Source organism: Pantoea sp. AG702 (genome assembly GCF_003182295.1).
Taxonomy (GTDB): domain Bacteria; phylum Pseudomonadota; class Gammaproteobacteria; order Enterobacterales; family Enterobacteriaceae; genus Pantoea; species Pantoea ananatis.
Genome location: NZ_QGTU01000001.1, coordinates 858,740 through 974,082, shown reverse-complemented (window position 1 = coordinate 974,082; position 115,343 = coordinate 858,740). Strand labels below are relative to the sequence as shown.

Sequence of the window (115,343 nt, the reverse complement as noted above, 5' to 3'; positions counted from 1 at the left end):
AAAACCTGGCGAATACTTTCGTAACGCGCAGAGCCTGCATCGTCCATGTCCGTTCCCGTCACCTTGTTTTGCATTGTTTCATCTTCTGCTCTCCGTCCTGCCAGCCACATTAGCATATCTGACAGCACTCCCGGTGCAGGCTATCAACAGCACTGATGTAGTGCACCTTGCCCAATAATGGATCACTTTTAAATTAATACATTTAATGTCTGCGTGCAATTTCATCTGTGACGTGACGAAATTATCGAAAATGCGGCAAATAACCCCTTGATAACACATCAAATTTAATTATAAGGATCGACATGATCACAATTATGCAACTTAACAGTGCTTTTTATGGCACCGTTATTGCTATCTTCAAATGTACATTGAAACGTAATATACATTTAAAGGTGATGCTGTGCAGGCCGAAAATGTTCGTCAGTTATTCATGGCTGGTCAGATTGATGCGCTGGGAATCAGTGCGCTCTATGCACAACAGCGCCTGTCGCCGCTGGCCTTTACCACAGCCTGTCTAAAAGCGGCTGAAAACGCGCCTTCCGTTTTCATCTCAATGACCGCCGCCCGTGCCCGCGAAGAGGCCGAAGCCTCAACGCTGCGCTGGCAAGCGTGCCGCCCGCTGAGCCCACTGGATGGTATTCCGGTGGCCTGGAAAGATCTGTTCGATATTCAGTCAAGCCAGACCTCCGCCGGGTCGGCTACGCGAAGCAATGTCCCTGTCGCACCACAGGATGCCGCGCTGGTGGCACAGTGTTCGGCAGCAGGACTGGTGACGCTGGGTAAAACCAACCTGAGTGAATTCGCGTTTTCCGGCCTTGGACTCAATCCCAGTTTTGGTACGCCGGCCATCCGGGGCACTACGTCGCAGCTTTTTGCACCCGGAGGATCGTCCAGCGGCGCGGGACGGGCAATTGCGGAAGGTCTCGCCTGTATCGCCTTTGGCACCGACACTGGCGGCTCAATACGGATTCCTGCCGCATTCAGCGGCACGATTGGCTATCGCGCCAGTCGCCAGCGCTATGTGACAACGGGCGTCTATCCTCTGGCGCACTCGCTGGACACGGTGGGGCCGCTATGCCGAAGCGTACGTGATGCTATTGCCCTGGATGACATTCTGTGCGGCGCGCAAAAAATGCGCTTTCCTGCGCCGCACTTTCGTGTCGACGAGGCCTTACTGGCCGCGTGCCAGCCGGCCGTGCGTGAGAACGCTTGTCGCCGGATAGCCCAGTTGACGGCCGCCGGGTTCAGAATTGATCACGCGCCACTTCAGGCCTTTAACCAGGCACTGGCCTGGATTGCCGATAAGGGCTGGCCGGGTGGACGTGAGGCCTGGCTGCTGCATCGCGAACTGTTAGCCTCGCCTGACGCGGCATTGATGGATGCGCGCGTACGGGAACGCCTGCTTGCCGCCAGCCATCAGGATCCTGCGGTGCTTGAAACGTTTCTGGCACAACGCAAGTCGTGGCAACAGGCACTGGCGGCAGAACTGGACGGGGCGGTGCTGATTACGCCTACCGTTGCCCACACCGCACCGGAACTGGCCCCCTTGATGCAAGACGACGATCTGTTTGCCCAGACCAATCTTGCCACGCTGCGGTTAACCATGCCGGGCAGTCTGCTGGATATGCCGGGAATCGCTTTGCCGACCGGCAAAGACGCAAACGGGCTGTATACCAGCCTGCTTTTTTCCCTTCCTGCTGGCGAGGATCGCCGGCTTCTTCACGCTGCCAGCACGGTCGCAGGCACGTTTACGGCAGACCATTCCGTCTGCGCTTAACTCCTTAGAGGAAAGACTCATGGCTAAAGAAATTTTGTGTGCATTTGGTGTTGATGTGGATGCGGTTGCGGGCTGGCTGGGTTCTTACGGCGGGGAAGACTCGCCGGATGATATCTCACGCGGACTGTTTGCCGGGGAGGTGGGTGCACCGCGCCTGCTGAAAATGTTTGCTGAACACCAGTTGCGTACCACCTGGTTTATTCCCGGTCACTCCATTGAAACCTTTCCTGAGCAGATGAAAGCGGTGGTGGACGCAGGGCATGAAATTGGCGTTCACGGTTACAGCCATGAAAACCCCATCGCCATGACACCCGCGCAGGAAGAAGCCGTACTGGACCGCAGCATTGAGCTGGTCACCCAGCTGTCCGGAAAACGTCCGACAGGCTATGTGGCGCCCTGGTGGGAATTCAGCAACGTGACCAACGAGCTGCTGCTGAAAAAGGGCATCAAATACGATCACAGTCTGATGCACAACGACTTTCATCCTTATTACGTTCGCGTCGGCGACAGCTGGACCAAAATTGATTACAGCCAGCATCCCGACAGCTGGATGAAGCCGCTGACGCGTGGTGAAGAGACCGATTTGGTCGAGATCCCCGCTAACTGGTATCTCGATGACCTGCCGCCAATGATGTTTATCAAAAAATCGCCAAACAGCCACGGCTTTGTGAACCCCCGTCATTTGGAAGAGATCTGGCGCGACCAGTTCGACTGGGTTTACCGCGAAAATGACTACGCGGTGTTTACCATGACCATTCATCCCGACGTTTCAGGTCGTCCGCAGGTGCTGCTGATGCTGGAACGTCTGATCAAGTACATCCAGAGCCACCAGGGTGTGCGATTTGTCACCTTCGACGAAATCGCAGATGACTTCTTAGCGCGCAAACCGCGTTAAGTTTCTTTCCTTTATCTTGCAGAGCGATCACGACATGAGCATCTACAAAAAAAAATCCGTTAACGGCTGGCAGCCACAGCAGTTAACCATCAGGGATGTGAAATTCGCCACATGGATTGCCTTCTTCGCCTGGATTTTTGCCGTTTACGACTTCATTCTTTTCGGCACGTTACTGCCGGAAATCGGCGGCCACTTTGGCTGGAGTGAAGTTGAGCAGTCGGAGATTGCCACCTGGGTCGCTTTCGGCGGGGCGGTCATCGCCCTGGCCATTGGGCCACTGGTCGACCGGCTGGGGCGTCGCATGGGCATCGTGATTACGGTGGGCGGCGCGGCGCTGTGCTCGCTGCTGACCGCAATCGGCGGCCTGTGGGGCAAGAGCGCGTTAACCGCTATTCGCTCCGTCGCTGGCCTTGGCTATGCAGAGCAGACGGTAAACGCCACCTATTTATCTGAGCTTTATACCGCACTCGACGATCCTAAACTCAACAAGCGCAAGGGCTTCGTTTACAGCCTGGTGCAGGGCGGATGGCCGGTGGGGGCGCTGGTCGCATCAGCCCTGACCGCGATTTTGCTGCCGATCATTGGCTGGCAGGGGAGCTTTATTTTCGCCGCGTTCCCCTCGCTGGTCATTGCGCTGCTGGCGCTCAGACTCAAAGAAACGCCACAGTTTGAAGTGCAGAAAAAAATCAAAACGCTGCGCGAGCAGGGCAAAGACAAGGATGCCCGTCAGGTGGCTGCCGACTATCTGGTGCCGTATGAAGATCAGCCTAAATCGGGTTTTGCTTCGGCGTTTCGTGGCACCGCCCTGCGTTCGACCTTAGTGCTCGGCATTGCCATTCTGCTGAACTGGTTCGCAATCCAGATCTTTAGCGTGCTGGGCACGACGGTCATCACCAAAACCCACGATGTGTCGTTCAATAACTCGCTGCTGATCCTGATTCTGTCGAATCTGGTGGGTTACTGCGGTTACCTGGCGCACGGCTGGCTCGGCGATCGGATTGGCCGCCGCAACACCATTGCCGGAGGCTGGATGCTGGGCGGTATTGCCTTTGCCGCCATGCTGTTCTGTCCGGACAACTTTGCCATCATCGTTGCGCTGTACAGCGTCGGTCTGTTCTTCCTGATCGGACCCTATGCCGCTGCCCTGTTTTTTATCAGTGAAAGCTTTCCTACCGCAATCCGCGCGACGGCGGGTGCCCTCATCATGGCTATGGGACCGGTCGGTGCCATCGTAGCCGGTATTGGTACTACCTCGGTGCTGAGTCAGGGCGGCCACTGGCAGGAAGCCGCTCTCTGGTTCGGTGCCGTACCCTGTTTTGTCTCCGGCATCATTATTCTGTTTGCACGACCGGCGGCGCAACTGGATACCCAGGTCAGCGCCACCTCGACCCAGCCTCAGGCTTAAGGACAGCATATGCAGAATGAAAACGGAACGCCGGTCGCCGCTATCAGCGGTGCCGCCAGCGGCATTGGTCTGGCGCTGGCCACGCTGTATGCGCAGCGTGGCGTGCGGGTGATTGCGGGTTATTACCCGCAGGATCCGCACGATCCGGCGCTGGCGTCAGCACAGGTTGAAGCCGCGGGCGGAGAGGCACTCTGGCTGCCGCTCAACGTTGGCTCCACCGCCTCCGTCGATGCATTTATCGCCCAGGGCGTTCAGCACTTTGGTCGGCTTGACTACGTGGTGGCCAACGCCGGCATTCTGCGCCGCGCAGGCATTGATGAGATGAGCGATGCGCGCTGGGATGAGATGCTGAATGTCGATCTGACGGGCGTGATGCGGCTGTTCCGCGCTGCCGCCGCGCATCTGCATTCCGGGGCCAGCCTGGTTGCCGTGTCATCGATTGCAGGCGGGGTTTATGGCTGGCAGGACCATGCTCATTACGCGGCGGCGAAAGCCGCCGTACCGGGCATTTGCCGGTCGCTGGCGGTGGAACTGGCACCGCGCGGCGTCCGCTGTAACGCCATTATCCCCGGCCTGATTGAAACGCCGCAGTCGCTGGATAAACACAACTCGCTTGGCCCGGAAGGGCTGGCGAAAGCGGCGCACGCGATTCCCCTTGGGCGAGTCGGCCGGGCGGACGAGGTGGCAAAAACAATCGCGTTTCTCACCAGCGAAGAAAGCAGTTATCTCACCGGACAAAGCCTGATTGTCGACGGCGGGCTGACCGTCCGCTGGCCTGATTAAGGAGAGAGTATGCAGTTAGCAAGCAAACGCTGCGTTGTCAGCGGGGCGGCCAGCGGAATCGGGGCCGCCATCGCTACGCTGTTCGCCCGTGAGGGCGCACACCTGATACTGACCGACCGGAACAGTGAGCATCTGGAGGCCATGGTGACACGCTGTCGCGCCTTAGGTGTGCCCTGTTTTGGTGTGGTAGCGGATGTCGGGGAGGTCGACGGGGCCACGGCGGGCGTGGATGCCTGCCTGGAACGGTTCGATGGGATTGATATTTTGGTTAACAATGCCGGTATGCTCACGCAGGCCCGCTGCACGGATATCACGCTGGCCATATGGGAGCAGATGATGGCGGTGGATTTACGCAGCGTCTTTCTCGCCACCCAACGTGCGCTGCCTTCCATGCTGGCGCAGCGCTGGGGAAGGGTGATCAATATCGCCTCGCAACTGGGAATAAAGGGCGGCGCCGAACTGAGCCATTATGCCGCCGCCAAAGCGGGGGTGATTGGTTTTACCAAGTCTCTGGCGCTGGAAGTCTCTGCCGATAACGTGCTGGTGAACGCGATCGCGCCGGGGCCAATTGAAACCCCGCTGATCGATGGCATCAATCAGGCGTGGAAAACCGCCAAGGCCGCTGAGCTACCGCTGGGGCGTTTCGGCCGGGCAGACGAGGTGGCACCGGTTGCGCTGCTGTTGGCCAGTGAGCCGGGCGGCAACTTGTTTGTCGGTCAGACGCTGGGGCCGAATTCTGGCGATGTAATGCCCTAAGGAGCACGCGATGTGTGGAATGTGCGGATTGCTGGATAATGGGCCGCAGTGGAGCGATGCGCTGGAAAACAATCTGCCCCAGCGTCAGCTACGCCTGCAGCAGCTGGCGCTGCTTAACCGGGCGCTTAAGCCCTGGCGACTGAGCTTAACCGAGTTTCACACCAGTTGGGTGCTGTCCAGTCCCACGGGGCAGCAGGTCATGGTGAGCTCGCTGGACCTGCTGTGGAAAGAAGCCGAGAAGATGACCCGACGCACTCTCGATCCGCTGGATGAGACCTGGCTGGCGGCGCTTTGATGGCGAGTAACGGAGAGTCCGCGATGCGAAATGAAAAACTGCCGCTGCATATCCTGAGCGGCTTTCTCGGCAGTGGTAAAACCACGTTGCTGAAGGGCTGGCTGACGCACCAGAATCTTAACGATGTTGCGCTGCTGGTGAATGAGTTTGGCGAAGTCGGGATTGATCACCATCTGTTAAATGAAGTGGCACCGGATACGGTGCTGTTACCCAGCGGCTGCGTATGCTGCCAAATTCGCGGTGAACTGAAAACGGCGCTGCTGGACCTCTACGAACGCCGTACGCGCGGCGAGCTACCACCGTTTAGTCAGGTGATACTCGAAACCACCGGGCTGGCCGATCCTGCGCCCATTCTGTCAACCTTGCTGCACGATCCGCAGCTTAAACACCATTTCAGTCAGGGCACGCTGGTGACGCTGGTCGATGCAGAGCACGCCCGTTTACAGTCGGCCCATCAGCCCGAATGGTTAGCCCAGGTGAGCGCGGCTGACAAACTCCTGCTCAGCAAATGCGATCGGATCGATCACGACGGTTTGCTCGCCCTCCAGACATGGCTTGGCGGTTTAAACCCCCTAGCGGAGCTGAGCGATACGCAACATGCGCTGGCCGAACCCGGGCAGTTATTCGCGCTTCGCCTCGCCAAAGGAACGCACGCACAGCGGTTTCGCTGGCTTGGTGCCGTGGGCGATGCCCGCTACAATCTGACTCCCGGACAAAAAACGCATCATCACCCTTTAACCCAGACCTGCGTGATCACTCTGGAAGACGAACTGAACTGGCCCGCGTTTGCTATCTGGCTGTCAATGCTGTTACATAGCCATGGGCAATCGGTCTTGAGAATGAAGGGCATTCTGCGTTTTAGCGGCACCAGTGCGCCGGTGGTGATTCACGGCGTTCAGCATACCTTGCATCCGCCCGTACATATGAACGACTGGCCGGGGGATTTAGACACTTCCAAACTGGTTTTTATTCTGCGCGGACTCGACGCAGAGCGGCTGAAACAGGGATTTAACCGCTTCCAGCAGGCGTTAAAGGACAGGTAAAACGATGAATTCTGCAGCGAAGGTCAACGATCAACTCACTTTACGCGTGCTCGGGACCTCCGTCACGTTGCTCGAAATGCTACGCGTCAGCGCCGAGAAAGATCTGGGCATTCGCATTGAATATTTGCTGCACAGTGTGGAAGATGCGCAGCGCATTGCCGTCATGCAGCCTGAGAGCTATGACCTTTACGATCAGTGGTTTCACAATATTGATTTTGTCTGGCCCGCGCAGGCCATTCAGCCGCTGGAGATTAAACGACTCAAATACTGGGACGAGATCACCCCGCTGGCTAAAACCGGCAGGCTGCGTCCGGATCTGCCGCTCGCTGACGGCAGCGTGCCCTCTGAACGGCTTTATGTGCAGCGCGACAGGCATCTGGGCAGCCATGCCAGCGATCACATCAGCATGTTGCCGCTGACGCACAACGTTGACAGCTTTGCCTATCACGCCGACAGGCTCCCGGCCGCGTTACAGCAGCAGGAGGAAAGCTGGGGATGGCTGTTGCATCCTTCACTAACGGGCCAGGTTGCCTTACAGGAAGATGCGGCAATGGGCGGCATCGATGCGGCGCTTGCCATGCAGGGCGCAGGTCTGGCGCGCTTTGCCAACACGGGCAATCTTACGCTCGAAGAGATCGACCTGCTGACGCAGCAACTGGCGCGCCTCAATCGTAACGGGCATTTTGCGGCATTCTGGGCCTCCCAGGATGAAGCCTGCGACCTCATTGCCAATCAGCAGGTGGAAGTGCAGAGCCTGTGGGCGCCCATCTATTTCCGTCATCACTTTCATCAACGTGGCTATAAAATGGCACGTCCGCGTGAAGGCTACCGCGCCTGGTACGGCGGCATGTCGCTTTCGCGCTGCGCGACCGGCAGAATCAAAGACGCGTCCTACGACTATTTAAACTGGTGGCAGTCCGGCTGGCCTGGCGCAGTGATGGCGCGGCAGGGTTACTATATCTCCAACGCGGAACGCAGCCGGGCGCATCTGTCAGCTGCAGAGTGGGATTTCTGGTACGGCGGCCAGCCTGCGAGAGAGGTGCTACTGGATGCCTGGGGCGCACCGCTGATTCCCCAGGGTGAAGTGCGGGATGGTGGGAGCTACGACGCGCGCATGAGCCATATTGCCGTCTGGAACGCCGTCATGGATGAGCACAACTACCTGACGCGCCGCTGGCAGGATTTTTTGCGGGCCAGTTGAAGGACTGCGCCAAGCTAAAACAGAAGGAAGAAGGCATGCGTACGCGCCGCTCGGCCCGACTACTGATCCTCAATGCTTCGCATAACCTATTGTTGTTCCGTTTTGTGCATACACAGGATGCACTTGCAGGCCATGCTTACTGGGCAACGCCGGGCGGCGGCGTAGAGGAGGGCGAATCATTCGAGCAGGCGGCGCTCAGAGAACTTTATGAAGAAACCGGTATTCGCCGGAACGATCCTGGCCCGTCCCGAAGAGAGCGATGCTTTGTCATGACGCTGCCCTCGGGCGAACGCGTTCAGGCACATGAGCGTTTTTTTATCATTAATGTCTCGGGAGACGAGATTGATACCTTGGGTTGGAGTGAAAACGAAAAGTCGGTTATTGCCAGCTATCACTGGTGGTCGATTAGTGCACTTAATGCCACAACCGAAACGGTATATCCAGACAATCTCGTAGAAATGTTGACCAGCATGGATTCAGATTCATCTGGGAAGTAGAAAAAATAAATGCTGGAAAAACTGACTAAGCCAGAAGAAGGTCGGTTAACCCGTTTATAGCGATACGATCATGCAATTATCCAGACCATAAATAAGATATATCGACGATACTTGAAAATTTAAATACATCATCTAATGATGTATTTATTAATTTCATAGGCTACACATATAAGATGATGAAATTACTTTTTATTAATGATAGCGCTAACCCGCAGAGGCATCATCAGGAAAAAATCCCTTATTCGCGCTAAGTTAAAGAACATGCTGAAAGGAGGGATGCATCAGAGAATGGGCACGCTTCTATATTCCATTACCCAGTTATGTTAAATCAGGGCTCATGGTGTGCGCATTATTTTGCATCACTGCACGATATGTTCGATGCTGATTCTCTTTATAGGTTGTCATTGAGGTGAAAGTGAACTTAGTTAAAATCGACCACGTCCACATTTATGTGCATGACCTGGATAAGGCAGAGCGCTGGTATAACGACGTACTGGGGTTTTCACGCGATGAGTCGTTGCTGTTCTGGTTTAAGCAAGGTGGCCCTCTGGTTTTAAAAAATAACGCTGCCGTGATTTCGCTGTTTTTAAGAACACATCAGCCGCCCGGCAATACCGTGGCATTCAGCCTTGAAGCCACGAGTTTTTGTCCGTTACTGCGCATTCTGGCAGCGCAATCCATACCTTTTATAGTCAGCGATCATCAGGTGTCGATGTCCGTTTATTTTTCCGATCCTGATGGAAATCAGATTGAACTGACGTCTTATCAGTACTCAGAAGCGAAGGAAAACCTGGCAATGTCTCAGGAGAGACTGCGGGAGGGTTAAATTGGACGGTAACAACGTCAGATCATAAGTCATTAGTTCTCATTCATGACAAAGAAGAAAAGGGCAGCGCAGTTATTTAAGGGATATCGTTGTGGTGTAAACAGGTGAAAGTATCCGTTGTAAGGTTGTCATTGCAGGTGAACTGACATGCTCCTGAATAATCATACCTATAAACAGACCTCAATTGGCAATCGTATAAATTTCGCCTTGATGGATTTTGCTGAATTCTGTGGAGAATTTGGCAACCTGGTGCACTAACTTTCATTTGGCCGCGCCAGTTTGGTTTGCAGGTAATCATGCAGCCCATGCAGCCTGACAAAAAAATTAAGATGATGTGTGCATCTTCCATAAACACGCTTTCTCTATGCTAAGTGAATCTCGACAGAGCAGAGATGCTGATGCGCATTTCGAACCATGAACATGCGTCGCAAAAGTTCATCATCATTTAATCTCACTGAGTAAAGAGGAAAGTCGCAAAACGGCAAAGCAGTTTTTTCGATTGTGGCCTGATGACGAAATGAATGAGATGTAGGTCATCAGGAAAACTTAAAGCCAGGGCGAAAAGAGACAGAAATGGCTTCGTATCCGAAAAAGACGAGCTAAACGGCCATATCAAAGTCTACCTGCAAAAGTGCGCATAATGTATATTATGTTAAATAAGGCATCCCGACACGTACCCGGTTACGCACCGGCACCTCACCTGCGTCCCCTCTGGACCTGAAGCCCGTTGATCACCAGGCGCGCTACGTGAAAACTGGCGCACAGAACCCCTGCGGGTTATACAGAATTCACGTAGCGTTGCCTGTCAGGATCTGACTATTGCCCACTTTTAGCTGCACGGCAGCGTCATCACACTCCGTTATTCATGCGTCATGCGCTTTGACCGTTCAGGCTGCTCTCGCGCGTACTCATCAGCAAGCAATCATAACAATGCGATAAGAATAATCATCCGCACGCAAACTGCCGCTGCACAGATTTCGGCGTTGTAGTTTCAGCACTGTGTTTTCAGCACTACGGCAGCAAGTTTTCCAGTTACGCACTCGCCAGCAAACCGCTTTGCGTTCTTCGCGTCAACTTGTTCGGTTCAACGTCACCTGCGCGCCGTATTCACGCGTCAGCCGGCGCGACTGGTAATAAACGGATTTCCAGTATGGGTTATCCAGTGACGAACGAATCACGCCTTTGCTGGCCGAGGCATGAATAAACTGATGGTCTGTGTCATAGAAGCCGACATGCATACCACCACCGATACGGAAAAACACCAAATCGCCCGGCTGTAAATGTTCCGGTGCTACGCGTACGCCCATATGCAGGAGATCGGCGGTAGTCACGCGGTCCATCGGCAGATTAAAGCGGTCATGCAAAGTACGCCAGACGTAACCAGAGCAGTCCACGCCCGACAGCTGCGTGCCGCCCCATTGGTATGGCGTATCATGCCAGGTGTGCATTTGGTCGTGAAGTGCAGCAACAATGGGAATTAAATCAGGATTTTGAGCTGAATCCGATGCGGAAACGTCCTCTGGAGCTTCGGGACGAGGATGATGGCTGCAGCCGGAAATCAGCAATATAAGGCCGGAAAGTAAAAAGAAAGATGTTCTACGCTTCATCGAGTGATCCGCACAGTAAAGATAAAGAGTCAGCAAAGTTAAGGGATTTATAACCTATTCATTCGCTTATAGAAATATCAAAGCTCCGCTTTACTTAACCTTACACTTCGAGCGTCAGGCCCTCCTTGTATAGCTCAAAATTTGCGCGATGGGAACAGAAATTAATAAACAAAATCACGCTGCTACGCGAAATCTGACGGATTACTCCCCTGCCCGTTCCTCAGAATTCACGTAGCGACGCCTGTTTTTTGTTCTATCCGTTTTCACTCGGATCCAACCCGCACACCTGCCAGCGCACGGAACTGACACCTTTCTCCAGGCTGATGCGACTCACCAGACTTTCAAGCTGTCCGGTCATGCTGGGCTGTCCCATCACTTCAGCATTCACTTCCATACGATGTGGCGGATCCATATCTTCGCTATGGAGCGACTGCAGGCGCAAGCCGCTGTTGCCCAGGCTGTGCAGCATCAGGCTGCGTACCTGAACTTCATCCTGAGCCAGACAGACAATTTGTACTTTATAATGTTGCACCGCTTCGTCGGCGGAGACGATGGACTGACGATTAATGCCCAGCGCCAGCTCGCGCAGCAGGATATTGGCGCACAGAATCACCATGCAGCCAATCGCGGCTTCAAGCAATAATCCCATGCTGCACAGCACCCCAACGGCCGCGGTACACCACAAGGTGGCGGCAGTGTTCAGGCCACGAACGTTTAATCCGTCGCGCATAATCACCCCGCCGCCGAGAAAACCAATACCAGAAACCACATAGGCGGCAACGCGCGTCGCGTCGCTGGCAATGCCCGGCACACATTGGGTCATAAGAACGAACAAGCAGGCGCCGGTGCTCACCAGCGCATTCGTACGCAAGCCGGTCATACGTTGTCGCAGCTGGCGTTCGCAGCCAATCAGCGCGCCAAGAATCAGCGCAGCCGACACGCGCAGTAAAAAGATTTTCCAGTCCATGATAAACCTCTCTCCGCTACGCACGTATGCGCAGTACGGAAAAATAAAGATGAATAAAATGGATTACAGCGGGCGCTGATGCACAGAGCACATCACGTTATGGAGGGAAGATTGAGCCGCCATCTTAACGCGCAGTTAAGACAGCCAGAAGACTATCTTACTGCAGAAGCCAGGTGTAATCGTTCGGGACTTGTGTCCAAGGTTGATTGCCTCATGAGTAAAATTCCCGGCGATTGTATAGCCATCTGAGTAGAGATTTCCACTCAGATGGCCGTTCGTTAAGGTTTGGTTTAGACCAGCAGAAAACCCTTAGCGGCGCGTTGCGCTATCCGCTGGCGCCTCTGTCTGGGCCAGTTCCATCATTACCGGGGTGCTTTTATAGGAAGGAATACCGCTTTTCGTGTCGTAGCTGTCCAGCGGTATAAGTACGTTAGCCTCGGGATAATAAGCTGCGACCGAACCTTCAGCCATGTCATGTACGGCAATGGTGAGATTATCAATACGACGATGCGTTGGGTTTCCGTCAGGATCCAGCGCAATCACATTCACCCGATCGCCCATGCGGACACCGTTTTTTTCCGCCTCATTTTCACTGATAAACAACACATCACGGCGTCCTTTGATTCCGCGATAGCGGTCGTCAAGGCCGTACAGCGTGGTGTTATATTGGTCGTGGCTGCGCAATGTCGTCAACACCAGGTCGTGGCACTTCAGCGAGCGCGGATCTTCATTGATGCCTTCCATGACCAGGAACTGCGCTTTGCCCGACGACGTGTGCCAGACTCGCTCGGAGGCGCCGTTGGGTAAACGAAACCCGCCTGGCTGCTGGAGGCGCTCATTAAAGTTTTCAAAGCCCGGCACCACTTTCTCGATGGCGTCGCGAATGAGGCTGTAATCGGCGATCATGCTGTCCCAGTCCACTACCGTGCCCGGCAGTGTGGCTTTCGCCAGGCCGGCAACCAGCGCGGGTTCGGATTTCAGATGCGGTGAGGCAGGATCAAGGGTACCGCGTGATGCGTGCACCATCGACATGGAGTCTTCAACCGTGACGCTCTGCGCGCCGGATTGCTGCCGATCGATCTCTGTGCGGCCTAACACCGGGAACAGATAGCTGTGTTTTGCCAGAAGCAAATGTGACCGGTTCAGCTTGGTGGCCATGTGCACGACCATGTCCAGCTTGCGCATGGCAGGAAACGTCACCTGAGGATCGGACATCGCTTCGGCCAGGTTACCGCCGAGGCAGAGCAACGCGTTGATTTTGCCATCCCGTATCGCCTGAACGGCCTGTACCGCACTGTGACCATGTTTGGCCGGTGGCTTGAAGCCAAAAACCTTTTCAAGACTGTTCAACAGGCTTTCGGAGGGAATCTCAGTGATGCCAACGGTACGATCGCCCTGCACGTTAGAATGACCGCGCAAAGGGCAGATTCCTGCGCCCTTCTTGCCCATATTGCCGCGCAACAGTAGCAGATTGGCAATCTGCTGAACATTTTGCGTTCCATACTGGTGCTGGGTAATCCCCATGCCGTAGCAAATGATTGTGCGTTCAGCATTGGCATAAAGGTGAGCAATATGCTGGATTTGCTCGCGCGTCATACCGGACACTTTCAGGATATGATCCCAGTCTGTCGCAGCCAAATCTGCCTTTAACGCGTCAATGCCTTGCGTATGTTGTTCAATAAAGGTCTCATCGAAGATGCCAGGGTTGCCGTTCGCTTTAGCTTCATCATCCATCGCCAACAAACATTTCATCACGCCTTTCAGCATCGCGGCATCGCCGCCTACCCGAATTTTATAATAGGTTGAGGCGAGTTCCGTTGAGCTGAGGGTTATCATCTGAACCGGACTCTGTGGCGCGGTAAAACGTTCAAGACCGCGCTCGCGCAGTGGGTTGATGGCGACGATTTTGGCACCGCGTTTTGACACCTCCTGCAGGGTTGCCAGCATGCGGGGATGGTTGGTTCCAGGATTGTGACCGATGCAAATCACCAGATCACAGTGGTCAAAATCATCCAGCTCCACCGTGCCTTTGCCGATGCCAATGGATTCTGGCAAGCCTACGCTGGTTGGCTCATGGCACATGTTTGAGCAGTCGGGGAAATTGTTGGTCCCAAACTCGCGGGCAAACAGCTGCCAGAGAAACGCCGCTTCGTTAGAGGCGCGGCCGGAGGTGTAAAACTCCACGCTGTCGGGATCCTGATAACTCCGCAGTCGCTCGCCAATTTCGTTAAAGGCCGTTTCCCATGCAATGGGCTGGTAGGTATCGCTGGCGGGATCATACTTCATCGGATGCGTCAGTCTGCCCTCTCCCTCAAGCTCATGGGCATTGCGCCCCCATAGCTCGGTAACGGTATGCGCCGCAAAAAATTCAGGTGTGGTGCGTTTGCTGGTTGCTTCCCAGGAAACCGCTTTTGCGCCGTTTTCACAGAACTCAAACGATGAAGTATGCTTGGGATCGGGCCAGGCGCAGCCCGGACAATCAAACCCTTCAGGTTGGTTGACCTTGAACAGCGCAATGACATCCTGGGTTACCGCCATCTGTCCGCGAATGGCACCGGCCACTGCTTTTAACGCGCCCCAGCCGCCCGCCGCACCGTCATAGGTATGAATGCCTGATGTGCTCTCTTGCTCTTTCATATTGCTCCACAATCACTGTTATTGGCTTTTCTTTAAGCCTGGTACAGTAATTGCGTTGGTGCGTGGGAACAGTGATGTAAAAGCCAGGATAACTTTTGCTAAATGTTACATGGCGGGTTATCGCAGGCAAAACCACAGGATTTTACCGGCTTTCAGGCATCGGCATTTGTGGCTCGCCGCTGCCGACGGCAGCGCTCGGAGCAATATTGCACCTCTTCCCAGCACTTTTCCCACTTTTTGCGCCAGGTCATCGGTTTCTGGCACTGTTTGCAATAGCGAACCGGCAATGACTGTTTATTGCCTTTAAATGTTTTCATTTATCGCTCCTTTGCTCAGGTTACGCCTCAGCATAAAAAGTTCAGGCGCCGGGTAAGGCAAACTGCGTGACCAGATGCTGGCAGGGTTGATTGACTTTGCGGCAAATAGGATCAGAATAGCCTGCATCAAGGACTGCGCTACACGGAGTTTATCATCATCAGCCTTCGCGATCTTTTCCGCCTTAACGCGGCGGTAAAACCCGGCCTGTTAGCCTCGGCTTTACTGCTGGTCAGCTGTGCCTCGACGCCGCCTAAGTCTCTGGTTACGCCTTTTCCGCCCGCCAGTAAACCTGCGCCGCCTTCTCAACCGGTGCCGCACAACGCACCCATGCGCGGCGTCTGGCTCACCACGGTTTCACGCCTCGACTGGCCGCCGCTCGCCTCGGTGAATATCAGCAGCGACGACGTGCGCATTCGGGTGCAGAAAAAAGCGTTGACGGATAAGCTGGATAAACTGAAAAGTCTGGGAATCAACACGGTGTTCTTCCAGGTTAAACCTGACGGAACCGCGCTCTGGGACTCAAAAATCCTGCCCTGGTCAGACATGATGACCGGGAAAATTGGGCAGAATCCGGGCTTTGACCCGCTGCAGTTCATGCTCGATGAAGCGCACCGGCGCGGTATGCGGGTACATGCCTGGTTCAATCCCTACCGTGTATCGGTGAATACCAAACCTTCAACAGTAGCCGAGCTAAACCGCACGCTGTCGCAACATCCTGCCAGCGTATTTGTGCTCCATCGTGACTGGATTCGTACCGCGGGGGATCGCTATGTGCTCGATCCGGGCATTCCCGATGCCCGTGACTGGATAACCAGTATTGTGGCTGAGGTGGTCAAGCGTTATGACATCGATGGTGTCCAGTTTGACGATTACTTCTATGCCGAGTCCCCCGGCTCAGCCCTGAACGACAGCCAGACCTTCATTAAATACGGTCAGGGCTTTGCGTCCAAAGCAGACTGGCGCAGACATAATACACAGTTGTTAATCGAGCAGGTTTCCCACACCATCAAGCAGCTCAAGCCGAATGTAGAATTTGGCGTCAGCCCTGCGGGCGTCTGGCGCAACCGCTCACATGATGCGGCAGGCTCAGACACGCGCGGCGCGGCCGCTTACGATGAATCTTACGCGGATACGCGCCGTTGGGTGCAGGAAGGGTTGCTGGATTATATCGCGCCGCAAATCTACTGGCCCTTCTCGCGCAGCGCTGCCCGCTATGACGTGCTGGCAAACTGGTGGGCTAACGTCGTCAAGCCGACCAAAACTCGCCTGTATATCGGTATCGCCCTATATAAAGTTGGCGTGCCGGCGAAAAATGAGCCTGAATGGACGATTAACGGTGGCGTGCCGGAGCTGAAAAGACAGCTGGATCTTAACGATTCCCTCCCGCAGATTGATGGCACTATCTTGTTTCGTGAAGATTTCCTGAATCAGCCGCAAACGCAGGATGCCGTGAATTATCTGCGCAGCCGTTGGGGGCAGACTCGATGATTCATACCGACATCGTCCCCGGCAGCGCACCCGCGCTACAGACGCTGACGGCCCGCCTGTCAGCCGAGCTGTTGGCAATAACCGGCGACAACGGAACCCATCACTTTACGCCATCAGACGGGGCGCTGTGGATACTTGCCACCGATGGAGTGGGTAACGCTGTTGGCTGCGGCGCACTCGTGCATGTTTCCGCTGAAACCGCCGAACTGAAACGCATGTTTTCAACCCGACAGCACGCGGGAACCGGCGCGGCGCTGCTGTCAGCCCTAGAGCAGCTTGCCCGGGCGCGCGGCTACAAGGCAATTCGCCTTTCTACCCGCGTCGTTAATACCCGTGCGGTAGCGTTTTATCAGCGTCACGGCTATCAACAAACCGCGCGCTATGGTGTGTACAAGGATAAGCCTGTGTCGGTTTGTCTGAGTAAAACGTTATGAGCATTAACAATTATTTTACTAATTTGCCATAAATAGCACGTTTGTCAGCACCGCCATTTTTTCGTGGAGTAAGATACGTCAATAAACGTAAAGCCTTAAGCGGAAATCTTCATGTCTGATTACACCAGTGACGTAAAATCAAGCCAGCCGGATCTGCCCCCCACCGTTGACGACAGCCAGAAGATTCTGGTGTCGATTCTTGGCGCGGTCGCATTTTCCCACTGCTGTAACGATTTTATCCAGGCCATGCTGCCATCGATTTATCCCTTGCTGAAAACCAACTTTACGCTGAGCTACGCGCAGATTGGTTTGATCACGCTGATCTATCAGATGACGGCGTCGCTGTTGCAGCCCTGGATCGGCCTGTACACCGACAAACATCCCAAACCCTGGCTGCTGCCGTCTGGCATGGTTTCGACCCTGATTGGCATCGGACTCCTGGCGATGGCCCCGCACTTCTCCGTGGTGTTGGTTGCTTCGGCGCTGATTGGCGTTGGCTCTGCAACCTTTCACCCGGAAGCCTCGCGGGTTGCAAGAATGGCATCGGGCGGCCGCTTTGGTACGGCACAGTCAACGTTTCAGGTCGGCGGTTATATTGGCACGGCGTTTGCGCCTTTAGTGGCGGCGATGCTGATTATTCCGCATGGACAGATAGCGGTCGGCTGGCTGATGATCATTGCGCTGTTTGCGGTCATTATTCTTTCCGGCATCAGCCGCTGGACGGTGAAACACGGCCATGCGCACATGAAAAAACACAACCTTCAGGCGCTGCGGTCGCTTTCTTCGCGGGATGTCAAAGTGGCGTTGTCCGTGGTTGGCGTGCTGCTGCTGGCAAAATTTACCTATATTGCCTCAATCAGTAACTACTACATTTTTTACCTGGTTGAGCGCTTTCAGCTCCCGATTCCGCAGGCGCAGATCTACCTGTTTACCTTTCTGGCCGCCGTCGCGGTTGGCACGCTGGCCGGCGGACCGATTGGCGATCGCATTGGCCGCAAAGCGGTTGTCTGGATCTCGTTTCTGGGTGTTATCCCGTTCTCGCTGCTGATGCCGCATGCCAATTTGTTCTGGACCGTGGTGCTGACCGTTTGTATCGGCCTGGTCTTTTCATCAGCATTTGCCGCGCTGGTTGTGTACGCGCAGGAAGTGTTGCCCGGCCGTACCGGGATGGTGGCCGGGATTATGTTCGGCACCATGTTTGGCATTGGCGGTATCGCCGCGGCGGCGCTGGGGAAACTGGCTGACGGGTACGGTATCACTACCGTGTATAACGCCTGTGGCTTTCTTCCGCTGCTGGGATTTGCCACGTTACTGATGCCTGATACACGTCGGGTTAACTAAACCGCGCGAACAGGCAGCGCGTCGCTGCCTGTTGCCTTTCTCAGACGTAACCCATCATTTTCAGCATCGACTGCGCCTGAGTCATCGCCTCAGCCCGATGCGTAATCCCCAGCTTCTGATAAAGATTCCGGATATGGGTTTTGATCGTGGTTGAGGCTACATCCAGCTCCGCCGCAATCTGCTCGTTGCTGTAGCCGGAATAGATCAGCCCCAGCACCTGCCATTCACGCTGCGTTAGCGGACTGGTACGAATCAGCTCGGGCACGTCAGGATGATTCAGCAAACGGCTGACAAAGCCTTCATCAAAATGGGCAAATTTGTGACGATGATACTTATTGATCTCGTTAAGGATGCGGCGCGCGCGGTGGTTATCCAGCTCATCAAGGGTATTCAACTGCAATAACTGACGCAGCTGTTGCGCCATGGATTCGCCCTGCACCACAAAGTGGCTAATGAACCCCGTGCTGCGGGCCAGCCGGAGCGCATCCAGCAACGCATGCTGCGCTTTTGCACGCTGATCGGTTTCCCAGTAAATCTGGTTCAGCAGCAGTACATTACGGTTGAGATCGCTCATCAACTGCAAGGGGCGCGCATTTTCATTAAGCTCGTCGAGAATCACTTCTGCCTGCGTGTAATGCCCGAGCAAAATCTGTGCCCGTGCCACGTTTCGCCACTGGCCCTGCAAAAAATGGTTATTGGCGCAGGCCGGTTTAGGTGTCTGACGCAGCCACTCACTGGCGCTTTGCGTATCGCCGGTCATTTGCCAGTACAGCACTCTGACCTTATCGGCATTGGCGAGCCAGTCATTGTGCCAGCGGCCGTTGTTTAGCAGGTTTTCCAGCCGGTTCAACAGGCTGCGTGCGTTGTCCAGGTTGCCCCGGGCAATTGCGCTTTGCACCAATAAGCCCAGGCACTGTATTTGCTGCTGAGGCTGATAACCCTGCAGCACTTTCATGCCCTCGCGTGCCGCCTGCTCGGCTTCATCCAGCCTGCCCCAGGCCCACAGCAGCTGGGCGCGGATACGCAACAGAAACTCATGCAGCGGAAAGTGCGAAAGATGCTGCTCTTTGACCAGCACGAAGGCCCGCTCCTGAGTCTCGTACGCCGTTTGCAGGAAGCCTTGAGCAAACAAAATTTCGCTTTGCTGGATCAGGCTCCAGAGCACATAGTGCCAGGCTTCATCCCGCCGCGCCATTTGCTCTGTCTGGCGCATCAACTCCAGCGAGTTACTCAGCTCGCCTTTACAGTGCATGACTTCGCCATGTACCGAGGTTGCCACGATACGGCTGTAGTGGCGGCTCTCAGGCAGCGTATTCAGCGCCAGCATCGCCAGGCGTTCCGCCTCATCGGCATTGCCATCGTTAATGGCGACCTGCGCCAGTAACGCGTTAAATTCACCGCGTAATACCGCATCAATTTCGCACTGGCTTTCCTGCTCAAATCGGGCCAGCAGGCTGTTCACCTCTGCGTAGCGGTGTTGGCTTTGCATCAGCCAGGCCTGTAACAACACCAGGCTGGGATTATCGAGCCGCATCGCCCAAGGCAGTGCATTCAGCGAGGACTCCAGTAAAGGCAGCTCGCTTTGATTAAACAGCGACCATGCGTGCTCGGTTAACACATCACGCAGCATCTCCGCGTCACCGGAAGCACGCGCATGATGAATCGCCTCGCTCGGGAAGCCCTGAGCCATCCAGCTGGTTGCCGCCGCCCGATGCAGCGCCGGAAGTTCGGCAGCCAGTTCCCACTGGCAACGCTGTTGCAGGAAACTGCCAAACAGAGGGTGATAGCTAAACCACTGGCCGGAGTCATCCATCCGCTGCAGAAACAGCCCCTGCCGCTCAATGTCTTCCAGCCAGCACTGGCCGTTATCCTCGCCTGTCACCTGGGTAATCAGCGGCGCGTTAAGTGAACGCAACAGCGAACTTTTCAGCAGAAAATGGCGCGTGGTCAGACTGACGTTATCCAGCACTTCCTCAACCAGATAATCGGTTAAGTGGCTGGCATTGATCCCTGACAGGCGACGCGCGGAGTGCTGGGCCGCGCCCGCCCCCTGTCGGGCCGAGAGCGCGATAAGCTGCAGCGCCGTCGCCCAGCCTGCAACGTCATCACACAGGCGTCCCGCATCTTCGGACTCCAGCGGCGCAGGCAGGCGGGCATCGAAAAACTGCTGCGCCTCCTGATGGGTAAACGCCAGTTGCTGACTGCTCAATTCCATCAACTGCTCGCGAACGCGCAGGTTGGCGATCCCCAACTGGGGAAGATTACGCGAAAGCACCACCAGGGTAACGTTTTCAGGTTGATGGCGTAAAAAGAAACGCATCGCTTCATGAATCACCGGATTGGTGATGTGATGGTAATCATCGATAATCAGCCACAGCGGTTGATGCCAGGCATGAAGCTCATTGAAAATCTGCGTAAACAGCGCATTCAGATTCACGTACTGCCGTTTGTTTGCCAGCGCTTCGCTCCGGCTACAGCTGCCGTGCGTGGCCTGCTGCAGGGCGGCAATTAAATAGTCCGCAAAACGCTCTGGCTGATTGTCACTTTCATCCAGGGAGTACCAGCCCAAATCGGCTTTGTCTGCAGCCCACTGCGATATCAGGGTGGTTTTGCCATAGCCTGCGGGACTGGTTACCAGCACCAGGCGGTAGTTACCTGCAGCGGAAAGTTTTCGTATCAGCCGCTCCCGTTTCACCGTGGCTTCATGGCGGACAGGACGGCTGAGTTTAGAGGGGATTAACATGAACGCACGCTTCTCCGTTAACGTCTGGCGCATCATTTTTTTACGCTTCGTAATTATTCCTCACACGTTCAGCTATCCCTCCTGATAAAGCAAGCGGACGCTTTAGCGAATCTTCACAAAAGCGAGTCTAATCACACTTAAGTGAAATTTTCAGACTTGCCTCACCCTCTCCTCCCTTGCCCTCATCCTGACGGAACTTTTGCCAGGAGGATGAGCGATTCCGCGCGCAAGGGCAGACTCATCCTCATTCCCATTCTTTGTCGACAGGACACCCGGCTATGACACAGCACCCTTTTGATCGTTCCCGTTTTGACGCTGCGCTGACGCGCCAGTGGCAACGCTTTGGCCTGCATGATGCAGGAGAAATGACGCCATATCAGTGGTGGCAGGCTCTGAGCGGCGCGCTGGCAGAAATGCTCAACGCGCTGCCCGCCCGACCGGCATCCGGCGATTTGCGCCATGTGAATTACCTCTCTATGGAGTTTCTCACCGGGCGACTGACCGGCAACAACCTGCTCAACTTAGGGTGGTTCGACGGCGTTAATACGGCCCTGAAGCAGTGGGATGTTTCGCTGAGCGAGGTGCTGGAAAGCGAGAGCGATCCGGCGCTGGGCAATGGCGGACTGGGCAGGCTGGCGGCCTGTTTTCTGGACGCGATGGCCACGGTGGGTCAGCCCGCAACGGGCTATGGCCTGAACTACCAATATGGCCTGTTTCGTCAGCGCTTTGTCGAAGGTGAACAGGATGAACTGCCCGACGACTGGCAGCGCGACCGCTATCCCTGGTTTACACATAATGCTGCGCTAACGGTGCAGGTAGGCCTGGGCGGCAAAGTCGTGGCAGAGAATGGCAAAGCGCACTGGCAGCCTGCGTTTCAACTGGAGGGCGAAGCCTGGGATCTGCCGGTCGTGGGCTTTGAGAATGGCCTCACGCAGCCTCTGCGGCTGTGGCAGGCAAAACATGCGCACCCTTTCGATCTCAAAACCTTTAACGGCGGCGCTTTTTTACGGGCGGAAAAGCAAGGCATTAATGCGGAAAAACTGACCAAAGTGCTTTACCCCAACGACAACCATCAGGCAGGAAAAAAACTGCGCCTGATGCAGCAGTATTTTCAGTGCGCCTGTTCACTGGCAGACATTCTTCGTCGTCACCGTCTGGCGGGCCGTGCCATTGAAACCCTGCCGGATCATGAGGTGATCCAGCTGAATGATACGCACCCAACGCTGGCTATCCCTGAACTGATGCGGCTATTGCTGGATGACTATCAGCTCAGTTGGGAGGACGCCTGGCACCTTACCCAGCGCACCTTTGCCTACACCAACCATACGCTGATGCCGGAAGCGCTGGAGTGTTGGGATACCCACATCGTGCGCAGCCTGCTTCCGCGGCACATGGAGATTGTTAACGCCATCAATACCCAGCTCAAAGAGGCGGTTAACCGGCAGTGGCCTGGGAACAAGGCCGTGTGGTCGAAAATGGCCATCGTGCACGGTAAGCAGCTGCGCATGGCCAATTTATGCGTGGTGACCTGCTTTGCGGTAAACGGCGTGGCCGCCCTGCACTCGCGACTGGTAAAAGACGATCTGTTCCCGGAATACGTCACCCTGTGGCCGGAAAAATTCCACAACGTCACCAATGGCATCACGCCGCGCCGCTGGATTCATCAGTGTAATCCCCGACTGGCGGCGCTTATCGGAAAAACGCTTAATCAGCCCTGGCTCAACGATTTGGATGCGCTTCAGGGGCTGGAAAAACAGGTGGATAATCCGGGGTTTTGCACGGCGTACCGCGAGATTAAACAGCGCAATAAAGTGGATTTGGCCTGCTGGATTGCGCAACGTACCGGGATTAAGGTGAATCCCGAGGCCCTGTTTGATGTGCAAATCAAACGGCTGCACGAGTACAAACGTCAGCATCTCAGCCTGCTGCATACCATCGCCTTATGGCAAACCCTGGTGAGCGATCCTCAGGCGAACCGCTGTCCTCGCGTCGTGATCTTCGGCGCGAAAGCGGCACCGGGCTATGCGTTGGCTAAAAATATCATTTTTGCCATCAACAAGGTGGCCGACGTCATCAACACCGATCCGCGCGTGGCCGATCGCCTCAAAGTGGTGTTTATTCCCGACTATAACGTCTCTGTGGCAGAACGGCTTATCCCGGCCGCAGACCTGTCAGAGCAGATTTCACTGGCGGGCAAAGAGGCCTCGGGCACCGGCAACATGAAGCTGGCCCTGAACGGCGCGCTGACCATTGGCACGCTCGATGGTGCGAACGTGGAGATTTCTGAACAGGTCGGCGATGAGAATATCTTTATTTTTGGTCATACGGTAGAACAGGTTAACGCCCTCAAGGCCGCTGGCTATGCTCCGTCAAAATGGCGCGAAAAAGACGCCCAGCTCGACCAGGCGCTGACGTCACTGGAGGATGGTACGTTCAGCGCAGGCGACCGGCACGCTTTTGATCTGCTGTTGCACAGTCTGGGGGCTAAAAACGGCGATCCTTATCTGGTGCTGGCCGACTTCCGGCATTACCTCAACGCTCAGCAGCGCGTTGAAGCACTGTGGTCTGATAAAGCGGCCTGGACGCGCGCCACGATACTCAACACCGCTCGCTGCGGCATGTTCAGCGCCGACCGGTCGATTCGTCACTATCAGCAACGTATCTGGCAGCGTAAACGCTAAGGATCAGCATGAAACCACTTCATTATCCGGCCGGGATCGGCAGGGTAGCCACTGAATATGTTGATGCGCATGGGGCGGTCCGGCAGGTTTCTGCATCGACCCGCGATCGCTTGCTGGCGGCGATGCAGCCAGGCCCTGGCCCTGGCGTTATCCCACCGGTCGCCGTCTTTACCCAGGGTTTGCCCATCCGTTTAACGCCCTCTCTGGCTGGCCCGGCACGCTGGCACCTGGAGGGCGAATCGGGTGAACGCTGGTCAGGGCACTGCGAGCCTGAGGCGTCTTTGACGCTCCCGGCGCTGCCTGAAGGTTACCATCTTCTGACGATAAACGCGGATGCGCAGCAATCGAGGTGCCAGATAATAGTGACACCGTCACGTTGCTATGAGCCGGAGGCCTTACTACGGGGCGAGAAACGTTGGGGAACCTGTGTCCAGCTTTACGCTTTACGATCGGATCAGAACTGGGGAATCGGCGATTTTGCTGACCTGCGGGACATGGTGAAGGCGGTTGGCATGCGCGGTGGCGCTTTCGTGGGGCTGAATCCCCTGCATGCGCTTTTTCCTGCGTTACCTGACGATGCCAGCCCCTATAGCCCGTCTTCCCGGCGCTGGCTCAACGTGCTCTATATCAGCGTTCCTGAGGTTGAGGACTTTAACCTGAGTGCCGCTGCGCAGTGCTGGTGGCAGTCGGCAGAAACGCAACACAGGCTGCACCAGGCGCGTCACGCGCCCTGGGTCGATTATTCGACAGTGGCATCACTTAAGCTGGATGCCCTGCGGTTTGCCTGGCAGCAGTTTATGCAGCGTGATAAAGAGGATAGTCAGGTCGAGGCATTTGAGGCGTTTGTGGCTGAGGGCGGTGAAAGTCTGCTGCATCAGGGATTGTTCGATGCCCTGCAGGCCTGGCTTCGCGAAGAAGATCCCCTGCGTCACGGCTGGCAAACGTGGCCCACTGCCTATCAACAACCCGATACGGCCGCCGTACACGCATTTCGGATTGAACATGGCGATGAGATTCGTTTCTATCTCTGGCTGCAATGGCTGGCGGCGCGTCAGTTTGCCGCCTGTTGGCACCTGTGCCAGCAGCACCAGATGGCACCTGGACTTTATCGCGATTTGGCCGTTGGCGTCGCCGCAGGGGGATCGGAAACGTGGAGCCAACGCGGACTTTACTGTTTAGCGGCCAGCACAGGCGCCCCGCCGGATATTCTGGGCCCGCTTGGCCAGAACTGGGGGCTGCCGCCAATGGATCCGCAATCTTTGTATGATCGGGCATACGAACCCTGGATTACGTTGCTGCGCGCGAATATGCGCGATTGTGGGGCGTTACGTATCGATCATGTCATGGCTTTGCTGCGACTGTGGTGGATTCCGCAAGGAGAAACGGCCGCCGCAGGCGCGTATGTCGCCTATCCCATCGACGATCTGCTCGCCATTCTGGCGCTGGAAAGTCAGCGCCAGCGCTGCATGGTGATAGGTGAGGATTTGGGCACGGTGCCGGAGGCGATTGTCGATAAACTCCACAATGCTGGCGTCTACTCGTATAAGGTGCTCTATTTTGAACAAAACTCGCACAAGGGCTTTCGTCCGCCTGCGGCATGGCCGCGTCAGGCAATGGCTGTAGCCACCACTCACGATATGCCAACGCTCCGTGGCTGGTGGCAAAGTGACGATCTGACACTGGGGAGCCAACTGGGGTTGTATCCTGATAAAGCGGTACTTGCCGGGCTGTATCATCAGCGCCGGGCAGCCCGATCGGCGCTGCTTCAGACCCTGACGCGCCACGGTTACCTCAAACCCAAAGGGCGGGTTCAGGCAAACAGTCCGCGCATGAGCCTGTTACTTAACCAGGTTATCCATCAGTATCTCGCGGACTGCACCAGCGCCCTGCTGGGTTTACAACCCGAAGACTGGCTGGATATGGCCTCGCCGGTTAATGTGCCGGGCACGGTAGAGGCTTATCCGAACTGGCGGCGTAAGCTAAACCTGTCGCTGGAGGCGATGTTTGCAGATAAGCGTATCACGGCGCTGCTGGAGGAGATTTCCCGGCGTTGTTCGTGATTTATCAGGCGATCCAGGGATAAGTTTCAGGCCTGATCCCGGATCGCTGAAATCGTTGTCGCAGAGGCTGTTCAATGCGGTCAGCATGAAGAGCAGTACACTAAAATGGACTGGCGTGAGAAAACACAGGCAGAACATAAGGTTTGCGTTTAGCTATCGATTCGTGTTTTTTACTCTGTAAAATGGACGCCATTCTGGCTTTTGAGTTAGCGTATGTTTTCGATTCCCTTTCCTGCTTTGACGTTATTTGCACTACTGATATTAATGATGATGCTCATTCGTTCTGGTAAGCGCGAATACCGTGGGGCAATGATGTTTATTGCAGCGTCAGCAGGACTAATGGCCTTGAGTATAATTAGGTGGGAATGGCATTTCTCTCTTCTTAAACCCCTGCAGGCTATACTGGCAACAGTCTTACCCGCAGTGGCCTGGTCGTGCTTTAGCGGCCTTACGCATCAATCCCGTGCGCGTCGCCTGAAACTGGCAGTTATTCCTGTTTATACTGCCATCATCATCCAGCTGTGTCTGCCCGTCCTGACAGATGCTCTGTTGTTTCTGATTTATGCAGGTTATGGCATCGCACTACTACGTGCAGCAACAAACGGAGCTGATTTTTTTGTCGAATCACGCTTCAGAGAAGCTTCCATAACGCAGAAAATGACCTTTTTTGCGGGATGTTTTCTTTGCTTCTCGGCACTCACCGACGCGGTTATCAGCAGCATGATGAATATTGCCCCGCAATTAATTGCCCTGTTTCAGGGAATGACACTACCGTTACTTTGTATTGCCATTGTCCGGGCAGTAAAGAGCGTTCCTGCGGGTGAACCTCACGCCGAAGAAACGTCATCCCTTACCGACGATGAGGCAAAGAATGCGACGCTTGAGCCCTTATGCCTGCACATCGAAAACCTTGTCCGCGCACACGCTTACTATCTTGATACCGATCTTACGCTGAACAAGCTTGCACGCAAACTCGATATTCCAGCACGGCATATTTCTCGCGCGGTAAACGCTACACGGCAGTGCAACGTTTCGCAGTGGCTCAATGGGTTTCGTATAGAAAAGGCGCAGGACATGCTGCGCCAGCCACAGCTAAAAATTACCGACATCATGCTTGAAACCGGGTTTATCAGTAAGTCGAACTTCAACCGGGAATTTATGCGCATTACGGGGAAAACCCCCACCGCATTTCGTCAGGCTATGGATGATAGTGAAGCGCGGTGTTGAGAAACGCACTGATTTTACCGATCAACATGTTGTGAAGTGCGTTTCTGTTCACGCCCTGTCCATCCCGGCAGACTTCCCCTTCGCCCGGCGCGCTTTGCTCAATCAGCGCCTCCCCCTGCGGTTTGCATTGCTGCATAAAGCTAAAATGGGTCGCGCCAGGGATAACACCATAAGTGACAACGTCACTCGACAGTGCCTTTGCCAGATACTGCGATTCAAGCGAGGCAGGCAGCGCCGGCGAATCTACACCTGCCGCTAAGATCAGCACGGGCAGCCGAATATGCCCCAGACTCTGCGTCGTGAGTCCGCGAGCTAACCCTAAATCCAGCGCCACTACCGCCTTAATGCGCCGGTCTTGCAGGTCTGAGCTCAGGTGGCTGGCCCCTTGCCTGTTATCAAGGCCCAGTGTTGTCATTAGCCGACAGCTGGACAACTCAGCATGTTGGATGCAGTCATGAGCAAATTGTTGAGGGTCAAAACGCGCCCCCGCTAATTCCATTACCGTCCAGCCGCCAAGAGAATGCCCGACAGCGGCGATTCGTTTAACGTCAGCACGCCCTGCCAGCAGGGGATCGTTCAGAATCCGCTCCAGTGCCATGATTAAATCCTGAGGACGCCGCCAGAGCTGTCTGGCGTGTGCCGATGTTAAATCCGACGTCGTGGTACCGGGATGATTGGTCGCAATCACGATATATCCCTGTTCAGCCATCGCGTCGGCCAGCCATGCAAGGTTGCGCCAACTCCCGCCATAACCATGAGATAACAGTAATACAGGATGTAAGCCGGGCAAGGGTTTAGCATTTCGCACCACGCTGACACCTGTAAACGCGGGATTATCCGCAATGTTTTCCTTGGGCGACGACGCTGCACTGGGATACCACACGGCAACCTCAACCGGGCGTTGCTGCTCGCCTGCTATGAACTGGCGAAAGCCGTTGCTGGCCATCGCAGAATGACTAAATACGATGAGGGAAAAAGAGATAATCAGACGTATTAACATGATGAAGGCTCCAGTTGTGATAGAGCCTTTTTTGTATCAGTGCCGAAGGTTACGCGCGTCCTGGAGCGCGATCGGGTACCTCAATAACATCATTCAGGCTGAGGATTGCGCAAAGCCTGACCAAAAGTATCAGCCTCTTTGAAAGAGAAAGACGCGAATTTACGCCAGAACGGAACAGGTTAAGCGCGAGGGACAGGTCACTGACCTCATAAAAAAGGTGCGCCTCAGCGCACCAGATGGAACAAATCAGCACTGCCGGAGTGATTACCCCTTGCCTTTAACACTGCTGATAAAGGTTTGCCGCGCAGACGTCGAGCCGAGCCGTTCGGCCTCATCCAGCAGTCTGAGCGCTTTATCAATATTGCCCTGCGCCGACGCCTGGCGAATAGCATCGTTAAAATAGCCTTCGGTATCCTGAACAATAGGCTGTGTTTTCGCTGCAGGAGCCGCAGTGGGCGCACGACTGTCTGCCGCCGGTCGACTGTTTCCGACCGTAACAGGAGCCGGGCCAGAGGATCCAAACAACGGCCCGACCAGTATTGAGGAATCCGAGCGGGTACTCAGTTTTATTTTTACTGTGCCAGATGTTGTATGACGGGCAACCGGATCGGGAATATCGGGAACGGCATGGCCGGTGCCTTTGGCATAGGCTTTTGCCGGATCAACCAGCGTTGTGGTCTGAGCAAGATCCGTCTCTGTGGTGAATACCAACAGATAAATTTTTTGCTGTCCGGGAACCGGGGTCAACTTCATCACGCCTTCCAACCGGTCAGCGGCCATCACGCCAGGTTGCTGATAAGAAAACCAGCGGCTGGGGAACCAGGCGGCCGGACGCAGGTTTTCGTCCAGAATGAGCACGTTGGGCGCAAAGACCTGGTTCTGCTGTACCTCACTGCTTAAGGTGATTGTCAGCTCGCCCAGCGTGGCAGGTAGGCTGTAAGCGGCGACCGGCCCGGTGATACCGGCAACGTTTAGCGGACTGTGCCCGGCCGTTAACGTCGTTACCTGCGGCCGTGCGGTATCCAGGGGTTGCCAGTGCATGCTCCGCAGGCTGGTAAGCGGAATGTCGGGCGCTGCAGAGACATCCTGCGGCATCAGATTGATCGCGGCCCGTGCAGGCAGACTGTGTCCTGCCAGCAGGAGCGCGCTCAGGCAAAGTGCGGTGAATGTTTTATACGTTTTCATTTTTAACCTCGAGAAACGGGCAGACCGCGGCAACGCAGGCAATAGCCGCCGCGGCCTGAAAGACAGAGCGAAACGGTCTACAGCGGTTTATCCAGAAAAGGGATCACCACCAGATTTCCATTTGCGCGCCAAAGGTCCACTCATCATTGTTGCCGCGGCTGTTGGTAAACAGGCCGTTTCCGGTGCTGTCCTGTGACGCGAAGGTGGTGATATCACCGGCCGCGTCTTTGTTATAACCCCACTTCTCATCCCATTTGGCATAGGTCGCAAAGAGCCGCAGCGCAGGACGTGACCAGATGCTGTCTCCCGCCTGCCACTGCTGCGCCAGCGTGATTTTGTACTGACCATTGCGTTCGCCGACCTGCTGTGACTTCACATTGTCATAGCCCACTTCCAACAGGGTGCTCATGATCGGCGTCCATTTGTACATGGGCCGCACGCCAACGGTGTACCACTCATTACCCCGGTTGTTATCCAGATCGGTGTTTTGGTACATCGCGACGTACATCATGTCCCAGCGTTCCGCCAGGCTGATCGCCCCGTGGTCCAGAACCCGATACATCTTGCCGTTGTTATTGATATTCGTGCCCTGTGCCAGCCCTTTCCCCTGGGACGTCAACGCATCGGTCGCGTACTGCAGCACAAATTTGTTGTAGCCTTTGAGCATGCTCTGCGTATGCTCAGCGGTGAACAGCCAGCCGTCTCGGGATGCGCCATCTTCTAAGCGGTAGCCGTCACGCGCATTGGCACGGCCGTAATCCACACCCAGTTCCAGGACGCCATTTGGGTTGGTTTCCAGCCCTGCCAGACGGACGTCAAAAACATCATCTGCGGTACTGGTGGCGTAATTGCGAATGCGATCGTTAGAAAAGGTGTAAGAGCCGCCCGCTTCCGATGAGCGCGTTGCGGCAAACGACAGCTTACCAAATCCCAGATCGACATCTTCCAGACCCGCACCCGGGCCGGAAATATCCCAGTAGTAGAAATCGATCATGTGAACGTCATGGCGCTGGTAGAAACGTTTACCGGCCCAGATAGTGGAACCCGGCAGGGCGTCGATCAGGTTTTTACCCTTGACGTTGGCTTCACGAAAAGCCGGTGAAGTGGATTCCCAGTCGTTTTGCTGAGAAACCGAGTACGCCACGTTGGTGTCGAAGTAGAAGCTCTTGTCGCCCTCTTTCCACACTTCCTGACCCAGCTTAAGTTCAGCATAGGTTTCGCACTCGTTACCCAGACGGTATTTACTTTGAGCACCGGTTGCCTGGAAGCATTGCTGCTCGCCGCCGCTGCCCGTCCAGCCAATGCCGGAGCGAGCATAACCGGTAAAATCCACCGCCATCAGCGGTGAAGACAGCGTGCCTGTCGCTACCGCTACGGCAAGGGAAAGTTTGCGCAGAGTTAACATTTTCTATCTCCTGAGGTCATTGCTTTTATTGTTTTGCTGGATTAAACGCCGGGCTCCTGATGCAGCCTGCGACACGCGCTTCCGTCCTCTCGGAACAGATGACAACGCTCGGGTGGCAAGCCAATGCCCATCATGGCGCCCTCTTTTACCAACACCACGTCCTCCTGGCGGTACACCAGGTTTTGACGGATGGCGGGGATTTGGATGTGGATTTGAGTTTCGTGTCCCAGTTGCTCAACGACCTGCACTTCCCCCTCAAGGGTGACGTCAGCGATATCACTGGACAGCAGATGTTCCGGCCGGATACCCAACGACATATTGCTGCCGACCTGCACGTTGGCGCTGTCTACCGGTAGCCAGACCAGCTGATTATTGGGCAGGCGCACCTGCACCTGTTCAATCGCGGTGGCGGTGACCTTAACAGGGAGGAAGTTCATTTTTGGCGAGCCAATAAAGCCTGCAACAAAGCGGTTTGCCGGATAGTGATAGAGCTCCAGCGGCCGACCAACCTGCGCCACACGACCGGCGTCCAGTACCACAATTTTATCGGCCAGGGTCATGGCTTCGATCTGGTCGTGAGTCACGTAAATCATGGTGCGCCTGAGTCGCTTATGCAGGCGGGAGATCTCGATGCGCATCTGCACCCGCAGCGCGGCATCGAGATTAGAAAGGGGTTCGTCCAGCAGGAAGACTCGGGGTTCGGCGACCAGCGTGCGGCCGATGGCAACGCGCTGGCGCTGTCCGCCAGAGAGCGCCTTTGGGCGGCGATCAAGCAGATGCGCCAGCTGTAGCACCTCAGCAACCTGGGTTACGCGCTGCTCTCTTTCCGCTTTTTTAACGCCGGCCAGCTTCAGGCCAAAAGACATGTTTTCTGCCACCGAGAGATGGGGATAAAGCGCGTAAGACTGAAATACCATGCCAATGCCGCGTTCGGCAGGCGGCACCTCATTCATCCGTTTATCGCCAATCAACAATTCACCGCGGGTAATCGTCTCCAGGCCAGCAATCATCCGCAGCAGCGTTGATTTACCGCATCCAGAAGGCCCGACAAATACGACAAACTCGCCTTCACCAATCTCCAGATTGATATCGTTCGACACGACCGTGTCGCCCCAGGCTTTGGTGACATTGCGTAACACGACGCTCGCCATAGTACTTTCCTCTCCACTCGCTAATGCGGCCCGCACGTCAGCGGACAAATTCTGACGTTCACTATGCGTAGCGTGACGTGTCGCCACATCCTCCACCGACGCGCTTTATCTGGGGGAGGAGACGGGAGGAGGAGAAAACATCAGCACACGAGAGCGGTCGCGCGCTGCACTGATTTTTGTGATCGGTAACGCAGTCTGGCACCCACCTTAGTGTGAGCCAGACCGTGATAATCCTGTCACTTTGTAACAGCGATCACACCTCGACGGCGGCAGGCGTAGAGGCCAGGAGGATGAGAAGCCGGTAAGAACACGCAGAATGTGCGGCAAGCAACATGTTCGTTTCCGCTAACAGGATGGAGTGTTAAAGATGAAAACTGGCGCAAAAATTTTGGCTCTGTCAGCCCTCTCGGCGGTGCTGTTCTCCGCTTCCGCAGTCGCAAAGATTGAAGAAGGAAAACTGGTTATCTGGATCAACGGTGACAAAGGCTATAACGGTCTGGCCGAGGTGGGTAAAAAGTTTGAACAGGAAACCGGTATTCACGTTACGGTCGAGCACCCGGATAAAATGGAAGAAAAATACCCGCAGGTGGCCGCGACCGGTGACGGTCCGGACATTATCTTCTGGGCGCACGACCGTTTCGGCGGTTACGCCCAGTCCGGCCTGTTAGCCGAGGTATCACCGGACAGCAGTTTCCAGCAAAAAATCTTTCCTTTCACCTGGGACGCCGTGCGCTTCGACGGCAAGCTCATTGGCTATCCGGTTTCGGTTGAGTCGCTGTCGCTAATCTACAACAAAGACCTGCTACCCACGCCGCCGAAAACGTGGGAAGAGATGGCCGCCCTGGATAAGTCGCTGCGCGAGAAAGGCAAAAGCGCCATCATGTTTAATCTGCAGGAGCCCTACTTTACCTGGCCGCTGCTGGCAGCCGGCGGCGCTTATGCCTATCAGTTGACGGACGGACACTATGATGTCAAAAACACCGGCGTTGATAATGCCGGAGCCAAAGCCGGCATGCAGTTCCTGGTCGATCAGGTCAAAGCCAAGGTCCTGAACGCCGATACGGATTACTCCATTGCCGAAGCCGCTTTTAATAAAGGCCAGACGGCGATGACCATTAACGGCCCCTGGGCCTGGAGCAATATCGATAAGAGCGGTATTCACTACGGCGTCGCGCCGCTGCCGACGTTAAACGGCAAGCCCACCAAACCTTTTGTTGGCGTACTCAGCGCCGGGATCAATGCGGCCAGCCCGAACAAAGAGCTGGCTAAAGAGTTTCTGGAAAACTATCTGTTAACGGATGCCGGCCTTGAGGCCGTGAACAAAGATAAACCGCTGGGTGCGGTGGCGCTGAAGTCCTTCCAGCAAAAGCTGGAGAAAGACTCGCGTATTGCCGCCACCATGAACAATGCACAACGCGGTGACATTATGCCCAACATCCCACAGATGGCCGCGTTCTGGTACGCCATGCGCACCGCCACCCTTAACGCGCTGAGCGGCCGTCAGTCCGTTGATGCCGCGCTCAAGGATGCGCAGTCACGTTTAAGCAAATAAATCGTTCAGTGCAGGCCAGTTTGCTGGCCTGCAACCTGCCGTTAAGGAAATCGGGTCATGTCAGAAAAACCGCAAACGGGACGGCATCGTTCTGTGTTGAAAGGCGCACTGGTGGGCATCTGTTGTTTGCTGGTCGGTTATTTACTGGTGCTGATGTATGCTCAGGGGGAATACCTGTTTGCCCTGCTGGCGCTGGTCATAAGCGGGCTGGGCATCGGGATTTATGCCAATCGCAGGGCCTACGCCTGGCGTTATGTTTATCCCGGCATGGCTGGAATGATGTTATTTGTCTTGTTCCCTCTGGCCTGTACCGTGGGCATTGCCTTTACCAACTACAGCAGCACCAATCAGTTGACCCAGGAGCGGGCGCAGCAGGTTTTACTCAGCAGACAATATCAGGACGGTGCAGGCCTGAATTTCAGCCTGCTTCCCGAAGGCGATCGCTGGCGGCTGGTGCTTAGCGAGGGATCGAACAGTCAGACCTGGGTGTCACCGCTCTTCTCCTTCGACACTGCGGGCCCATTAAAGATGGTGAGCGCACCTGCTCCAGAGGGAGAACGGGCAAACTTACGCGTCATCACCACACATCGCCAGGCACTGGCAAAACTCCGCGCCGTGCTGCCTGACGGACGTGAACTGGTCATGAGTTCCTTGCGTCAGTTTTCTGGGACGCGCCCGCTCTATGTGGTAACGGATCATCAGACGTTAAGAAACCAGCAAAGCGGCGTGAGCTATCGCGCCAATCCGGATACCGGCTTTTATCAGGTGATTGACGCAAAGGGCCAGTGGGGAGAAGAACGTCTGAGTCCCGGATTTACCGTGGGCGCGGGCTGGCAGAACTTTATTCGCGTGTTCACCGACGAGGGGATTCAAAAGCCGTTCCTGGCCATCTTTGGCTGGACGATGATTTTCTCTTTGCTGACCGTGGTGTTAACGGTGGCGGTGGGCATGGTGCTGGCCTGCCTGGTGCAGTGGGAGGCGTTAAAAGGCAAAGCCGTCTACCGGGTAATGCTGATCCTGCCTTATGCCGTGCCCGCCTTTATCTCCATCTTGATCTTCAAGGGATTATTCAATCAGAGCTTTGGCGAAATCAACGTCATGCTCAACGCCCTGTTTGGCAGTAAACCGGCGTGGTTCAGCGATCCTACGCTGGCGCGTGCCATGCTGATCATCGTGAATACCTGGCTGGGTTATCCCTACATGATGATTTTGTGCATGGGGCTGCTGAAAGCGATTCCCGAGGATTTGTACGAAGCCTCTGCGATGGACGGTGCCGGGCCGCTACAAAACTTTTTCCTGATTACGGTACCGCTGCTGTTAAAACCGCTGACGCCGCTGATGATTGCCAGTTTTGCCTTCAATTTTAATAACTTTGTGCTGGTGCAGCTACTGACGAATGGTGCACCCGACAGGCTCGGCACGACCACGCCTGCGGGTTATACCGACCTGCTGGTGAACTACACCTGGCGTATTGCTTTTGAAGGCGGTGGCGGGCAGGACTTTGGTCTGGCAGCGGCTATCGCCACGCTGATTTTCCTGCTGGTTGGCGCACTGGCGGTGATCAATCTGAAAGCCGTGCGGATGAAATTCGACTAAGGAGTCATGATGGCGATGGTACAACCCAAATCGCAGAAGTTACGTCTGTTTATGACGCATCTGCTGCTGCTGGCGTTTATTGCGGCAATATTGTTTCCCTTACTGATGGTGGTGGCGATTTCGCTGCGCGCGGGAAATTTTGCCACCGGCAGTATTATTCCGGAACATATCTCCTGGGAACACTGGCGGCTGGCGCTGGGCTTCAGCGTTCAGCATGCTGACGGCTCAGTCACGCCGCCGCCCTTTCCTGTTTTGCTGTGGCTGTGGAACTCGGTCAAGATCGCGGCTATCAGCGCAATGGGCATTGTGGCGCTGTCCACCACCTGCGCCTATGCGTTTGCCCGGATGCGCTTTAAAGGGCGTGAGAGCCTGTTAAAAGGGATGCTGATTTTTCAGATGTTCCCGGCGGTGCTGTCGCTGGTTGCGCTTTATGCCCTGTTCGACCGTCTCGGGCAATATCTGCCGTTTGTGGGTTTAAATACCCATGGCGGCGTGATCTTCGCCTATCTTGGCGGCATCGCGCTGCATGTCTGGACGATAAAAGGCTATTTCGAAACCATTGATAGCTCGCTGGAGGAAGCGGCGGCGCTGGATGGCGCAACGCCCTGGCAGGCTTTCCGGCTGGTTTTACTCCCGTTATCGGTGCCCATTTTAGCCGTGGTGTTTATTTTGGCGTTTATCGCTGCAGTAACGGAAGTCCCGGTGGCCTCACTGCTGCTGCGTGACGTCAACAGTTACACGCTGGCCGTGGGCATGCAGCAATATCTTAATCCGCAAAACTATCTGTGGGGCGATTTTGCCGCAGCCGCCGTTCTCTCTGCCATTCCTATTACCCTGGTGTTCCTGCTGGCGCAACGCTGGCTGGTTAACGGCCTGACCGCCGGCGGCGTGAAGGGCTGATCGCGTCATCCTTCCCCTTTCAAGGTGATAATGCGAACATTGGCGGCCCGTCATGGCCGCCTTTTTTCAATCTTCACTGACCAGATCGTCGTAGACCGCCCGCAAGCGCATGCGCAGATACAGTACGGCTTTATGTTTGCGCGACAGCAAGGTCTGAACACTGACGCCGGTTAATTCTGACAGCGCTTTATAGCTGATTCCCTGCAGCTCCGTTTGGTCAAACACCTCATACTGCGCGGGCGGAAGTTCGGCTAGCGCCGCCTCCAGCGCCTCCCAGAGTAGCGCTCTGAGGTAATCATCTTCAGGGGTTTGCGGAATGCCAAACAGGGTTTCAGCCAGTTCGCTTTCAACCCCATCCTCCTCGTCGTTTTTCATGTAGTTGGCAAGTGGCAACTCCCGCTTCTTACGCGCCCGATCCGTCATTTCATTGCGTGCCGCCCGAAACAGCCAGGCGGAGATATTCTCAACCGGCTGTTCCACGCCGATCAGCTGACAGGTAATTTCCTGCAAAATATCGTCAGCGTCCTCCCGTGCTGGGGTACGGGCACGAATAAATCGCTGGAGTTTCGTTCTGCAGAGCGTAAGCGCTTTGACCCACGATGAGGCTTGCGATGCGCTGGCCTTCATCGTCTACTCAGTCCGGGCTGCATGATTGTCATCTGACGACGGAGGCTGTTCGTCCCGGCGTTTATCACGGCAGTGTTGCCCCCGATGGCCAAAACCTTCCCGACGTTGCTTCATAAATGCGTCTCGTTGTTCCGGTGTCATCTGCATCCAGCGTTCATGCATACGACGCCGGGCATGGCCAAACATTCCCGGCCTGATACCCAAGCCGCCAAACAGAATCCGGCACAGTAGCAACAACCCTGCGGCCTGCCAGAAACCGATCGTTTTAACCCCGATAAGCGCGGGCAGCAAGGCATTCCACAGTGACATGACCAGCAGACACAGTGCGACGATAAAAACGGCGCCCACTATCAACTGCTTCGCCAGTCGGTTTCTGCCCCTGCCACGGGCATGGCGGAACGAAGGGTGATCAAAATCTCTCATATCAGGATGACCTCATCAGTGATAAACACACGTTTGTGATGAGGTAGACGAATGAGCCAGCAGAATATTGCTGACGGCGGAAAAAAAAGTGAAGGCATTGACGTGTTGTGCGGGTGACGGAGATAACACAGCGGTGCCGGTGAGCGAATATTCACCGGCACCGCGTACCTGATGCGGTCAGGAAGGCATCACGCGCCCTCTTTATTGTGACGTTGTCACGTCAGGATTTACTGGCCTGCCCGGGCATAATTTTTTCAACGGCCTTTCCCTCCAGCGCGGCCTTTACGACGGTGAAAACGTCGGTATTATCAATGTAATCACCCTGATTGTAACCGACATATTTGGCATAGCCCGCGTCGTTACCGCGCACGCGTTCGGCGAAGGCTTCAGCGCCCACACCTTTTGCCCACAGCGGAACCAACGCGTTAGCGTGATTGCCGGTGGGACGGAAAGACACGCCTGGCATGGCGCCTTTGCCGTTATTGATGACGGGTTCAAATGCGCGAGTCTGCGCATCCGGCCCCATCGGCATGCCGTTATCATGATCCGTGGTAACAATCAGCAAGGTCTCGTTCCAGTTGCTGTTTGTTTCGACCCATTCAATGACAGAGGCCACGGCGTGATTAAAATCGGCGCTTTCTTCAATCAGACGGCCGTATTCAACGCCCACACAGTTGGGGTTATACGTGTTGCCCCAGTCTCCTTTACCACTGCAGGCATTGCTGGTATGGGCAGACCAGTCGGTTGCCCCACCTTCTACCATCATAAAGAAGCCGTTCGGATTTTTGCTCAGATGCTGAATCGCGCCACGGGTCATCAGGTTCAGCGTTGGCACCGTGGTAATAAATGCATCGCCTGATGGATTCGCCGCATCTTTACCAACAAATTCACCCTGCCGGCCCTGCTGTAACGTTCCGTTGGGGGCGACGTTGGGCGATCCCAGCAGCGGGCCATCATAGTTCAGCGAGCCGTTAGCCAACTGGGTAAACGCCTCCGTGCTGCGCACAATTTTCCACGGCTGACCGCCCGCTGGCGCCAGCTTACCCGCGCGGAGTAAATCCCATTCGGTTTGCGCCAGATAAAGGTTCGCATCTTTGCCACAGCCGGCGGTGGACTCATTTTTCGCCAGATGCTGACAATCCGTTCCATTCACGTTGAAGCCCGGCAGTCCGGTTCCCATAATCACGTCGAGCTTACCGGCGGTGAGCATTTGTCTGGCGATCGCGTGATAATCATTACGGGAAGCATTCTGCGCACCAAAGGCCGCTGGCGTGGCGTGCGAGAACGGCACACTGGTGACGACGCCCGTCGCCTTCCCCTGTGCCCTGGCTGTCAGAGTAATGAAGTCGACCGGTTTACCCATGTTATCGACGTTGATGGCATTGTTATAGGTTTTTACCCCGGATGCCAGCGCGGTGCCCGCCGCCGCACTGTCAGTAGGATTGATGGCCAGATATTCGTAACCCTTAAAGGGCAGTTCTTTGCTCTCGGTTTTTGTCGTGTCCCAGGCTTTCTGCGGGTCATAATTAACAAGGGATTCATTGCTGTGTGTGGCTTTTTTCGAGGCGTTGAGTGGATAGGTTGTCATGGCATACTTTACCGGGAATGCAGCATAAGGCGTTTTATCGCGCCCACCGTACTGCCAGTATGCGGTGGCATCCCATGTTCCCCAGCCTGCACCATCGTTAATCATGACAATGACGTTTTTCGCTTTGATGGCGTCGGCAAACGCAGAGGCACTGAGGGTCAGACCGCCCAGAGCCAGCAGGCACAGAGGAAGTTGACGCAGGGAAAACACAGTAGAGGAAGGGTGAATACGAGGTTGACGTGGCATAAAACTCTCCATAATGATGACAGCGACCGCCTGAACAAAGAAACAGGTTTCAAAGGATGTCGAAAGATGTCTTTTTGTTACTCCGTGGCTGTGCAGTATTGGGATGCGTTGTGACAGTTTTATGAAAATCCTGTGCCGATGGACGAGAGAATTCCCTAAGGCAAATTTCATCACGGGTAAGCATGTTACTTATCAATCTGTTACCCGAACAATGCGGCTGATTTCAATTTTTTCAATTAATGTAAACGTCTGTCAGCCCGACGCCGCGCGCCCTTTTATCCCACTTTGCTGTTCTTGCCGGCTTGATTGTTAAGTTCGTGTTGGCATTTTGTATCCAGATTTCACAACCTGTAAGCAGACACAAAAAACCTTCCATATTTCAGCTCAAGTGTGGCTGAAGCTTTCATAAGCATCTGATTAGCAAGAAAAGCCAAATTCGTTAACCGGAAAAGGTATTTTATAACTTTTGCCGACAGTCCTTAACATGACCGCGTTAATCGAACTCATGGCGAATGAATTAAAAAATCGATGGCGCTCAACAGGCGCGTGATGCCGTAATTTCAGATACTCAGGAGCACGAAAATGAAAGCACTTGTTCAGGATATTTTGTCTATCTTCTCTCCTCAGACCGTTAGCCCTGTGTTTATCCGTACAGGTTTGTCTCAGGATGAAAAAAATGCCATCAAGCCGATGGGCGTGACAACCGTCACCTGGGCGACATCGATGGAAGAAATCACGGATGCCCTGCTGCGCAAAGCAACGGAGGCCGGTGCTGTGGGCTATCACATTACCCACGTTGATTCCCATAAACCGGGTAACGATCAGCAGCATATTCTGGAAGCCACCGCGACGCTGTATGCGCTTGACGAGAAGGCGTTGCAGAGAGCCTGATTGTGACCGATCACTCTTCGCAATGCGTTATTAGCCACTCTGAACCCTGCTGTTATCTTCGGCAATAACAGCAGGGGTTCCCGTTTTCCCCTGCTTACGCAACGTTATCTCATTTTTTTCAGGCCGTGAACGCTTTACATATTCTGCCTGATCTTCACGTTTCTTATGTATGCTGTAACTAAATAAGACTGTTCAATAAATTGTTACGCTGCCAGAAGTACGCGTTTGCTCATCAGCCACTATAGTTTTCAACACACTTTCCCCCTGCGCCGACAATGAGGTTTTTATGAGCAAGCTCTTTTCCCCTTTCTCTCTGGGTGAGTTAACCCTGGATAACAGGATAGTCATTGCGCCAATGTGTCAGTATTCGGCTGATGAAGGCAGTGCGACCGCCTGGCATCGTATTCATCTGGGCCATCTTGCCTTATCGGGTGCAGGCTTGTTGATTATTGAAGCTACCGCCGTTGAGGACATTGGCCGGATCACCTATGGCGATTTAGGCTTATGGGACGATGAAACAGAAACGGCGCTGAGCGAGGTTCTGCAGGATATTCGTCAGTACTCAGATATGCCGATCGGCATTCAGCTCGGCCATGCCGGGCGTAAAGCATCCTGCACCGTTCCCTGGGAAGGTGGCGAACAGATTGCGCCTCAGGATGGCGGCTGGCAAACCCTGGCCCCTTCTGCCCTGTCGTTCAGTGATGGCGAGCATCTTCCGCTGGAGATGCAGGCCAGCGATCTCGAGCGCGTTAAAAATGCCTTTGTCGCAACGGCAAAACGCGCGGTTCGTCTGGGAATAGAATTAATTGAAGTTCACGCCGCGCATGGCTACCTGCTCCACCAGTTTCTTTCTCCCTTATCCAACAAGCGAAGTGATGAATACGGCGGCTCACTGGAAAACAGAATGCGTTATCCCCTGGAAGTGTTTCATGCGGTACGTGAAGCCGTACCCGCAGAGATTCCGGTTGGGGTGCGTATTTCGGCCAGCGACTGGGTAGAAGGCGGATGGGATGTCGGCCAGTCCATTGCCTTCTCTAAGCAGCTTGAATCCCTGAACTGTGCCTACATCCACGTATCCAGCGGCGGACTGTCGGAACAACAGCAGATTAAGGTCGGGCCAAATTACCAGGTTCCTTTTGCACGCGACATCCGCCAGCAGATTGGCATTCCGGTGATTGCGGTAGGCTTAATTACCGAGCCACAGCAGGCTGAAGATATTTTGCAACAGGAGGAAGCCGACCTGGTCGCCCTGGCGCGCGGCATGTTGTATAACCCACGCTGGCCATGGCACGCCGCGGCCGAATTCAATGCCAATGTCAAAGCACCGCCGCAGTATCTGCGCTCAGAACCCCATGGCGCGAAAGGAACGCTGACGCAGGACGAATAACTGACCCTGGCCGCAACCCGGTTGCGGCCTTAACGGTTAGCCTGCTGGTGACACTGCAGCAGCGCCAGATGCGGACCTGACAGGGGCTGACGTTCAGGCGGAAACTGCTGCGCAACCGGTGCCATCGAACTCTGTGCCAATACCACCCGCTCTGCGCCCTGCTGCCAGGCATGTTCCACCGCTGTACGTACGCAGTGAAAATATCCCGCTCCATCTCCCGCTTTAAAGCGTTGCCAGGCTTCGGGAATCAGGCGGATCTCCGGCGTTTGCCCGTCGGTACAGAACAGCGCACGCGTTGCGCCAAGCGTGGATTCTGCCGCACAGAGCACCACCGTTTTCTTTGCGCTCTGATGCACGGCTTTTGCCAACATGCCGTCGGTACGCCAGACAGCGCAGGGTTGTCGGGATGAGGTAAAGGCTTCGGAAACCGGCCCTAATGTCGAGCAGGTGATCAGAATGACATCGAAGTGCGGTTGCAGATCCCGTAACAGAGCAATCAGCCGCTCGTGCAGTCCTGCGGTCAGGCCGCCGCTGGCTTCAGCTTCAGCCAGCAGGTGCGGCATGACCAGATGGCTGAGCTGCAGATGGTTCAGCTCAAGCTGACGGGCAGCATCGTCAAAAATGGCGATATTGCTGGCGGCGGTATGTAAGCAGGCAATATTGATCACGTGTTGGCTCTTACGCTGAAAGATGTCCCTCATCATGCCACGCGTTTACCCGGCCACCAAGCCCTTGCCCGCCTCACATATTTGGTGGTTTTGCGTCAGTCGCTCACGTTAACCGCACGCTCACTACTTGCCCCCTGTGACGTCAGGCAGGTTCAAGGGATGAGGCTGAAAAAGAGGACTACAATCGCCAGGTGCCGTGCTGAAGCACCGTACGATAACCGTCTTGATCCTGGAAGGTAGCGCCGTTTTCCGCCCAGTAGGGATTAAACGATGTTACGCGCGTAAAACCTGCGCGGGTCAGGCTGAGGCAGCGTTGCTGCCAGTCCGCTTCACTGGGCAAATACAGCACCAGAAGATCCTCGGCTGTTGAAGCCGGTTTGACGGGATGGTGATGGCAGTGGGTAAATTCCAGATGCCAGGACAGGGTTTCGTCGCCAAGCATCACCCCACTAAATCCCTCGTGATCGGTGAATTCCCCAATGGGCATCAGGCCCAGGCCCGAACAGTACATTGCGCTGCTCTCGGCTAAATCAGTAACGGGTCGGGCAATACGCAATTGCTGAATCGTCATCTCTTTTCCTCGTCGGGTAAACGCGCTAATAATATGCCATTCAGATGGCCTTACACTGAGGTTTATAGTGCATCTTCAGACCCCGCGTTTATTGCTCAGAGCTATGCGCCCTTCCGATGACAAGGATCTGTTCAGGATTTACGGTGATCCCGCGACCAATACGTTTAACCCGGCAGGCCCTTATCCTGACCTGGCTCACGCGCAAAAGGTGCTGGCCGACAGACTGCGATCGTACCAGCGTTATGGCTATGACAGCTGGGCGATAGCAACCCAGGATGCACCGGATACCCTTATCGGTTTCGGCGGCCTGAGCGTTCGCATTCACGGTGACGAAACCATTCATAATCTTGGCTATCGGTTTGCCACCAGCGCATGGGGTAAGGGCTACGCTACGGAGCTGTCGCGCTTCGCGCTGGAGTATGGTTTTCGCGAACTGGGGTTGGATACGATATCAGCCCGGGTAAGAAGCCATCATCAAGCCTCTATCCGCGTGCTGGAAAAAACCGGGTTGCGATTTCTTAAAGAGATTCATGATGTGGATAATGCGCCGCCCAGCCTGTTTTATTCGATCACACAACAAGCATGGCAGGCGCTGGTGGCAGCAGATAATGCGGCTGATATTCACGCTCGTTGCCTATGCAATGACGCACAGCGCCTTCCCTGACCATCAGGCTCAAAGCGGCCCGTCTCGATAAAGCCTTTCTTTTTGTTAAAGGCAACCGCCTGATGATTCTGTTCATCAACATCAAGTTGATGAACGCCCTGATCATGACTGGCCTGTTGCAGGAGTAATGTGGCTCTCTCCCGCGGGATGGCATCGACAAAGCGCATCTCTGTAAAATTTCCACTGACTCTGGTAAACCCGATGATTGAGCCGTCATGACTACAGACGGAATACTCACTGACCCGAACCATAAAGGACTGGCTGGACAGAACGACAGATATGAAGTGGGCCAGTACAGATGCGGAGCGGCAGGTATCGTGCTGATAAAGCCGAAGGAAAACGCAGGATGATTAAATCTCGCTAATTCTGATTAAGCACACCTTAACTTTCCCGGCCCCTTAGTGACCTTTTACATGGAATTTCGCGCCGGAACTCCATATTATTTATTAATAATGGTTAAGTATAAGGGTCTCTGATGCAACTTATAAAAACTGAATACTCTCTCAATTCCGGTTATCCGATTGTCAGGCGCACGCTGGAGGACAAAAAGAAACGAGTGGAACAACCTGGTTTCGGTCCTGAGTCTTGCTGTGCAGTAGTCGAGTACAGGCTTCGGGGGAATATTCGTTATGCGTTCGGAAACAGTCGGATGCAGGTAAGCATGCCACCAGGAATCTATACCCATAACTGGGTCAGGCTACATGGCGAAATGGCGGCGCTAGTTGCCGCGATAGACCGCATCGAGCGCTATTCCACCGATGATGTAATACCCATCACGGCTGCCTATATTGAATTGCGGCCCTGCGAGGCCAATTGTATGCAGGCACTGCGTAATATTCTGCCTGAGGATGCTCGCGTCTATTACTCTTTTGAACATCCCGCTCAGGTTGACAAATGGAAAGTAAGTGCCAACGAGCTTTGTCGCGTTTGAAATTTTCCACCAAAAAATTTTCCGGGCAAATCAGAAACGATATCCCCATAATTTATGGTGATGTAGTGGGTGAATGAAAACGCAGACATTTCCATTAAGAGCTACCCCGCTGGTTGCTCTCAGCCAAAATTGCACTGAATTCATGTCCGCTCTGTGTCAAAAGCGGACATGACTAAAATCGCGATGTATTGATCAATGAGAGTAGGTCACGACCGCCATATTAAGTCAGCTGGTTTCTTTTAGAAAATCACGCCAGCGACGTAGTAACGACCTGTTATTATACAAAGTGCCAATTAACACAGCGCCATTGACCTGTTTGGAAACCTTGTCCTTTACTTAGTACAGTGTTTTATTTTCTCTAGCGAATAATATAATTCTTTCTCTTTCATATTAATTACCTTCAAATTCCTCAAGACCAAGAAAACAATTTAACCCCATAATATTAAAAGAAAAAATAAAATGGTCCCATTTTTTTATTGGATACAAATTGTTAAAAATGAAAGTTAGTGAAACAGATTTTTACATTTACCCCTCCGGACTCGACGAATAAAGAATCACTTATTCAATGTATTTCGCCGAAGTTTCCGTCCACACTGTTGCATCATTAGCAATTTGAACGGCACGTCATATACTTTATGCATATTCTCATTCGGAATATAAAACAATTTCAATTTATGGCAGCGCAAACGGCCCTGTGAGGGCGTCTGTGCAAGGAGAAAGTATTATGGATCAAACCGCATTTTTGATCGGGTTTTCGGTCATGGCACTTGCGTCATTGGTGATTTATGCCTCAGGCAAAAAAATATTCCCCCTCCGGCATCATACGTTAATGCATGCCTCGGTCCCTTTTATTGCGGCAACCGCTTATCTGGCAATGGCATTTGGTTTCGGTAATCTGGCGACCGAAAGTGGCAGCATCGTTTATCTCGCCCGCTATGCTGACTGGTCCGTCACTACGCCTGTATTACTGGCGGGGCTGGTTATGGTCGCCTTTCATGAACAGAGTAAACCGGGTGAGATGGGTGGTTTTTTAACGGCTATCATCATTCTGGATGTGATGATGATTATTACCGGTCTGGTCTCTGCACTGGCGACAACGTTCGCCGCAAAATGGGTGTGGTATCTCTGGTCCTGTGCTGCGTTTCTTGGCGTGGTTTACCTCCTGTGGGGACCGCTGCGTACGATTGCCGCTGGGCGCGGCAGGGCGATGGCGGTCGCTTACAACAAAAACGTCGCATTGCTGACGGTGGTCTGGTTTATCTACCCTATCGTTTTCCTTGTCGGTCCGGAAGGATTAAAAGTCATCACCGACCCTGCGTCCGTATGGGCATTCCTGGTTCTTGATATCATCGCCAAGGTGTTTTACGCCTTTTACGCTGCATCCAGTCTTGAAAAAGCGCTGCGCCATTCCACATCAGATGGTGCTGTGCGGGTATGAGTCTGCGGCAAACTGCCAGCTGGACAGGACTGTGGGGGGCAGCGCTGGCTGCCTCTTTCAGTCCGCTGCGCGTACAGTTAATGTTTGCCATAGTAGCAATAGGTGTGATTGGCATGGCACACGGTGCCAGCGATCTGGCAATAGTAAAACGCGGGCGTAAGTTGCCATTCCTGGCGGCTTATGGCGTGATCATCCTGCTTTGCCTGTTCTGGTGGCACTGGTCGCCGGCACTGGCATTACCCGGTTTCTTGCTGGCATCTGCGCTGCATTTTGCCCTTGAGGATGCGCCAAAGGGAGGGATGTCAGAGCGCCTTGCCAGAGGAGTCAGCATGATAGCGACCCCAGCCTTCTTCCACCTGCGAGAATACAACATCATCCTTCACCAGGCAGGACTGACACCCTCACTGCTCAGTTCCGTGACGTTTTTCATGGCTAACGCGGGCGCACTTTGTACCCTTAGCCTGGTTATCACCGGATTGATTCGTCACGATGTGCGGCTCATTACCGGAACGCTGGCCTTGCTGATCCTTCCACCTTTTGTCGGCTTTTCCATGGGTTTTTTAATTCTGCATGCCCTGCCGCAAACCCGGTTACGTCGAATTCAGTTGGGTTATGCTCATTACACAGGTTACCTTTATGCGACCTGGCCGGTGCTTTTAGCGGCAATTCTGCTGGCGGCCGTGACAACCTGTATCATGTACCCCTCTAGTGACGCAGACATTAAATCGCTATTTGCTGCGCTCGCTTCTCTCGCTATTCCTCATATGCTGATTACTCCGTACTTTGAGCCAGGTAACAGTGAATAATCTCAGAAGTAACAGGTACGCTTCGCAGTAAGCAGAGAGTTAACTGGCGTCAGCATATAAATGTCCGGTTTTGAGACATGATAACCAGGGGGTATCACTTTTCGATGTAACCACTGCGCGCGTTTCAGCGTTCCCCTGAATATCTCCAGGCCACGGCTCTGAACGTGTGCGTAATGACGGCGTAAGATTATGCCTCAGGAATTATGCAGCGGCAAAAGCGGTCAACGTGAGGGAGATGAGTGGGAAAAACGAGTATTGGGGTTCAGCCTGGCAGTCGTAGGGCATCAGTTCCCGGCTTTAGGGCCGAATAAAATACGAAGGAGTTCACAGTAGTGCTGCTCTTCTTCTGCACTTCCTGCCAGTTCCAGGCGACGGACAAGCTTGCTACAAATGGCCGTGCGGTTCAGGCTTTTTCCTACGCGAAGGATTTCTGACGCAATGCTTCCCAGCGTTTCCTGCTGAGTAGGCAGTGACGCACTGTCGAAGTAGCGTGCAATGGCGCTCATGGCGTCGGGCTTGGAGGCGTTTTTGTACAATATCAGCTCTGGGAACGCGATTTAAGGGTTTACTGTTACTTGTTTATAAAGTTGTAGGTTTGATATCAGCTGTTGAAGTGTATTTTAGGAAACGATCGTTCTCTTTAGCAAAACGTGCCTTTACGCAATATGATTTAATCCCCTTTACCGAATCGTAAATGATCCCTGGCTTTACTGTGCAGGTAAACCCTGGACGGAATATCCGAAGATGAGCCATGAGTGAGTCAATACATATGAATTAGCAAATATGTTATTGACTCGCCGTAGACAGACAGCAACAATGTCTTCTGTTTCGGAATCAGGAGTCAGCATGCCTCAACTTCAGCCTCTTCAGCTTTTCAAAAATTTTTCGGATGAAACACGCCTCACTCTGGTACTGCTGTTGCGTGAAAAAGGCGAGCTTTGCGTCTGTGAACTCACGTCAATCCTGAGGCAAAGTCAGCCTAAAATTTCACGGCATCTGGCACTGCTCAGAGAAAGTGGTCTGCTTATTGACAGGCGTGACGGCAAGTGGATTCATTATCGGTTGTCACCACACATGCCCGCATGGGCTGCTATGGTGATCGAGCAGGCTTACCTGTGTCAGCGTGATGACATCCTGCAACTCAGCCAGCAGGCTGAAAGGAATAACGCGACCACCAACGGCAAGCCTGTCTGCATTTAAAAATTTACTCAAACACATATGATTTTTCATATCTGTTTGCAGGGCTGTCTTACGTCCTGTTTACCAGACTTTGTATTAAAAGGAAAAAGTATGTTTCTGGCAGGCGCTATATTCGTCCTGACACTGGTACTGGTTATCTGGCAGCCAAAAGGGCTGAGTATTGGCTGGAGTGCTGTTATCGGGGCTGTGCTGGCCCTGCTGACGGGCGTAGTGCATTTCGGCGATATTACGGCCGTCTGGCAGATCGTTTGGAACGCGACGGCCACGTTTATCGCGGTGATTATCATCAGCCTGCTGCTCGATGAATCTGGTTTTTTTGAGTGGGCTGCCCTGCACGTTTCCCGATGGGGTGGGGGTAAAGGCAGGCTGCTGTTCACGTATAGTGTTCTGCTGGGTGCGGCAGTGGCGGCCTTGTTTGCCAATGACGGGGCGGCACTGATCCTGACGCCTGTTGTCATTGCCATGCTGCTGGCACTGGGCTTCAGCCCCGGCGCAACGCTGGCGTTTGTGATGGCGGCAGGTTTTATCGCTGACACATCCAGCCTGCCACTCATCGTGTCGAACCTGGTTAACATCGTGACGGCGGACTTTTTTAAGCTGGGATTCAGCGAATATGCGTCTGTCATGATGCCGGTCAACATGGCATCCGTGGCGGCCACGCTGGTTATGCTTCACTTATTCTTCCGTAAAGACATCCCGGTCGCCTATGACATGGCAAAACTAAAGGTACCACGGGAAGCCATTCGTGACGTGCGAACCTTTAAAGCCGGATGGCTGGTTCTGTGTCTGTTGCTGACCGGTTTTTTTGCTCTGGAGCCGCTCGGCGTTCCGGTCAGTCTGGTTGCTGCGGTCGCGGCATTTATTCTGTGGCTGGTTGCCCGTAAAGGACAGGTGATTGATACCCGTAAAGTCCTGAAAGGCGCGCCCTGGCAGATCGTCACCTTCTCGCTGGGTATGTATCTGGTGGTTTATGGCCTGCGTAACGCCGGACTGACGGATTACCTCTCGTCCGCCCTGAACGGGTTTGCAAAGCATGGTGTATGGGGAGCCACATTCGCTACCGGTTTTCTGACGGCCTTTCTGTCATCGGTGATGAACAACATGCCTACCGTCCTGGTCGGTGCCCTTTCCATTGATGGCAGCACGGCTGAGGGTGTGGTGAAAGAGGCGATGATTTACGCCAATATCATCGGTTGCGATCTTGGTCCGAAAATCACCCCCATCGGCAGCCTGGCGACCCTGCTGTGGCTACACGTTCTGGCGCAGAAAAATATCACCATCAGCTGGAGCAACTACTTCCGCGTGGGCGTTGTGATGACCCTGCCGGTACTTTTTGTCACGCTGGCGGCGCTGGCCCTGCGTCTTTCTGTTTAACCTTTACAACGTGACTGCGCCAGCGTAGCCCCGTAACGGAGTGCCATTTATGACTAACATCATCATTTACCACAACCCGGCCTGTGGGACGTCGCGTAACGCCCTGGCGCTTATCCGCAACAGTGGCGTGGAGCCAACAGTGATTTTATATCTGGAGACGCCACCCTCCCGCGACGAGCTTAAAAAACGGATAGCGGATATGGGGATCCGCGTGCGCGATCTGCTGCGCAAAAACACAGAGCCGTATGAACATCTGGGGCTGGCCGAAGATCGGTTCAATGATGATGAACTGCTGGATGCTATGCTGGCTCATCCTGTCCTCATCAACCGTCCGATAGTCGTGACGCCGCTCGGCACAAGGCTCTGTCGTCCGTCTGAGGCCGTTCTGGGCATTCTGCCTGAGCCACAGAAGGGAGCCTTTACGAAAGAGGATGGCGAAAAAGTTATTGATGAGTACGGCAACCGGATCGGTCACTGATTTTTCAGCGTTTTGCCGACAAGCAGCAAAAACATAGCCGACGCTTTGTCCCGTATTTACCCTGTGGCGCACGACAAAACAACCCGATTCGCCATTTCAGGCAGAGGCGTTCGGTTAGGCATTCGTCGCCATCTGTGCCACCAGCCCCATCCGGTAACCGATATCGCTAAAGAGAGTGAAATTGGCCCCCCGTGACGGTGACGGATACCGGTGCCCTCCTCCCCGGCAGACAGCAAAGCCCGCCGAAAAGGAACGTTTACGCTTGGGTACAAGTCACAGGGCCACTCACCTGAAAAGGATGCCCGTAGCGGCTTCACTATGATGGCCGCGAACGTCGGACGGCATTGTCGGCTCTGTCTTCTGCAATACTGATATCCGACGAGCACGGCACGTTACTGTAATGCTGATCGTCAGCCCAGCACATCCTCTACACAGGCCTTAAACACTTTCACCCCCAGCGCCAGCGCATCGCGGTCAAAATGCATCTCCGGATGATGCAGGCCGGGCGTCAGGTTGGCGCCCAGTCCCCAGAAGCCGCCTTTGATTTGAGGCCGAAGACGCAGATAGTGGAAGAAATCTTCACTGCCTGGTGTCGATTTAGCCGCGGTAAGGCCGGTTTCACCAAACACACTGCGGATAGCACGTGTGATAACCGCTGTTGCCTCGTCATGGATAATCGCGGCGGGCATCTCTTTCAGAATGCGAATTTCCGCGCGCGCACCATACGCGGCGGCGCTGCTCTCAATCGCGCGTATTACCTGAGGTTTGAGGCTATCCATCGCTTCGTTCTCTGCGGCGCGCAGATCCCAGCACACCTGCGCGCGATCAGGAATCGAGTTGGTCACGCCCGCATCGCAGAGAAAACGCGTCGCTTTCGCGCTCCATGTCAGCGAGGGCGCAAGATGAATGCCGTTTACCGCCTGCACCGCATGGGCGGCGGCATCCAGCGCGTTAACGCCTAAGTGCGGGCGCGCAGCGTGCGCCGCTTTGCCATGAAACATCACTTCCACCGTGGCGGACGCGGAGTAGTACATTGCCGGCACGGCCTGGCCCATCGGGCACTCCTCCAGCGGGCGCAGATGAAAGCCAAGCAACATATCAACATCATCCAACACGCCGCCTTCGGTCAGGGCTATCGCGCCGGTGCCTAACTCCTCAGCAGGCTGGAAAATCAGCTTCAGCCTGCCCTTTTTCACTCGCTCCTCAGCCATCACCTCCTGGGCCGTGGTCAATACGACGGTGGAGTGACCATCGTGCCCGCAGGTGTGGCGCGCCACATGTTTGCCGTCAATGATATGCCCCAGCGCATCCATATCGGCGCGCAGCGCTAAGGTCGGGCCGGGCTTACCGCTGTCCAGCACCGCGACAATACCGGTGGTGTTATTAACCTGGCGCGTGACCTGGTAGCCTGCCGCCTCCAGCACGCCCGCGATGTAGGCGGACGTCTTGTACTCTTCGAACCCCAGTTCCGGGATCTGGTGCAGGTAATTAAAGTGCTCAAGTGTAGGTGACACGTCTTACTCCTTAATGCTCAGGCAATAACGCGCATAATCAACATGGCGATTACGGCATTGAGAATGCTGACCGCCATCAGTAGCGGCCAGTACTTTTTCGGTACATCGGCCACGCCCAGCAGGCGCCCCATGTACTGGAGTTGCGAACCCATCAAAAAGATGGCGGGCGCAAGAATCGTGATCTGCCCGATATCAAGCTGGCCTTTGCTCAGCAGGCTGATGGCAACGCCGGTTCCGGCAGATGACGAGAGCCAGGCGGTTAACAACACGGTGATCGCCTCACCGGGCAGGCCGAATAGCCCCATCAGCGGTGCGCACACGTGGCCAATAATCTGCATCACCCCTAACAAATTAAGCATTTCGGCGATCACGTAGGCCATTAATACATTCGGCATCAAATTATTAATGGCAATATTAAAACCCTTGCGCGCACCAATTACGAAAATATCAAACGGATTACTGGAGACTTTTGCCTGATTACTCATTGTCGAAATCTCGCTTATAAACAGTATTTAATGCCAGTCGCACCACGGCTGCGCCAACGAATTTAAGCACAAACATTAAAACCAACGGAATAATAATCGGGATGGTGAGTGAAGCGAACATCGCCGAGCCGATAGAAAAATAGTTATTAATCAACCCGGCGCCGGAGTATTGCCAGGATCCCATAATCACCACGTCTTTGCGGGTGATCTTTTTGCTGTCATAGAGCTCTTTCGTTAATGCCGCGCCGGCATCGGTACTTTGCAGGTCGGTAATCAGCGCAAGGCCGGTATAACCCGGAAGGCCGAGCAGTGGTTTTAACAGCGGCGTGAGTAATTTATGTGCTGCGCGGATCGCGCCATAATGGGTGAAGATTTCCAGCAGGCCAAGTGCCAGCATCACCGTCGGCACCAGCGAAAGCGCGAAGAGGAAACCCGCTTTGGCACTGATGCCGCCGCTGCCGATAAAGGTGTTGGTTTCCGGCGTCTTCATGGTGCCGAACGCGCCGCCAAGCGTGGTGAAATCAAACGCGCCCAGCCATGCCATGCCGTCAACCTTGAAAAAGAAGCCTGAAAAGACAAGCAGCACGATGACCAGTGAGATCCACGCGCCAGGCCCGACGTTCCAAGCCTCTGTGGCCTCTTTTTCTGGCTCATTCAGTGTTTTTGGTTCGCTCATATCATCTCTCTTTACATCTGTAAGGGAAAAGTCCTGATACTAAGCAGGATCCATGCCTGAATAGCCCAGTCGTAAAATAAATGCCTTTTATTAAGATTAATGGCGCAATAAAACCCCCTCGCTAAAACTCGCAAGAAATTTATTTTTTTGCCGGGAATTGCTATTTCATTACGCCTGCTTCGAATCGCAACAAAGTATTCCCTCACCCTTTTGGGGCGCATTTTTGGTGCAATAAGAGCACTTTTACTTTTTTATTTACGCTCTCTCAACGCCTGGCCATTAATTTGATTATCACTATTTAAACGGCTTGATAAATAGCCATCAAATGATGTTATTGTTGCTCTCTGGTCAACAGTAACGAGGAAGTGTGGCAGATGTTCCAGGATAAACAGGTGGGTTATCTGTATGAAGTCGGCAACCAGGGCGGCATTCGCCGCGCGGCAGATATCCTCGGCGTTAACGCATCCGTGGTCAGCCGGCAGATTGCCCAACTTGAACGTTCGCTGCAGCTTCCCCTGCTGGAACGGCGCGGGCGTAATGTGGTGTTGACCGAAGCGGGACGCCTGCTGGCGGCGGATTATTTTACCAGCCGTCAGCGGCGCGAAAAGCTGGAGAGTCAGCTTAAAGATCTGCGCCATATGCGCGGCGGGACGATTTCGGTGCGCATCGGCGGCGGATTGATCACGGCGTTTATTGAGGGCGTCATGCGTGAGTTTGCCCAGTATTACCCGCAGGTGTTTGTCGATATTGTCGTGGGCAGCATGCAGGAGATGATGAACGATATCGTGAGCGGCGAAGCGGATATGGCGCTGGCCTTTGGCCCGATCGGCACACCGGAACTCAAGCGCCACAGCTTTCAGTGGGGGCCGATTTGTGCCGTCGTCGCGCCGCAGCACCCCATTGCCAATCGTGCCAGCATTACCATTGAAGAGTTGACCGCTCACCCGCTTATTGCCCTGACGGAGAACTTCGGCCTGCAGCGGCACATGAATGCGATGTTCAAAAGCCAGGGTTTGCAATTTCACCCGGCCTACCGATGCAACCTCTTCTCCACCGCCATGCACCTCAGCCAGGCAGGGCTCGGCGTCTCATTTATGACGGCCTACGCCGCTGCCGATCCTATTCGCCAGGGCGCGCTTGTCGCCGTTCCACTCGACCACCCGATCGCCAGTAGCGCCCAGTGTCACCTGCTACGGAACTCGGACAGGCGCTTTACGCCCGCAGCTCATCATATGTGGCGACTTCTGCACAATGCGTTTCGTGACAAATAAATATTGAGATCCCTGTCTTTACTGAAGGCCGCATTTTTTGAGATGCGTTCATGCTGATACATGCCTGTTGATAACAGAGATGTGCTTAACACCCAGCATCCACAGCGTCAGATAACAGACAGAACGTTACCCTGTAAATGTTGCTCCCGAGGTATTGAATGAAAAGTGCACATGACAGTTAACCTCAGGCTTCAGTTTGGCGACGCTGTGGGTCTGATGGTTATTTCTGTTGTGTCAACGTTTTCAGGCGCTTCAATAATGTGCCTTACGGCACGGGCAATATCCGCGGGTTTAAGGGCAACAGAACGGTAAGCGTCCATTGCCGCCATCGTTTCCGCATGGGTAATCGTCGACGCCAGTTCACTTTCTACCACCCCAGGATTGACACAGGTCACGCGGATTTTTGAGCTTTCCTGCCGTAGGCCATCAGAAATAGCCCGTACGGCGAACTTGGAAGCACAGTAGACCGCGGCGGTGGGTACGACAGAAAGGGCGCCAATCGAGCCAATATTGATTATCTGTCCGGAACCCTGCGCTTCCATCAACGGAAGTACGGCACCAATCCCCCACAGCACGCCCTTGATATTGACGTCAATGATGCGTTCCCATTCGTCCTGTTTTCCGGCTGCAAGCGGTGAAAGCGGCATAACGCCCGCATTATTGATGAGAACATCAACCCTGCCCCAGTTATCCAGCGCGGCCTGAACAAAGTCGGCCATAGATACCCGGTCTGTGACATCCAACAAATGTGCTTGCGCGATACCGCCTGCGCTGCAGATTTCCGCTGCAATGGCTTCAATACGCGCCAGTCTGCGTGCTCCCAGTAACACCTTCGCGCCTGTCGCCCCTAACTCTCTGGCAATACCTTCCCCAATACCACTGGATGCGCCGGTAATTAATATAACCTTATTCATAACGTTCTCCTTCAAATGGGTTCGGAGAGAGAATAGGACGTTACGATAAGTTCAGGTATCCTGCTTTCAATGTACTCAGTGGTTAGCAGCATTAAACAATGAAAATCGATCTTAACCTTTTGCCCGTTTTTATCGCGGTAGCAGAAGAAGGTAATTTCAGTAAAGCCGCCGCACGGCTGGGTGTGACTCGTTCGGCGGTCAGTCAGGGAATAAGACGGCTTGAAGATACTTTCGGGACGATGCTTGTCATGCGCACCACCCGCGCGGTTAATTTAACGGAAGCGGGAGAACGACTGCATAAATCGCTGTCATTACCTTTAACCGGAATTAACGCTGCGTTCGAAGAGATCGTTTCTGACCCTGCGCCACGTGGACTTCTCAGAATCGCGGTGACATCAATAGCGGAAGAATTCCTGTCAGGTCCGTTGATCGCTTCGTTTGCAGCGGCCAATCCGGCCGTGACGCTCGATATTGTTGTGACGGACGAAGAGTTTGATATCGTGGCTGCAGGTTACGATGCCGGCGTAAGGCTTGGAGAAGTCATTGAAAAAGACATGATTGCGGTTCCCCTGACCGGTGAGCAACGCGAAATGGTGGTCGCATCCCCTTCCTACTTCACTGCCAACGGCCTGCCTGTTCATCCGCGCGATCTTGTACATCACCAGTGTATCGGCTGGCGCCAGTCCCCGGATATTCCGCCTTATCGCTGGCCATTTGAAGAGAACGGAAGCGCGTTCGACCTTGCGATTGAGCCGCAAATTACCACTAATGATCTGCGTCTGATGTTGAGGCTGGCTCTAACCGGCGGAGGCATCACACTGGCCACTCAGGAAACGTTCAGGCCCTATATTGAGAGCGGTGAGCTTGTATCCGTACTTGATGACTTTCTGCCAACATTTCCAGGCTTCTATCTGTATTTCCCTCAGCGTCGCAATATGGCCCCAAAGCTTCGCGCCCTGATTGACCACGTCAGGAAATGGCGGCAACAATCGACGTAAATTCCTGCACAGGTTCTGTTTCATATCAGACCCGCGTGTTGAAGAAGGGGCGGTGTTGGAGGTGGGTTGAATAACCCTTTACAGGGATGATGCTTCCGCAACGGCACCATAACAGGACGCAGTTTGTTCCATTCGACGTTTTCAGCGGCTCAAACCGGTCTTTAAGCTTGACCTAAACTTAACCTGAGCTTTTAGAATGCATGTTTTGCTACGCATTGGGCGGATTGGGTATATGAAAATAGTCGATGTTGGTTTTACGCACGTGGCATTCGCTGTCAGAGACTTAGATAAGAGCATTGCTTTTTATGAACGCTATGCCGGTATGGTTGTTGTCCACCGTCGCGAACCCAACGTTCCGGATGCACGTAAAGTGGCATGGCTCAGTGATCACAGCCGTCCATTTGCGCTGGTTTTGGTTCAGTCAGACAAGGTCACAGACACGCCCTTAGGTCACTTTGGGCATCTCGGCGTGGCATGTGCCAGCCGGGAAGAAATGGATAAGAAAATTAAAATGGCGCGCGCTGAAGGTGTTTTGCGTAAAGAGCCTGAAAATGCGGGTGATCCTGTGGGCTATTACGTTTTCTTCGCTGATCCTGATGGCAATACGCTGGAGCTTTCTTACGGACAGCGAGTGGGGCTTGAGGCCATTGGCAGCATGGCTTCTGATTAAAAGCCCGTGAACAAAAGCGATATTATTTCAGCAGGATGCGTGCCACCTGCTGTCCGGTATCGTTCTCTGTCCACTAACGGTATTTGATGACCATGCTGAACGGATCATAAAGCCTGCATTCCCGGTGCTCAACATCGTTATTTTGCCAAAGAACGTCGCGCCATGATGTTTTGTGCATAACCTTCAATACCAATATGGTGATCATGACTGATCTGAGAGATAAAGCTCTGCAGGAATTCGGGTGTTGAGTGAAGCGTGTCGGCAACGAGGTTATCGAAATCGCGCTGGGTTAAGCGGTCATTTCCTTTTAGCGTCGAATGCTGAAGCACTGTATGCGCAGTAATTTCGAGAACGGCGCGTCGGTAATTATCAGTCAGCAGGACATCAAGATCTTCCCGCTTAATCTCAAATGCAAATTCATAGGTGATAAATCCCGAATCGACAGGGAGTGAGTAGACCAGTTTGCCCCCTTCCTGAACGACATGAGGTTCATAGCCTTCTCCCATAAGATGCACTGACTGCATTTCTCGCTCCTTTTTTGTCCTAAACTATTGAAGATGACTCGCTGAAATAACAACGCTTTTATGTCTTATCGGCTTGATGGCAGGCGGCAAGGTGCTCTGCATCCGTGCCCTTCACGCCCATAATGACACAGGTCTCCCGCAGCGTCGCGACACGAAGTCGCTACGCTTCATACGTCGAAGTGGAAACGGCTGTTCAGGCCTGCATTTCCCCCTGCCCATGAGTATCAGCATCTCAAACGTAAGGCATGACGTTGTTAATGATTAAATGATTTCTTTGAATGAAATACCGATAAATGCGCGGGGATTTAACGAAATGATTTTCGCACAATAGATTATGGATGGGGCATAACATGCAGATTTTAAAAACGTTGCGGTGCAACGTTATATCATTGGTGCTGCCAGGGTAGCCCTTTCGTCCCTGAGGCAATAAAAATCGAATACACTGTCTTCTGGACAACGATCTTCAAAAAAATGATAAGGAAGCCGATGAACGATGTAACCTGTGTACCTGATGGTGATCTCTACGATGCCACTCACGATGAGCGCATTCTTCATCTCCGGGATCAGGCTAAGGCACTCTGTTATGACTATAACCTGAGTCGACCCGACAATAAGGAAGCGCGCCTGTCTATTCTGCAGCGGCTTCTTAAAAAGTGCGGCAACAACCCTGTTATTGAACCGCCTTTCTACTGTGACTATGGCGCTAACATCAGGGTTGGCGACAATTTTTATGCTAACCATCATCTTGTTATTCTTGATGGGGCGGACGTGGTGATCGGGGATAATGTTTTTCTCGCCCCAAACGTCGGTATTTATACCGCAGGCCATCCTCTGGATTCTGAACGCCGTAATCAGGGACTTGAATATGCGCTTCCCGTGACCATCGGCAATAATGTCTGGATCGGCGCAGGTGTCAGCATTGTTCCGGGCATTACCATCGGCAATGACGTTGTCATCGGGGCGGGAAGCATCTTGGTCAAAGATATTCCGTCAGGCGTACTTGCTGCAGGCAACCCTTGTCGTATTATTCGCGAAATCAATGATGAAGACCGCGCCCGCACGGCATTTTGCCCCAGGAAAACCCCAAGGTGAGATCGGCATTTTGCGTGATCGAACAGGAAATATCGCTATGGCCGAACAGGTCAGGCAGGCCGTGAAGTCAAAACCGGGGCAGGCTATTGCCGGTATTGCACCAGCGTCCTGAGCAGCGACGCTGGAGAGGGCTTACTGGCGAGCCTGGGCCAGAAGATAAGCGAGGCTCCCGCAGTGCTTTCTGCACGCTGTGGCTATTCGCCACTCTGATTCAGGCCTGACCGCGTCGGGAAAGCGGCAACACCGGCGAGGAATAACGATGCGTTTGTGCCAGGCGCCGGTGTTGAGGTAAATCACGCGATAAACCGCCCCAGGGGCGTGCAGTTTTTAATGATAACCGCCAGGTCACGGCCTGGCGGTATCAGCGCGCGGCTTGTTCTTGACCGGCGTACAAATCAGTCAGCGGCCCGTTTTTTACCAATGGAGCCTCTCACGACCATCCAGCTTTCAAATACAGGTAGTGCTCCGGCGGGTTGCTGTCGAATGTGGCAAATCAATCTACGCGCAGCTTCCCTGCCCATCTCATAAACGGGCTGAGCCACGACCGTAAGTGCGGGCGTCATCAGTTCCGTCCAGGGAAAATCATCATACATGACGAAGGAGATATCCTCTGGCACGCGCAGCCCGCGCTTTGCCAAGCCGCGCAATATTCCCATGGCGATAAGATTGTCAGAAGCAATCAACGCGCTGGGCGGTTCAGGAAGGGCGAACAGCTCCGTTAATAGTTGCTCAATACCGTCGTTGTTAATGGCATTCAGGCGAACCAACGCCGGATCAAGAACTTTTCCGGCTTCATGATGCGCATCGATCATTCCTTTTACACGTTGCGCGACGGGCGTCGGCCCCAGCGGCACGCTGTGGGAGTAAGCTGTAGCGATGCGCATACTCGAAAGATAAGCAATACGCTGGTGACCGGCGTTCAGTAGCAATTGCGTGGCCTCTTTCGCCACGGTCAAAAAGTTTGCCTGAATAGTTTCCACCTCCAGCCCCTCTACTGAGCGGTCAAACGTCATCAGTGCACGCCCTTCTGCCAGTACCTGCTTAAGATGGTCGTTGTCATGGGCCAGGGAGCTACAGGGGGCCACGATGATCCCATCGACACGTTTATCCAGCATCACACGTACGGCTTCCCGCTCCTCTTCCACGGTTTCGTCGCTGTTACTCAGAAGCAAATGAAAACCCGCCTGGCGTGCAACGTCGGCCATACCGCGTAACGCCAGGCCAAAATGGGGGTTTTCGATATCGCCCACGATGACCCCAATCGTGTTTGAACGCCCGGTATTCATACTGCGCGCCAGCTCGTTTGGCCGGTAGCCCAGCGTTTCAGCCGCCTGGGTCACGCGGGTTTGCACCTCCTCGCTGACGGAACCGTAGCCCCCTAAGGCTCGCGCTGCCTGGGCTTTTGAAACGCCTGCCTGACGTGCGACATCCGCTACCGTCGCTCCCCGTAACGGGTGCTTTTTTGTTGTCATAATAAATTCGAATCACAAGTTGATAACATCTGAATTGACGCTGTTTAACGCGTGTGCTTAATATCATTGTATCCACTTGAGACCGGTCTCACAACATGTACCGGTCTTATTTCGCCCCTCACTGAGACCGGTCTCAAAATAACGTGACCGACTGAGTGGACTCTGAAGTTTCACCTGCAAAATTGGAAGAGCTTTATGACATCGCATAAACGTTTTCCCCCTCTACCCGCAGCCCTGTTCGGCATGGCGTTAACGCTCTTAGCCAGCTTCAGCGCCCACGCGGCAAGTGATAATAATCCCTATGGCCTGATCGAACCGGGACAGCTGCGAGTCGCCAGCCTGGGGGATGCTAAGCCCTATACCTTTACTGATAAAAACGGCAACTTCACTGGATTTGACGTCGAATTTTTTAGAAATGTCGCCCATCGGATCGGTATCGATAAAGTGGACTTTGTCGGACAGGATTTCTCGGCCATCCTCCCTGCCGTTGCCAACGGGCAATATGACGCAGGCGTAGCCGCAATTGGCATCACGCCCGCCCGTGAAAAGACGGTCGATTTCTCAACAGGTTATCTGGCGGGTTACCTGACGGTGTTAACGCGTAAGGATTCCGGCGTGAAAAACGTTGAGACGCTGGCCCACAAGCGCCTCGGCGTCATTCAGGGAACGCTGCAGGAAAGCTATGCACTGCAGCACTTTACACAAACCGATCTGGTTCGCTTTCCCGATAACAACGCTGCCGTATCTGCGCTCAATAACGGCACGCTTGACGCCATGTTCCTGGATTACGAGGCCGCCAAAGATTATGCCACGCGCTTTTCCCTGGTGACCGCCGCTGACATCCCCTCTTTTGATGCGCCTGCTGGCGTGGCGATTGCGAAAAACAAACCCGCCTTCAAAGCGGCTCTGGATAAAGCCATTAAAGACGCAATGCAGGATGGCACCTGGAAGCAGCTTTATGAGAAGTGGTTCCCGGGTTCGCCGATGCCAAAACAGTATCTGCCTCAGCATCAATAATCCCCGCGCATCCTGTGCGTGTGAATGCATCCGGTGATGGGCTCGGCCTGTCACCCGCAACAGAGAGTCGGCTATGGATCTGATCACTATTCTTTCGCGTACCTTCTTCGATATCCCTGCGATGATGGACGTTCTGCCGCAGCTGCTGGCAACGGGTCTGGTAAATACCCTTATCATCTCAGTCGCGGCCACGCTGCTTGGCACCTTGTTTGGTCTGATCCTGGCGCTGATGGGGATCTCACCGTCGCGCTGGCTGCGCGTACCGGCCCGGCTTTATACCGATTTGTTTCGCGGCTTGCCCTCTATCCTCACCATTTTACTTATTGGTCAGGGGCTTGCGCGTTTCAGTTATCAGCTGTTCGGCCCCACGCCTTATCCACTCGGCATCTTTGCGCTGAGCCTGATCGCAAGTGCCTATATGGGCGAAATCTTTCGTTCAGGCATTCAGAGCATCGAACAGGGACAGATGGAAGCCTGTCGGGCGCTGGGGATGAGTTATGGCCGGGCAATGCGGCTGGTGATCATTCCACAGGGGATTCGGCGCGTACTGCCCGCCATCGTTAACCAGTTTATCGCCATCATCAAAGACTCTTCACTGGTCTATTTACTGGGGCTGATGAGCAGTCAGCGAGAGCTGTTCAGGGTTGGTCAGGACGCGGCAGTACTGAGCGGTAATCTTTCTCCCCTGATGCTGGCTGGCCTGTTTTATTTGGTGATTACCGTGCCACTCACCCATGCGGTAAACCATATTGATGTTCGTTACCGCACCGGACGCCGACGTGCTTCAGCTCCTCAGAGTGGTCTGAAGGAAATTGATGAAGTCGATGTGAAACGGGCGGTGGCACCCACGGCCTCGCTGACCAGCGGACAAGGACACTGATATGGCAACGTCTTCTGCTTTTCATGGTGCCAGCCTTGAGCTGCGTAACCTAACCCTGGCTTATGGCCCGATTGAAGTGCTACGCAATGTGTCGTTAACCGTCGCGCCCGGCACCACCACCTGCATCATCGGCCCTTCCGGGTCGGGAAAGTCAACCTTGCTGCGGGGCATTAACCGGCTGCACGAACCCAAGAGCGGCGATGTGTTGCTTGCCGGCCGTTCGGTATTAAAGGACAAACCCGATGCACTGCGTTTACGCATCGGCATGGTGTTTCAACACTTTAACCTGTTTCCCGATCACAGCGCGCTGGAAAACGTGGCGCTGGCCCCCTGGAAAGTACAAGGCCGCTCTAAAGCGGAGGCACAGGCTATTGCCCTGCAACGTCTGGCCGAAGTGGGATTAGCGCAACGTACCGATCATCGCCCCCGCGACCTTTCCGGTGGTCAGCAACAACGTGTGGCTATCGCGCGTGCATTGGCGATGGAGCCCGAAGTGATGCTGTTTGATGAAGCAACCTCGGCGCTCGATCCGGAGCTGGTGAAAGGCGTCCTGACGTTAATGGCCGAACTCTGCCAGCGCGGCATGACGATGGTGGTAGTCACCCATGAAATGGGATTTGCCCGTCGGGTTGCCGATCAGGTGGTGTTTATGGATGAAGGCGAAATTGTCGAAGCCGGCACGCCCGAGCAACTGTTCGAACGTCCGCAGTCTGCACGTTTACAGCGTTTTTTATCGGAGGTGCTCTGATGGCACATCATCACGTTTCAGGCCCCGTTCGCACGGCGCTGGTGGGTTTTGGTATTGCGGGGAGTGTTTTTCACGCCCCGCTGATTTCGCATAATGCAGATTACCAGCTTGAGGTCATCGTCAGCCAGGATCCCCAACGCGTGGCAGCGGCACAGCAGCGCTATCCGCAGGCAAGAATAGTGCCGGACTGGCCCTCACTGCTGCAGCTTATCGACAGCGGAGAAGTCGCCCTGGACCTTGTTGTGCTGGCCACGCCTCCCGCCCAGCATCGCGATCAGGCTTTAGCGGCGATCCGCCGCGGTCTGCATCTGGTGGTGGACAAGCCCTTCGCACCTGACGCGGCGGCGGCAGAGGCAATGATTGCCGCCGCCCGACAGGCCAATACGCGACTGACGGTCTTTCACAATCGCCGCTGGGATGGGGATTTTCTGACGCTTAAACATCTGGTGCAGGAAGCGGCATTTGGCACGGTTAGAAGTTTTGAGTCACGCTTTGAGTGGTGGCGACCTGAAGGCTTTGGTAACTGGCGTGACAGCGTTTCACTTGAACAAGGTGGCGGCCTGCTGCTGGATCTGGGCAGTCATCTGATTGACCAGGCCATGCAGTTATTTGGCCCCGTACAGGAAGCCAGTGCCGAGCTGGCCCGCTATTCAGGTCAGCAGTCGGACAGCGATGAAGATTGCTTTGTCTCCTTACTGCATAAAAACGGCGTACGTTCACGGTTGTGGATGAATGGTCAGGCCGCACTGAATGCGCCGCGCTTCCATCTGCTGGGCAGCAAACGCGGTTTTACCCACTGGGGGCTGGATAATCAGGAACCCCAGCTTGCCGCGGGCATGTCACCAACTGACAGCCAGTACGGCGTTACGCCGCCCGAAAAATCTGCCAGAGCAGGCACAGCGGGCGAAAGCGATGCCGTTGTCATGCAACGCGGTAACTATCCTGCATTTTATCAGCTGCTTGCCCGGGCACTTTTACATGGCGGCCCTCTGCCTGTTGAGACGGATGAGGCGCTTGCGGTACTGAAGCTTATCGATCAACTCCATCGGCAAAACCACGTACGTTTGGCCTGACTGGCGAAACGTTTAACAGAAGGAATCAATGATGACTGAAAAATCTGAGGTCAAACGCGTTGTTGTGCTGGGCGGCGGTATCCTGGGTGTATCTGCGGCATGGCAACTGGTCAGCGCCGGGGCCAACGTCACGCTGGTCACCGAAGCCGAACTCTGTTCAGGTGCCTCGGGACGTTCACTGTCCTGGCTCAACTCTGCCGGTGAACGTTCGCAACCTTATCATGCGTTAAGAATGGCCGGTATTGATCGATACCGGACCCTGTTTGCGCGCTATCCCGATCGCGACTGGTTGCGTTTCGATGGCGCGCTGTTCTGGGCTGCAGACGATGATGCCGGGACAAAAGCACGCCATGATTATGAAAAAGCGCATGGCTACGCATCTCATCTTCTCGATCGAACCACAGTGAATCAGGTTGATCCTCAGGTGAACAGCACCGCGCTCGCCAGCGTAGCCATTGCTAATCCCGGTGAAGGTTGGGTCAGTCTGCCCCATCTTATGGACCATCTCATTGAGGCATTCAAGGCATCAGGAGGCGAAGTTATCGAGCACGCGGGAAAAGCAAGCGTGCTGACGGCCGCCGGACGGGCGACGGGCGTACGCAGCGAGAAACGGGGCGAATTCCATGCAGACCAGGTGCTCGTCGCCTGCGGCCCCTGGACACCAGAGGTCATTGCCCCGCTCGGGGTGCGTATTCCAAACGCGTCCCCTGTCTCCATGCTGGTCACCAGCACCGCACAGGATCATGCGCTGCAGGTGGTGATGAACACCCCACGTGCAGCAATACGGCCTAATCCGGGAAACACGCTGGCGGTCGATCATGACTGGTACGAAGAGGATATCGTTGCACATGCCGATGGTCAGTACAGTATTGATCAATCGGTTATCCGTGAGTTAATGACGGAGGCGGGGAAACTGATTGGCGATGGCGCATCGCTCGAAGCCAGAAGCTGGAAAATCGGGCTGAAGCCTGTTCCGGGTGATGGAGAACCCGTGGTGGGCGAATTAGAGAAAGTACCGGGATGTTTTGTCGCCTTCACCCATTCAGGCGCAACCCTGGCGCTGATCCTGGGCGAGCTTCTTACGGAAGAAATGCTCCACGGTGCGAAACATCCTATGCTTGCCGCTTTCCGCCCGGAAAGGTTCAGTTAAGCTTTCCGCCAGCGCCACGAAAGTTGTGGCGCTGCAGATCCCCTGCTCTCGCCGCTGTCGCTGATCATTCACCCCGGCACACGCGAAAGACAATCCTGCAAAGGATGCGTTCGATGACGGCCGCCATCATCTCATGCAAAAACAGCCGCCAACCGGCGCAGTGCACTCGCACCACCGCCTCCGCGCCGTGGATTCAGAGCAATCCGAATGCCCCGTAAAAGAGGCGCTGCGCTTAGTGGCGCGCCCTTCTGACCCTTTCCCGCCGGCAGGTTAACAGCCAGCAGGGTTAAGCATGCTTTTTTCACTCATCTACACTTTAGCCATTCATTCCCGGCAAGCCTCAGCGGTTTGCCCATGCAAAGGACGACACTATGACTGAACAATCGACAACAAATCACGCCTGGCTTTTGGCTTCACGCCCACAGGGTGAACCAACGGAAGATAATTTCCGTTATGTTGCGCAGCCAACGCCTGAGATCAAAGAGGGCGAGATCTTACTGCGGACGATTTATTTGTCACTCGACCCTTACATGCGTGGACGCATGGACGAGGGAAAATCTTACGCGCCACCGGCAGAGCTGGATCAGCCGATGGTGGGCGGTACGGTCTGTCAGGTCGTCGCATCAAAAAACGGTGAGTTTAAAGAAGGCGACTGGGTGCTTTCACAGAGCGGCTGGGAGGAATATGCCGTTTCCAGAGGTGACGATGTTGCCCGCCTTGATAACGATCTGCCCCATCCTTCCTGGGCGCTGGGTATTCTCGGTATGCCCGGCTTTACGGCCTATATGGGGTTAATGGATATCGGTCAGCCGAAAGAAGGTGAAACCCTTGTGGTTGCCGCCGCAACGGGTCCTGTGGGCGCCACCGTGGGCCAGTTAGGTAAAATGAAAGGCTGCCGCGTGGTCGGCGTGGCTGGTGGTGAAGAGAAATGCCGCCATGCCGTTGAAAATCTGGGGTTCGATGCCTGTATCGATCACCACAGTCAGGATTTCGAAGAGCAGCTGAAAAACGCCTGCCCGGACGGGATTGATATCTATTTCGAAAACGTGGGCGGTAAAGTGTTCGATGCCGTGTTCCCGCTGTTGAACACTGCCGCGCGCGTGCCGGTCTGTGGGCTGGTTTCCGCCTACAGCCAGAAAGAGCTGCCTGCCGGTCCGGACAGAACCTCGCTGATTATGGCAGGCATTTTGAAACGCCGTATTCGCATGCAGGGTTTCATTATTTTCCAGGACTACGGCGATCGCTATCCGGAGTTCCTGAAAGCCATGACCCCGCTGGTGGAGAGCAAGAAAATTCAATATCGCGAGCACGTCATTGAGGGCCTGGAAAATGCCCCTAAAGCCTTTATTGATATGCTGAACGGCAAAAACTTTGGGAAAACGGTCGTTAAAGTGGCCTCGTAATCCCGCTCTGGCTGGCAAAATGCAACGTCACTGACGTTGCATTTTTTTTATCAGGCCGGGCGGGAAACGTGATCTGCCGCCGCATTGTTGGCTTTAGCGACCGCGCCCGCGAGTTTATCGCCAGCGTTAAGCGCCTGACACAGCACGCCCATGAAGCAGTCGCCCGCGCCATGGGTGCTGACCAGCGTGACCTGACGGGCAGGAAAAGCCTGCGTTTCCCCTGCTTCACTGAAGGCCACGCCGTGCTCTCCGGCAGTCACCACCACGCGGTCGAAACGCAGTGCCAGCTCTGCTGCAGCCTGCCTGGCTGAGGCCAGATCGGTCACCGCGATGCCAGTCATATCCCGGGCTTCAACCCCATTCACCACCAGCAAATCAATGCAGCGCGCGAATTCGGGAGAGAGTGGCCGGGCCGGTGCCGCATTAATGCACACCGGAATCTGCTGCTGCCGCGCCGCCTGCGCCGCGACCAGATTAATGGCTTCCGGCACCTCATTCTGCAGCACCAGCATGGACACATCCTGCCAGAAACCGGCCTGCATGAACGGCTCGGCAGCGATATGTTGATTGGCGTTGGACACCACCACCGCGCCGTAATCGCCTTCAGCATCGGTAATGGCAACGCTCATGCCAGACGCAATATCGTCAATCCTCGTGACCGCGTCGGTATTCACCCCTGCCTGGCGCAGCGTTTTCAGCAAAAACGCGCCCTGTTCATCGGCCCCTACCGCACCAATAAAACGGACATCTGCACCTGCTTTTGCGGCCGCTATCGCCTGATTGCCGCCCTTGCCCCCAAACTTGTAGTGGCAGGCGGTTCCCATAACCGTTTCGCCTTTTTCAGGCCGATGATGCGCATCCAGCATAATGTCGTAGTGAAGACTGCCGGTAACTGCAATTTTACTCATGCTCAGAATTCCCGCAGATCCTGAACCGCATGCTGGGTTTTCATCAGGTTTTTCTCCGCACGCGTTAAATCCTTTTTCGCGATGGCCACGAACAGCGCATCCAGTATATTCAGCTGGGCAATTCGTGATGCGGCATTTTCACCTAACAGATGCGATCCCTGAGAAGTTGAATTAAGTACCACATGCGCATGACGCGCAATAGGCGACTCGGCGTAATTCGTAATCACAATCACTCTGGCACCGTTACGTCCGGCTAATTTAACCGGATCGTTAACAGCACGCGTCGCACCGGAGTGACTAATCGCAATCACGACATCATCGTCAGATAACACGGCGGCAGACATCAGCATAATATGGGCGTCATCGTAGGCAGTGGACTTAATGCCGATCTTCAGCATCTTGTGGGAGAGATCGCGGGCAACCGTGGCCGATCCCCCTACCGCATAAAGATCAATATGACGCGCTTTAAAAATAATATCTGCTGCGCGGTTAAATTCAGATACATCTAAAATCGACAACGTTTCTTCAATAGCCTGAATAGATGTTCTGAAGACTTTTGCCAGTAATTGTTCCGATGAATCATCGGGCTCAATTTCCGCATGTAAACCTGCCACTTCAGAGGCGTTATAATAAATTAAACTGCTTCTGAAATTCCTGAACCCCGTGAAGTTAAGCTTTTTAGTGATCTTAACTATCATGGCTTCCGATACGCCGTTTTCCTGCGCAATCTCTTTTAAAGACGTGTGTTCGGTGATATCCGTTCTGGCAATGATTGCCTCAATGACTCGCCGTTCTAACGGCGTCAGTTGGGGTAATCGCATACGAATTTGAGCGCCAATGGCTCGCGGATCTTGCTTCATTACTTGCCTCGGGTCGCTCGGTCAATCAACATCGCTATGATAATAATAAGACCCGTAGCGAGCAATTGATAAAACGCCTGAATATTAAGCAAGGTCAGGCCGTTACGTAACGCCCCGAGAATAATCACGCCAATCAGGGTGCCAAAGATACTGCCTTTGCCGCCCATCAGTGACGCACCGCCGATGGCAGCGGCCGCAATGGCATCCAGCTCCCACAGGTTGCCGATGGTGGGTTCCGCCGCACCCAGACGGCCAATCAGAATCAGCGACGCCAGAGAGGCCAGCATGCCAGAGATCACGTAAACCGTGACTTTGGTGCGTTTAACCGGCACACCTGCCACGCGGGCCGCTTCTTCATTACCGCCAATCGCCAGAATGTACTCTCCCAGCGGGGTTTTATTCATGACCGTCCAGAGGCACAGCGCAATCACGGCGACCACGACGATCGGCGTGGGCACGCCGAACACCGTGCTGTTGATCAGGCTACGGAACGACATGGGAATACCGAATACGGGATTACCGCCGGTGGAGATCAGCGCAATAGCACGAAACAGCGACAGGCCACCCAGCGTGACGATAAAGGGTTGCAGCCCGGCATAAGCGATAAGCGTCCCGCTAAATATCCCGCTGACTGCGCCGACGCAAAGCGTGGCCATGATGGCCAGCGGCACCGGCACGCCAGACACCATCAGCGTGGCGCCCAACACGGCAGAGAGCGCAGCCGTTGGCCCAACCGATAAATCAATTCCGCCTGAAATGATCACCAGCGTCATGCCCAGCGCAATTAAGGCATTAATGGAGGACTGCTGCAGAATATTGAGCAGATTCGGAACGGTAAAAAATACCGGCGACAGAAAAGAAAATGTCACCACAATAATCAGTAATCCAATTAACGTGCCGGCATCGCGCAGATTAAATTTTAACAGCGGAGAGGCGCGGCTCACCGGCTGCATGTTCGTTTCAGTCGTCATGGTTATCGCCTTTATATACAGGTATGAGATCAGGCAGTTTCAACATCTTTAATGGCAAAACGGGCAATATTGTCTTCGGTGATAGCCTCGCCCTTTAACTCTTTGGTTATTTTCCCTTCACGCATCACCAGTACACGATCGGAGATACGAATGATTTCCGTCATTTCCGATGAGACAACAATAATGGCTTTACCTGCCTTCGCCAGTCGTTCAATTAAATTATAGATTTCTGACTTGGCACCAATATCAATGCCGCGCGTGGGTTCATCGAATAAAAAGACTTTTGCGTCAGCGGCTACCCAGCGTCCGATAATGACTTTTTGTTGATTACCGCCACTGAGCGTACCGATGGTTTTCTCAATATCCATGGGGCGCAGTTTAAGATCGCTCATCACCTCATGTGCTGCCCTGTTTAACCGCTGCTTATTGATTACGCCGCCCAGGGTGAACTGACGCATGGACGGCAGCGCCATATTCATTTTCACCGGGCGGGCTTTAATGATCCCCTCTTTTTTACGATCTTCCGGCACCAGACCAATCCCCGCTTTTATGGCCGCGCTGATATTATGGTTTGGAACGGAATACCCATTGACCTTCACCGTGCCGCTGCTGCGCCTGTCGATACCGGCAATCAGCTTAAGCAACTCGGTACGTCCTGCGCCGACCAGCCCCGCAATGCCCAACACTTCCCCGGCGTTGACGCTAAAATTAGCGGGCGATATTTCATTGCCACGCGCCAGATTTTCGACGCGTAATACTTCCTGAGCGGTGACAAAGGCGTTGTGATCGAGCCGTTCTATTTTGCGCCCGACCATTTTAGCCACGATGCTTTCTTCATCTTCATCGCAGATGTTCACCACCCCAACCTGTTTGCCATCGCGCATGATCGTCGCCCGGTCACAGACTCTGAAAATCTCGTTCATCTTATGTGATACATAGATTAAAGAGACGCCCAGCGATTTGAGGTCGGCGATCAGTTCAGCCAGCCGGTCAAACTCGCGCGGCGTCAGACTGGAAGTCGGCTCATCCATCGCGATGATTTTGGCGTCATCCAGCAACGCACGGGCTATTTCGACAATCTGCTGCTGCGAAACCTTAAGATGTTTAATCGGGCTGTTGGGATCGATCGTCGGATCGAGCCGTTTCAGAATCAGCGCGGCACGCGACAGCTGGGCTTTTTTATCCACCCACCAGCCTTTTGCTTTGGTCAGTGGGCGGCCCAGAAACATATTCTGCGCGACCGAGAGCTCAGGAACATGCTGCAGTTCCTGATGGATCATCGCGATCCCCGCATGACGCGCGCTGAGTGGGCTTTTCATCTGCACCGTCTGGCCGTTGACGCTGATTTCGCCACTGTCCGCGCCGCGCACGCCGGAGAGAATGTTTAGCAGCGTAGATTTGCCCGCGCCATTCTCACCGATCAAGGCATGCACTTCACCGGGCTTCACAAAAAAGTCGACATTTTGTAAAGCTGCGGCGCTGCCGTAGGTTTTGTTGATGCCGCGCATCATTAAACGATACTGTTCCATACGCTCTCCGCCAGGCTTACTGTTTAGCTAACAGTTGACGCAGCTTTTCCATGTCTTGAGTGGAAAACGCATCCGCATTCTCTTTGGTGATGAGCGCCTGCGGTGTGGACACCACGCGTGAGATTTTCTGGCCGTTAATCAAGCGCAGCATCACATCCATCGCCACTTCACCCGTCAGCACCGGGAAGCTGTCCACGGTACCGGTCAGTTCGCCGCGCTTGATGGAGGCATAGGCATCGGAGATCCCATCGGTTCCGAATACGGCCACCTGTTTGGCTTTGTCCATGGCGCGTACCGCTTCCACCACGCCCAGCGCCATCGTGTCGTTATTGGCATAAAAACCGATCAGGTCAGGATGCTGTTGCAGGATAGTGCTCGCCGCATTAAAGGCCTGCTCACGACTCCAGTTAGCCGGTACGCTGGCCACCACATTGAATTTGCCGTTGGCCTTGAGCGTTTCTTTAAAGCCGCTGGTGCGCTGACTGGCAGCATAGACGCCAGGCTGTCCTTCGATCACCGCAACCTTGCCGCCCTGCGGATGGTGCTCAATAAACCATTTCGCTACGCGCACGCCGTTGTCTTTCTGGACATTACCGACGTAGTGTTCCGCATTCGGCATCACCGCGTCATTGACGTTCACAACCGGGATTTTTTTACTGTTGGCGCTTTCCAGTGCAGGCTCAAGGTTAATGTCGGTTTGCGGAGAGACCAGCAGGCCGTTATAGCCCTGAGAAATCATGGTTTCGGCAATCGACAACTGGCCCAGTTGATCGTCTTCATTTGCCGCGGCCTGATAAGCAACGGTGATGCCATATTTTTTGGCGGCGTTCTGGTAGCCCTCGCCCAGCAAACGCCAGTATTCATTGGTCAGGGTTTTGGATACGCCACCGATTTTGAGCGATTTATCGACTTTCGGCATCGCGCCATAGCGACTGTCGAGCGTTGACCAGTCGGTGCGGTCCTGTTCCGTATCGGACTTAAGCGGTGCCAGATCGGCAGCATAAACGCTGGCACACAAGAGCGACGAAGCGATAACGGCGAGTAAACGTTTTTTCATTTTTTCAGCCTTTTATTCTGCGTTTGTAGGGTAAGAAATTGCTGTTCTGCAGCCGGCGTCGTGTGTTAACGCGCCAGCATAATGTCGTTGACGATTTGCTGTGAGGCGACCGCATCCTGACGGCTGATCGCCTCTGCCAGCGCCGGATTATCATTAAGCTGGTCGCAAAGCTTGAGTAATCGCGTCACGGTGGCAATGTTGGTTTCGGCTTCACGTACTGGATCCAGTCCGCTGGCATCCGGGAAGGTGTCAAAATAGTAGGCGCCCTGATAACCATCACGCTGCATCTGCCACAGAAACTCCAACGTGGCGCGCGGATTAACCGATGCCGCCATCAGTCCGTCGTCACGTTTGCCCCAGCCGTCGTTTAAATCCAGCCCCAGCAGCCGGGAACGACGCGCCACCATGGCCGCCGCCCAGGCAGGAATTTCATTGGCGAACAGGACATGGGCAAAATCCAGCGTGATGCCGAGGTTCGGGCTTCCGGCCTCTTCGACGGCCAGCAGGCAGGTGGTCACGTTGGGAAAAATGCTGTAGGCACGCGGCTCGTTGGGTTTGTATTCAATGCTCACATCCACGTCCGGCGCGTAGTCGGCGATTTCACGCACCGCGCTGACGGCGTCTTCCCAGATTTTTTTGTAATCGACCTGGAAGCAGTAGTCGAAACCGTCCTGACCCATCCATAACGTCATTAAGCGGGAGCCAAATTCCCGTCCGGTATCGATTCCCCGCTTGGTCAGGTCAATCGCCTCACGGCGAATTTTTGGATCCGGATGGGTAAATGCGCCAATTTTGAACTGCGGTGCATCCCACCGCATCTGCATGCCGTTGACCGCCAGCCCGGCATCCTCAATAGCCTGGCGCAGCGTTTTACTGTCACTGGTGAGGTGCTGGGGATAGTTGAGATCCAAATGCGTTAAGCCTTTAACCTTGCCTGCGCGCGCCACCATTTGCAGTACAGAGGGCTTGCCCTGCAAATCTGGCCAGTAGAGATGTGCCCCCGAAGCAAAGGAGTTAAGACGAGTAGCAAACTTTAAATCTGACATGAGGCTCAATCCTTAGTAACAGGGTTGTAATGTACTTTCCTTTTTCACAACTAACTGTGAAGTTATATTAGAATTTACACTTCTCGCTTGAACACGCAATCCTTGTTGCCGCTGAAATAACCAAAATGCGAGAGCGGTCACGGATTAATCAGCGCGGGCAACGATCTGCGGGAGAAGCCAGTAAAACGTGGACGACTGCGCCAGGTCAGCCATGGCCGGCAGCAGTAAATGTGAAAACCCGGGAGGATTAGCCGATGCAATGGCCAGATATGCACTACGCTTACTCCATGCATTACCCTTATAAAAATGGAGACTATTTCGATGAGTCATGATGAGCGTAAACCCACCACAACCGATGCCGGTATTCCGGTGGCCAGCGATGAGCATTCCCTTTCCGTCGGTCCCGATGGCCCCCTGGTGCTTCACGACCATTACCTGATTGAGCAGATGGCCAACTTCAACCGGGAACGCATTCCCGAGCGGCAGCCCCATGCGAAAGGAAGCGGCGCATTTGGCTTTTTTGAGGTGACTGAAGATGTGAGTCGCTACACCAAAGCCAACGTTTTTCAGCCGGGCACGAAAACTGACGTGGTGATGCGTTTTTCAACGGTGGCTGGCGAGCGCGGCAGCCCGGATACCTGGCGCGATCCGCGCGGATTTTCCATTAAGTTTTATACCCGCGAAGGCAATTACGACATGGTGGGCAACAATACACCGGTGTTCTTTATTCGCGATCCCATGAAGTTTCAGCACTTCATTCGCTCGCAAAAGCGCCGCGCCGATAACAATCTGCGTGACAATGATATGCAGTGGGATTTCTGGACGCTGTCACCCGAATCCTCGCATCAGGTCACCTGGCTAATGGGCGACCGTGGGATTCCTAAAAACTGGCGTCATATGAATGGGTATTCCAGCCACACTTATATGTGGGTCAATGAACAGGGTGAAAAGTTCTGGGTGAAATACCATTTCCACACCGACCAGGGCATTGAATACCTGACGCAGGAGCAAGCCGATAAACTGGCAGGCGAAGATGGCGATTACCATACGCGTGACCTGTTTATGTCGATCAAAAACGGCCAATTCCCGAGCTGGACCCTGTACATGCAGATCATGCCGTTTGCTGAGGCTGACAGCTATCGTTTCAATCCTTTCGATTTGACCAAGGTGTGGCCGCACAGTGATTATCCACTGATCAAAGTTGGCAAGCTGACGCTGAACCGCAACCCGACGGACAACCATGCGCAGATTGAACAAGCCGCATTTGAACCGAATAATCTGGTCCCCGGCATCGGGCTCAGCCCGGATAAGATGCTGATTGGTCGCGTGTTTGCCTATGCGGACGCCCATCGCGCACGGCTTGGAGTGAACTATAAACAGATCCCGGTTAATGCCCCGCAGTCGCCGGTGAACAGCTACAGCAAAGACGGGGCGATGCGGATGAATCCGGTATCCGACCCGGTTTACGCCCCCAACAGCAAAGGCGGCCCGGTGGCAGATGGCGACCGCTATCCCACCGACTCGGTCTGGTCAGCCAGCGGCGACATGGTTCGTGCCCCTTACTCACTGCGTCAGGACGATGACGACGTGGGCCAGGCAAATACCCTGATCAACAAGGTAATGGATGATGCCGCGCGCGACAGGCTGGTCAACAACGTTAGCGGTCATCTGCTGAACGGGGTTGAAGAGCCGGTGCTTTCGCGAGCGTTTCAGTACTGGCGCAACATCGACCAAACCATTGGCGATCGTATCGCCAGCAAGGTGCAGGAAGCACGCGCTAAGCGATAACCCGCACATCTGACGGTGGCGTAAGCCACCGTTACTCTTTTGTGCAAATGCGCTCAGCCATGTCTGGCACAAAACTGCTCAATATCCCCTGACTGAAAATCGGCCAGGTTAGCCATGATTTTTTCCAGCGGCCAGTTCCACCAGGCAATCTGCTGTAGCCGGATTGCAATCGCCGGATGAAAACGCACGCGGATCGGTTTAGCCGGCACGCCACCCACGACGGTATAGGGCGCCACATCTTTGGTCACCACCGCACCTGCCGCCAGCACCGCACCATCGCCTACCGTCACGCCGGGCAGGACAATCACGCCATGACCTATCCAGACATCGTTGCCAATGATCACCCGGTCTTCGCGGCGGGCGCTGAAAAAACCGTGGTCGCGCGTGGCCGTAGCATCGTAATACTCCGGACAATAGGTAAAGCGGTGTTGCGACGCCCGATCCATCGGATGGTTAGGTGCACCGATGCGTACCTGATTGGCAATGGCGGTGAAGCGGCCTATTGCGCTGTCAGCGATGCAGCAGTGTTCACCGACGTAAGAGAAGTCGCCAAGGGTGCTGTATTCAAGGTAACTGTGCGCCAGAATTTCACACTGTGAGCCAATCTGGGTTTCGCGCATACGTACGCTGGCGTCAATTTCGGTCTGCTGGAGTTTGGCGGGTTTGACAATGGCAAGTGACATGAAAAAGCTCCCGGAACTGGTCTGATGTCTGGATAAGTTGTGCCTTTCAGGCACCCGATTGCCGCGCCACTGTAGCCGGGAAAGATGACAGGCAATTGACAACGAAAAAGGCGGAGTGGTTAGCTCCGCCTTGGTCAAAGTTCCGGTTAATTTGCATGACCGGTCAGTTGCATAAGGGCAACGATGATCTGCAAGATGATCCGGATGATTTCCAGAATCAGCTTCGTCAGTTCCATCACTTTCCTTCTCCCGCAACAGGAGCGCGCTGTTCAGCAACCAGGGCCTTACCGTTACCCGCCAGGTGCCTGAGCACAACTTTGTGGAGAGGGCTGAGCGGCACTCGGGGTTTAAGCCACAGGTCAGCACCACCTGTTACCTGCCGGGATTTGCATTACCGAGCTCCCCTGGAAGCAATCAGTTAACCCTTCGGCGATACCCAACACTCAACACATGTATAAATATACAGTATTTTCGCCAAACTTGAAGTCTTGCGCAGCCCTCTTTACAATCAATTTGTGGAGAGTGCTGAGCACCTCGTTCGCCATCCGGTTACCCGCCGGGCAACGAACACATAAAAAAAGGATTTGGCGTAATGCCAAATCCTTTTTTTGTGCCTGCAGTTTAGCCTTAGTTCGCCGAACTGACGCGCCAGATCGTATCACCGGCGTCATCCGCAATGATCAGACCGCCCTGTTTGTCGCTGGCCAGACCGACCGGTAAGCCACGCACCTGTTTCTCGTCTTGGGTTAAGAAGCCGGATACCACGGTTTGCGGTTGCCCTACCGGTTTGCCGTTCTCAAACTTCACCCAAATCACTTTGTAACCGTTGAGGGGTTTGCGGTTCCAACTGCCGTGCTCACTGATAAATGCGCCACCGCGATACTGTGGCATGTTCTCAGCGCCATAGAACAGCAGTCCGAGCGGTGCGACATGCGAACTCAGCGCATAGTCAGGCTTAATCGCCTTTTCAACCAGGTCCGGCCGCTGTGGCTGCGCCCGCACGTCAACATGCTGGCCGAAATAGCTGTAAGGCCAGCCATAGAAGCCGTTCTCTTTAACCGAGGTCAGGTAATCAGGCACCAGGTCAGAGCCGATTTCATCACGCTCATTAATCACCGCCCATAGCTGCTTCGTCTGGGGTTCCCAGTCAAGGCCGGTGGGATTACGCAGCCCGCTGGCGTAGATCCGGCTGGCGCCGCTGGCGGCGTCCACTTCCAGAATCGCGGCGCGGCGATATTCGGCACCAATGCCGTTCTCGGTAATGTTGCTGTTGGAACCGACGCCGACATAGAGCTTGCTGCCGTCCGGGCTGGCCAACAGCGCTTTCGTCCAGTGGTGATTAATGGGCCCGCCAGGTAACTCGGTGACCCACTGGGGCGCGGTGCGAATTTCGGTTTGCCCTTCGCTGTAGGGGAATTTCACCAGACTGTCTGCGTTAGCCACGTACAGCGTGTTCCCCACCAGCTGCATACCAAAGGGGGCACTCAGGTTTTCAATAAAGCGATGCTGTTCCCATTTACCGTTTACGTTGCGCAGCAGCGTGATGCGGTTGCCGCCCTTGCCCCCTTTGCCCGAGGCATTTTTGACCAGCCCGGTGATCAGCTCTTTGGGCTTGGTGGTCGGTTTTGGCATGCCGTTCGATTCGGCGATCAGGATGTCGTTATTCGGCAGAACATAAACCTGACGTGGATGCTGAAGATGGTCGGCAATCTTTTCAATTTTCAGCCCCTGCGCCACCGTTGGCTTTTCACCGTTCTTCCAGGGTGCGCCTTCCGGTACCTGCATGGGCGGCACCATAAAGTTTTTGGCTTCCGGTAACTCGGGATTGGCACCGATTTGCTTTTGCGGATCGATTGTCGCCCCGGTATCACAACCCGCCAGCAGGGCCATCATCGTCAGCGCAATAAGGGATTGTTGCGGCATTTTCATTATGGCTTCTCCTTAAGCAGTACGTTGACGTAGCGCAAGTTGCACGTTCGCCAGCAGCAGCAGTATCACGACCAGGGTCGACAGAATCGCCGCCGTTGGCACCACGGCATACGCATCACGGCTGTGAATAAAGGCATTGGCAATGGCCAGAATGATGGCGACCAGAGAGAGCCAGAAATGGGTTTTCTCTGGCGCAGTGCTGCCGCGAAACATATAAATCAGACTAATTATTCTGGGCAGGATGGCAATCACAAGGCCAATGGCGATTAACCAGCTGGCACTGATTGACCAGAGAATGATAAAGGTTTTCATATAGATGATATCGAACAGCCAGGCCGCCACGAAAAAGCCAAGCGGTACAGGCTCCAGAAGAGCATACAGCGTCACGGCGACGGCCGAACGTCCAGAGGTATTGCGCATGTTTTTCTCCATTTTGAATAATATTACAGCTCAAGCACAGCGCATTACTTTTCCATCACGCCGTAAACCTGCCTGTAAAATATTAGTAAATCTGAAGAAAAATGACGGTTTTAATTCACATTATTGCTGATTTAACCTGATTCGCACCGCTGTCAGGCGGCGATGAGAGAAAACGCCCCGGATAATCGGCCGTAATCGCCTGTTCCAGGGTATGGCGCCCAAACAGCCTGTAGCGGTTGAGCGCGATACCGTTGTAGAAAAAATTACTAATGGGGTCGGGAAACGCGCGCAGGACGCTCAGCGCCCGCCACGGCAGCGGTAACTGCTGCATCACCCGCAGCACCGCCTGGGCACGCAGCCAATGACCATCGTTACGGATGTAGACGATCGTATTGATATTATCCTCGGGCAGGCCGGCCCATTTCAGCAGCCCTTTGCCCTGTTCACTTTGCACGGACGCAAAACGAACCTGCCGCGCCAGCCGATGGCGCAGCAGAAAACGCACCCAGCCCGTACAGAGTTTACATACGCCATCATAAAGCACGACGCTCTCGCCCGCTTGCAGATAGGGTGGCTGTGGCATGCTGCTCTTCCTCTGTTTCATCCTCAACAGAAGCAGTATAGCCTGCCCACCTCAGATGTTGAGCCAGCCACTGGCCCACCGCGTGCTCGTCAATGGCACTGGCATTGACTTTCAACAGCGGCCCCAGCGCCATCGGCTGCGCCTCCTCCGCCAGGCGACGCAGCTCGGGAAGGTACTCGGCGCCCGGATGGCCCGGCATGCGCTGCGTGAGCCGTGACTGATAGCGCGCGACGGCGGCGTCCGGCGCTATCTGCATCCAGACCTCCAGCACCTCGCTCACGCCAGCCCGCTTTAATCCCTGCTCCAGTACGCTTTTGGGCTGAAACCCAAACCATGCATCGATCAGGAAGACGCAATCAGCCGGCGACTGAGCGACAATGTTCCAGATAGCCTGGTACGCTGCACAGCCCAACTGCCGGTTACGCTGGCGGTCGACCGGCGCAAAGCTGGACATAAAAGGCTCCTTCAGGCTGTCCAGCGTGAGAACCGGCAGGGAAAAACGCCGTGACAGCGCACGGGCCAGCGTGCTTTTGCCTGAGGCGGGAATGCCGTTAACCAACACCACCCGCTTGATGACAGTTTCACTGGTCATAGGATCTCCATCACTTCCGCGACGCTGCTGGCCTGACGTAACCTGACCAACGTTTCTTCATCCTCTAGCAGGGTGACAATCGCGCGAATCCCCTCTTCTATGTGGGCATTACTGTCACGGGCGCCAAACATGATCACAATATCCGCCTTGTCGCTGCCGTCAAACGAGACCGGCTCCGAAAGCAGGACCATGCTGAAGCAGTCGCGAATAACGCCCGTTTCCGGGCGGGCATGCGGGATGGCGATACCTTCTTCAAACACGTAATAGGCACCGTGAGTCAGCGTATTCTCGATCACCGCCTGAGGATAAGAGGCCTGAATATAGCCGCCCTCCACCAGCGGCCTGGCCGCCATGGCGATAACCTGCTGCCAGTCCCTGGCGGCAATACCTACCTGAACAGCATTGGCTTCCTGTAATAACTGTTTAATGGTCATTACTGCTCCTTAAACTGATTTACGCACCAGATTGCGTAATTCATCAATTTTCACAAAAAGAGGATCAATGTCATCCCGGTAAAGGCGACTTTTCGCAAACAATGATAATGCACGGTTATATTCCAGCATTAATTGTTTTTGCGTTTCAGTGTCGCCTGAATTCGCTGCCAGCTTTGCTTCCAGCGCCGTTATTTTTTGACTGACCTGCTCTGCCTGACGATCGCGTTCTGCATCCTCTGAGGCCGTATTTTCCACTTTCTTTTTCATGAATCCAAACATAGCGTCTCCTGCCCCGAAAAGCGCCAGGGCACTTCAGGTTTATTCACGTCGGGATAATAAAAGTGCTTAACGGAACAGCTGCATTTTTTCTACTAATACATTGGTCACTGCATTATTCGCAGGCACGAGGAAATTACGCACGCTGTCGTTAACTTTGCCTTTTTCAAACGTTGCCTTGCATTGGGCGACCCACTGCACATTCATTTCCGTTCCCACGTTCACTTTTTCGATACCGCTGCCCACCGCCAGGCGCATGTCCTCGTCACTGACCCCGGTACCACCGTGCAGAACCAGCGGCGTAGCCGTGGCAGCCGTAATCTCCGCCAGCCGTTGATGCTGAATATGGGCTTTGCCGGTGTAGAGCCCGTGAACCGTGCCGATGGAAATGGCCAGCATATCCACGCCGGTTTCATTCACAAAACGTTTGGCATCCTCTACCGTGGTGAACGCAATATCGCTCATTTCCACACATTTCCCGTCTTCAGAGCCGCCAATTGCGCCCAGCTCCGCTTCCACAGAGACATTTACGGGGCGGGCCATATCAATCACCCTGCGGGTATTGGCAATATTCTCATCAAGCGGTAAATGTGACCCGTCATACATGACCGAACTGAACCCGGCCTGAATTGCCGTCTGAATCGCGTCTAAATCGGAACAGTGATCCAGGTGCAAACAGGTCGGAATATTTTTACTCTTTGACAGCGATTTAATTGCATCCACCAGTAATTCATGTCCCAAATATTTCGCTGTACCGGTTGAAATTTGAATCATTAATGGGCTGTTGGTATTTTCGGCGGCTTTAAAAAAAGCCGGTAACATTTCCAGGCAGTGTAAATTAAATGACCCTACCGCTTTAAATTGGCGTTCTTTGGCAATTTTCAGCAATTCGGTAAAGTTATAAAGTTTCATGCACGTTTTCCTCACGGGGTTTAGTGGATTTTCCGTTAACAAACCAGGCGATAGCGGTAACAAAAGCAATGAACACGGCAACGAACAGCCAGTTATTCTGGAAAGCATGTCCCAGCACCAGGCCGGTACTGATGACGTCGGAATCGCTGAAGGTCACGCCGGTAAAGCCATAGCTTTCCAGCATCGGCACCAGAATAGCGGGCAGGAAGGTGATAAACAGGCCGTGGACGAATCCGCCGATCATCGCCCCGCGTCGTCCGCCCAGCGCGTTACCGAACACGCCTGCCGTTCCGCCGGCAAAAAAGTTAGTCAGCAGACCGGGCAGAATCATCGCCAGACCAAACATCGGGAAAACCAGCATCCCCACCACAGAGCCCAGCGTTGTCGCGAGAAAGCCGACAATGACCGCGTTTGGCGCATAAGGGAACATAACGGGACAGTCGAGGGCGGGTTTCGCATCCGGCACCAGCCGCATGGCAATACCGCGGAAAGCCGGCACCAGTTCGTTCAGCAGCAGTCGCACGCCGCTGTAGAGCACAAACACGCCTGCCACAAACTGGATGGATTGCATAAAGGCATACATCAGGTAGTTGGTGCCGCTGCTGTACTGGGCGATAAAAGCCGGGCCTGCCGCCACGGCAGGAATCAGGTACATCGGCACCATCACCACCGCCATGGACAGATAGGTGTCCTGCAGAAACTTAAAGTTATCGGGCAGCTTTAAGTCTTCCGTCGAGCGTGAGCCTTTTCCGACCACCTTCGCCACTGCCGCAGTGAGAAGGTAACCAATGGTGCAGAAGTGACCGAGCGCGACATCGTCCGAGTCGGTGATACGACGCACCACCGGCTGCGCCAGCGCTGGCATCACGACCGCCATCACGCCACCAAAAATACCGCCGGTTAAAATGAGCGGTAATCCGGTGAGGCCGGCTTTATAGCCGATAACCGCGCCAATGGTGGCCATCCACAGTAGCGCCTGGCCGGTCAGGAAGATGTATTTAAACGGTGTCAGGCGGGCAATGATGATGTTGACGATGAAGATCACCAGCAGCGTCATGGCCACTTCCGATCCCAACTCGCGGTTTGCCAGTCCGGCAATCGCCGCCACGTCGGTGATGTAGCCCTGCATCCCAAAACCATGGGTGAAGATGCTGTTAAGGAAGGTCAGCGCGCCCACGATGATGTTGATGCCGGCCATCATGATCAAGAACCCCAACAGGGTTTTAAACGTGCCTTCTACCACCTTGCCGGCAGATTTTTTTTGCAGGACCAGTCCGATTAGCGCAATAAACGCGATCAGAATGGATGCCTGCCCCAGTAAGTCTTTAACCAGAAAATTAATTACACTATTCATGATTAGCAACCTTCACATTACGCTCTTTTAAGAAAGCCACGATTTTTTGCTCAATTTCAGCTTTATCGGTGAGTTTATTTAATATAATTACGCGTTTAATCTGTTCTGGTGTGGCGTCGGCATTTAAGACATCCGCAAAGGCTTTTTGCGTCAGGATCATGTCGGATTTAAATGCGTTAGCTTCTGAAATCGTGGTGTGATCGATGTCGGCGTCAATCTCCAGTTTTTTTAAAACGGCTTTCGCACTCATTTCGATAGCGAAACTTGACCCCAGACCACAACCACAGACACATAAAATTTTCAGCATGTTTTCTCCTCACAATATATGCAGTTGTTTAGCGAGTTTATAATGATGCCCTTCTGTATCGACCAGGCGTTTTTTCATGCTTATTAAGTCAATCGGAATAGGCTTATTACTGCCGTTAATAATCACGGCTTTATTGCGCATTCCGGATTGAATACAACGAACCACTTCACTTGCCATAATGGTGCCCTGATAAATTTCCTCACAGGTGGGATCGCCATTTCGCAGTCCATAGCCGACGATCGTTTTGCGAATGCGCACGCCGATCAACGGTTCAAGCTGCTTAATTAATGTGTCAATCGCCCCCTGAAAGCCCGGTGAATATTCCCGTGTGTAACCTTCTGAGCAGAGGATTACCACGCTGTTTTGTTCGCTGAGGCGCTGAGTGATGCGTTCTGCCAGCACGTTTGTGGGGATCTGGCATTCCGGGATCAGTGCAAAGTCGGCGTTGGATTTGAGCGCTGACTGGAGCGTCAATTCGCCACAGTAGCCGCCGAGCAGTTCCACCATAAATACCCGGCCCGTTAATGCCCGACCGGTGTTTCTGAGCTTTGCCACCTCTTTTAAAACCTGCTCACAGGCGGTGGAAAAGCCCACCGTGTAATCACTGCCGTAGACATCGTTGTCAATCGTCATGCCGATGCCAAAACAGTTCACACCAAATTCACTGAGCGTATGCAGAAATTGCAGCGATCCGTCGCCTCCAGCCAGAATTAATACGTCGATGCGTAATGCTTTTAACTGCCGGGCGATCGTTTCATATTCGCTACGAATTAATTTTCGCGCGGTTCGGCCTGACTGCATTACCGGAAGAGAGGTAATGGAAAAATCCACTAAATCGCGCTGAGAAATTTCCTGGCAGACATTATCCAGCAAGCCTGGAATGCCGCCGTTAAATAATATCATCTCCGCCTGCGTCATCCTGGCTATCTGGAAAATGAAATTATTAATGCCGGTGACGTCGCCGCCGCTAATGACCATTCCGATTCTCATCCTGACATCCTTCTGGCTTAATGCGTCTGAAGCTATTGTTTCGGGATATCAGCCTGGTATTTGCAAGTGAGATCACAAAAACGAGAGGAATTTATGCAGGCAATATATTGACAGCCCCTTGAACCAGCTTATTTATGTGAAACAAATCACATTTACTGATTCAGGAAAGACGATTAGCTTCACGTTATAAAACAACAGGTTAAATATAGGGATCGGAATAACTTTTCTGTCAATACGGCATTACGCCGTTGCCAATAAAATCTCGATGTGAATTTGTGATTCTGACCTCATTTTTTTAGGTTCGGCAGGCTATCTGTTATTTCCGAAACAGACGATGGCGTGGTGAATCCGCAGGAACACCATGATGAGATGCATTTTTTTGCGCGTACTGTCGCAGGGCGAAAGGATGCCGAGGGGTGAGTGGAAGGACGACGAATGGCGCTTAGCCTGGCCGGCGGCGGCGTAATCTGCTGCAAAAAAAAAGCCCGACACCTGGGTGCCGGGCCTGAAAAGTAACGGAATTTACTTGGCGTAAGCTTCCGTAGAAATAGTCAGTGTCACGTCATCACTGACTGCTGGGACATATTTGTCCAGTTTGAAGTCAGAACGCTTAATGGTACCGGTGGCGTCAAAACCAATCGCCTGCTTCTTGACCATCGGATGCTCACCCTGCTTATTCAGCGTGGCATGCAGCGTCACAGGTTTGGTAATGCCTTTCAGAGTGAGGTTCCCTTCAACATCAAATTTGTTATCGCCTTTGGCAATAACTTTGGTGCTGCGGAAGGTTGCAGTGGGATACTTCGCCACGTCGAAATACTCCGCGCCTTTGAATTCCTTGGTCAGGGCAGGAACATGGCTGTCGATTTTGCTAACCGGTAACGTGACGTCAACGCGCGACTGCTCAGGCTTGCTGCTGTCAAAAACCAGAGAACCTGTCGTGTCTGGAATGTCAGCAGTCGGATGGGAGAAGCCGAAGTGCTCCCAACTTACCACAACAGAGGTATGTTGCGGGTCGAGTTGATAATGCATGGCTTCAGCCTGAGAAACCGGAACATACAGTGCAGCAGCTGCGAGCAGTGGCAGCGTGAAACGTTTTACATTCTTCACTTTTACTTCCTTATTTTATGACATCACCTTGAGTCTGAGCCATATAAGCAGGAAGTAAAAGTGAACAGATTTGGCGTAAACAATCAAAATTATTCAGCAATATCAATGTGTGATTATTCTAATTCTTACCTTTAGCATACAGGATCTGCCAGCGGTGCCGATCGGTCAGTAACTGTTGCTGTAACTGCTTCACCTCTCCCTCAGTGAGTGCGGCTATCTTCTCCGCCTCCAGGTTTGGCAACCCATTCGCCTGGCGTAACGCCACTCCACGTGCATCTTCTTTCACCTGCAAAAGCGGCGTTTTGAGCGGATCGATTGCCTGCTGGGCAATGTAGATCGCTATGTCACGCAGAAAGTCTTCGCAGAATTGGATCAGGGTCGATGCCGGACAATCCGGTGACTGAAGCGCAAAGAGAAGACCATCACTATCCGTACTGCGATGGTAGCGGCAACTGACGACGTAGCCGATCGGCTGTTCTACCCGGTAGCGCTGATAAAAGCGCGGCTCACAGATCAGCGCCAGCGCGCGAAGTGCGGCCAGCTGCTGTGGGTCGCCCAGGGGAATAAACAGCAGAACGGCACTGTCATCGCTGGGATGGGGAATACAGGTTTCACCGCCTACGCAGCGGTACTCAGGGCGCGTAGGTGAATTCACCGTCAGCACACTCAACTGCCGGGACACGAGCCGATGCTGTTCGGCATTGCCCCCGAGCAGGACGGCACGCCAGCATTGCGGATTGAGTGACGTCGCCAGCCGGAGCGGCAGCTGGCGCAGCAGTTCGCGTATCGCAATGCCCGGTATCACCGGCGTGGATACGCTGTGTGTCTGCATCAGGCATTGCACAAGCTGCCCCAGTGCCGCACTGAGCAGCGTCTTGTCTGACGGCAGGCGCAGGGTGAGTTGCCAGACGCCCTGCACCTCACGCCACTCTCCGCTGCCGGAAAAATGCCGCAGCACCGCAAACACGGGGCGTAACTCAGGCTCGCAGGCCGCGCCGGCTGCCCATGTTGTATAAAGTTCAGGACGCAGCACCAGCGTGCCCTGCGTCTCATCCGGTGTGATATGGGGTAACACGGCCTGACCGGTCGGCTCTGCACGCAGCGGCAAGAGATTCGGCTGCGGGTAAAATGTCCACCTGACGGGCGGGCAATTCATCACGGGCTTTTGCCAGGCTGTCAGTGACAGGTCATAACCCTGAACCCTGTGCGTTTCACCTTTCACCTCGGCGGCGCACATCAGCGTGGTCGCCGTGGCGGCGTGCATTTCGTTCAGTAAGGCGTCCAGGTCGGGACAGTCGCCCACGGCCGCAAAGCCCAGCGCGCGCGCCTGAAGTTGCTGCAGGGGGGACTGTGCGGCCAGGCGCTGCTGCGCCAGCTGCCAGTAGTGCTGCCGCTGCACCGGCGTGGTATGGCGCAGCGCCTCAAGAAAGGACGCGATCAGGGGCGGAACAGCGGCCGGATCCTCCGTGACGAACGTGACCGCCACCCACATGTCCGCGTCCGACTGATAAAGCCATTTCACGTCAGGCTGGCTGGCCCGCGTGCGTGCATACAGCGTTTCCAGCAGCCCGCCTGGGGCATCATCAAGGAAAAACTCGCGCAGTAAAGTGACACTGTCACGAAGTTGCGCGGGTAAAATCCAGCTTTGCCAGAGTGCTGATGGCCCTTCCTGCTGTAACGCCAGCGCCCTGTTGGGTGAAAGCATTACCGGGGCATCGGGCCGCCTGGCACTGTTGCGTGGCTGAAACGCAGCGGCAAACGCCTTCGCCAACGCGGTGAGCTGTTCCAGCGACTGTGGGCCCTGCAGCCACAGCGTCAGGTTGTCTGAGTGAAAGAAGCGCTGATGAAAAGCCCGCAGCGCCGCCTGCAAATCAGTGACGTTGTCACCGAACGACATCCTGTTCCCGACATGAAAGCGTTTAAACTGCGCCGGAGACGTCACTGGCGTAAACATGGCGGCTTCCGCGCGGGCCGCAGCATGGCGCTGCAGCAGGCGGTGCTCTGCATCAATCACCGCGATTTCCTGGCTGATGGCCTCGCGGGTCAGGCTCGGCGCACTCAGCATATCCTGCAGGCGCAACAGGCCTTCACTGAAGTTGTCGGGGGTGACCTCAAAAAACCAGGCGCTTTCGCGTGCCTGGGTGGTAGCATTCACCTGTCCGCCGTTCGCCTGAACCCAACTCATCAGCCGCCCATCATGCGGCCAGCGCTGACTGCCGGTAAAAAGCAGGTGCTCCAGCAAATGCGCGAGTCCAGGCCAGCGCTCTGGCTCGTCATGGCTGCCTGCCGCCACTTTGACCAGCGCCGCCGCCTGGGTGGCGTCCGGCTGGTGGCACAGCGTTACGTTCAGTCCATTGAGTTGCAGGCAGCGTGAATGCATTACAGAATCCGCGTTTTATAGATCAGCTGAGAATTGCTGCGATTGCGGAACTGAAGCTGACCAATTTTAATGTCGCTGCAGTCGGCTTCACGGCGGGCATCAAGGATTTTGCCATGGTGCGGCGATTTGCTGCAGACCGGATCGGCATTGTCTGCATCGCCGGTAAGCATAAAGGCCTGACAGCGACAGCCGCCAAAATCTTTCTCTTTTTCGTCACAGGAGCGACAGGGTTCCGGCATCCAGTCATAGCCGCGATAGCGGTTGAAGCCAAACGAGTGGTACCAGATATCCTCCAGGCTCTGTTCAAGCACAGAGGGAAAAGCCACCGGCAGCTGGCGTGCGCTGTGGCACGGAAGCGCGGTGCCATCGGGCGTGACGCTCAGGAAGATCGCGCCCCAACCGCCCATGCAGGGCTTGGGACGTTCTTCATAATAGTCAGGCGTCACGAACAGCAGATTGGTGAGGCTACCGCTGTCGCTCATGCGCGCACGGTACTGATTCACGATGCCTTCGGCCCGGGCGATCTGCTCACGGGTAGGCAGCAATCCCTCACGGTTTAACTGCGCCCAGCCGTAAAACTGACAGGTCGCCAGCTCCACATCATCGGCTTCAAGCTCGATGCACAGGTCGATAATCTTATCGATCTGATCGATATTGTGACGATGCAGCACGAAGTTCAGCACCATGGGATAGCCGTGGGCTTTGACCGCGCGCGCCATCTCCAGCTTCTGCTGAAACGCCTTCTTAGAGCCGGCCAGCGCCGCGTTAAGGGTTTCATCACTGGCCTGGAAACTGATCTGAATATGATCCAGTCCCGCGTCGCTGAAAGCCTCAAGCTTTTTCTCCGTCAGGCCAATCCCGGAGGTAATCAGGTTGGTATAAAAACCTAAGTCACGTGCCGCTTTGATCAGGTCGGGCAGGTCTTTGCGCGTTAACGGCTCGCCGCCGGAAAAGCCGAGCTGAACGCTGCCCATGGCGCGTGCCTGGCGAAAGACGTCGATCCACTGTTCAGTACTCAGCTCTTTTTCCTGCTGGGCAAAATCCAGTGGATTTGAGCAGTACGGGCACTGGAGCGGACAGCGGTACGTCAGCTCGGCCAGCAGCCACAGGGGCGGATTGACGCCGGGTTTATGCTGGTTCACGAAACTGTATCCACTTCTGTTCATAGGCTGACTGCAGGAATTCTTTGACATCCTCGCCCACACCGCCTGCCTCGGGGAAACGCGCATCCAGAATGGCAATGATCGCGGCGATATCCTGCTTGCCGTCAACCAGCTCCAGAATGGCGGCGGCGGTTTCATTGAGTTTCGCCATGCCTTCCGGGTAAAGCACGACGTGGCTGTCCTGTGCCGCTTCCCATTGCATACGGTAGCCCCGGCGAAAGGCGGCAATTGTGTGTTCGTTCATCGTTATACCAGTCGGGTTGTGTGCCAGGCCGCTTTATCCGTCACGCTATGATAAGGCGGGCGTTGAAGTTCGTAAGCCATGGTCATGGCATCCAGCATGGTCCACAGAATGTCCAGCTTGAACTGCAGGATCTCCAGCATGCGGTTCTGTTTTTCGGCGGTGTCGCAAAACGCCAGCGCCAGCGCCAGGCCGTGCTCCACGTCGCGGTTGGCCTGACTCAGGCGGCTACGGAAATAGAAGTAACCTTCTTCTTTGATCCACGGATAGTGCTGCGGCCAGCTGTCGAGCCGCGACTGATGTATCTGAGGCGCAAACAGCTCGGTCAGCGAGCTGCAGGCCGCTTCCTGCCAGTTTGCGCGACGGGCAAAACTGACATAGGCATCAACCGCAAACCGGACGCCCGGCAGGACATGCTGCTCCGAGACCAGTTCATCCCGGCTTAAGCCCACCGCTTCGCCCAGGCGTAACCAGGCCTCAATGCCGCCATCTTCGCCCTGGCTGCCATCATGATCCAGGATGCGTTGTACCCATTTACGTCGGGTTGCCGGATCGGGGCAGTTGGCCATGATCGCCGCGTCTTTCAGTGGAATGCTGGTCTGGTAGTAAAAGCGATTCGCCACCCATCCCTGAATCTGCTCAGGCGTGGCCTGACCGTTATGCATCGCAATATGGTACGGGTGATGAATATGGTAGTAGGCGCCTTTATCACGCAGCGCCTGTTCAAAGGCCTGCGGCGACAGGGTTTCCGTAATCAGCATCGTTTAGTCCTGAAGATGTATCGCCATCCCGTCGTGACTCACCTCAATGCCCTGTTGTGTCAGGTACTGCCGCTGAGGTGACTGTTCGTTGAGAACGGGATTCGTGTTGTTAATATGGATTAAAATCTTTCGTTTTGCTGGCAGACGGGCGAGCAGTGCCATCAGCCCCTGCTCTTCGGCCAGCGCCAGGTGGCCCATGGCCTTGCCGGTATTTTTACCCACGCCCGCGGTCAGTAATTCATCATCCTGCCATACCGTACCATCAATCAGCAGGCAGTCGGCCTGCTCAAGCCAGGGCAGGATCACCGCATCCGGCTCCCCAAGCCCCGGGGCATACAGGAGCGTCTGGTCGTTGGCGCGATTTTCAATAAACAGCGCGACGTTGTGGCCCGGTAACGGACGGTCACGGTAAGGTGAATACGGCGGTGCATTGCTGAGGATCGGGATAGCGGTAAACTGGAGATCCGGACACACATCCACGTTAAACGGCGTTAACGGACGAATGGGCCGGTGTTGAAGTCCGCCATTCCAGTGTTTCAGCATGGTAAAAACAGGGAAACCGGTCGTCAGATCGCCATGCACTTCGGGTGTACACCACACCTGATGCGGGCAGCCCTCACGCAGGCTGAGCAGCCCGGTGGTGTGGTCAATCTGACTGTCGGTAAGAATAATGCCGCCGATCGCGGTCCCGCGCAGAACGCCCTTTTTCACTAATTCAGGCGTGTGCAGTATTTGCTGGCTGATGTCAGGTGAGGCATTGCAGAGAACCCAGTCTTCACCGTTATCACTGATGATGATGGAGGACTGGGTGCGCGGGCTGGCCTGCAGAGTCCCGTTACGCACACCATCACAGTTGGGGCAGTTGCAATTCCACTGAGGGAATCCACCGCCTGCAGCCGATCCAAGGACTTTAATAAACATGAAAGGAACCAGGTGTTGAAACAAAATGCCCGCACAGACGGCGGGCAAGTGATTAGCGGTTGGAGATGTACAGCGTCACTTCCAGACCGAGGCGCAGGTCAACAAACGTTGGTTTTTTCCACATAACTTTCTTCCTTATAGATTGAGATAGACAGACAAATAAATGACTGCAAGACAGCATTGTGACAGGGGTTAAAATGCGAACCTTGTCACACTATTTTCACGCAGACGGCCAGGTGAAATCAATGAAAAGCCCGTAAGAAAACGTGTTAGTGCAGTCCGGTGTGTTGCAAAACCCGCAGCCAGTTTCCCCACGTTAATTTTTCCAGCATGCGTTGATCATAGCCCGAGTCGCGAAAAACGGCGAGCAATCGCGGCAGACCGCGGACGTCACCTAACGCCTCAGGCGGCGAGATCCCGTCAAAGTCTGAACCGAATGCCACGTGATCTTCGCCCATTATGTTAATTAAGTGATCGCAATGTTTGACGATTTCTGTCAGATCGGTATCGCTGTCGCGTTTTCCATCAGCACGAAGGAACGCATTGCCAAAGTTTATGCCAACCAGCCCACCGCTGGCATGCATCGCCTTAAGCTGGTTATCGGTCAGGTTGCGCGGTTGAGCACATAAAACGTGAGCATTAGAGTGGCTGGCCACCAGCGGCGCAGCGGAAAGCCGGACCGTATCCCAGAAGGCTTTTTCATTCATATGCGACACATCAATCATCATGTTTAAGGCAGCGGCCTGCCTGATAAGCGCTTCCCCTTCTGCCGTCAGGCCTGGCCCCGTATCTGGCGGACCTGGAAAACTGCCGTTAACCCCTTCGCCGAAGCGATTTTTCAGATTCCAGAATGGGCCGATAGAGCGAACACCTGCCTGGTAGAAGGCGTTTAGCGTTTCGCCCTCCGCATCCAGCGCGTCGGCCCCTTCAATATGCGCCACCAGCGCCAGCACGCCCTCAGCACGGCAGGCTTCAATCTCTGCAGCGCTGTGGCATAGCCTGGCACGGCCCGCTGACTGCGCAGCGATCTGCTGCAGTATCGCCAGCTGCTGCCACATGATTGTCAGCGGATCATAGGGTTCTTGCGCGGCGCGAGCCGGAGCAACCTGAGCGAGATAGTCCTGCGGCGGCACAAAAACAGCAAACAGCCCACCGGCAAAACCGCCCTGCTGCATACGAGGAAAGTCGAGGTGACCTTTTGGCACGCCCGCATAGAAAGCCTCTGCGGGCGCATCGCGATGGTACAGCCACAGATTGAGTAACAGATCGTTGTGCCCGTCGAAAACCAGCATAGGGAAACCACCTTGAGAAACATCAGGTTATGCTACCGCTCTCTTTCCCCTTCAGCAAACGCCTGCGCACTCAGCGCCACAAGGCGTCAACAAAATTGTCACTTTTGCGCTTCAGGTTGTCAGTTTTCCGCGCGCGGCGGGCGTAACGCCACGCCACACTGGATTAACACCTACAAGGAGATGACTATGTTGATGCATCCGGCTGAGAAATATCGTCCGTTCCCGTCCGTTGATCTGGCCTCTCGCCAGTGGCCTTCACAGCAGATCACCCGTGCGCCGCGCTGGCTGTCTACCGACCTGCGGGATGGCAATCAGGCCCTGGCAGAACCGATGAATCGTGCGCAGAAACTGCAGTTCTGGCAATTATTACTGGACTGCGGCGTTAAAGAGATTGAAGCCGCCTTTCCTTCTGCCTCGCAAACGGATTTTGACTTCGTGCGGGATCTTATCGAACAAAAGCGCATTCCTGATGACGTGACGTTGCAGGTGTTAACGCCAGCACGTCACGACCTGATTGACAGAACATTCTGCGCACTGGAAGGCGCACCGCGCGCCATTGTGCATTTGTATAATGCCACCGCCCCCTTATTTCGCGAACGCGTGTTTAATCAGAGTAAAACACAGATCGTGGCGCTGGCGACCACGAGCGCAAGACAGATTCGTGCTGCATGTGAGGCCGCGCCTGACACACAGTGGAGCTTTGAATATTCACCCGAAACCTTCTGTTTTACAGAGCCGGCCTTCGCGCTGGAGATATGTGAGGCGGTAGCAGAGGTCTGGCAACCCAGCCCGGAACGTCCCATGATCATCAACCTGCCCGCCACTGTTGAAGTGAATACGCCCAACGTCTATGCCGATCAGATAGAGTTTTTCTGCCGTCACTTTAGCCGACGCGACGGGGTATGTATCAGCGTTCATCCTCATAACGACAGAGGAACGGGCGTCGCCTGCGCGGAACTTGCCCTGCTGGCAGGCGCGGATCGGATTGAAGGCTGCCTGTTTGGCAATGGTGAACGTACAGGTAACGTTGATTTGGTGACGTTGGCGTTAAATCTTTATACCCAGGGCATTGCGCCGGGACTGGACTTTAGTGATATGGCGCGGGTTATTGAGGTGGTGACCGACTGCAATAAACTGCCGGTTCATCCCCGTCATCCCTATGCCGGGGAGCTGGTATTTACCGCTTTTTCCGGCTCGCATCAGGATGCGATTAAGAAGGGATTCGCTTACCGCCGCCAGCATAAGGAAACGCAGTGGCAGATCCCCTATTTGCCACTCGACCCTGCCGATATCGGCTGCAGTTACGAAGCTGTGATTCGGGTAAACAGCCAGTCGGGTAAAAGCGGCGCCGCCTGGTTGCTGGAGCAAAATCATGGCCTGCAACTTCCCCGCCCTCTGCAGCAGGATTTCAGCCGTTGCGTTCAGCAGGAGAGCGATCTGCACGGTAAAGAAATGACGCAGCACGCTGTCTGGCAGCTTTTCTGCCGTCACTATCAGATTGAGCAGCCCGCTCTGCGCCTGATGGAAGCGCACAGTCAAAGCGAGTCGGGCGAGCAGACGCAACTGCGTGCCCACGTCCATCATCAGGGCCGCACTCTGCGTCTGACAGGCCGCGGTAATGGCCTGCTTTCCGCCGCTGTGACGGCACTCCGTCAGTCCCTCGACCTGGCGCTGACCATTGAAGATTATCATGAACATACGCTGGGAAAACGTAGCGACAGCCGCTCAGTTGCCTATGTCAGCTGCATCAACCTTCAGGGCGAACGCCACTGGGGCGTCAGCATCGACAATGATACGTCGCGCGCCGCACTGCAGGCGTTGCTTAACGCGGCAAGCCACTTTCTGCCGCAGGAAAATAGTCCGTTGGCGATACACCCAGCAGACGGCGAAACATGGCGCTAAAGGCACTCGGGCTTTCATAGCCCAGATCCAAAGCCACGCGCAATACGCTGTCGCCCTGCGCCAGCCGTGTCAGTGCAACAGCCACGCGCGCCCGCCGGACCCAGTCACTGAACTGCAGGCCGGTTTCACGCACGAAATGGCGAGCCAGCGTCCGGCCAGACAGGTTGAGCCTGGCGCTGGCCGCCGCCAGAGACCAGTCGCCCGCCAGATCGGCCTGAATCTGCATGCACAGCGCCCGTAAACGTGGGCTCTGTGGCAGGGGCAACGCATAAGGCAGCGCATCCATGCCGCGAATTTCATCCAGAATCAATTCATAAATCCGCTCGCTACGGCTGGCTGGCGCATAGTACACAGGCAAATCGATGGCGTGGATGATCAGCTCGCGCAGCAGGGCTGAAATCTGCACGACCTGGCAGCTGGCGGGAAGATCGGCCCTGGCAAGGGGATCGATAAACAGCGTGCGTGCGGCGACTGCGCCGGTAATGTACAAGCGATGACGGGTAAAAGCGGGCAGCCAGACGCCACGACTTGGCGGTACGGTCCAACTGCCCTGTTCTGTTTCCACGCGCACGACGCCGCTCAGCGTATGAATAAGCTGCGCGCAGCTGTGATGGTGCCAGGGTTCTGTCGCACCATGCGAATAGTCGTGCGCCAGCGGCACCAGCGGGCGCGTGCTGAAATCAAAACTGACCCTTGAACTCATTGCGACTTAAGATATTTATAGATCACGGCTAAGTCCTCTTCACCGTGCCCGGCTTCCACGGCCTGCTGCCAGACGCTGGCGATATTTTCCAGCGCGGGCAGTGAACTGTCTGAGGCGTCCAGTGCCAGCTTCGCGTCTTTAAGCGCCCATTGCAGATGCATCTGCGGGGTATAATCATCGCTGGCCATCATGCCCAGCTTCATTTTGGCATAAGGCGCCGCCAGCGGGCCACCGTCCAGCACCTGCCACAGATCGTCGGTTGAGAAACCAAACTGGTCGGCAAGCCGGGTACTTTCGGCCAGGCTCTGCATCAGACCAATCAGCCAGCTGTTGATGACTAGCTTCATGCGCGAGCTCTTGCCCGCCTCACCCAGCCACTGCGTGCCTTTACCTATCGCGTCGAAGACGGCCTCTGCGGCCTGAGCACGGGACCGATCGCCACTGGCCATCACCAGAATCTGGGCGTTCTCTGCGGGCGCCTTGGTGCCGGAAACCGGCGCGTCGATAAACACCACATCGGGACGAGCCTGAGCAAAGAAAGTGATCAGTGCATCCGTTTTTTCAACGCCGATCGTGCCCATCTGGCACAGCGTTGCGCCCTGTTTCAGCGCCGCTTTCGCCTCGTGCAGGACCTGCTCTGTGGTCTCGCCGTCGGACAACATGGCAATCACCACGTCCGCCTTCTGTACGGCTTCCGCTGCGGAATCGGTTAACGTCAGTCCCGCCGCAATCAAATCTTCCCCCCGCGCACGGGTGCGGTTCCAGCCGTACACTCTGAACCCCTTTTTCAGTAAATTAGCGGCAAAGGCATGCCCCATCGCCCCTAATCCCAGTACTGCAACATCAGGTTGTTTCATGCTGATTTCCTTCGTTCTGATTATGGGTATCCGTCTTCTATGTACCTGACGGCGCAGGCTCAAATGTAGCATCTGTTACCCGGCGCGTCCCGTCAGCACGCCGTGACCCGCGCGTAACGGGCCATGAAGACATCGTGGCCCGACAGACCTCTTCGCGGCGTCGAGCCGGTCAGAGAATAACAAGGTTGGCGACGATGCGATCACATAAACCGGCCAATCATTTACGCTTTCCAAACCTCTGACAAAACCAGTAACATGTGTCGCGATTGTTCCAGTTGGTTCATTTAGTACCACCATTTTCGCGACCTGCCGATAGCCACCGTTGTTTTCGTCACTCTGGCAGGCGACATATACCCAGGGATCCACGCTTTCAGGCCAAATACCGATGAATATTAAGCGATCACGCCAGGCAAGCCTGCCGTTATTAGTGCTGCCTGCCCTCTTTCCGCTGCCGCTGTTTGCGGCAGATGGCGGTAATACCCTTGTTGTCAGCGCCGCGCCGCCAGCAAAAGGCCTTAATGAACTTGATACGCCTGCCGCCGTGAGCGTGGTAAACGGCGACGATATGCGCCAGGCCGCCCCGCGCGTTAACCTGTCAGAAAACCTGACCAGCGTACCAGGGTTGCAGATCCAAAACCGACAAAATTATGCACAGGACCTGCAGTTGTCCGTGCGCGGCTTTGGTTCCCGTTCGACTTACGGGGTCCGTGGCCTGCGCATTTATGTCGATGGCATTCCGGCCACCATGCCGGATGGTCAGGGACAAACGTCCAATATTGATATCGGTTCGGTCGATCGGGTGGAGGTGCTGCGTGGGCCATTTTCTGCGCTGTATGGCAATGCCTCCGGCGGCGTCATTAACGTTACCACTCAGACCGGTCAGCAGCCCCCCACGCTTGAAGCAGGCAGTTGGTTTGGCAGCTACGGTAGCTGGCGCAACAGCGTGAAAGCCAGCGGCGCCACCGGCGACGGCACCAAAGCCGGCGATGTCAATTACACGCTTTCCGCCTCGCGCTTTACCACTCACGGTTATCGCGACCACAGCGCCGCGCAAAAAAATCTGGGTAACGCAAAGCTGGGCGTACGCATTGATGACGTCAGCACCCTGACCTTACTGTTTAACAGCGTACATATCGACGCGCAGGACCCGGGTGGGTTAACGCCTGACCAGTGGCGCGCGAATCCCCGTCAGGTTGTCAGTAATGTCTCACTTTACAACACCCGCAAAACCGTCGATCAAACCCAGGGCGGCCTGCACTATCAGCGTAAGATGAGCGAAAACGACGACCTGAGCGTGATGGTGTATGCCGGGATGCGTGAAACGACGCAGTTCCAGTCCATTCCTGCCAACGTGCAGCGAAGCCCATCGCATCCCGGCGGCGTGATCGCGTTGACCCGTCACTATCAGGGCATTGATACCCGCTGGACACACCGTGATGATCTGTTTTCGGTTCCGGTCACGCTGACTGCCGGGCTGGATTACGAAACCATGAGCGAACAGCGCAAAGGTTTTGAGAATTTCACTACGGCCAACGGCGTGACGCAGTTCGGTGAGCAGGGAAATATGCGGCGCAACGAACGTAACCTGATGTGGAATCTTGATCCCTATTTGCAGACCACCTGGCAGCTCAGTCAAAAATGGTCGCTGGATGCAGGCGTCCGTTTCAGTACGGTCAGTTTTGACTCCAACGACTTTTACATCACGCCAGGCAACGGCGATGACAGTGGCGATGCCCGTTATCACAAATGGCTGCCCGCCGCCGCGCTGAAGTATGCGTTTGACGACAGCTGGAATGCCTATTTATCTGCCGGCCGTGGATTTGAAACCCCGACGATTAATGAGCTGTCCTATCGTTCAGACGATCAGTCCGGCCTGAATCTGGGGCTGAAACCCGCGACCAGCGACACGGTTGAGTTAGGCAGCAAAAAACGTCTGGGCAATGGCCTGCTCAGCGCTGCCGTTTTCCAGACCGATACTCAGGATGAAATTGTTGTCGACAGCAATAGCGGCGGACGCACCACATACAAAAATGCCGGAGAAACCCGTCGGCGTGGCCTCGAACTGGCGTTCGATCAGCAGGTTAACTACGACTGGCGACTGAAAATGGCCTATACGCTGCTGGATGCGCGCTACCGCAGTAATGCCTGCGGCAACGCCAGCTGCGACGGCAACCGTATTCCGGGCATTGCGCGCAATATGCTGTATACCGGGCTGGCTTATGCGCCTGAAGAAGGCTTTTATGCCGGAGCGGAATGGCGTTATATGAGCAATATCGCAGCGGATGACAGCAATGCGGTCCGTGCGCCTTCCTATGCCATCACCTCGGTCAACAGCGGCTATAAGTGGCTTGTCGATGCCTGGACGTTGGATTTGTTTGGTCGGGTGGATAACCTGTTTGACCGCAACTACGTTGGCTCGGTGATCGTCAATGAAAGCAACGGTCGCTACTTTGAACCGGCTCCGGGCCGCAACTACAGCGTGGGCCTGACGGTCAGTTACGCTTTCCAGTAGTGAACATGGCCGCCGCGTGAGCACAACGCGGCGGCGCAGCGTGGCGACCTCTCAGGTTATTCTCATCGCGCCTGGCACAATCCCCTGACGCGTTACCCTCTTTCGCCGTCAACGTCGGCCTCCAGAATACCTATTTGCGAAAGCACTCGAATTTTTGTTCAAAACTCGCTCAAACAAAGTCCTCGCCCCTAAAATTCATGTAGTAACGACATCATAAGGAGCACGCACGTTGAGCAGCAAAATCTGTTTCAGTCGTGCCTTTAATCAGGATGTTACCAAGGCGAAAAAAGAGGCTGAGGAAGGTCCAGTTTACATCACCGATCACGCTAAACCGCTCATGTCCTGTTAACGGTTGTGGCATATCCGAGGTTAACGGGAGGTAAAAAAAACTGGCCATGACGCTGGCAATGCCTGAAACGGCAGATATCGATTTCGCACCTGAACGGCCTGTCATCACCGGACGAGATGCCGGCTTCTGATGCGTTATCTGCTGGATAACCCTATCTTCTGGGTTGCGTAAGGCAGGCACGCCGCGTATTGCTCCCAATGTCCTGGCATGGGCTAATGCTATTGACCTTGACAGCACGTTCATTTCAGCGCTGACGCGGCTGGAAACAGAGACAGGTATTTTGCGTCTTGAAGGGCTGAATGGGGAGCAGGCACAACGTTTGCGCCACGGGTATCAGACGCAGGAGCTTGAGGCGTATCGCCAGCGAAGGTTGCCGATTGATGGCCTGTTCGCAGGCCGGTGCGCCATGCTGCACCTGCCCGACCGGCGTTCCGCAACCGATGCGCTGATTGCGGCAACGGCGCTACAGCGCGATGTCATTCAGGTCACGCGTAACCTAAACGATTTCCAGGGACTGGGCGTGATGCTGCTCAATCCCTGGCCTGCATGACAGGGTTTACAGCGCGTTCAGTTTGGCAATCACATCATTATAGCTGCCCGTTTCACCCAGGCGGGGAAAGACGCGCTTGATGCTGTTTTCGTGCGTATCACTATTGAGATCGGTCATCGCATCCACTGCAAGCGTGACGTTGTAACCTGATGCGTACGCCTCACGCGCCGTAGATTCCACGCCAATACTGGTGGCAATGCCGCAAATGACCACCTGGGTAATGCCACGCTTTTGCAGTTCATCATGCAGCGCGGTCTCATGAAACGCGCCCCAGGTTTTTTTGGTGATGGTCAGATCGTTATGCTGCGGTGTCATGGCGGGCACCAGGGTCGCCCAGTTTGCAGGCAGCTCGCCTTCGTGACGCGGCTGTTCATTGCGACCAGGCGCACCGCCTGCCACGTTGACGAGCACGACGGGCAGATCCTTTTCACGAAAAGCGCTGGCAAGTCGCGCGCAGCGTTCAATCACCGGCTGTGGCTCGTGCACAACTGGCAGCGCAACAATCCCCTCTTGCAGATCGATGACGATCAGAGCGGTTTTCGCATCAAGTGTGGTTATAGCCATAGTCATTCCTCACAAATCGGTAACAGATAAAGCGTCAGTATGGCGCAGACGGCGGGCGTTGATACAGCCTGCAAAGCGCGCCATACAAGGGAAACGAAGTATACAAATGCCGGTCGGGCCTGAACAGACGCGGCTGGTTTCAATTTGTAAGCTCAGGTTCGGCCCAGATAGTGGATCAGGCTGTGAAACCGCAGGCGGCGGTCAAGGGGATTACGATAGCTGTGAGCGACGTCGGCCCGGAACTGAAAGGCTTCGCCCTGTTTAAGCCGTCGCCAGGTCTCTTCCACGCCTAACAACAGTTCCCCTTCCAGTACCACCACCTGCTCAATCACCCCTTTCTCATGGGCAGTGGAGTCGCTTTGCGCACCCGCTGCCAGCTCAACCGCCAGTAAATCAAAACGCAACCGGGCGTCGTAAGGCAGCAGCGGCGTAACCGCCATCTGCGCATTCTGCTGCCGGTAACCGGTCACCTCGCCTGCGGAATGCGCCCCGGAATGAACAAAAAATGAGAACGGAACGTTGAAGCCGGTCGCTATTTTCCACAAGGTCGCGACCGTGGGGCTGGACTCGCCGCGTTCAATCTGGCCCAGCATCGCCTTACTGACGCCCGTTTTTTCTGCGGTTAAGCTCAGGCTCCAGCCATTGGCCTGGCGCAATTGTTTTAGCCCATCGCCAAGATATTGATGCAAATTTTCCATGTTATCTCCTGCTTTACCGCTTCAGTGTAACACTTGTGCGTTATAACGCCCTGTGCGAGGATGTGCGCTATAACGCACAAGAGGGTTACACCATGTCAGCACGCCACGCACCCTTTCCCGTTACCCTGCCCATGGCCGTTTCCGGCCTGGTGGCGGTATTAGTCGGCTACAGCAGTACCGGTGCGATTATCTATCAGGTTGCCCTGTCCGCGGGCGCCTCATCCGCGCAAATTGCCGGCTGGCTTTCCGTCATTGGCCTGGCGATGGGCATTGCTTCAGCGGGGCTGTCTCTGGCGTACCGGATGCCGATCTTAGCCGCCTGGTCCACGCCGGGCGCGGCATTACTCGCCACCAGCCTTCAGGGCGCATCGATACACGAAGCCGTCGGCGTATTTGTTTTTGCCAATGCCCTGATTGTGTTGTGCGGGGTGACGGGCCTGTTTGCCCGACTAATGAACTACATCCCTGCCTCGCTGGCCGCCGCCATGCTGGCCGGGATTTTACTGCGCTTTGGCCTGCAGACGTTTAGCGATTTAGCGGTAAATTTTACCCTGGCGGGCGCAATGTGCTGTGTTTGGTTACTGGCACGCCGGTGGTTGGCCCGCTACGCCATTCTGATCGCGCTGCTGGCAGGCCTGGCTGTCGCATACGGGCAAAACAGCCTCCATTTTCCCGCGCATGCGGCGAGTTTCAGCCTTCCCGGCCCTGTCTGGCCGACCTTTTCATGGCCTGTACTCATCGGTGTTGGCCTTCCCTATTTTCTGGTGACCATGGCGTCACAAAATGCACCGGGCATCGCCACATTGCACGCCCATGGCTACCGTCCCCCGGTCTCCGCGTTGATGAGCTGGACAGGACTGCTTGCCCTGGTCTTGTCACCGTTTGGCGGGTTTTCGGTTTGTGTGGCGGCGATTACGGCGGCCATTTGCATGGGAGAAGATGTGGATGTCGATCCCCGTCGCCGCTGGATAGCTGCCGCGCTGGCCGGTTTTTTTTATCTGCTGGCTGGCTTTTCCGGCGCGTTAATTGCCGTGTTGTTCAGCGCACTGCCTGCGGTAATGGTGCAGGTGCTGGCGGGGCTGGCACTGCTTGCCACGCTCGGCGGCAGTCTGCAACGGGCGCTTGAGCAGCCCGAGGAGCGGGACAGCGCCCTGATAGCCTTTTTGATCACCGCATCCGGGGTAACGCTCTGCGGCATCGGCGCGGCGTTCTGGGGCCTGGTCGGCGGTGTGGTTGCACATCTGTTATTAAAGCGTAAAACAGCGTAACATCATCTGGGCATTGGTTATTTTCCCGCCAGCGGGTCAAAAAACCACGCATTTATCCCCTTTTTCAGCGGTTTGATTTGCCATTGTCCCACGTAAAATCACCGTAATCGACGATAACACGCGATCTTCTGCCTCAGACAACGACCGATAAGGGCTTAACAGGTGGCAAAAACTTTTCTGCGCAGCGGCAATCTGGATGCGGTTCTGGCTTTGGGCGAGAACGGCCAGCCTGTATATGCGTCCGCCCTGCAAATCCGTGAAACCCTGCGTTTGCGCCGTCAGAGCGCGCTGGCAAATTGCCTGGCGATTCCACAAACGAACGAACGTGGCGACCGGCTTGACTGGTACTCGCCCTTCCCGGGCAAGGTTAAGTCCTGGATGGGCGCCAGCGATTATGAACGCCGCCAGGCTTTACAACATCTCACAGCCTGTCAGCAGGATCTGCAAGCCATCAGCGCCAGCGCAAGCGGTGCGGCCAATCCGGCAATGCGCCTGTTCGGCGCGCTGTTAGGCAAAAGCTTGCAGTTTCCCAATCAGCAATATGTTTATCTGGTCAACGGCAAACCCGTCATAACCTTTTGGGGGTTTGTTGACGCGCAGGAGCGGAATCGCGACGATGCGCTGGCCTGCCTGCGAGACAGTCTTGAAGAGTCGCTGCCAACCGTGCTGGTTGAACCACCGCCCGAACCGGTGACGATCGCTGCCGCCTCTGAACCCGAACCTGTTGTCGCACCGGAGCCGGAGATCGTGACGCCGCCGGTCCAGGAAAGCGCGGTTCAGGCCCCAGAACCTACGCCCACGGCGACAGCGCGTCGTCGGCCTTTCCGCCTGTGGTATTTACTTCCAACCCTGGCGGTTGCCGCGGCAGCAGCGACCGCTGTGATCTTGCATCTGCCTCAGTCAGAACCGGTGACGGTCACGCAACCGGTCGCGCAAAACACGCCGGCTCCCGCGCCGGTTACCGCCACTAAGCCACCGGCAGTCGTCGCGTCTGCTGAAAAACTGTCTGCCACGCTGCCGCAGAAACCGGCGGCGGTGGTCGCAAATGCATCAACTGCGGCTGCACCGACTTCCGCTGCGCCCGCGCCCTCATCAACCCTTTCAAATGTGGTGGTGCCTGCTGTGCCCGCCAAACCCGACGATCTGGTGGTGACGCCGGATGCCGTGCGCGATGGACAGGTACAGGTCATTGATGGCCGCTGGCGTGTGGATATTGAACAGATCAAAACCCCGACCGGTAAACCGCCGGTGATGCGTTTCCAGTTCAATAAAGGGAAAGGCAGCGTGCAGATCAGCCAGGGCAATACCACCTGTAAGGCCGACGTGACGGCCGCGATGACCAGCGCAGGAAACCTGGTGATTGAGAGCCGCTTTACTGCCCGGTGCGCGGACAAATCCCGTTACCGTATGCCATTGTTAGTGTGTCATTCCAGCATTGGCGCGGCCGTCTGTGAAGCGCAGTACAGTGCGGATCGTGTGTATCCCATTACGATTAAGCGTGAGAGTAAGTAACTATGTTGGCTCCCCTGATCGATGATAAGCAGAAAATTTCTCTGATTGAGAACAGCGGCGTGCAGTTCCTGGATTTTGGTCTGCAGCTTTCCGCGCCCCAGGCACGACGCCAGTTTGTGCGCCAGACGGCAAACGGCCCCTTGCTGCGACTGAACGTGGACGGCAACAGCGGCAAATTTTTACTTTACCCACAGGACGGTGGCGCGCCTGAAGTGGTTCGTCCTGAAACCGACATCGCCCTGTCAGACTCGCTGACGCTGCTGGAAGCCTGCTGGTTGCCCCTGCCGATGCTGCGTTGCGCATCGGGCCGCCGCTTTATTGGCGGCCCTGAAAACTGGGTGCGCATGCGTCTGGTGGCCCTGGATAAACCCGACAGCACCGGCAATACGCACCGCGTCACGCTGGCTTTCGATACCCGCTGCGTCGCTGATGAAGACGGCGGCGAGCAACTCGGACTCACGCCTTCCGATGCGCAGAACGGCGTGACCTTTGCGCTGGCCTGGCATAACTACGAGCTGGGCGAATTCCTTGACCATACCTGGGTTGATGGCTGGTTGCGTGAGTCCTTCACCGACCGCGTAGCCGATCGCCGGGAGCAGGCCATCAGCCAGGCACTGCGCGAGTTTGAATATCAGGCACATTACCTTAACCTGCTGGAATTACTGGGCGAGCAGCTTAACCTGACCGAGATCCACATTCAGGCCGCCACGCTGCAAACCCCGGCGGTCAACGTCGATATTATTCTCGACGTAGGGAATTCCCATACCTGCGGCATTCTGGTGGAAGACCATCCGGAAGAGAGCAACGGCCTGAAGCAGACCTATGAACTGCAAATGCGCGACCTGTCTCAGCCGCATCGGGTGTATAACGAACTGTTCGACAGCCGGCTGGAATTTGCCGAAGCGCGTTTTGGTAAAGCCAATTTTTCACTGGAAAGCGGCCGCGAGCAGGCTTTTATGTGGCCCTCATTAACCCGCGTCGGGCGTGAAGCCAGTCGCCTGGCCCTGCAACGCGCCGGTCTGGAAGGCAGTACCGGCCTGTCCAGTCCACGCCGTTACCTGTGGGATGAAGCACGCTATCAGCCGGGCTGGCGCTTTAATCAGCAGAGCCCGCAGGGGGAACCTCAGGCCTGCGCCGCGCCGTTTACCTCGTTGATGAATGATGAAGGTCAGCCGCTGTACGCCCTGCCCGTGGATGAACGCTTACCGGTGTTCTCCGCCCACTACAGCCGCAGTTCGCTGATGACCTTTATGTTGTGTGAGTTGCTGGCTCAGGCGCTAATGCAAATGAACAGTGCGGCACAGCGCCAACGTATGCCGCAAAGCCATGCCCCGCGTCAGCTGCGCCACGTTATTTTGACCCTGCCGTCTGCCATGCCAAAACCTGAACGGGAGATCTTCCGCCGCCGCATGCAGGAAGCCATCGCACTGGTGTGGAAAGCCGAGGGCTGGCACCCGGCCGATGAGGATTTTACCGAGCAGAGCCAGGCCCAGAGCAGCAAGCCCGTACCGGATGTGCAGATGGAGTGGGACGAAGCCACCTGTGGCCAGATGGTGTGGCTGTTTAATGAAACACAGGTGAACTTTGCCGGACGGGCAGAAGATTTCTTTAGCAGCATGGCACGTCCCGACCGCCCGCGTGAGGTGGATGAACTGCCGGGCAAGAGCCTGCGTATTGCCTCTATTGATATAGGCGGCGGCACCACCGATTTAGCGATTACCCAGTATCGTCTTGACGACGGCCAGGGTAATAACGTCAAGATCACCCCGCGCCTGCTGTTCCGTGAAGGCTTCAAAGTCGCCGGTGACGATATTCTGCTGGACGTGATCCAGCTGTGGATTTTACCCGCTCTGCAACAGAGCCTGCAAAAAGCCGGGCTGACACTGGCGGAGCCGCTGATCAACAAGCTGTTTGGTCACGACAGCCGCATGGACGGACAGGCCACGTTACGCCAGCAGGCGACGCTGCAGCTGTTTATCCCGCTGGCTCAGGCGGTGCTGGAGCGCTACGAAAACTGGGATCCGCTGGAAAGCCACGCCGAGATCAATGCGCTGTTCGGTGAACTGGTCGATCAGCGCCCTGCCGATGCGGTGCTGGCGTTTGTTAACGGTGAAATTCAGCGTGAACTCGGCGGCAACAGCCGTTTTGATCTGCTTGAGGTGCCACTGGTGGTCAGCATGGCTCAGTTGCACGGTGAGTTTATGCAACATCGCATGGCAATCATTCCGGCGCTGCGCTCTATGTGTGAAGTGGTGTCACTCTACCAGTGTGACGTCCTGTTGCTGACCGGACGTCCTTCGCGCTTCCCCGGCATTCAGGCGCTGGTGCGTCATCTGCAGCCGCTGCCGGGCAGCCGTATTTTATCGCTTGAGGGCTATCACACCAGCGACTGGTATCCGTTTAATAAACATGGTCGCATTGATAACCCCAAATCGACCGCCGCGGTCGGCGCAATGCTGTGCCTGCTGGCGCTGGATTTGCGTCTGAGCAGCTTTTGGTTCCGTGCAGGCGACTTTGAGCCTTATTCAACCATTCGTTATCTCGGTATGCTGGACGAAAATCAGGCGCTGACGGACGAAAACCTGTGCTACAGCGAAATCGACCTCGACGATCAGCAGTTTTCGCTGGATCGCAAAACCAGCTTTCGTATTCGCGGCAACGTGTGCCTGGGATTCCGCCAGTTAGATAATGAGCGCTGGCCTGCCTCGCCGCTCTACAGCCTGACGCTCAATGATGCAGCGCTGGCGCGTAAGGTTGCGGGGGAAAGTGTCCTGCGCGTCAAGCTCGCCGTGAAGGCCGGTCCGGGTGCGCCCGGCCCTGAAAATCTGGTGTTAAGCGAGGCTAAACTGGATGATGGCACGCGTGTTCCGCTTGAACATCTGAGCCTCAAACTCAATACTCTCTCCGCCACGGGCAATGCCAATGCGCAATACTGGATTGACAGCGGGAGTGTGTGTAAACGATGAGATCGGTAAAACCCCGCCAGCCGCAGACGCTGGCAAAACGCCTGAGTTTATTGCAGGACGCCCTGAACGGCAGCCTGGCCTGGATTGAGAATACCCGCGAGCAGTCGCCCCGTCTGGCTCTGGAAGCCGAAACCCTGACCCTGCAGCTACGGCAGGCTCGTGTACAGGCCCAGGCCCTGGCGCAGCAGGTTGCGCGCCCGGTGACGCTGGCGCTGTTTGGCCAGTCCCAGGCGGGTAAAGCCTGGCTGTTGACGGAAATGGTGGCCGATGCACAGGGCCAGTTGATCACCGCGTTAAGTGATAAACCGGTGAATTATTTTCAGAATGTGAATCCCGGCAATCTCGACTTCGCCACCGCAACGCGTTTTACCCACCAGCGGGAACCCCTCTCTTCAGAGTGGCCCGTTGAGCTGACGCTGCTAAGCGAGGCCGACGTGCTGCGCCTGGCCATCTCCTGTGGTGGAGGTGTCACCCAGCCCGACACCGCAAAAATTGACAGCGTGTTGCAACGCCTGCAACGCCATCGCTTAACCACGCCACTGCCGGGCCTGGAGAGCGACGCGCTGGTCACGCTCTGGTCCTGGTGCCGTCGTCATCACCTGTATGACGCACAGCTTGATCGCCACTTCTGGCCACAGGCTGTTGAACTGGCACCCTGGCTGAGCGTTGACGACCGCGTGCAGCTGTTTTCACTGCTGTGGCCAGCCGAGCCCGCCCTGAATGAGCTGGTGCGGAGTTTACTGCATCTGCGCCATCAGCTTCGTAACAGCACACGGGTACTGGCTCCGCTTAGCCTGCTGACGGATAACGCCCTGTTGCCCGCGGAGCAGCTGATTGTTCCCGCCAGCGAGCAGGATCAGTCGCTGCCGATCGAGGTTTGCCCGTTAAACGGTAACCGTCTGGGTAAACCGCAGAACGTGGCGTTGGGATTACTTGCCCTGCTCACGCTTGAGGTCACTATTCCCCTTAGCTCCACCCCGCGCACCGCGCTCTATGATGACGCAGACATGCTGGAGCTGCCCGCACCGGGTACGCCCAGCGATCCGGCCCTGCGTGAAGAGCGCCAGCGCCTGCAGCAGCAGGATGCACTACGCGCACGCCTGCTGGAGCACAAACGTACACTGATACCGGGCATTTATGCCGCCCGCCAGAGTATCGATTTGCTGTTAATCTGCACCGCCGCCAGCCAGCGTCAGGATGTTGACGTCGCCAGTCAGGCGTTACGGGAATGGCAGCGTCACCAGCCGGTCAATGAGGCGGGCGAGAAACCCCGTCTGATTTGGGCTATTACCCCTTACGATGCGCGGCATCAGCAGATCAACGTCGACGAGGCAGTGCAGCGTCAGGTGGGGCAGCCGGGTCAGCAATGGGGTTCCATGCTGGCACTGGATCGCGCAGGCGTGGACCGGATGTCTGATTGGCTACAGGAAGAAATGCAGCCTGAAGCCCGTCGCGATATGCTGATCGCCCAACTGGCACAAATTCAGCACACCGTTGTCGAGCGTCGCCTTCAGCCCTGGACGGAAGCGGGTGCATCGCCCGACCAGGCGGCACGCAAGCAAAGCATCGCCGATACACTGCTGAAGTGTTTACAACACCGCACCGGTTTACATGGCGAACTGCTTGAGCGCTTACAGCCCTCCCGCGAGGCCCTGCGTCAGCTCTGGCTCAACCAGTCCACCTCATCCGTTCCGGCGGCGACGTCCAGCATTCAGGCCCCGGAAAATCAGTTTGGTATTGGCTTTGAATTTGATTTGTTCAGCGATAACGAAGTTGAACAGCCCGCCCAGAAGCAGACCAGCTTCGGTCAGGGATCGGCACAGTTCCCGCGTCAGGTGTTTAGCCTGTGGCTTAACCACCTGCGTCAGCTGCCGGAAAATCAGAGCCTGCTGGCTTTACTGAATATTGATAAAGCCACGATGGAGTGGTTGATCGAAGAGTTGATCACGGCCAGCTTTCGTACCGGTATTCTGCAGTCCCTGCAGCAGGCGCTGCATGAACCCGATGCGCAGAGCATGACGCATGAATCACGTGCTGACCGTCAGGTCACGCGCGCGATGACGGTGCTGGGGGATTTTGTGGCCTGGCTGGGCTTCCTGCAGCGTCCGGAATCGGAACGTCCTGGCAGCCGGGTCAATCGCGGGCAGCCTGTTTTCTCGCGCCCGCCGGCACCCAGCGTTAATTTCAGTGCAGGACAGCGCCTGACGAAGCTTTCCGCCGCGCCAGCAAACCATACGGCCTATTATATTTACGACTGGCTGGTGGGGCTTAACACAGTGATTATCGAAAACAATGGCTATACCGGTGGGGGCGACTTGCCGGTTGCAGCGCGAGAGTCACTTACAGCCCTGCTTAAGCCACTGCGCCACTAACCGTAAATCAGGCGCAGCTCGCCCGCCAGCGACTGCGCCGCCTCTTCCAGCAACGCCACCACGGGGGCCAGTTCCTCATTGCGCCGTTCTGCATGCAGCAGATGAATCGTGGCGGGCAACGCCATTCCTCCGGTCAGCCAGTCCCATAGCGCATCCAGATTATTGCCAAATCCGGCAGGACAATCGCTCTGCGCCGCAAACGCATGATAGAAAGCCTCGCGATCGATGAGCTGGCGCAGATCAAAGCTTAAGGTCAGCATGGTTACTGAACCGGCTTAAAGGTGCGATAGTGATCGGTCGAGAGGAAGACCAGACCATCAGAGGAGTAGACCAGCCTGTCAGCCTCACGGTGGCCGCAGCGGTAGTTCACATCCGCCTCGAACCACTGGCGATCGGCGCGCTCGGGCAATTTTCGTTCCCGGTTGGAAAAGCGATCGCCGCCGATGGCCCGCCCCGGCAACACCTCACACAAGTCCCCTTTCGCTGGATTCCAGCCAAGGCGACGCGCCTGCTTTTTGGTAATGTAGTAATCGGGCAATTGCTGATGCTGCAGCACCCAACGGGCGACCGTTCGCACATCCGTTAAGGCAGCAATATCCGAGGCCGACGTTTTGGCTGGTGCAGACGTCAGATAAGGTTTTAACCCCACCCAACAGAGAACAAGGATCAGAACCAGTCCAACCCACAGTTTTTTTGACATGATGGCATCCCTTTAAACAGGATGCAGATGATAACAGCTTTAGCGGGCGATAAAAAAGCGCGGGCCAGATTGCCTGGCCCTGGCGGGATACTGCTTTTACTGCATGGCTGACTGCGAAGGCACAGTGTGACGGCGCCATGCACCCGGGGCTACACCGTACTGACGCTTAAAGCTGCGGTTAAAAGACTGTTGCGAGTCAAATCCCAGCGATATCGCTACATTCAGGATAGGCTCGTTGGTGCTGGTCAAACGGTCGGCCGATTTTTTCAACTTCTTCATGCGAATGTATTCACCCAGTGGATAGCCGGTGTGCTCTTTAAACATCCGTTGCAGGTGCCATTTTGAATAGCCAGCGCGCTCAGAAACGGTGTCGAGATCGAGACGTGCTTCGATATTGTTATCGATCCAGCTAATCAGGTCGTGAATAAAAGCGTTACTCATCATGTTTATTCTCCCGTCGCGGCGCGAACAGTATTAGTATCAGTTGCAGTTACACTTAAAGCGTGGCTGACAATGCCATTTAATGCAAGTTTAATTAATACATTAAATGCCGCACTTTTTATGGGGCTTATTTTTGGCTGCTGTCATGCACCGATCGCGGCGTTGAAAACCGCACATAAAGTGTATCAGTAATTCTTGCAGTTCTTAGTCGCACAAGCCTACACTCCTCGCGATAAATTGCAACCATAGAAGTTGCAAATATTGGCCTTCGGGCCTTATTTCACTGTCATCGCGGGATCACAAAAATGATTACTCACTGGGTTCGTCAGGGATCTTCCCTGCTGGGAATGGGGCTGCTGGTTAGTCTGCTAAGCGGTTGTGACACGGGCCAGGCTAAAAATGCCCCGCCGCCGCCGCCCGACGTCAGCGTTGCGGATGTGTTGGTGAAGCCTGTCAGTCAATGGGACAGCTTCAACGGGCGCGTTGAAGCCGTAGAAAGCGTGCAGCTCCGGCCTCGCGTTTCGGGTTATATCGACAGCGTTAATTATCATGAAGGCGACGAGGTCAGGAAAGGTCAGGTCCTGTTTACCATCGACGATCGCAGCTACCGTGCCGCACTGGAACAGGCAAAAGCGACGCTGGCCCGCGCGCGCAGTCAGGCCAGCCTGACACGCAGCGAATCGGCACGCACTGAGAAGCTGGTGGGTACACAGGCGGTGTCACGCGAGATGTGGGAACAGCGACGTTCAACAGCCAGTCAGGCTCAGGCTGATGTCCTGGCCGCCGAATCCTCTGTCGACATGGCTCAACTCAATCTGGATTTCACCCGCGTCACCGCGCCGATTGACGGACGGGCCAGCCGGGCCATAATTACTGCCGGCAATCTTGTCACCGCCGGCGACAGCGCCAGCGTACTGACCACACTGGTTTCGCAGGACAAGATGTTTGTCTATTTCGACGTCGATGAGACCACCTTCCTGCACTATCAGGCTATGGCACGTCAGGGACAACAGCGGCATGCCCTGCCCGTTGAAATCGGCCTGGCCGGCGAACAAGGTTATCCACATCGCGGCAACGTCGATTTTCTTGATAACCAACTTAATGCCAGCACCGGTACGATCCGCATGCGCGCCCTTCTGGACAACCGCCAGCGCACCTATACGCCCGGCCTGTTTGCCCGCGTTCGCCTTCCCGGTAGCGCGCAGTTTAATGCCGTGTTAATCGACGACAAAGCCGTGCTGACCGATCAGGACCGCAAGTATGTCTATGTGGTCGATGCACAGGGTAAAGCCCAACGTCGTGATGTTCATCCCGGCGCGATGGCGGACGGATTACGCATCGTTACCACCGGTTTACAGGCGGGCGATCGGGTTATCGTTGCCGGCCTGCAAAAAGTGTTTATGCCTGGTATGCCGGTAACGGCAAAAACCGTCGATATGGCCGCGACTGCCGCGCGATAACCTGAGGTTGTTATGGATTTTTCCCGCTTTTTTATTGATCGGCCGATCTTTGCCGCCGTGCTGTCCGTCTTGATTTTTATGACCGGGCTGATCGCCATCCCGCTGCTGCCCATCAGTGAGTATCCGGACGTGGTGCCGCCCAGCGTGCAGGTGCGTGCCGAATATCCCGGCGCTAACCCGAAAGCCATCGCCGACTCCGTGGCAACGCCGCTGGAAGAGGCGATTAACGGCGTTGAAAACATGATGTACATGAAGTCCGTGGCCGGTTCTGACGGTGTGCTGGTGACCACCGTGACCTTCCGCCCGGGTACCGATCCGGATCAGGCCCAGGTTCAGGTGCAAAACCGCGTAGCCCAGGCCGAGGCGCGGTTGCCGGAGGACGTGCGCCGTCTCGGGATCACGACGCAAAAAATGTCGCCGACCCTGACCTTAGTGGTGCATCTGTTTTCCCCTAATAACACCTACGATTCGCTCTATCTGCGTAACTACGCCACGCTGAAAGTCAAAGATGAGCTGGCCCGTCTGCCGGGCGTGGGGCAAATCCAGATTTTTGGCGCGGGTGAATACGCGATGCGCGTCTGGCTCGATCCCAACAAAGTGGCGGCGCGCGGCTTAACCGCCTCGGACGTTGTGAAAGCGATGCAGGAGCAGAACGTACAGGTTTCTGCGGGACAACTTGGGGCGGAACCGTTAAAAAAACAGAGCGATTTTCTGCTGTCCATTAATATGCAGGGACGGCTGGAAAACGAGCAGCAGTTTGGCGATATCATTCTGAAAACGTCAGAGGACGGCTCACTGGTCCGGCTGCGTGACGTGGCGCGCATTGAAATGGGTTCAGGCAGCTATGCCCTGCGTTCGCAGCTCAATAACAAAGACGCCGTCGGTATTGGTATTTTCCAGGCACCGGGCGCCAATGCTATCGATCTGTCAAACGCGGTGCGTGCCAAAATGGATGAACTGGCCACCCGTTTCCCGAACGATGTGAAGTGGGCTGCGCCTTATGATCCCACCGTGTTTGTTCGCGACTCCATTAAGGCTGTGGTGCAAACCCTGCTGGAAGCGGTGTTTTTAGTGGTGCTGGTGGTGATTCTGTTCCTGCAAACCTGGCGCGCTTCCATTATTCCCCTGCTGGCGGTTCCGGTATCCGTGGTCGGCACCTTTAGCGTGCTGTATCTGCTTGGGTTCTCGCTCAACACGCTAAGCCTGTTCGGACTGGTGCTGGCCATCGGTATCGTGGTGGACGATGCCATCGTGGTGGTGGAAAACGTTGAACGCAATATTGAGATGGGACTGTCACCCAAAGCCGCTGCCCATCAGGCGATGCGTGAGGTATCCGGCCCGATCATTGCCATCGCCCTCGTGCTGTGTGCGGTGTTCGTGCCCATGGCGTTTCTGTCGGGCGTGACCGGCCAGTTTTACAAACAGTTCGCCACCACGATTGCGATTTCAACCGTGATCTCCGCCATCAACTCACTGACCCTGTCTCCCGCACTGGCCGCGATGTTACTGAAGGATCATCAGGCCCCCAAAGATATGCCGACGCGCCTGATCGACAGGCTGTTTGGCTGGATTTTCCGCCCGTTTAACCGCTTCTTTCAGCGTAGCGCGCACGGCTATGAATCGATGGTGGGGAAAACCCTGCGTCGTCGCGGCGCGGTGTTTGGTGTTTACCTGGTGTTACTGGCTGGCGCGGGCTGGATGTTTCATGCGGTGCCGGGCGGGTTTATTCCCACTCAGGACAAGCTTTACCTGATCGGCGGCGTCAAAATGCCGGAAGGCTCGTCGCTGGCGCGCACCGATGAAGTGATTCGTCAGATGAGCGAAATCGGCCTGCAAACGGAAGGCGTGGCCTATGCGGTGGCCTTCCCCGGCCTGAACGCGTTGCAGTTTACTAATACGCCGAACAGCGGCACGGTCTTTTTTGGCCTGAAGCCGTTCAGCGAACGTAAACAAACGGCGGCGCAGATAAACGCGGAGATCAATGCGAAAATTTCCCGCATTCAACAGGGATTTGGCTTTTCAATTATGCCACCGCCTATCCTGGGGCTAGGCCAGGGTTCGGGCTATTCCCTTTACGTTCAGGATCGGGCCGGACTGGGCTATGGCGCACTGCAGACCGCGATTAACACCCTCTCGGGCGCGGTTATGCAGACGCCGGGCATGCACTTCCCGATCTCCTCTTATCAGGCCAACGTGCCACAGCTGGAGGTGCAGGTTGACCGCGATAAGGCGAAAGCACAGGGCGTAGCGTTAACCGATCTGTTCAGTACGCTACAAACTTATCTGGGTTCATCCTACGTTAATGACTTTAACCGTTTTGGGCGCACCTGGCGCGTCATGGCGCAGGCCGACGGGGAATTCCGCGACAGCGTTGAGGACATCGCGAACCTGCGTACCCGTAACGACCGCGGTGAGATGGTGCCGATTGGCAGCATGGTGCACATCACCACGGCCTACGGCCCCGATCCGGTGATTCGTTATAACGGCTATCCGGCGGCTGACTTGATCGGCGATGCCGATCCACGCGTGCTCTCATCGGCCCAGGCGATGCGTCAACTTGAAACGATGTCGGGTCAGTTGCTGCCGAACGGCATGAATATCGAATGGACCGATCTCAGCTATCAGCAGGCGACGCAGGGTAATACGGCCCTGATTGTTTTCCCTGTTGCTGTCCTGTTGGCGTTTTTAGTGCTGGCTGCACTGTATGAGAGCTGGACGCTGCCGCTTGCGGTGATCCTGATTGTGCCGGTGACCATGCTGTCTGCCCTTGTGGGCGTCTGGTTAACCGGTGGGGATAACAACGTATTCGTGCAGGTTGGACTGGTCGTGCTGATGGGGCTGGCCTGTAAGAACGCCATTCTGATTGTGGAGTTCGCCCGCGAACTGGAGATTCAGGGCAAAGGCATTACAGAAGCGGCGCTGGAAGCCTGCCGTCTGCGCCTGCGTCCTATCGTAATGACCTCTATCGCCTTTATTGCCGGCACGATCCCCCTGATTCTGGGTGAAGGTGCGGGTGCTGAAGTGCGTGGCGTTACCGGCGTTACCGTGTTCTCCGGTATGTTAGGCGTTACGCTGTTTGGCCTGTTCCTGACGCCTGTGTTCTACGTGACGCTGCGCAAGCTGGTGACGCGTAAAGCCGCTCAGCAGCGCTTACAGAACGCACCATAATGGAGTCGACAGCGGGCGATGAAAAACCGCCTGCTGTCATCCCTCCGGCTTCATGCTTTCCCACCTGCTTAGCGCACCGCTTTTGCTTTTAAAAATAAAACCCTGTTAATGGGCGAGGCAGAATTTCGCCGTCGCATGCATGACATAGTTATGGCTGATAATGTGAAGGACGCGATATCCCGCATGATTGATAGTCTGTCGCCCGCTCTTGTGACCTCCAAAAGCAAAAAGCAAAAGGAAATGTTCAGAATGCCGTTTCGTTTTCAGCGCAATATGATGATTCTGTGCCTGCTTGTGATTTCACTTCCTTCCATTAGCTTGCCCCTTTCGCAATACCAGCAATTTGATGGACTGATTAGAGAGCCCCTTACCCTTGAGGTGACGCTGAGCAATGGCCAGTTCGCTGAGCTTGATGCCTTTGTCACCCGACCCAGCGCAACCGGTGCCGCACCGCTGGTCTTGATAACTAACGGGACTGAAGGCTCCCGGGCCTTTGATCGCGGCATCATGAATCCAAACCGTATGTCAGGCACGGCTCTGGCGTTTGCACGCCACGGCTATGCTGCAGTGGTGGTGTTACGCGAAGGCTATGGCCACTCAAGCGGAAACGCAGAATATGCGGGCGGTTCATGTGAACAGCCGCGCCATCAGCTGGCCGGGCAGCGAGATCGGATGGATCTGCTGGCCGCGCTGGCTGTACTGCAAAGACAGCCCTGGGCATCGCGGGAAAACGCGATTCTGGCTGGCATGTCTTCCGGCGGCTTTGCCGTTCTGGCAACCAGCGCGGCGAATCCGCCTGGCGTTAGCGCGGTCATTAATTTTGACGGCGGCCGGGGCGCGAATAAAGATAAATCGCTTTGTGATGGACCGGGTCTGCTTACCGCATTCGAACGCTACGGTGCAACGGCACGTCTCCCCTCGCTCTGGCTCTACTCTGCCAACGATCAGGATTTCTCGCCTGACGTGGGAAGAACGTTTTATGACGCCTATCGACGTCAGGGCGGCAGCGCTGAATTTCGTGAAATGCCCCCCTTTGGTAAGAATGGGCATGTTTTCATGGATAGTGCGCCTGAAGCATTTTGGTGGCAGACGGTTTCCGCGTTTCTACAGGCGCATCATCTGCCTTACCAAGAGGTTGTCTCTCTTCCCGACACCACCTTGCCCGTGCCTGCGGCGTTAAATAAAGCCGGGGCGGAGGCGTTTAAACATTACACCTCGTCCCGTCTGTATGAAAAAGCCTTCGCGATCGGTCCGGAAGGCGCATGGGGAAGCGCCTATTGGGCCAGAACCGGCGACGATGCGGCCAGCATCGCCCTTGAATATTGCAATACCTTTAACCGTGGTGATAAAGGCAGTTGCAGGCTGTATGCCATCGGTGATGCGGTTGTTTCACGCTAAGCCTGAACGCTAAAAAAATGATGGGCCGGGCAGAAAGGACAGTGCCCTGTAACAGGGGGGATAATCATAGTGACGGGCAAAATGTGACGCGCGGCAAAGCGCTGTTTCCTTGAGGGACAATCAACACATAAAAAAAGCCGCATCAGCGGCTTTTTTTGCACTCGCTTTCAGGCTCTACCACATCCGGTTCCGGTACGGCGGTGCAGTTGCTGGTATCGTGGGTTTTCAGCTCATTTAAGGCATCGGCCACCGTGCGTTTGGCCAGGACCGCGAGTGAGGCCTGCTCGGCTTCTTCTGCGATGGATTTAAAATACCAGCACAGGTTGGCGCTGACCAGGCAACGCGGCGCGACGTCCGGGCGCGCAGCCCAGAGTTTTTTATCATCAGTGACGGAAACATAAATATCACGCAGGGTGATGTCTGCCGCCGGTCGGCCAAGATGAATGGAGCCGGTGCGTCCCAGCGTAGACACAATAATGCCGTCACGCGTTAATGGCACCATCAACTTGCGGATAAAACTCGGGTTTGCTTCAAGCCCGTAAGCGAGAATCGCGCTGGTAGAGCGTTTTCCCATTTGCTCCGCCATCGCCACGCTCAGAACCATTTGCAAAGCTGTCGGGAAGCGATAATCAAGCATCTTTGTATCCTGAATTGCGGTGCGTTTTTGTTGTTGTATTGCCGCATGAGTGAACAATGAATCAGCTGTAAATATAACAAAGGCGGTGGGTTTTTAGAAGCAAGAGGCCCGCGACAAGGCACATATTCACCACACTGAAGCCGTCAACAGCACAAGGTGCTTACCGCCATTCTGCTTGCCGATTCGCTTAAGGCGCTGCGTTGACCGGTGCGGGAAGCCGTTTTTTTAACGCCACCACCAGCAGCAGGTTCAGCACGGCGAGCGTGCAAAGCAGCCATAAGGTGGCATCTGCGCCCAGGGTGGCAAACACATAGCCAAACACCAGCGGCGTTATTGCCTGGCCCATTAGCGCCGGACGCGCCATTCTGCCTGCGAGCACGGCATAGGCTTCCGGTTTGACCATCACCAATGGCAACGTGCCCCGCACTATCGCACGCAGGCCGTTGCCTGCACCGTAAAGGATCATGCTGAACAACGCCGTTTGAGGAAACAGCGCCAGCAGCACCAGGCCCAACGCGACGAATCCAACAGAAAAAAACGTGGTCCAGATGGGATGACTCCCTTTGAAAACCATATCGATAATCCGCGAAGCCACCTGGCACGGCCCCAGTATGGTGCTGATCGCCAGCGCCGAGGCCAGGCTGTAACCGCTCGCTTCCAGCAGGGTAATAAGCTGCACGGAGATGGCCGTCATGATGACCGATGCCAGGGTGAAAATGGCACACAGCAGGCGAAACAGTACCACAGGCAAATCGGCCTCAGCGGGAGGCAGGCTTTGACGTTTAACCGCTACGGGCAGACTGCTCTGCGGCAGTGCAAAGAGATAAACGGGCAGAACGCAAACCAGTAACAGTCCGGCGATGGCAAAACAGGCGCCGCGCCAGTCAAGCCAGTGGATCAGCAGTGCCGTTCCCGGCCAGACCAGGCTGGTGCAGAAACCGGAAATAAGCGTTATGCCGGTTATCGCGCTGCGCGCGTGTCCGCCATAGCGAGTGCCCAAGGTGGCAAAGAGCGCATCGTACAGCCCCATCGCCATGCCCACGCCAATGATGACCCAGGCCAATAAAAACACAGGTAAATGATGGCTGAACCCCATGAGGATCAACCCTGCCGCCATCACAAAGCCATTTAACGCCAGCATCAAACGCCCGCCGGTCCGGGCAATCATGTGCCCACAGCGCGGGGCCAGTAGCCCGGAAACCAGAATGCCTAACGAGAGCCCACCATAAACCCACTGTTGCGACCAACCGGTCTCCGCCACGATGGGCGCGGCCATCACCGCCATCAGATAAAAGGATCCGCCCCAGGAGAGGATCTGAACCAGCCCCATAAGGACAATGCTGAATGAACCGGGCTTTTTGATTACGTCCATGTCGGGAATCCGTTAGCGAGCGAAGCGTTTTTATAACATGTTAATGCAATGGAAAAAACGGGGGCCACTTTTTCCTGCCTGCGCCGAATGGCGGCACGGTTTTAACAATACCACTAAAAGTATGTTGTAACTACAGTCGCTATTGCAGCGCCTTGCGACTTCTGCCACATTGAGCATGTTGTAACTATGGAGAACAGAATGGCGCGCTACGATTTAGTGACTGACATGCAGCAATGCGTAAAAGATCTTGAGCAGGCGTTAGGTGCCTTGCGGCAGCAGATTGAGTCGCTTCCGCTATTGATTGCCCGGGTCTTTCGTTTACCGCCTGTCGAAAAAGGTCATGAGCACGATCCTGTGACGCAACTTGCCGTTGAGCAGCTGCTTGGCATTCAGGCGCGAGACATGGCCATGAATCACTACTGCCGGCTGTTTATGCAACATCAGTCGGAAAAGCTCAGTAC

At 55.0% G+C, this 115,343-nt stretch carries 106 protein-coding genes (2 of these 106 running past the window's edge); 50 read left to right on the top strand and 56 right to left on the bottom strand.

Annotated elements, in window-relative coordinates; genetic code table 11:
- Positions 1 to 116 carry the 5' end (the start) of a GntR family transcriptional regulator gene (locus tag DFO57_RS04680; protein ID WP_019105199.1) on the bottom strand. The gene continues 931 nt to the left of window position 1, outside the view, so only the first 116 of its 1,047 coding nucleotides appear in the window; the start codon lies at positions 114 to 116; its stop codon lies off the left edge, out of view.
- A 284-nt stretch (positions 117 to 400) separates the two neighbouring features.
- Here DFO57_RS04680 and DFO57_RS04675 point away from each other — a divergent pair, with 284 nt between their 5' ends.
- The 10 genes from DFO57_RS04675 (at position 401) to DFO57_RS04630 (ending at position 9,478) form a co-directional block, all read left to right on the top strand.
- Positions 401 to 1,777, top strand: coding sequence for an amidase family protein (locus DFO57_RS04675; RefSeq protein ID WP_014605814.1), 1,377 nt, complete (start codon positions 401 to 403; stop codon positions 1,775 to 1,777).
- Positions 1,778 to 1,796: 19 nt separating this feature from the next.
- Positions 1,797 to 2,672, top strand: coding sequence for a polysaccharide deacetylase (locus DFO57_RS04670; protein ID WP_013025811.1), 876 nt, complete (start codon positions 1,797 to 1,799; stop codon positions 2,670 to 2,672).
- A gap of 34 nt (positions 2,673 to 2,706) precedes the next feature.
- Positions 2,707 to 4,077, top strand: a complete 1,371-nt coding sequence (locus DFO57_RS04665) for an MFS transporter (RefSeq protein WP_110015127.1) — start codon at positions 2,707 to 2,709, stop codon at positions 4,075 to 4,077.
- 9 nt (positions 4,078 to 4,086) lie between these two features.
- Positions 4,087 to 4,860: an SDR family NAD(P)-dependent oxidoreductase gene (locus tag DFO57_RS04660; protein WP_014605816.1), complete on the top strand. Its 774-nt coding sequence runs from the start codon at positions 4,087 to 4,089 to the stop codon at positions 4,858 to 4,860.
- 9 nt (positions 4,861 to 4,869) lie between these two features.
- Positions 4,870 to 5,616, top strand: coding sequence for an SDR family NAD(P)-dependent oxidoreductase (locus DFO57_RS04655; protein ID WP_105079482.1), 747 nt, complete (start codon positions 4,870 to 4,872; stop codon positions 5,614 to 5,616).
- 10 nt (positions 5,617 to 5,626) lie between these two features.
- Positions 5,627 to 5,911, top strand: coding sequence for a hypothetical protein (locus DFO57_RS04650; protein WP_014605818.1), 285 nt, complete (start codon positions 5,627 to 5,629; stop codon positions 5,909 to 5,911).
- Positions 5,912 to 5,934: 23 nt separating this feature from the next.
- Positions 5,935 to 6,954: a GTP-binding protein gene (locus DFO57_RS04645; RefSeq protein WP_015700286.1), complete on the top strand. Its 1,020-nt coding sequence runs from the start codon at positions 5,935 to 5,937 to the stop codon at positions 6,952 to 6,954.
- Between the two features lie 4 nt (positions 6,955 to 6,958).
- Positions 6,959 to 8,155 carry a PotD/PotF family extracellular solute-binding protein gene (locus tag DFO57_RS04640; RefSeq protein WP_110015126.1) on the top strand — a complete coding sequence of 399 codons (1,197 nt, stop codon included), beginning with the start codon at positions 6,959 to 6,961 and terminating at the stop codon, positions 8,153 to 8,155.
- Between the two features lie 35 nt (positions 8,156 to 8,190).
- Positions 8,191 to 8,652: an NUDIX hydrolase gene (locus tag DFO57_RS04635; RefSeq protein WP_013025805.1), complete on the top strand. Its 462-nt coding sequence runs from the start codon at positions 8,191 to 8,193 to the stop codon at positions 8,650 to 8,652.
- Positions 8,653 to 9,067: 415 nt separating this feature from the next.
- Positions 9,068 to 9,478 (top strand): VOC family protein, encoded by a 411-nt coding sequence (locus tag DFO57_RS04630; RefSeq protein ID WP_110015125.1) that lies wholly within the window; start codon positions 9,068 to 9,070, stop codon positions 9,476 to 9,478.
- Between the two features lie 1,070 nt (positions 9,479 to 10,548).
- Here DFO57_RS04630 and DFO57_RS04625 read toward each other — a convergent pair.
- From DFO57_RS04625 to DFO57_RS04610, 4 genes are all read right to left on the bottom strand, one after another.
- Positions 10,549 to 11,085 (bottom strand): C40 family peptidase, encoded by a 537-nt coding sequence (locus tag DFO57_RS04625; RefSeq protein ID WP_014593738.1) that lies wholly within the window; start codon positions 11,083 to 11,085, stop codon positions 10,549 to 10,551.
- A 253-nt stretch (positions 11,086 to 11,338) separates the two neighbouring features.
- Positions 11,339 to 12,052 (bottom strand): MgtC/SapB family protein, encoded by a 714-nt coding sequence (locus tag DFO57_RS04620; RefSeq protein WP_014593728.1) that lies wholly within the window; start codon positions 12,050 to 12,052, stop codon positions 11,339 to 11,341.
- A gap of 309 nt (positions 12,053 to 12,361) precedes the next feature.
- Positions 12,362 to 14,689 carry an FdhF/YdeP family oxidoreductase gene (locus DFO57_RS04615; protein WP_029570018.1) on the bottom strand — a complete coding sequence of 776 codons (2,328 nt, stop codon included), beginning with the start codon at positions 14,687 to 14,689 and terminating at the stop codon, positions 12,362 to 12,364.
- Positions 14,690 to 14,841: 152 nt separating this feature from the next.
- Positions 14,842 to 15,006, bottom strand: a complete 165-nt coding sequence (locus tag DFO57_RS04610) for a DUF2256 domain-containing protein (protein WP_013025800.1) — start codon at positions 15,004 to 15,006, stop codon at positions 14,842 to 14,844.
- A 154-nt stretch (positions 15,007 to 15,160) separates the two neighbouring features.
- Between DFO57_RS04610 and DFO57_RS04605 the strand changes: the two genes are divergently transcribed.
- From DFO57_RS04605 to DFO57_RS04595, 3 genes are all read left to right on the top strand, one after another.
- Positions 15,161 to 16,495, top strand: a complete 1,335-nt coding sequence (locus DFO57_RS04605; protein ID WP_170934914.1) for a glycoside hydrolase family 10 protein — start codon at positions 15,161 to 15,163, stop codon at positions 16,493 to 16,495.
- On the top strand, positions 16,492 to 16,929 hold the full coding sequence (locus tag DFO57_RS04600) for a GNAT family N-acetyltransferase (protein WP_110015124.1): 438 nt from the start codon (positions 16,492 to 16,494) through the stop codon (positions 16,927 to 16,929). Before DFO57_RS04605 ends, DFO57_RS04600 begins: the two co-directional genes overlap by 4 nt.
- A gap of 111 nt (positions 16,930 to 17,040) precedes the next feature.
- Positions 17,041 to 18,270 carry an MFS transporter gene (locus tag DFO57_RS04595; protein WP_014593725.1) on the top strand — a complete coding sequence of 410 codons (1,230 nt, stop codon included), beginning with the start codon at positions 17,041 to 17,043 and terminating at the stop codon, positions 18,268 to 18,270.
- A 40-nt stretch (positions 18,271 to 18,310) separates the two neighbouring features.
- Here the strand turns inward: DFO57_RS04595 and malT are convergent, their stop codons facing one another.
- Entirely contained in the window at positions 18,311 to 21,013 is a 2,703-nt protein-coding gene (gene malT, locus DFO57_RS04590; protein WP_105087592.1) for an HTH-type transcriptional regulator MalT, read from the bottom strand.
- A gap of 278 nt (positions 21,014 to 21,291) precedes the next feature.
- Here malT and malP point away from each other — a divergent pair, with 278 nt between their 5' ends.
- The 3 genes from malP to DFO57_RS04575 all read left to right on the top strand — a co-directional run bounded on the left by malP (position 21,292) and on the right by DFO57_RS04575 (position 26,981).
- Entirely contained in the window at positions 21,292 to 23,694 is a 2,403-nt protein-coding gene (gene malP, locus DFO57_RS04585) for a maltodextrin phosphorylase (RefSeq protein ID WP_105077005.1), read from the top strand.
- An 8-nt stretch (positions 23,695 to 23,702) separates the two neighbouring features.
- Entirely contained in the window at positions 23,703 to 25,754 is a 2,052-nt protein-coding gene (gene malQ / locus DFO57_RS04580) for a 4-alpha-glucanotransferase (RefSeq protein ID WP_105077006.1), read from the top strand.
- A 213-nt stretch (positions 25,755 to 25,967) separates the two neighbouring features.
- Complete coding sequence (locus DFO57_RS04575; protein WP_110015123.1) at positions 25,968 to 26,981, top strand: AraC family transcriptional regulator; 1,014 nt, start codon at positions 25,968 to 25,970, stop codon at positions 26,979 to 26,981.
- On the opposite strand, the gene DFO57_RS04570 is transcribed toward DFO57_RS04575, so the two are convergent.
- The 4 genes from DFO57_RS04570 to malK all read right to left on the bottom strand — a co-directional run bounded on the left by DFO57_RS04570 (position 26,953) and on the right by malK (position 31,722).
- Positions 26,953 to 27,981 carry an alpha/beta fold hydrolase gene (locus DFO57_RS04570; RefSeq protein WP_105077008.1) on the bottom strand — a complete coding sequence of 343 codons (1,029 nt, stop codon included), beginning with the start codon at positions 27,979 to 27,981 and terminating at the stop codon, positions 26,953 to 26,955. The genes DFO57_RS04575 and DFO57_RS04570 overlap by 29 nt on opposite strands.
- Before the next feature lie 264 nt (positions 27,982 to 28,245).
- Positions 28,246 to 29,166 (bottom strand): maltose operon protein MalM, encoded by a 921-nt coding sequence (gene malM, locus DFO57_RS04565; protein WP_105077009.1) that lies wholly within the window; start codon positions 29,164 to 29,166, stop codon positions 28,246 to 28,248.
- Positions 29,167 to 29,269: 103 nt separating this feature from the next.
- A complete protein-coding gene (locus tag DFO57_RS04560; RefSeq protein WP_015700304.1) occupies positions 29,270 to 30,571 on the bottom strand; it encodes a maltoporin in 1,302 nt (433 codons plus the stop codon).
- 41 nt (positions 30,572 to 30,612) lie between these two features.
- Positions 30,613 to 31,722, bottom strand: coding sequence for a maltose/maltodextrin ABC transporter ATP-binding protein MalK (gene malK, locus DFO57_RS04555; RefSeq protein ID WP_014593717.1), 1,110 nt, complete (start codon positions 31,720 to 31,722; stop codon positions 30,613 to 30,615).
- A gap of 367 nt (positions 31,723 to 32,089) precedes the next feature.
- Between malK and malE the strand changes: the two genes are divergently transcribed.
- From malE to malG, 3 genes are read left to right on the top strand one after another with little or no spacing between them, the layout of a single operon-like run.
- A complete protein-coding gene (gene malE, locus DFO57_RS04550; protein ID WP_042677592.1) occupies positions 32,090 to 33,274 on the top strand; it encodes a maltose/maltodextrin ABC transporter substrate-binding protein MalE in 1,185 nt (394 codons plus the stop codon).
- A gap of 57 nt (positions 33,275 to 33,331) precedes the next feature.
- Positions 33,332 to 34,870, top strand: a complete 1,539-nt coding sequence (malF, locus tag DFO57_RS04545) for a maltose ABC transporter permease MalF (protein WP_019105218.1) — start codon at positions 33,332 to 33,334, stop codon at positions 34,868 to 34,870.
- Between the two features lie 9 nt (positions 34,871 to 34,879).
- On the top strand, positions 34,880 to 35,770 hold the full coding sequence (gene malG, locus DFO57_RS04540) for a maltose ABC transporter permease MalG (protein ID WP_014605835.1): 891 nt from the start codon (positions 34,880 to 34,882) through the stop codon (positions 35,768 to 35,770).
- 66 nt (positions 35,771 to 35,836) lie between these two features.
- Here the strand turns inward: malG and DFO57_RS04535 are convergent, their stop codons facing one another.
- The 3 genes from DFO57_RS04535 to DFO57_RS04525 form a co-directional block, all read right to left on the bottom strand.
- The gene (locus DFO57_RS04535) at positions 35,837 to 36,397 is read right to left on the bottom strand and encodes an RNA polymerase sigma factor (protein WP_110015122.1); all 561 of its coding nucleotides are present in this window, start codon (positions 36,395 to 36,397) and stop codon (positions 35,837 to 35,839) included.
- A gap of 3 nt (positions 36,398 to 36,400) precedes the next feature.
- Positions 36,401 to 36,820, bottom strand: coding sequence for a hypothetical protein (locus tag DFO57_RS04530; RefSeq protein ID WP_110015121.1), 420 nt, complete (start codon positions 36,818 to 36,820; stop codon positions 36,401 to 36,403).
- Between the two features lie 220 nt (positions 36,821 to 37,040).
- Complete coding sequence (locus DFO57_RS04525) at positions 37,041 to 38,654, bottom strand: alkaline phosphatase (protein ID WP_110015120.1); 1,614 nt, start codon at positions 38,652 to 38,654, stop codon at positions 37,041 to 37,043.
- 582 nt (positions 38,655 to 39,236) lie between these two features.
- Here DFO57_RS04525 and DFO57_RS04520 point away from each other — a divergent pair.
- On the top strand, positions 39,237 to 39,545 hold the full coding sequence (locus DFO57_RS04520) for a DUF1471 domain-containing protein (protein WP_013025782.1): 309 nt from the start codon (positions 39,237 to 39,239) through the stop codon (positions 39,543 to 39,545).
- A 286-nt stretch (positions 39,546 to 39,831) separates the two neighbouring features.
- A complete protein-coding gene (locus DFO57_RS04515) occupies positions 39,832 to 40,932 on the top strand; it encodes an NADH:flavin oxidoreductase/NADH oxidase (protein WP_014605839.1) in 1,101 nt (366 codons plus the stop codon).
- Between the two features lie 29 nt (positions 40,933 to 40,961).
- Here DFO57_RS04515 and DFO57_RS04510 read toward each other — a convergent pair whose 3' ends face one another.
- Together DFO57_RS04510 and DFO57_RS04505 are read right to left on the bottom strand one after the other, a co-directional pair.
- Positions 40,962 to 41,636 (bottom strand): glutamate racemase, encoded by a 675-nt coding sequence (locus DFO57_RS04510; RefSeq protein ID WP_104933374.1) that lies wholly within the window; start codon positions 41,634 to 41,636, stop codon positions 40,962 to 40,964.
- A 142-nt stretch (positions 41,637 to 41,778) separates the two neighbouring features.
- Positions 41,779 to 42,171, bottom strand: coding sequence for a VOC family protein (locus DFO57_RS04505; protein ID WP_110015119.1), 393 nt, complete (start codon positions 42,169 to 42,171; stop codon positions 41,779 to 41,781).
- Between the two features lie 67 nt (positions 42,172 to 42,238).
- Between DFO57_RS04505 and DFO57_RS04500 the strand changes: the two genes are divergently transcribed.
- From DFO57_RS04500 to DFO57_RS04485, 4 genes are all read left to right on the top strand, one after another.
- Positions 42,239 to 42,835, top strand: coding sequence for a GNAT family N-acetyltransferase (locus DFO57_RS04500; protein WP_064373769.1), 597 nt, complete (start codon positions 42,239 to 42,241; stop codon positions 42,833 to 42,835).
- A gap of 475 nt (positions 42,836 to 43,310) precedes the next feature.
- Positions 43,311 to 43,766 (top strand): hypothetical protein, encoded by a 456-nt coding sequence (locus DFO57_RS04495; protein ID WP_110015118.1) that lies wholly within the window; start codon positions 43,311 to 43,313, stop codon positions 43,764 to 43,766.
- A 724-nt stretch (positions 43,767 to 44,490) separates the two neighbouring features.
- Positions 44,491 to 45,204, top strand: a complete 714-nt coding sequence (locus tag DFO57_RS04490) for a bacteriorhodopsin (protein WP_014593707.1) — start codon at positions 44,491 to 44,493, stop codon at positions 45,202 to 45,204.
- On the top strand, positions 45,201 to 46,010 hold the full coding sequence (locus DFO57_RS04485; RefSeq protein ID WP_013025775.1) for a Brp/Blh family beta-carotene 15,15'-dioxygenase: 810 nt from the start codon (positions 45,201 to 45,203) through the stop codon (positions 46,008 to 46,010). Before DFO57_RS04490 ends, DFO57_RS04485 begins: the two co-directional genes overlap by 4 nt.
- Before the next feature lie 284 nt (positions 46,011 to 46,294).
- Here the strand turns inward: DFO57_RS04485 and ycgZ are convergent, their stop codons facing one another.
- Entirely contained in the window at positions 46,295 to 46,546 is a 252-nt protein-coding gene (ycgZ, locus tag DFO57_RS04480) for a regulatory protein YcgZ (RefSeq protein WP_028715133.1), read from the bottom strand.
- A 310-nt stretch (positions 46,547 to 46,856) separates the two neighbouring features.
- On the opposite strand from ycgZ, the gene DFO57_RS04475 reads away from it, so the two are divergent.
- From DFO57_RS04475 to arsC, 3 genes are all read left to right on the top strand, one after another.
- Entirely contained in the window at positions 46,857 to 47,210 is a 354-nt protein-coding gene (locus DFO57_RS04475; protein WP_028715132.1) for a metalloregulator ArsR/SmtB family transcription factor, read from the top strand.
- 90 nt (positions 47,211 to 47,300) lie between these two features.
- The gene (locus DFO57_RS04470) at positions 47,301 to 48,584 is read left to right on the top strand and encodes an arsenic transporter (protein ID WP_110015117.1); all 1,284 of its coding nucleotides are present in this window, start codon (positions 47,301 to 47,303) and stop codon (positions 48,582 to 48,584) included.
- A gap of 49 nt (positions 48,585 to 48,633) precedes the next feature.
- The gene (gene arsC / locus DFO57_RS04465; protein WP_024471606.1) at positions 48,634 to 49,062 is read left to right on the top strand and encodes a glutaredoxin-dependent arsenate reductase; all 429 of its coding nucleotides are present in this window, start codon (positions 48,634 to 48,636) and stop codon (positions 49,060 to 49,062) included.
- A 410-nt stretch (positions 49,063 to 49,472) separates the two neighbouring features.
- Here arsC and DFO57_RS04460 read toward each other — a convergent pair whose 3' ends face one another.
- The 3 genes from DFO57_RS04460 to DFO57_RS04450 are packed head-to-tail and all read right to left on the bottom strand — an operon-like array spanning position 49,473 to position 51,737.
- Complete coding sequence (locus DFO57_RS04460; RefSeq protein WP_014605846.1) at positions 49,473 to 50,576, bottom strand: M20 peptidase aminoacylase family protein; 1,104 nt, start codon at positions 50,574 to 50,576, stop codon at positions 49,473 to 49,475.
- 17 nt (positions 50,577 to 50,593) lie between these two features.
- Entirely contained in the window at positions 50,594 to 51,061 is a 468-nt protein-coding gene (locus DFO57_RS04455) for a YjiG family protein (RefSeq protein WP_013025769.1), read from the bottom strand.
- The gene (locus tag DFO57_RS04450) at positions 51,054 to 51,737 is read right to left on the bottom strand and encodes a nucleoside recognition domain-containing protein (RefSeq protein WP_014593702.1); all 684 of its coding nucleotides are present in this window, start codon (positions 51,735 to 51,737) and stop codon (positions 51,054 to 51,056) included. The genes DFO57_RS04455 and DFO57_RS04450 overlap by 8 nt, the downstream gene beginning before the upstream one ends.
- A 374-nt stretch (positions 51,738 to 52,111) precedes the next feature.
- Between DFO57_RS04450 and DFO57_RS04445 the strand changes: the two genes are divergently transcribed.
- Positions 52,112 to 53,008, top strand: coding sequence for a LysR substrate-binding domain-containing protein (locus tag DFO57_RS04445; protein WP_015700316.1), 897 nt, complete (start codon positions 52,112 to 52,114; stop codon positions 53,006 to 53,008).
- A 191-nt stretch (positions 53,009 to 53,199) separates the two neighbouring features.
- Here DFO57_RS04445 and DFO57_RS04440 read toward each other — a convergent pair whose 3' ends face one another.
- Complete coding sequence (locus DFO57_RS04440; RefSeq protein ID WP_024471605.1) at positions 53,200 to 53,922, bottom strand: SDR family oxidoreductase; 723 nt, start codon at positions 53,920 to 53,922, stop codon at positions 53,200 to 53,202.
- A 98-nt stretch (positions 53,923 to 54,020) separates the two neighbouring features.
- Between DFO57_RS04440 and DFO57_RS04435 the strand changes: the two genes are divergently transcribed.
- A complete protein-coding gene (locus DFO57_RS04435; RefSeq protein WP_072138756.1) occupies positions 54,021 to 54,920 on the top strand; it encodes a LysR family transcriptional regulator in 900 nt (299 codons plus the stop codon).
- 196 nt (positions 54,921 to 55,116) lie between these two features.
- On the top strand, positions 55,117 to 55,590 hold the full coding sequence (locus DFO57_RS04430; RefSeq protein ID WP_014605850.1) for a VOC family protein: 474 nt from the start codon (positions 55,117 to 55,119) through the stop codon (positions 55,588 to 55,590).
- Positions 55,591 to 55,727: 137 nt separating this feature from the next.
- On the opposite strand, the gene DFO57_RS04425 is transcribed toward DFO57_RS04430, so the two are convergent.
- Positions 55,728 to 56,114: a hypothetical protein gene (locus DFO57_RS04425; RefSeq protein ID WP_110015116.1), complete on the bottom strand. Its 387-nt coding sequence runs from the start codon at positions 56,112 to 56,114 to the stop codon at positions 55,728 to 55,730.
- A gap of 486 nt (positions 56,115 to 56,600) precedes the next feature.
- Here DFO57_RS04425 and DFO57_RS04420 point away from each other — a divergent pair, with 486 nt between their 5' ends.
- Complete coding sequence (locus tag DFO57_RS04420) at positions 56,601 to 57,206, top strand: sugar O-acetyltransferase (protein ID WP_110015115.1); 606 nt, start codon at positions 56,601 to 56,603, stop codon at positions 57,204 to 57,206.
- Positions 57,207 to 57,601: 395 nt separating this feature from the next.
- On the opposite strand, the gene DFO57_RS04415 is transcribed toward DFO57_RS04420, so the two are convergent.
- Complete coding sequence (locus DFO57_RS04415; RefSeq protein ID WP_014605853.1) at positions 57,602 to 58,678, bottom strand: LacI family DNA-binding transcriptional regulator; 1,077 nt, start codon at positions 58,676 to 58,678, stop codon at positions 57,602 to 57,604.
- 195 nt (positions 58,679 to 58,873) lie between these two features.
- On the opposite strand from DFO57_RS04415, the gene DFO57_RS04410 reads away from it, so the two are divergent.
- The 6 genes from DFO57_RS04410 (at position 58,874) to DFO57_RS04385 (ending at position 64,949) form a co-directional block, all read left to right on the top strand.
- A complete protein-coding gene (locus DFO57_RS04410) occupies positions 58,874 to 59,695 on the top strand; it encodes an ABC transporter substrate-binding protein (protein WP_014605854.1) in 822 nt (273 codons plus the stop codon).
- Between the two features lie 73 nt (positions 59,696 to 59,768).
- A complete protein-coding gene (locus DFO57_RS04405) occupies positions 59,769 to 60,575 on the top strand; it encodes an amino acid ABC transporter permease (protein WP_014605855.1) in 807 nt (268 codons plus the stop codon).
- Between the two features lies 1 nt (position 60,576).
- The gene (locus DFO57_RS04400; protein WP_028715124.1) at positions 60,577 to 61,323 is read left to right on the top strand and encodes an amino acid ABC transporter ATP-binding protein; all 747 of its coding nucleotides are present in this window, start codon (positions 60,577 to 60,579) and stop codon (positions 61,321 to 61,323) included.
- Positions 61,323 to 62,396 carry a Gfo/Idh/MocA family oxidoreductase gene (locus tag DFO57_RS04395; RefSeq protein ID WP_110015114.1) on the top strand — a complete coding sequence of 358 codons (1,074 nt, stop codon included), beginning with the start codon at positions 61,323 to 61,325 and terminating at the stop codon, positions 62,394 to 62,396. The genes DFO57_RS04400 and DFO57_RS04395 overlap by 1 nt, the downstream gene beginning before the upstream one ends.
- Before the next feature lie 31 nt (positions 62,397 to 62,427).
- Entirely contained in the window at positions 62,428 to 63,546 is a 1,119-nt protein-coding gene (locus tag DFO57_RS04390; RefSeq protein ID WP_014605858.1) for an FAD-binding oxidoreductase, read from the top strand.
- Between the two features lie 371 nt (positions 63,547 to 63,917).
- Entirely contained in the window at positions 63,918 to 64,949 is a 1,032-nt protein-coding gene (locus tag DFO57_RS04385; RefSeq protein ID WP_110015113.1) for an NADP-dependent oxidoreductase, read from the top strand.
- A gap of 50 nt (positions 64,950 to 64,999) precedes the next feature.
- Here DFO57_RS04385 and DFO57_RS04380 read toward each other — a convergent pair whose 3' ends face one another.
- The 6 genes from DFO57_RS04380 to DFO57_RS04355 form a co-directional block, all read right to left on the bottom strand.
- The gene (locus tag DFO57_RS04380; protein ID WP_015700325.1) at positions 65,000 to 65,857 is read right to left on the bottom strand and encodes a PfkB family carbohydrate kinase; all 858 of its coding nucleotides are present in this window, start codon (positions 65,855 to 65,857) and stop codon (positions 65,000 to 65,002) included.
- A gap of 2 nt (positions 65,858 to 65,859) precedes the next feature.
- Positions 65,860 to 66,717 (bottom strand): MurR/RpiR family transcriptional regulator, encoded by an 858-nt coding sequence (locus tag DFO57_RS04375; RefSeq protein WP_014605861.1) that lies wholly within the window; start codon positions 66,715 to 66,717, stop codon positions 65,860 to 65,862.
- Positions 66,717 to 67,688, bottom strand: a complete 972-nt coding sequence (locus tag DFO57_RS04370) for an ABC transporter permease (RefSeq protein ID WP_014605862.1) — start codon at positions 67,686 to 67,688, stop codon at positions 66,717 to 66,719. The genes DFO57_RS04375 and DFO57_RS04370 overlap by 1 nt, the downstream gene beginning before the upstream one ends.
- Before the next feature lie 29 nt (positions 67,689 to 67,717).
- Positions 67,718 to 69,217: a sugar ABC transporter ATP-binding protein gene (locus DFO57_RS04365; RefSeq protein ID WP_014593689.1), complete on the bottom strand. Its 1,500-nt coding sequence runs from the start codon at positions 69,215 to 69,217 to the stop codon at positions 67,718 to 67,720.
- A gap of 16 nt (positions 69,218 to 69,233) precedes the next feature.
- Entirely contained in the window at positions 69,234 to 70,274 is a 1,041-nt protein-coding gene (locus tag DFO57_RS04360) for a substrate-binding domain-containing protein (protein ID WP_014593688.1), read from the bottom strand.
- 65 nt (positions 70,275 to 70,339) lie between these two features.
- The gene (locus DFO57_RS04355) at positions 70,340 to 71,320 is read right to left on the bottom strand and encodes a TIM barrel protein (protein ID WP_014593687.1); all 981 of its coding nucleotides are present in this window, start codon (positions 71,318 to 71,320) and stop codon (positions 70,340 to 70,342) included.
- Between the two features lie 321 nt (positions 71,321 to 71,641).
- Between DFO57_RS04355 and DFO57_RS04345 the strand changes: the two genes are divergently transcribed.
- Positions 71,642 to 73,108 carry a catalase gene (locus tag DFO57_RS04345; RefSeq protein ID WP_014605865.1) on the top strand — a complete coding sequence of 489 codons (1,467 nt, stop codon included), beginning with the start codon at positions 71,642 to 71,644 and terminating at the stop codon, positions 73,106 to 73,108.
- Between the two features lie 53 nt (positions 73,109 to 73,161).
- Here the strand turns inward: DFO57_RS04345 and DFO57_RS04340 are convergent, their stop codons facing one another.
- From DFO57_RS04340 to DFO57_RS04245, 19 genes are all read right to left on the bottom strand, one after another.
- Positions 73,162 to 73,791, bottom strand: coding sequence for a DapH/DapD/GlmU-related protein (locus DFO57_RS04340; protein WP_028715119.1), 630 nt, complete (start codon positions 73,789 to 73,791; stop codon positions 73,162 to 73,164).
- Between the two features lie 627 nt (positions 73,792 to 74,418).
- Positions 74,419 to 75,720, bottom strand: a complete 1,302-nt coding sequence (locus tag DFO57_RS04330; protein WP_014593685.1) for a sorbosone dehydrogenase family protein — start codon at positions 75,718 to 75,720, stop codon at positions 74,419 to 74,421.
- A gap of 12 nt (positions 75,721 to 75,732) precedes the next feature.
- Positions 75,733 to 76,140, bottom strand: coding sequence for a hypothetical protein (locus DFO57_RS04325; protein WP_014605867.1), 408 nt, complete (start codon positions 76,138 to 76,140; stop codon positions 75,733 to 75,735).
- Between the two features lie 115 nt (positions 76,141 to 76,255).
- Positions 76,256 to 76,723 (bottom strand): thiol-disulfide oxidoreductase DCC family protein, encoded by a 468-nt coding sequence (locus tag DFO57_RS04320; RefSeq protein WP_041930792.1) that lies wholly within the window; start codon positions 76,721 to 76,723, stop codon positions 76,256 to 76,258.
- Entirely contained in the window at positions 76,674 to 77,315 is a 642-nt protein-coding gene (locus tag DFO57_RS04315; protein WP_024471594.1) for a hypothetical protein, read from the bottom strand. The genes DFO57_RS04320 and DFO57_RS04315 overlap by 50 nt, the downstream gene beginning before the upstream one ends.
- Entirely contained in the window at positions 77,312 to 77,749 is a 438-nt protein-coding gene (locus DFO57_RS04310) for a PTS sugar transporter subunit IIA (protein WP_013025742.1), read from the bottom strand. The genes DFO57_RS04315 and DFO57_RS04310 overlap by 4 nt, the downstream gene beginning before the upstream one ends.
- Positions 77,750 to 77,758: 9 nt before the next feature.
- Entirely contained in the window at positions 77,759 to 78,028 is a 270-nt protein-coding gene (locus DFO57_RS04305; RefSeq protein WP_013025741.1) for a hypothetical protein, read from the bottom strand.
- A 66-nt stretch (positions 78,029 to 78,094) separates the two neighbouring features.
- Positions 78,095 to 78,937, bottom strand: a complete 843-nt coding sequence (locus DFO57_RS04300) for a class II fructose-bisphosphate aldolase (protein WP_014605870.1) — start codon at positions 78,935 to 78,937, stop codon at positions 78,095 to 78,097.
- Positions 78,924 to 80,291: a PTS sugar transporter subunit IIC gene (locus tag DFO57_RS04295; protein WP_014593681.1), complete on the bottom strand. Its 1,368-nt coding sequence runs from the start codon at positions 80,289 to 80,291 to the stop codon at positions 78,924 to 78,926. Before DFO57_RS04295 ends, DFO57_RS04300 begins: the two co-directional genes overlap by 14 nt.
- Positions 80,284 to 80,598 (bottom strand): PTS sugar transporter subunit IIB, encoded by a 315-nt coding sequence (locus DFO57_RS04290; RefSeq protein ID WP_013025738.1) that lies wholly within the window; start codon positions 80,596 to 80,598, stop codon positions 80,284 to 80,286. Before DFO57_RS04290 ends, DFO57_RS04295 begins: the two co-directional genes overlap by 8 nt.
- 9 nt (positions 80,599 to 80,607) lie before the next feature.
- On the bottom strand, positions 80,608 to 81,588 hold the full coding sequence (locus tag DFO57_RS04285) for a 6-phosphofructokinase (protein ID WP_014593680.1): 981 nt from the start codon (positions 81,586 to 81,588) through the stop codon (positions 80,608 to 80,610).
- A 522-nt stretch (positions 81,589 to 82,110) separates the two neighbouring features.
- Entirely contained in the window at positions 82,111 to 82,695 is a 585-nt protein-coding gene (locus tag DFO57_RS04280; RefSeq protein ID WP_013025736.1) for a YceI family protein, read from the bottom strand.
- 118 nt (positions 82,696 to 82,813) lie between these two features.
- The gene (gene pqqF / locus DFO57_RS04275; protein WP_110015112.1) at positions 82,814 to 85,075 is read right to left on the bottom strand and encodes a pyrroloquinoline quinone biosynthesis protein PqqF; all 2,262 of its coding nucleotides are present in this window, start codon (positions 85,073 to 85,075) and stop codon (positions 82,814 to 82,816) included.
- Positions 85,075 to 86,217, bottom strand: coding sequence for a pyrroloquinoline quinone biosynthesis protein PqqE (pqqE, locus tag DFO57_RS04270; RefSeq protein ID WP_013025734.1), 1,143 nt, complete (start codon positions 86,215 to 86,217; stop codon positions 85,075 to 85,077). The genes pqqF and pqqE overlap by 1 nt, the downstream gene beginning before the upstream one ends.
- Positions 86,204 to 86,482: a pyrroloquinoline quinone biosynthesis peptide chaperone PqqD gene (pqqD, locus tag DFO57_RS04265; protein ID WP_013025733.1), complete on the bottom strand. Its 279-nt coding sequence runs from the start codon at positions 86,480 to 86,482 to the stop codon at positions 86,204 to 86,206. Before pqqD ends, pqqE begins: the two co-directional genes overlap by 14 nt.
- 2 nt (positions 86,483 to 86,484) lie before the next feature.
- A complete protein-coding gene (pqqC, locus tag DFO57_RS04260) occupies positions 86,485 to 87,240 on the bottom strand; it encodes a pyrroloquinoline-quinone synthase PqqC (RefSeq protein WP_013025732.1) in 756 nt (251 codons plus the stop codon).
- A gap of 3 nt (positions 87,241 to 87,243) precedes the next feature.
- Positions 87,244 to 88,161, bottom strand: a complete 918-nt coding sequence (gene pqqB / locus DFO57_RS04255) for a pyrroloquinoline quinone biosynthesis protein PqqB (protein ID WP_072138059.1) — start codon at positions 88,159 to 88,161, stop codon at positions 87,244 to 87,246.
- A 52-nt stretch (positions 88,162 to 88,213) separates the two neighbouring features.
- Complete coding sequence (pqqA, locus tag DFO57_RS04250) at positions 88,214 to 88,285, bottom strand: pyrroloquinoline quinone precursor peptide PqqA (protein WP_009090272.1); 72 nt, start codon at positions 88,283 to 88,285, stop codon at positions 88,214 to 88,216.
- A 145-nt stretch (positions 88,286 to 88,430) separates the two neighbouring features.
- A complete protein-coding gene (locus DFO57_RS04245) occupies positions 88,431 to 89,453 on the bottom strand; it encodes a dipeptidase (RefSeq protein WP_110015111.1) in 1,023 nt (340 codons plus the stop codon).
- 186 nt (positions 89,454 to 89,639) lie between these two features.
- On the opposite strand from DFO57_RS04245, the gene leuA reads away from it, so the two are divergent.
- Positions 89,640 to 91,355, top strand: a complete 1,716-nt coding sequence (gene leuA / locus DFO57_RS04240) for a 2-isopropylmalate synthase (RefSeq protein ID WP_110015110.1) — start codon at positions 89,640 to 89,642, stop codon at positions 91,353 to 91,355.
- On the opposite strand, the gene DFO57_RS04235 is transcribed toward leuA, so the two are convergent.
- The gene (locus tag DFO57_RS04235) at positions 91,276 to 92,058 is read right to left on the bottom strand and encodes a helix-turn-helix domain-containing protein (protein WP_110015109.1); all 783 of its coding nucleotides are present in this window, start codon (positions 92,056 to 92,058) and stop codon (positions 91,276 to 91,278) included. The two genes, leuA and DFO57_RS04235, sit on opposite strands and share 80 nt — an antisense overlap.
- Positions 92,055 to 92,987, bottom strand: a complete 933-nt coding sequence (locus DFO57_RS04230) for an NAD(P)-dependent oxidoreductase (protein ID WP_015700337.1) — start codon at positions 92,985 to 92,987, stop codon at positions 92,055 to 92,057. Before DFO57_RS04230 ends, DFO57_RS04235 begins: the two co-directional genes overlap by 4 nt.
- A gap of 313 nt (positions 92,988 to 93,300) precedes the next feature.
- Here DFO57_RS04230 and pqqU point away from each other — a divergent pair, with 313 nt between their 5' ends.
- Together pqqU and DFO57_RS04220 are read left to right on the top strand one after the other, a co-directional pair.
- Complete coding sequence (gene pqqU / locus DFO57_RS04225; RefSeq protein WP_110015108.1) at positions 93,301 to 95,427, top strand: TonB-dependent receptor PqqU; 2,127 nt, start codon at positions 93,301 to 93,303, stop codon at positions 95,425 to 95,427.
- Between the two features lie 512 nt (positions 95,428 to 95,939).
- The gene (locus DFO57_RS04220; protein WP_233255849.1) at positions 95,940 to 96,326 is read left to right on the top strand and encodes a PIN domain-containing protein; all 387 of its coding nucleotides are present in this window, start codon (positions 95,940 to 95,942) and stop codon (positions 96,324 to 96,326) included.
- A 6-nt stretch (positions 96,327 to 96,332) separates the two neighbouring features.
- On the opposite strand, the gene DFO57_RS04215 is transcribed toward DFO57_RS04220, so the two are convergent.
- Both DFO57_RS04215 and DFO57_RS04210 read right to left on the bottom strand, forming a co-directional pair.
- Entirely contained in the window at positions 96,333 to 96,890 is a 558-nt protein-coding gene (locus tag DFO57_RS04215; protein ID WP_110015106.1) for an isochorismatase family protein, read from the bottom strand.
- A gap of 152 nt (positions 96,891 to 97,042) precedes the next feature.
- The gene (locus DFO57_RS04210; RefSeq protein ID WP_014593669.1) at positions 97,043 to 97,588 is read right to left on the bottom strand and encodes a helix-turn-helix domain-containing protein; all 546 of its coding nucleotides are present in this window, start codon (positions 97,586 to 97,588) and stop codon (positions 97,043 to 97,045) included.
- Positions 97,589 to 97,680: 92 nt separating this feature from the next.
- On the opposite strand from DFO57_RS04210, the gene DFO57_RS04205 reads away from it, so the two are divergent.
- The 4 genes from DFO57_RS04205 to DFO57_RS04190 all read left to right on the top strand — a co-directional run bounded on the left by DFO57_RS04205 (position 97,681) and on the right by DFO57_RS04190 (position 105,706).
- On the top strand, positions 97,681 to 98,856 hold the full coding sequence (locus DFO57_RS04205; RefSeq protein ID WP_015700341.1) for a benzoate/H(+) symporter BenE family transporter: 1,176 nt from the start codon (positions 97,681 to 97,683) through the stop codon (positions 98,854 to 98,856).
- A gap of 162 nt (positions 98,857 to 99,018) precedes the next feature.
- Positions 99,019 to 100,368, top strand: coding sequence for an SrfA family protein (locus DFO57_RS04200; protein ID WP_022622749.1), 1,350 nt, complete (start codon positions 99,019 to 99,021; stop codon positions 100,366 to 100,368).
- A gap of 2 nt (positions 100,369 to 100,370) precedes the next feature.
- Positions 100,371 to 103,334, top strand: a complete 2,964-nt coding sequence (locus tag DFO57_RS04195; RefSeq protein ID WP_110015105.1) for a virulence factor SrfB — start codon at positions 100,371 to 100,373, stop codon at positions 103,332 to 103,334.
- Entirely contained in the window at positions 103,331 to 105,706 is a 2,376-nt protein-coding gene (locus DFO57_RS04190; RefSeq protein WP_105080221.1) for a virulence factor SrfC family protein, read from the top strand. The genes DFO57_RS04195 and DFO57_RS04190 overlap by 4 nt, the downstream gene beginning before the upstream one ends.
- Here DFO57_RS04190 and DFO57_RS04185 read toward each other — a convergent pair.
- The 3 genes from DFO57_RS04185 to DFO57_RS04175 all read right to left on the bottom strand — a co-directional run bounded on the left by DFO57_RS04185 (position 105,703) and on the right by DFO57_RS04175 (position 106,850).
- Positions 105,703 to 105,966: a barstar family protein gene (locus tag DFO57_RS04185; protein WP_014605885.1), complete on the bottom strand. Its 264-nt coding sequence runs from the start codon at positions 105,964 to 105,966 to the stop codon at positions 105,703 to 105,705. The genes DFO57_RS04190 and DFO57_RS04185 overlap by 4 nt on opposite strands.
- 2 nt (positions 105,967 to 105,968) lie before the next feature.
- Complete coding sequence (locus tag DFO57_RS04180; protein WP_019105253.1) at positions 105,969 to 106,406, bottom strand: ribonuclease domain-containing protein; 438 nt, start codon at positions 106,404 to 106,406, stop codon at positions 105,969 to 105,971.
- 96 nt (positions 106,407 to 106,502) lie between these two features.
- Complete coding sequence (locus DFO57_RS04175; RefSeq protein WP_013025716.1) at positions 106,503 to 106,850, bottom strand: helix-turn-helix domain-containing protein; 348 nt, start codon at positions 106,848 to 106,850, stop codon at positions 106,503 to 106,505.
- 302 nt (positions 106,851 to 107,152) lie between these two features.
- Here DFO57_RS04175 and DFO57_RS04170 point away from each other — a divergent pair, with 302 nt between their 5' ends.
- The 3 genes from DFO57_RS04170 (at position 107,153) to DFO57_RS04160 (ending at position 112,873) form a co-directional block, all read left to right on the top strand.
- Complete coding sequence (locus DFO57_RS04170; RefSeq protein WP_110015104.1) at positions 107,153 to 108,307, top strand: efflux RND transporter periplasmic adaptor subunit; 1,155 nt, start codon at positions 107,153 to 107,155, stop codon at positions 108,305 to 108,307.
- Positions 108,308 to 108,319: 12 nt separating this feature from the next.
- Positions 108,320 to 111,475, top strand: a complete 3,156-nt coding sequence (gene oqxB, locus DFO57_RS04165) for a multidrug efflux RND transporter permease subunit OqxB (protein ID WP_105087536.1) — start codon at positions 108,320 to 108,322, stop codon at positions 111,473 to 111,475.
- Between the two features lie 108 nt (positions 111,476 to 111,583).
- Positions 111,584 to 112,873 (top strand): dienelactone hydrolase family protein, encoded by a 1,290-nt coding sequence (locus DFO57_RS04160; RefSeq protein ID WP_110015103.1) that lies wholly within the window; start codon positions 111,584 to 111,586, stop codon positions 112,871 to 112,873.
- A 142-nt stretch (positions 112,874 to 113,015) separates the two neighbouring features.
- Here the strand turns inward: DFO57_RS04160 and DFO57_RS04155 are convergent, their stop codons facing one another.
- Both DFO57_RS04155 and DFO57_RS04150 read right to left on the bottom strand, forming a co-directional pair.
- Complete coding sequence (locus DFO57_RS04155) at positions 113,016 to 113,510, bottom strand: Rrf2 family transcriptional regulator (protein WP_110015102.1); 495 nt, start codon at positions 113,508 to 113,510, stop codon at positions 113,016 to 113,018.
- Between the two features lie 187 nt (positions 113,511 to 113,697).
- Complete coding sequence (locus tag DFO57_RS04150; RefSeq protein WP_013025712.1) at positions 113,698 to 114,882, bottom strand: MFS transporter; 1,185 nt, start codon at positions 114,880 to 114,882, stop codon at positions 113,698 to 113,700.
- Positions 114,883 to 115,080: 198 nt separating this feature from the next.
- Here DFO57_RS04150 and tus point away from each other — a divergent pair, with 198 nt between their 5' ends.
- Positions 115,081 to 115,343, top strand: the 5' end (the start) of a protein-coding gene (gene tus, locus DFO57_RS04145) for a DNA replication terminus site-binding protein (RefSeq protein ID WP_110015101.1). The gene runs 667 nt beyond the window's last position; 263 of the gene's 930 nt are visible here — the first part of the coding sequence; it begins with the start codon at positions 115,081 to 115,083; its stop codon lies off the right edge, out of view.

Bases quoted from the DNA above. Each gene is read 5' to 3' on its own strand.
- DFO57_RS04600 (WP_110015124.1), top strand. From the start codon at position 16,492: ATGATTCATACCGACATCGTCCCCGGCAGCGCACCCGCGCTACAGACG.
- DFO57_RS04205 (WP_015700341.1), top strand. From the start codon at position 97,681: ATGTCAGCACGCCACGCACCCTTTCCCGTTACCCTGCCCATGGCCGTT.
- DFO57_RS04440 (WP_024471605.1), bottom strand. From the start codon at position 53,922: ATGAATAAGGTTATATTAATTACCGGCGCATCCAGTGGTATTGGGGAA.
- DFO57_RS04430 (WP_014605850.1), top strand. From the start codon at position 55,117: ATGCATGTTTTGCTACGCATTGGGCGGATTGGGTATATGAAAATAGTC.
- DFO57_RS04300 (WP_014605870.1), bottom strand. From the start codon at position 78,937: ATGAAACTTTATAACTTTACCGAATTGCTGAAAATTGCCAAAGAACGC.
- DFO57_RS04285 (WP_014593680.1), bottom strand. From the start codon at position 81,588: ATGAGAATCGGAATGGTCATTAGCGGCGGCGACGTCACCGGCATTAAT.
- malP (WP_105077005.1), top strand. From the start codon at position 21,292: ATGACACAGCACCCTTTTGATCGTTCCCGTTTTGACGCTGCGCTGACG.
- DFO57_RS04610 (WP_013025800.1), bottom strand. From the start codon at position 15,006: ATGAAAACATTTAAAGGCAATAAACAGTCATTGCCGGTTCGCTATTGC.
- DFO57_RS04660 (WP_014605816.1), top strand. From the start codon at position 4,087: ATGCAGAATGAAAACGGAACGCCGGTCGCCGCTATCAGCGGTGCCGCC.
- DFO57_RS04495 (WP_110015118.1), top strand. From the start codon at position 43,311: ATGCAACTTATAAAAACTGAATACTCTCTCAATTCCGGTTATCCGATT.
- malE (WP_042677592.1), top strand. From the start codon at position 32,090: ATGAAAACTGGCGCAAAAATTTTGGCTCTGTCAGCCCTCTCGGCGGTG.
- DFO57_RS04515 (WP_014605839.1), top strand. From the start codon at position 39,832: ATGAGCAAGCTCTTTTCCCCTTTCTCTCTGGGTGAGTTAACCCTGGAT.
- DFO57_RS04230 (WP_015700337.1), bottom strand. From the start codon at position 92,987: ATGCTACATTTGAGCCTGCGCCGTCAGGTACATAGAAGACGGATACCC.
- pqqB (WP_072138059.1), bottom strand. From the start codon at position 88,161: ATGTTTATTAAAGTCCTTGGATCGGCTGCAGGCGGTGGATTCCCTCAG.
- DFO57_RS04445 (WP_015700316.1), top strand. From the start codon at position 52,112: ATGTTCCAGGATAAACAGGTGGGTTATCTGTATGAAGTCGGCAACCAG.
- leuA (WP_110015110.1), top strand. From the start codon at position 89,640: ATGTTGATGCATCCGGCTGAGAAATATCGTCCGTTCCCGTCCGTTGAT.
- DFO57_RS04360 (WP_014593688.1), bottom strand. From the start codon at position 70,274: ATGAAAAAACGTTTACTCGCCGTTATCGCTTCGTCGCTCTTGTGTGCC.
- DFO57_RS04375 (WP_014605861.1), bottom strand. From the start codon at position 66,717: ATGAAGCAAGATCCGCGAGCCATTGGCGCTCAAATTCGTATGCGATTA.
- DFO57_RS04180 (WP_019105253.1), bottom strand. From the start codon at position 106,406: ATGTCAAAAAAACTGTGGGTTGGACTGGTTCTGATCCTTGTTCTCTGT.
- DFO57_RS04420 (WP_110015115.1), top strand. From the start codon at position 56,601: ATGAACGATGTAACCTGTGTACCTGATGGTGATCTCTACGATGCCACT.
- malM (WP_105077009.1), bottom strand. From the start codon at position 29,166: ATGAAAACGTATAAAACATTCACCGCACTTTGCCTGAGCGCGCTCCTG.
- oqxB (WP_105087536.1), top strand. From the start codon at position 108,320: ATGGATTTTTCCCGCTTTTTTATTGATCGGCCGATCTTTGCCGCCGTG.
- pqqU (WP_110015108.1), top strand. From the start codon at position 93,301: ATGAATATTAAGCGATCACGCCAGGCAAGCCTGCCGTTATTAGTGCTG.
- DFO57_RS04645 (WP_015700286.1), top strand. From the start codon at position 5,935: ATGCGAAATGAAAAACTGCCGCTGCATATCCTGAGCGGCTTTCTCGGC.
- pqqC (WP_013025732.1), bottom strand. From the start codon at position 87,240: ATGCTGATTACGGAAACCCTGTCGCCGCAGGCCTTTGAACAGGCGCTG.
- DFO57_RS04235 (WP_110015109.1), bottom strand. From the start codon at position 92,058: ATGAGTTCAAGGGTCAGTTTTGATTTCAGCACGCGCCCGCTGGTGCCG.
- DFO57_RS04330 (WP_014593685.1), bottom strand. From the start codon at position 75,720: ATGAAAATGCCGCAACAATCCCTTATTGCGCTGACGATGATGGCCCTG.
- DFO57_RS04365 (WP_014593689.1), bottom strand. From the start codon at position 69,217: ATGGAACAGTATCGTTTAATGATGCGCGGCATCAACAAAACCTACGGC.
- DFO57_RS04535 (WP_110015122.1), bottom strand. From the start codon at position 36,397: ATGAAGGCCAGCGCATCGCAAGCCTCATCGTGGGTCAAAGCGCTTACG.
- DFO57_RS04320 (WP_041930792.1), bottom strand. From the start codon at position 76,723: ATGCCACAGCCACCCTATCTGCAAGCGGGCGAGAGCGTCGTGCTTTAT.
- DFO57_RS04620 (WP_014593728.1), bottom strand. From the start codon at position 12,052: ATGGACTGGAAAATCTTTTTACTGCGCGTGTCGGCTGCGCTGATTCTT.
- DFO57_RS04370 (WP_014605862.1), bottom strand. From the start codon at position 67,688: ATGACGACTGAAACGAACATGCAGCCGGTGAGCCGCGCCTCTCCGCTG.
- DFO57_RS04635 (WP_013025805.1), top strand. From the start codon at position 8,191: ATGCGTACGCGCCGCTCGGCCCGACTACTGATCCTCAATGCTTCGCAT.
- malT (WP_105087592.1), bottom strand. From the start codon at position 21,013: ATGTTAATCCCCTCTAAACTCAGCCGTCCTGTCCGCCATGAAGCCACG.
- DFO57_RS04435 (WP_072138756.1), top strand. From the start codon at position 54,021: ATGAAAATCGATCTTAACCTTTTGCCCGTTTTTATCGCGGTAGCAGAA.
- DFO57_RS04485 (WP_013025775.1), top strand. From the start codon at position 45,201: ATGAGTCTGCGGCAAACTGCCAGCTGGACAGGACTGTGGGGGGCAGCG.
- malK (WP_014593717.1), bottom strand. From the start codon at position 31,722: ATGGCGAGCGTCGTGTTACGCAATGTCACCAAAGCCTGGGGCGACACG.
- DFO57_RS04245 (WP_110015111.1), bottom strand. From the start codon at position 89,453: ATGCTGGTTTTCGACGGGCACAACGATCTGTTACTCAATCTGTGGCTG.
- DFO57_RS04625 (WP_014593738.1), bottom strand. From the start codon at position 11,085: ATGAAGCGTAGAACATCTTTCTTTTTACTTTCCGGCCTTATATTGCTG.
- DFO57_RS04520 (WP_013025782.1), top strand. From the start codon at position 39,237: ATGAAAGCACTTGTTCAGGATATTTTGTCTATCTTCTCTCCTCAGACC.
- DFO57_RS04560 (WP_015700304.1), bottom strand. From the start codon at position 30,571: ATGTTAACTCTGCGCAAACTTTCCCTTGCCGTAGCGGTAGCGACAGGC.
- DFO57_RS04325 (WP_014605867.1), bottom strand. From the start codon at position 76,140: ATGCGCAATACCTCTGGACGTTCGGCCGTCGCCGTGACGCTGTATGCT.
- DFO57_RS04575 (WP_110015123.1), top strand. From the start codon at position 25,968: ATGTTTTCGATTCCCTTTCCTGCTTTGACGTTATTTGCACTACTGATA.
- arsC (WP_024471606.1), top strand. From the start codon at position 48,634: ATGACTAACATCATCATTTACCACAACCCGGCCTGTGGGACGTCGCGT.
- DFO57_RS04570 (WP_105077008.1), bottom strand. From the start codon at position 27,981: ATGTTAATACGTCTGATTATCTCTTTTTCCCTCATCGTATTTAGTCAT.
- DFO57_RS04455 (WP_013025769.1), bottom strand. From the start codon at position 51,061: ATGAGTAATCAGGCAAAAGTCTCCAGTAATCCGTTTGATATTTTCGTA.
- DFO57_RS04415 (WP_014605853.1), bottom strand. From the start codon at position 58,678: ATGACAACAAAAAAGCACCCGTTACGGGGAGCGACGGTAGCGGATGTC.
- DFO57_RS04385 (WP_110015113.1), top strand. From the start codon at position 63,918: ATGACTGAACAATCGACAACAAATCACGCCTGGCTTTTGGCTTCACGC.
- DFO57_RS04530 (WP_110015121.1), bottom strand. From the start codon at position 36,820: ATGAGAGATTTTGATCACCCTTCGTTCCGCCATGCCCGTGGCAGGGGC.
- DFO57_RS04395 (WP_110015114.1), top strand. From the start codon at position 61,323: ATGGCACATCATCACGTTTCAGGCCCCGTTCGCACGGCGCTGGTGGGT.
- malG (WP_014605835.1), top strand. From the start codon at position 34,880: ATGGCGATGGTACAACCCAAATCGCAGAAGTTACGTCTGTTTATGACG.
- DFO57_RS04650 (WP_014605818.1), top strand. From the start codon at position 5,627: ATGTGTGGAATGTGCGGATTGCTGGATAATGGGCCGCAGTGGAGCGAT.
- DFO57_RS04475 (WP_028715132.1), top strand. From the start codon at position 46,857: ATGCCTCAACTTCAGCCTCTTCAGCTTTTCAAAAATTTTTCGGATGAA.
- DFO57_RS04215 (WP_110015106.1), bottom strand. From the start codon at position 96,890: ATGGCTATAACCACACTTGATGCGAAAACCGCTCTGATCGTCATCGAT.
- DFO57_RS04185 (WP_014605885.1), bottom strand. From the start codon at position 105,966: ATGCTGACCTTAAGCTTTGATCTGCGCCAGCTCATCGATCGCGAGGCT.
- DFO57_RS04505 (WP_110015119.1), bottom strand. From the start codon at position 42,171: ATGACGATTCAGCAATTGCGTATTGCCCGACCCGTTACTGATTTAGCC.
- DFO57_RS04345 (WP_014605865.1), top strand. From the start codon at position 71,642: ATGAGTCATGATGAGCGTAAACCCACCACAACCGATGCCGGTATTCCG.
- DFO57_RS04510 (WP_104933374.1), bottom strand. From the start codon at position 41,636: ATGATGAGGGACATCTTTCAGCGTAAGAGCCAACACGTGATCAATATT.
- DFO57_RS04310 (WP_013025742.1), bottom strand. From the start codon at position 77,749: ATGACCATTAAACAGTTATTACAGGAAGCCAATGCTGTTCAGGTAGGT.
- DFO57_RS04295 (WP_014593681.1), bottom strand. From the start codon at position 80,291: ATGAATAGTGTAATTAATTTTCTGGTTAAAGACTTACTGGGGCAGGCA.
- DFO57_RS04160 (WP_110015103.1), top strand. From the start codon at position 111,584: ATGGGCGAGGCAGAATTTCGCCGTCGCATGCATGACATAGTTATGGCT.
- DFO57_RS04655 (WP_105079482.1), top strand. From the start codon at position 4,870: ATGCAGTTAGCAAGCAAACGCTGCGTTGTCAGCGGGGCGGCCAGCGGA.
- DFO57_RS04190 (WP_105080221.1), top strand. From the start codon at position 103,331: ATGAGATCGGTAAAACCCCGCCAGCCGCAGACGCTGGCAAAACGCCTG.
- DFO57_RS04640 (WP_110015126.1), top strand. From the start codon at position 6,959: ATGAATTCTGCAGCGAAGGTCAACGATCAACTCACTTTACGCGTGCTC.
- DFO57_RS04175 (WP_013025716.1), bottom strand. From the start codon at position 106,850: ATGATGAGTAACGCTTTTATTCACGACCTGATTAGCTGGATCGATAAC.
- DFO57_RS04425 (WP_110015116.1), bottom strand. From the start codon at position 56,114: ATGCAGTCAGTGCATCTTATGGGAGAAGGCTATGAACCTCATGTCGTT.
- DFO57_RS04390 (WP_014605858.1), top strand. From the start codon at position 62,428: ATGACTGAAAAATCTGAGGTCAAACGCGTTGTTGTGCTGGGCGGCGGT.
- pqqD (WP_013025733.1), bottom strand. From the start codon at position 86,482: ATGAACGAACACACAATTGCCGCCTTTCGCCGGGGCTACCGTATGCAA.
- DFO57_RS04210 (WP_014593669.1), bottom strand. From the start codon at position 97,588: ATGGAAAATTTGCATCAATATCTTGGCGATGGGCTAAAACAATTGCGC.
- DFO57_RS04490 (WP_014593707.1), top strand. From the start codon at position 44,491: ATGGATCAAACCGCATTTTTGATCGGGTTTTCGGTCATGGCACTTGCG.
- DFO57_RS04595 (WP_014593725.1), top strand. From the start codon at position 17,041: ATGTCTGATTACACCAGTGACGTAAAATCAAGCCAGCCGGATCTGCCC.
- DFO57_RS04400 (WP_028715124.1), top strand. From the start codon at position 60,577: ATGGCAACGTCTTCTGCTTTTCATGGTGCCAGCCTTGAGCTGCGTAAC.
- DFO57_RS04525 (WP_110015120.1), bottom strand. From the start codon at position 38,654: ATGCCACGTCAACCTCGTATTCACCCTTCCTCTACTGTGTTTTCCCTG.
- DFO57_RS04195 (WP_110015105.1), top strand. From the start codon at position 100,371: ATGTTGGCTCCCCTGATCGATGATAAGCAGAAAATTTCTCTGATTGAG.
- DFO57_RS04315 (WP_024471594.1), bottom strand. From the start codon at position 77,315: ATGACCAGTGAAACTGTCATCAAGCGGGTGGTGTTGGTTAACGGCATT.
- DFO57_RS04405 (WP_014605855.1), top strand. From the start codon at position 59,769: ATGGATCTGATCACTATTCTTTCGCGTACCTTCTTCGATATCCCTGCG.
- DFO57_RS04355 (WP_014593687.1), bottom strand. From the start codon at position 71,320: ATGTCAGATTTAAAGTTTGCTACTCGTCTTAACTCCTTTGCTTCGGGG.
- DFO57_RS04305 (WP_013025741.1), bottom strand. From the start codon at position 78,028: ATGTTTGGATTCATGAAAAAGAAAGTGGAAAATACGGCCTCAGAGGAT.
- DFO57_RS04615 (WP_029570018.1), bottom strand. From the start codon at position 14,689: ATGAAAGAGCAAGAGAGCACATCAGGCATTCATACCTATGACGGTGCG.
- DFO57_RS04340 (WP_028715119.1), bottom strand. From the start codon at position 73,791: ATGTCACTTGCCATTGTCAAACCCGCCAAACTCCAGCAGACCGAAATT.
- DFO57_RS04155 (WP_110015102.1), bottom strand. From the start codon at position 113,510: ATGCTTGATTATCGCTTCCCGACAGCTTTGCAAATGGTTCTGAGCGTG.
- DFO57_RS04670 (WP_013025811.1), top strand. From the start codon at position 1,797: ATGGCTAAAGAAATTTTGTGTGCATTTGGTGTTGATGTGGATGCGGTT.
- DFO57_RS04470 (WP_110015117.1), top strand. From the start codon at position 47,301: ATGTTTCTGGCAGGCGCTATATTCGTCCTGACACTGGTACTGGTTATC.
- DFO57_RS04410 (WP_014605854.1), top strand. From the start codon at position 58,874: ATGACATCGCATAAACGTTTTCCCCCTCTACCCGCAGCCCTGTTCGGC.
- malF (WP_019105218.1), top strand. From the start codon at position 33,332: ATGTCAGAAAAACCGCAAACGGGACGGCATCGTTCTGTGTTGAAAGGC.
- malQ (WP_105077006.1), top strand. From the start codon at position 23,703: ATGAAACCACTTCATTATCCGGCCGGGATCGGCAGGGTAGCCACTGAA.
- DFO57_RS04665 (WP_110015127.1), top strand. From the start codon at position 2,707: ATGAGCATCTACAAAAAAAAATCCGTTAACGGCTGGCAGCCACAGCAG.
- DFO57_RS04170 (WP_110015104.1), top strand. From the start codon at position 107,153: ATGATTACTCACTGGGTTCGTCAGGGATCTTCCCTGCTGGGAATGGGG.
- DFO57_RS04150 (WP_013025712.1), bottom strand. From the start codon at position 114,882: ATGGACGTAATCAAAAAGCCCGGTTCATTCAGCATTGTCCTTATGGGG.
- DFO57_RS04290 (WP_013025738.1), bottom strand. From the start codon at position 80,598: ATGCTGAAAATTTTATGTGTCTGTGGTTGTGGTCTGGGGTCAAGTTTC.
- DFO57_RS04380 (WP_015700325.1), bottom strand. From the start codon at position 65,857: ATGAGTAAAATTGCAGTTACCGGCAGTCTTCACTACGACATTATGCTG.
- pqqF (WP_110015112.1), bottom strand. From the start codon at position 85,075: ATGCATTCACGCTGCCTGCAACTCAATGGACTGAACGTAACGCTGTGC.
- DFO57_RS04450 (WP_014593702.1), bottom strand. From the start codon at position 51,737: ATGAGCGAACCAAAAACACTGAATGAGCCAGAAAAAGAGGCCACAGAG.